At 64.0% G+C, this 115343-nt stretch carries 108 protein-coding genes and 1 pseudogene (2 of these 109 cut by a window edge); 55 read left to right on the top strand and 54 right to left on the bottom strand.

The window, feature by feature from the left end; all coding sequences use genetic code 11:
* On the bottom strand, window positions 1-102 hold the start of the coding sequence (locus QRN63_RS10380) for a magnesium and cobalt transport protein CorA (RefSeq protein WP_267317535.1). It extends 900 nt beyond the left edge of the window; the window shows 102 of its 1002 coding nt (coding positions 1-102); the start codon lies at window positions 100-102; its stop codon lies off the left edge, out of view.
* Window positions 103-227: 125 nt separating this feature from the next.
* Window positions 228-722, bottom strand: coding sequence for a MarR family winged helix-turn-helix transcriptional regulator (locus QRN63_RS10375; RefSeq protein WP_285030698.1), 495 nt, complete (start codon window positions 720-722; stop codon window positions 228-230).
* Window positions 723-803: 81 nt separating this feature from the next.
* Here QRN63_RS10375 and QRN63_RS10370 point away from each other — a divergent pair, with 81 nt between their 5' ends.
* From QRN63_RS10370 to QRN63_RS10360, 3 genes are read left to right on the top strand one after another with little or no spacing between them, the layout of a single operon-like run.
* Entirely contained in the window at window positions 804-1523 is a 720-nt protein-coding gene (locus tag QRN63_RS10370) for a hypothetical protein (RefSeq protein WP_285030697.1), read from the top strand.
* On the top strand, window positions 1520-2431 hold the full coding sequence (locus tag QRN63_RS10365) for a TIGR03560 family F420-dependent LLM class oxidoreductase (RefSeq protein WP_285030696.1): 912 nt from the start codon (window positions 1520-1522) through the stop codon (window positions 2429-2431). Before QRN63_RS10370 ends, QRN63_RS10365 begins: the two co-directional genes overlap by 4 nt.
* A gap of 51 nt (window positions 2432-2482) precedes the next feature.
* On the top strand, window positions 2483-3013 hold the full coding sequence (locus QRN63_RS10360) for a GNAT family N-acetyltransferase (protein ID WP_285030695.1): 531 nt from the start codon (window positions 2483-2485) through the stop codon (window positions 3011-3013).
* Between the two features lie 31 nt (window positions 3014-3044).
* Here the strand turns inward: QRN63_RS10360 and QRN63_RS10355 are convergent, their stop codons facing one another.
* The 5 genes from QRN63_RS10355 to QRN63_RS10335 form a co-directional block, all read right to left on the bottom strand.
* A complete protein-coding gene (locus QRN63_RS10355) occupies window positions 3045-3452 on the bottom strand; it encodes a type II toxin-antitoxin system VapC family toxin (RefSeq protein WP_285030694.1) in 408 nt (135 codons plus the stop codon).
* Window positions 3453-3486: 34 nt separating this feature from the next.
* Window positions 3487-4731, bottom strand: coding sequence for a glycosyltransferase (locus tag QRN63_RS10350; protein WP_285030693.1), 1245 nt, complete (start codon window positions 4729-4731; stop codon window positions 3487-3489).
* Complete coding sequence (locus tag QRN63_RS10345) at window positions 4728-5357, bottom strand: TetR/AcrR family transcriptional regulator (protein WP_502888106.1); 630 nt, start codon at window positions 5355-5357, stop codon at window positions 4728-4730. Before QRN63_RS10345 ends, QRN63_RS10350 begins: the two co-directional genes overlap by 4 nt.
* 81 nt (window positions 5358-5438) lie before the next feature.
* A complete protein-coding gene (locus QRN63_RS10340; RefSeq protein ID WP_285030691.1) occupies window positions 5439-6701 on the bottom strand; it encodes a cytochrome P450 in 1263 nt (420 codons plus the stop codon).
* 122 nt (window positions 6702-6823) lie between these two features.
* A complete protein-coding gene (locus QRN63_RS10335; RefSeq protein WP_285030690.1) occupies window positions 6824-7252 on the bottom strand; it encodes a nuclear transport factor 2 family protein in 429 nt (142 codons plus the stop codon).
* A 242-nt stretch (window positions 7253-7494) separates the two neighbouring features.
* Here QRN63_RS10335 and QRN63_RS10330 point away from each other — a divergent pair, with 242 nt between their 5' ends.
* From QRN63_RS10330 to QRN63_RS10305, 6 genes are all read left to right on the top strand, one after another.
* Window positions 7495-8220 carry an alpha/beta hydrolase gene (locus tag QRN63_RS10330; protein WP_285030689.1) on the top strand — a complete coding sequence of 242 codons (726 nt, stop codon included), beginning with the start codon at window positions 7495-7497 and terminating at the stop codon, window positions 8218-8220.
* Between the two features lie 233 nt (window positions 8221-8453).
* Window positions 8454-10748, top strand: a complete 2295-nt coding sequence (locus tag QRN63_RS10325; RefSeq protein ID WP_285030688.1) for a Nal1-like putative serine protease — start codon at window positions 8454-8456, stop codon at window positions 10746-10748.
* Between the two features lie 117 nt (window positions 10749-10865).
* Window positions 10866-11468, top strand: coding sequence for an LGFP repeat-containing protein (locus QRN63_RS10320; protein WP_267317526.1), 603 nt, complete (start codon window positions 10866-10868; stop codon window positions 11466-11468).
* A 70-nt stretch (window positions 11469-11538) separates the two neighbouring features.
* On the top strand, window positions 11539-12399 hold the full coding sequence (locus QRN63_RS10315) for a helix-turn-helix transcriptional regulator (protein ID WP_267317525.1): 861 nt from the start codon (window positions 11539-11541) through the stop codon (window positions 12397-12399).
* A gap of 60 nt (window positions 12400-12459) precedes the next feature.
* Entirely contained in the window at window positions 12460-13650 is a 1191-nt protein-coding gene (locus QRN63_RS10310) for an MFS transporter (protein WP_285030687.1), read from the top strand.
* Window positions 13647-14582, top strand: coding sequence for an alpha/beta hydrolase (locus QRN63_RS10305; RefSeq protein ID WP_285030686.1), 936 nt, complete (start codon window positions 13647-13649; stop codon window positions 14580-14582). The genes QRN63_RS10310 and QRN63_RS10305 overlap by 4 nt, the downstream gene beginning before the upstream one ends.
* Before the next feature lie 11 nt (window positions 14583-14593).
* Here the strand turns inward: QRN63_RS10305 and QRN63_RS10300 are convergent, their stop codons facing one another.
* Entirely contained in the window at window positions 14594-16279 is a 1686-nt protein-coding gene (locus QRN63_RS10300) for a GMC family oxidoreductase (protein ID WP_285030685.1), read from the bottom strand.
* A gap of 309 nt (window positions 16280-16588) precedes the next feature.
* Between QRN63_RS10300 and QRN63_RS10295 the strand changes: the two genes are divergently transcribed.
* The 4 genes from QRN63_RS10295 (at window position 16589) to QRN63_RS10280 (ending at window position 20935) form a co-directional block, all read left to right on the top strand.
* Window positions 16589-17692: a GGDEF domain-containing protein gene (locus QRN63_RS10295; protein WP_285030684.1), complete on the top strand. Its 1104-nt coding sequence runs from the start codon at window positions 16589-16591 to the stop codon at window positions 17690-17692.
* Between the two features lie 86 nt (window positions 17693-17778).
* Entirely contained in the window at window positions 17779-19257 is a 1479-nt protein-coding gene (locus QRN63_RS10290) for an ABC transporter permease subunit (RefSeq protein ID WP_285030683.1), read from the top strand.
* The gene (locus QRN63_RS10285) at window positions 19254-20009 is read left to right on the top strand and encodes an amino acid ABC transporter ATP-binding protein (RefSeq protein WP_267317519.1); all 756 of its coding nucleotides are present in this window, start codon (window positions 19254-19256) and stop codon (window positions 20007-20009) included. Before QRN63_RS10290 ends, QRN63_RS10285 begins: the two co-directional genes overlap by 4 nt.
* A gap of 131 nt (window positions 20010-20140) precedes the next feature.
* Window positions 20141-20935, top strand: coding sequence for an MBL fold metallo-hydrolase (locus QRN63_RS10280; RefSeq protein ID WP_285030682.1), 795 nt, complete (start codon window positions 20141-20143; stop codon window positions 20933-20935).
* 24 nt (window positions 20936-20959) lie between these two features.
* Here the strand turns inward: QRN63_RS10280 and QRN63_RS10275 are convergent, their stop codons facing one another.
* Together QRN63_RS10275 and QRN63_RS10270 are read right to left on the bottom strand one after the other, a co-directional pair.
* On the bottom strand, window positions 20960-22021 hold the full coding sequence (locus QRN63_RS10275; RefSeq protein ID WP_285030681.1) for a cupin domain-containing protein: 1062 nt from the start codon (window positions 22019-22021) through the stop codon (window positions 20960-20962).
* Window positions 22022-22187: 166 nt separating this feature from the next.
* A complete protein-coding gene (locus tag QRN63_RS10270) occupies window positions 22188-22769 on the bottom strand; it encodes a TetR/AcrR family transcriptional regulator (protein WP_285030680.1) in 582 nt (193 codons plus the stop codon).
* A 70-nt stretch (window positions 22770-22839) separates the two neighbouring features.
* Here QRN63_RS10270 and QRN63_RS10265 point away from each other — a divergent pair, with 70 nt between their 5' ends.
* Window positions 22840-26085 (top strand): arabinosyltransferase domain-containing protein, encoded by a 3246-nt coding sequence (locus QRN63_RS10265; protein WP_502888105.1) that lies wholly within the window; start codon window positions 22840-22842, stop codon window positions 26083-26085.
* Between the two features lie 26 nt (window positions 26086-26111).
* Here the strand turns inward: QRN63_RS10265 and QRN63_RS10260 are convergent, their stop codons facing one another.
* Window positions 26112-26852, bottom strand: coding sequence for an alpha/beta fold hydrolase (locus QRN63_RS10260; protein ID WP_285030679.1), 741 nt, complete (start codon window positions 26850-26852; stop codon window positions 26112-26114).
* 157 nt (window positions 26853-27009) lie between these two features.
* Entirely contained in the window at window positions 27010-27714 is a 705-nt protein-coding gene (locus QRN63_RS10255) for a TetR/AcrR family transcriptional regulator (protein WP_285030678.1), read from the bottom strand.
* A gap of 54 nt (window positions 27715-27768) precedes the next feature.
* On the opposite strand from QRN63_RS10255, the gene QRN63_RS10250 reads away from it, so the two are divergent.
* Both QRN63_RS10250 and QRN63_RS10245 read left to right on the top strand, forming a co-directional pair.
* Window positions 27769-28467 (top strand): DUF2306 domain-containing protein, encoded by a 699-nt coding sequence (locus QRN63_RS10250; RefSeq protein WP_285030677.1) that lies wholly within the window; start codon window positions 27769-27771, stop codon window positions 28465-28467.
* A 9-nt stretch (window positions 28468-28476) separates the two neighbouring features.
* Window positions 28477-30147 carry an ABC-F family ATP-binding cassette domain-containing protein gene (locus QRN63_RS10245; RefSeq protein WP_285030676.1) on the top strand — a complete coding sequence of 557 codons (1671 nt, stop codon included), beginning with the start codon at window positions 28477-28479 and terminating at the stop codon, window positions 30145-30147.
* A gap of 18 nt (window positions 30148-30165) precedes the next feature.
* Here the strand turns inward: QRN63_RS10245 and QRN63_RS10240 are convergent, their stop codons facing one another.
* From QRN63_RS10240 to QRN63_RS10230, 3 genes are read right to left on the bottom strand one after another with little or no spacing between them, the layout of a single operon-like run.
* Window positions 30166-31635: a carboxylesterase/lipase family protein gene (locus QRN63_RS10240; RefSeq protein WP_285030675.1), complete on the bottom strand. Its 1470-nt coding sequence runs from the start codon at window positions 31633-31635 to the stop codon at window positions 30166-30168.
* A gap of 6 nt (window positions 31636-31641) precedes the next feature.
* Window positions 31642-32067, bottom strand: a complete 426-nt coding sequence (locus tag QRN63_RS10235) for a nuclear transport factor 2 family protein (RefSeq protein ID WP_285030674.1) — start codon at window positions 32065-32067, stop codon at window positions 31642-31644.
* A 15-nt stretch (window positions 32068-32082) separates the two neighbouring features.
* Window positions 32083-32817 (bottom strand): SDR family NAD(P)-dependent oxidoreductase, encoded by a 735-nt coding sequence (locus QRN63_RS10230; RefSeq protein ID WP_267317503.1) that lies wholly within the window; start codon window positions 32815-32817, stop codon window positions 32083-32085.
* A 118-nt stretch (window positions 32818-32935) separates the two neighbouring features.
* Here QRN63_RS10230 and QRN63_RS10225 point away from each other — a divergent pair, with 118 nt between their 5' ends.
* Window positions 32936-33535: a TetR/AcrR family transcriptional regulator gene (locus QRN63_RS10225; RefSeq protein WP_267317502.1), complete on the top strand. Its 600-nt coding sequence runs from the start codon at window positions 32936-32938 to the stop codon at window positions 33533-33535.
* A gap of 51 nt (window positions 33536-33586) precedes the next feature.
* On the opposite strand, the gene QRN63_RS10220 is transcribed toward QRN63_RS10225, so the two are convergent.
* Entirely contained in the window at window positions 33587-34072 is a 486-nt protein-coding gene (locus QRN63_RS10220) for a MarR family winged helix-turn-helix transcriptional regulator (RefSeq protein WP_285030673.1), read from the bottom strand.
* Between the two features lie 98 nt (window positions 34073-34170).
* Between QRN63_RS10220 and QRN63_RS10215 the strand changes: the two genes are divergently transcribed.
* Both QRN63_RS10215 and QRN63_RS10210 read left to right on the top strand, forming a co-directional pair.
* On the top strand, window positions 34171-34803 hold the full coding sequence (locus QRN63_RS10215) for an NADPH-dependent F420 reductase (protein WP_285030672.1): 633 nt from the start codon (window positions 34171-34173) through the stop codon (window positions 34801-34803).
* 23 nt (window positions 34804-34826) lie between these two features.
* Complete coding sequence (locus QRN63_RS10210) at window positions 34827-35765, top strand: SDR family oxidoreductase (RefSeq protein ID WP_285030671.1); 939 nt, start codon at window positions 34827-34829, stop codon at window positions 35763-35765.
* Window positions 35766-35790: 25 nt separating this feature from the next.
* On the opposite strand, the gene QRN63_RS10205 is transcribed toward QRN63_RS10210, so the two are convergent.
* Window positions 35791-36600 (bottom strand): LLM class F420-dependent oxidoreductase, encoded by an 810-nt coding sequence (locus tag QRN63_RS10205; protein ID WP_285030670.1) that lies wholly within the window; start codon window positions 36598-36600, stop codon window positions 35791-35793.
* A gap of 248 nt (window positions 36601-36848) precedes the next feature.
* Between QRN63_RS10205 and QRN63_RS10200 the strand changes: the two genes are divergently transcribed.
* The gene (locus QRN63_RS10200) at window positions 36849-37475 is read left to right on the top strand and encodes a type 1 glutamine amidotransferase domain-containing protein (protein ID WP_285030669.1); all 627 of its coding nucleotides are present in this window, start codon (window positions 36849-36851) and stop codon (window positions 37473-37475) included.
* Between the two features lie 103 nt (window positions 37476-37578).
* Window positions 37579-38193 carry a dihydrofolate reductase family protein gene (locus QRN63_RS10195; protein ID WP_285030668.1) on the top strand — a complete coding sequence of 205 codons (615 nt, stop codon included), beginning with the start codon at window positions 37579-37581 and terminating at the stop codon, window positions 38191-38193.
* Between the two features lie 74 nt (window positions 38194-38267).
* Here QRN63_RS10195 and QRN63_RS29720 read toward each other — a convergent pair whose 3' ends face one another.
* The 3 genes from QRN63_RS29720 to QRN63_RS10180 form a co-directional block, all read right to left on the bottom strand.
* Window positions 38268-38549, bottom strand: coding sequence for a hypothetical protein (locus tag QRN63_RS29720; RefSeq protein WP_502888104.1), 282 nt, complete (start codon window positions 38547-38549; stop codon window positions 38268-38270).
* Between the two features lie 740 nt (window positions 38550-39289).
* Window positions 39290-39883 carry a DapH/DapD/GlmU-related protein gene (locus tag QRN63_RS10185; RefSeq protein ID WP_285030667.1) on the bottom strand — a complete coding sequence of 198 codons (594 nt, stop codon included), beginning with the start codon at window positions 39881-39883 and terminating at the stop codon, window positions 39290-39292.
* Window positions 39884-39906: 23 nt separating this feature from the next.
* A complete protein-coding gene (locus tag QRN63_RS10180) occupies window positions 39907-40458 on the bottom strand; it encodes a YaeQ family protein (RefSeq protein WP_267317493.1) in 552 nt (183 codons plus the stop codon).
* Window positions 40459-40600: 142 nt separating this feature from the next.
* On the opposite strand from QRN63_RS10180, the gene QRN63_RS10175 reads away from it, so the two are divergent.
* From QRN63_RS10175 to QRN63_RS10165, 3 genes are all read left to right on the top strand, one after another.
* Window positions 40601-41395, top strand: coding sequence for a rhomboid-like protein (locus tag QRN63_RS10175; RefSeq protein WP_285030666.1), 795 nt, complete (start codon window positions 40601-40603; stop codon window positions 41393-41395).
* Between the two features lie 96 nt (window positions 41396-41491).
* Window positions 41492-42223, top strand: a complete 732-nt coding sequence (locus QRN63_RS10170) for a Type 1 glutamine amidotransferase-like domain-containing protein (protein WP_285030665.1) — start codon at window positions 41492-41494, stop codon at window positions 42221-42223.
* Between the two features lie 346 nt (window positions 42224-42569).
* Complete coding sequence (locus tag QRN63_RS10165; RefSeq protein WP_285030664.1) at window positions 42570-44087, top strand: hypothetical protein; 1518 nt, start codon at window positions 42570-42572, stop codon at window positions 44085-44087.
* Window positions 44088-44247: 160 nt separating this feature from the next.
* On the opposite strand, the gene QRN63_RS29715 is transcribed toward QRN63_RS10165, so the two are convergent.
* Both QRN63_RS29715 and QRN63_RS10155 read right to left on the bottom strand, forming a co-directional pair.
* Entirely contained in the window at window positions 44248-44427 is a 180-nt protein-coding gene (locus QRN63_RS29715; protein WP_285030663.1) for a hypothetical protein, read from the bottom strand.
* A gap of 740 nt (window positions 44428-45167) precedes the next feature.
* Complete coding sequence (locus tag QRN63_RS10155; protein WP_285030662.1) at window positions 45168-45428, bottom strand: hypothetical protein; 261 nt, start codon at window positions 45426-45428, stop codon at window positions 45168-45170.
* A 205-nt stretch (window positions 45429-45633) separates the two neighbouring features.
* Here QRN63_RS10155 and QRN63_RS10150 point away from each other — a divergent pair, with 205 nt between their 5' ends.
* The 4 genes from QRN63_RS10150 (at window position 45634) to QRN63_RS10135 (ending at window position 54642) form a co-directional block, all read left to right on the top strand.
* Window positions 45634-46656: a tyrosine-type recombinase/integrase gene (locus QRN63_RS10150; RefSeq protein WP_285030661.1), complete on the top strand. Its 1023-nt coding sequence runs from the start codon at window positions 45634-45636 to the stop codon at window positions 46654-46656.
* 57 nt (window positions 46657-46713) lie between these two features.
* Window positions 46714-47478 (top strand): Hachiman antiphage defense system protein HamA, encoded by a 765-nt coding sequence (locus QRN63_RS10145; RefSeq protein WP_285030660.1) that lies wholly within the window; start codon window positions 46714-46716, stop codon window positions 47476-47478.
* A gap of 85 nt (window positions 47479-47563) precedes the next feature.
* Entirely contained in the window at window positions 47564-51025 is a 3462-nt protein-coding gene (locus QRN63_RS10140) for a DEAD/DEAH box helicase (protein WP_285030659.1), read from the top strand.
* A gap of 143 nt (window positions 51026-51168) precedes the next feature.
* Entirely contained in the window at window positions 51169-54642 is a 3474-nt protein-coding gene (locus tag QRN63_RS10135; RefSeq protein WP_285030658.1) for an ATP-binding protein, read from the top strand.
* A 430-nt stretch (window positions 54643-55072) separates the two neighbouring features.
* Here the strand turns inward: QRN63_RS10135 and QRN63_RS10130 are convergent, their stop codons facing one another.
* From QRN63_RS10130 to QRN63_RS10115, 4 genes are all read right to left on the bottom strand, one after another.
* Window positions 55073-55471, bottom strand: a complete 399-nt coding sequence (locus QRN63_RS10130) for a hypothetical protein (RefSeq protein WP_285030657.1) — start codon at window positions 55469-55471, stop codon at window positions 55073-55075.
* 243 nt (window positions 55472-55714) lie between these two features.
* Entirely contained in the window at window positions 55715-56866 is a 1152-nt protein-coding gene (locus QRN63_RS10125) for an XRE family transcriptional regulator (RefSeq protein WP_285030656.1), read from the bottom strand.
* 77 nt (window positions 56867-56943) lie between these two features.
* Entirely contained in the window at window positions 56944-57531 is a 588-nt protein-coding gene (locus QRN63_RS10120) for a hypothetical protein (RefSeq protein ID WP_285030655.1), read from the bottom strand.
* Between the two features lie 118 nt (window positions 57532-57649).
* On the bottom strand, window positions 57650-58630 hold the full coding sequence (locus QRN63_RS10115; protein ID WP_285030654.1) for a hypothetical protein: 981 nt from the start codon (window positions 58628-58630) through the stop codon (window positions 57650-57652).
* 818 nt (window positions 58631-59448) lie between these two features.
* Here QRN63_RS10115 and QRN63_RS10110 point away from each other — a divergent pair.
* Window positions 59449-60066: a hypothetical protein gene (locus tag QRN63_RS10110; protein WP_285030653.1), complete on the top strand. Its 618-nt coding sequence runs from the start codon at window positions 59449-59451 to the stop codon at window positions 60064-60066.
* Window positions 60067-60078: 12 nt separating this feature from the next.
* On the top strand, window positions 60079-61776 hold the full coding sequence (locus tag QRN63_RS10105) for a hypothetical protein (RefSeq protein ID WP_285030652.1): 1698 nt from the start codon (window positions 60079-60081) through the stop codon (window positions 61774-61776).
* Between the two features lie 1181 nt (window positions 61777-62957).
* Here QRN63_RS10105 and QRN63_RS10100 read toward each other — a convergent pair.
* Window positions 62958-64004, bottom strand: coding sequence for a polyhydroxyalkanoate synthase family protein (locus QRN63_RS10100; RefSeq protein WP_285030651.1), 1047 nt, complete (start codon window positions 64002-64004; stop codon window positions 62958-62960).
* A 189-nt stretch (window positions 64005-64193) separates the two neighbouring features.
* Here QRN63_RS10100 and QRN63_RS10095 point away from each other — a divergent pair, with 189 nt between their 5' ends.
* Both QRN63_RS10095 and QRN63_RS10090 read left to right on the top strand, forming a co-directional pair.
* Window positions 64194-64868 carry a GNAT family N-acetyltransferase gene (locus QRN63_RS10095; protein ID WP_285030650.1) on the top strand — a complete coding sequence of 225 codons (675 nt, stop codon included), beginning with the start codon at window positions 64194-64196 and terminating at the stop codon, window positions 64866-64868.
* 309 nt (window positions 64869-65177) lie between these two features.
* Complete coding sequence (locus QRN63_RS10090) at window positions 65178-66752, top strand: sugar transferase (protein ID WP_502888103.1); 1575 nt, start codon at window positions 65178-65180, stop codon at window positions 66750-66752.
* A gap of 375 nt (window positions 66753-67127) precedes the next feature.
* Here the strand turns inward: QRN63_RS10090 and QRN63_RS10085 are convergent, their stop codons facing one another.
* The 3 genes from QRN63_RS10085 to QRN63_RS10075 all read right to left on the bottom strand — a co-directional run bounded on the left by QRN63_RS10085 (window position 67128) and on the right by QRN63_RS10075 (window position 69747).
* A complete protein-coding gene (locus tag QRN63_RS10085) occupies window positions 67128-67511 on the bottom strand; it encodes a hypothetical protein (RefSeq protein WP_285030648.1) in 384 nt (127 codons plus the stop codon).
* Between the two features lie 98 nt (window positions 67512-67609).
* A complete protein-coding gene (locus tag QRN63_RS10080) occupies window positions 67610-68548 on the bottom strand; it encodes an amino acid--[acyl-carrier-protein] ligase (RefSeq protein ID WP_285030647.1) in 939 nt (312 codons plus the stop codon).
* A 32-nt stretch (window positions 68549-68580) separates the two neighbouring features.
* A complete protein-coding gene (locus QRN63_RS10075; RefSeq protein WP_285030646.1) occupies window positions 68581-69747 on the bottom strand; it encodes an acyl-CoA dehydrogenase family protein in 1167 nt (388 codons plus the stop codon).
* 106 nt (window positions 69748-69853) lie between these two features.
* Between QRN63_RS10075 and QRN63_RS10070 the strand changes: the two genes are divergently transcribed.
* The 8 genes from QRN63_RS10070 (at window position 69854) to QRN63_RS10035 (ending at window position 80265) form a co-directional block, all read left to right on the top strand.
* Complete coding sequence (locus QRN63_RS10070) at window positions 69854-70090, top strand: acyl carrier protein (RefSeq protein ID WP_285030645.1); 237 nt, start codon at window positions 69854-69856, stop codon at window positions 70088-70090.
* 17 nt (window positions 70091-70107) lie between these two features.
* Window positions 70108-71076 carry a DUF1839 family protein gene (locus tag QRN63_RS10065; protein WP_285030758.1) on the top strand — a complete coding sequence of 323 codons (969 nt, stop codon included), beginning with the start codon at window positions 70108-70110 and terminating at the stop codon, window positions 71074-71076.
* A 4-nt stretch (window positions 71077-71080) separates the two neighbouring features.
* Window positions 71081-73453: a glycosyl hydrolase 2 galactose-binding domain-containing protein gene (locus tag QRN63_RS10060; protein ID WP_285030644.1), complete on the top strand. Its 2373-nt coding sequence runs from the start codon at window positions 71081-71083 to the stop codon at window positions 73451-73453.
* Complete coding sequence (locus tag QRN63_RS10055; protein WP_285030643.1) at window positions 73450-73872, top strand: phosphopantetheine--protein transferase domain-containing protein; 423 nt, start codon at window positions 73450-73452, stop codon at window positions 73870-73872. The genes QRN63_RS10060 and QRN63_RS10055 overlap by 4 nt, the downstream gene beginning before the upstream one ends.
* A 145-nt stretch (window positions 73873-74017) precedes the next feature.
* Window positions 74018-75319, top strand: coding sequence for a GumC domain-containing protein (locus QRN63_RS10050; RefSeq protein WP_285030642.1), 1302 nt, complete (start codon window positions 74018-74020; stop codon window positions 75317-75319).
* Window positions 75320-75337: 18 nt separating this feature from the next.
* Window positions 75338-76744: an O-antigen polymerase gene (locus QRN63_RS10045; protein WP_285030641.1), complete on the top strand. Its 1407-nt coding sequence runs from the start codon at window positions 75338-75340 to the stop codon at window positions 76742-76744.
* A 27-nt stretch (window positions 76745-76771) separates the two neighbouring features.
* Window positions 76772-77887, top strand: a complete 1116-nt coding sequence (locus QRN63_RS10040) for a right-handed parallel beta-helix repeat-containing protein (RefSeq protein WP_285030640.1) — start codon at window positions 76772-76774, stop codon at window positions 77885-77887.
* 620 nt (window positions 77888-78507) lie between these two features.
* Window positions 78508-80265: a right-handed parallel beta-helix repeat-containing protein gene (locus QRN63_RS10035; RefSeq protein WP_285030639.1), complete on the top strand. Its 1758-nt coding sequence runs from the start codon at window positions 78508-78510 to the stop codon at window positions 80263-80265.
* Here the strand turns inward: QRN63_RS10035 and QRN63_RS10030 are convergent.
* The 3 genes from QRN63_RS10030 to QRN63_RS10020 are packed head-to-tail and all read right to left on the bottom strand — an operon-like array spanning window position 80255 to window position 84692.
* Window positions 80255-81349 carry a glycosyltransferase family 4 protein gene (locus QRN63_RS10030; protein ID WP_285030638.1) on the bottom strand — a complete coding sequence of 365 codons (1095 nt, stop codon included), beginning with the start codon at window positions 81347-81349 and terminating at the stop codon, window positions 80255-80257. The genes QRN63_RS10035 and QRN63_RS10030 overlap by 11 nt on opposite strands.
* Window positions 81350-81351: 2 nt before the next feature.
* The gene (locus tag QRN63_RS10025) at window positions 81352-82911 is read right to left on the bottom strand and encodes a flippase (RefSeq protein WP_285030637.1); all 1560 of its coding nucleotides are present in this window, start codon (window positions 82909-82911) and stop codon (window positions 81352-81354) included.
* Window positions 82912-82919: 8 nt separating this feature from the next.
* The gene (locus tag QRN63_RS10020) at window positions 82920-84692 is read right to left on the bottom strand and encodes a serine aminopeptidase domain-containing protein (protein WP_285030636.1); all 1773 of its coding nucleotides are present in this window, start codon (window positions 84690-84692) and stop codon (window positions 82920-82922) included.
* Between the two features lie 119 nt (window positions 84693-84811).
* Between QRN63_RS10020 and QRN63_RS10015 the strand changes: the two genes are divergently transcribed.
* Both QRN63_RS10015 and QRN63_RS10010 read left to right on the top strand, forming a co-directional pair.
* A complete protein-coding gene (locus QRN63_RS10015) occupies window positions 84812-86134 on the top strand; it encodes a glycosyltransferase family 4 protein (protein ID WP_285030635.1) in 1323 nt (440 codons plus the stop codon).
* Window positions 86134-87177 carry a glycosyltransferase family 4 protein gene (locus tag QRN63_RS10010; RefSeq protein ID WP_285030634.1) on the top strand — a complete coding sequence of 348 codons (1044 nt, stop codon included), beginning with the start codon at window positions 86134-86136 and terminating at the stop codon, window positions 87175-87177. Before QRN63_RS10015 ends, QRN63_RS10010 begins: the two co-directional genes overlap by 1 nt.
* On the opposite strand, the gene QRN63_RS10005 is transcribed toward QRN63_RS10010, so the two are convergent.
* A complete protein-coding gene (locus QRN63_RS10005) occupies window positions 87174-89471 on the bottom strand; it encodes a putative bifunctional diguanylate cyclase/phosphodiesterase (protein ID WP_285030633.1) in 2298 nt (765 codons plus the stop codon). The genes QRN63_RS10010 and QRN63_RS10005 overlap by 4 nt on opposite strands.
* Window positions 89472-89738: 267 nt before the next feature.
* Complete coding sequence (locus QRN63_RS10000; protein ID WP_285030632.1) at window positions 89739-90950, bottom strand: GGDEF domain-containing protein; 1212 nt, start codon at window positions 90948-90950, stop codon at window positions 89739-89741.
* A 503-nt stretch (window positions 90951-91453) separates the two neighbouring features.
* Here QRN63_RS10000 and QRN63_RS09995 point away from each other — a divergent pair.
* The 3 genes from QRN63_RS09995 to QRN63_RS09985 all read left to right on the top strand — a co-directional run bounded on the left by QRN63_RS09995 (window position 91454) and on the right by QRN63_RS09985 (window position 94885).
* Window positions 91454-92986, top strand: a complete 1533-nt coding sequence (locus QRN63_RS09995) for a sugar transferase (RefSeq protein WP_502888107.1) — start codon at window positions 91454-91456, stop codon at window positions 92984-92986.
* 147 nt (window positions 92987-93133) lie between these two features.
* Window positions 93134-93664, top strand: a complete 531-nt coding sequence (locus QRN63_RS09990; RefSeq protein WP_285030631.1) for a Chromate resistance protein ChrB — start codon at window positions 93134-93136, stop codon at window positions 93662-93664.
* Window positions 93665-93706: 42 nt separating this feature from the next.
* Entirely contained in the window at window positions 93707-94885 is a 1179-nt protein-coding gene (locus QRN63_RS09985; RefSeq protein WP_285030630.1) for an MFS transporter, read from the top strand.
* On the opposite strand, the gene QRN63_RS09980 is transcribed toward QRN63_RS09985, so the two are convergent.
* The 9 genes from QRN63_RS09980 to QRN63_RS09940 all read right to left on the bottom strand — a co-directional run bounded on the left by QRN63_RS09980 (window position 94886) and on the right by QRN63_RS09940 (window position 98626).
* Window positions 94886-95176: a hypothetical protein gene (locus QRN63_RS09980; protein WP_285030629.1), complete on the bottom strand. Its 291-nt coding sequence runs from the start codon at window positions 95174-95176 to the stop codon at window positions 94886-94888.
* Window positions 95177-95338: 162 nt separating this feature from the next.
* Window positions 95339-95683, bottom strand: coding sequence for an aminopeptidase (locus QRN63_RS09975; RefSeq protein WP_285030628.1), 345 nt, complete (start codon window positions 95681-95683; stop codon window positions 95339-95341).
* Window positions 95684-95702: 19 nt separating this feature from the next.
* Window positions 95703-95933: a deoxyribodipyrimidine photolyase gene (locus QRN63_RS09970; protein WP_267317482.1), complete on the bottom strand. Its 231-nt coding sequence runs from the start codon at window positions 95931-95933 to the stop codon at window positions 95703-95705.
* Window positions 95934-96048: 115 nt separating this feature from the next.
* Complete coding sequence (locus QRN63_RS09965; RefSeq protein ID WP_285030627.1) at window positions 96049-96615, bottom strand: hypothetical protein; 567 nt, start codon at window positions 96613-96615, stop codon at window positions 96049-96051.
* Entirely contained in the window at window positions 96612-97172 is a 561-nt protein-coding gene (locus QRN63_RS09960; RefSeq protein WP_267317480.1) for a DUF6286 domain-containing protein, read from the bottom strand. Before QRN63_RS09960 ends, QRN63_RS09965 begins: the two co-directional genes overlap by 4 nt.
* Window positions 97172-97570: an Asp23/Gls24 family envelope stress response protein gene (locus QRN63_RS09955; RefSeq protein WP_267317479.1), complete on the bottom strand. Its 399-nt coding sequence runs from the start codon at window positions 97568-97570 to the stop codon at window positions 97172-97174. The genes QRN63_RS09960 and QRN63_RS09955 overlap by 1 nt, the downstream gene beginning before the upstream one ends.
* Entirely contained in the window at window positions 97563-97742 is a 180-nt protein-coding gene (locus QRN63_RS09950) for a hypothetical protein (protein WP_267317478.1), read from the bottom strand. Before QRN63_RS09950 ends, QRN63_RS09955 begins: the two co-directional genes overlap by 8 nt.
* A 100-nt stretch (window positions 97743-97842) precedes the next feature.
* Window positions 97843-98172 (bottom strand): Asp23/Gls24 family envelope stress response protein, encoded by a 330-nt coding sequence (locus tag QRN63_RS09945; protein WP_267318010.1) that lies wholly within the window; start codon window positions 98170-98172, stop codon window positions 97843-97845.
* A complete protein-coding gene (locus QRN63_RS09940) occupies window positions 98162-98626 on the bottom strand; it encodes an Asp23/Gls24 family envelope stress response protein (RefSeq protein ID WP_267317477.1) in 465 nt (154 codons plus the stop codon). Before QRN63_RS09940 ends, QRN63_RS09945 begins: the two co-directional genes overlap by 11 nt.
* Before the next feature lie 193 nt (window positions 98627-98819).
* Between QRN63_RS09940 and QRN63_RS09935 the strand changes: the two genes are divergently transcribed.
* Window positions 98820-99392 carry an RNA polymerase sigma factor gene (locus tag QRN63_RS09935; protein WP_267317476.1) on the top strand — a complete coding sequence of 191 codons (573 nt, stop codon included), beginning with the start codon at window positions 98820-98822 and terminating at the stop codon, window positions 99390-99392.
* Window positions 99389-99847, top strand: a complete 459-nt coding sequence (locus QRN63_RS09930; protein WP_285030626.1) for a hypothetical protein — start codon at window positions 99389-99391, stop codon at window positions 99845-99847. Before QRN63_RS09935 ends, QRN63_RS09930 begins: the two co-directional genes overlap by 4 nt.
* Before the next feature lie 17 nt (window positions 99848-99864).
* On the opposite strand, the gene whiA is transcribed toward QRN63_RS09930, so the two are convergent.
* Both whiA and QRN63_RS09920 read right to left on the bottom strand, forming a co-directional pair.
* On the bottom strand, window positions 99865-100812 hold the full coding sequence (gene whiA / locus QRN63_RS09925; RefSeq protein ID WP_267318009.1) for a DNA-binding protein WhiA: 948 nt from the start codon (window positions 100810-100812) through the stop codon (window positions 99865-99867).
* 45 nt (window positions 100813-100857) lie between these two features.
* The gene (locus QRN63_RS09920) at window positions 100858-101313 is read right to left on the bottom strand and encodes a hypothetical protein (protein WP_285030625.1); all 456 of its coding nucleotides are present in this window, start codon (window positions 101311-101313) and stop codon (window positions 100858-100860) included.
* A gap of 502 nt (window positions 101314-101815) precedes the next feature.
* On the opposite strand from QRN63_RS09920, the gene QRN63_RS09915 reads away from it, so the two are divergent.
* Window positions 101816-102310, top strand: coding sequence for a helix-turn-helix transcriptional regulator (locus QRN63_RS09915; protein ID WP_285030624.1), 495 nt, complete (start codon window positions 101816-101818; stop codon window positions 102308-102310).
* Here the strand turns inward: QRN63_RS09915 and QRN63_RS09910 are convergent.
* Window positions 102258-102713, bottom strand: coding sequence for a winged helix-turn-helix transcriptional regulator (locus tag QRN63_RS09910; protein WP_285030623.1), 456 nt, complete (start codon window positions 102711-102713; stop codon window positions 102258-102260). The genes QRN63_RS09915 and QRN63_RS09910 overlap by 53 nt on opposite strands.
* A 159-nt stretch (window positions 102714-102872) precedes the next feature.
* Here QRN63_RS09910 and QRN63_RS09905 point away from each other — a divergent pair, with 159 nt between their 5' ends.
* Complete coding sequence (locus QRN63_RS09905) at window positions 102873-104015, top strand: MFS transporter (RefSeq protein ID WP_285030622.1); 1143 nt, start codon at window positions 102873-102875, stop codon at window positions 104013-104015.
* On the opposite strand, the gene QRN63_RS09900 is transcribed toward QRN63_RS09905, so the two are convergent.
* Window positions 104012-104608 carry a TetR/AcrR family transcriptional regulator gene (locus QRN63_RS09900; RefSeq protein ID WP_285030621.1) on the bottom strand — a complete coding sequence of 199 codons (597 nt, stop codon included), beginning with the start codon at window positions 104606-104608 and terminating at the stop codon, window positions 104012-104014. The genes QRN63_RS09905 and QRN63_RS09900 overlap by 4 nt on opposite strands.
* Before the next feature lie 209 nt (window positions 104609-104817).
* On the opposite strand from QRN63_RS09900, the gene QRN63_RS09895 reads away from it, so the two are divergent.
* Both QRN63_RS09895 and QRN63_RS09890 read left to right on the top strand, forming a co-directional pair.
* The gene (locus tag QRN63_RS09895; RefSeq protein ID WP_410506050.1) at window positions 104818-105264 is read left to right on the top strand and encodes an MmpS family transport accessory protein; all 447 of its coding nucleotides are present in this window, start codon (window positions 104818-104820) and stop codon (window positions 105262-105264) included.
* Window positions 105261-108137, top strand: a complete 2877-nt coding sequence (locus tag QRN63_RS09890; protein WP_285030620.1) for an MMPL/RND family transporter — start codon at window positions 105261-105263, stop codon at window positions 108135-108137. Before QRN63_RS09895 ends, QRN63_RS09890 begins: the two co-directional genes overlap by 4 nt.
* Here QRN63_RS09890 and QRN63_RS09885 read toward each other — a convergent pair.
* Window positions 108124-109725 carry an FAD-binding protein gene (locus QRN63_RS09885; protein ID WP_285030619.1) on the bottom strand — a complete coding sequence of 534 codons (1602 nt, stop codon included), beginning with the start codon at window positions 109723-109725 and terminating at the stop codon, window positions 108124-108126. The genes QRN63_RS09890 and QRN63_RS09885 overlap by 14 nt on opposite strands.
* 123 nt (window positions 109726-109848) lie before the next feature.
* On the opposite strand from QRN63_RS09885, the gene QRN63_RS09880 reads away from it, so the two are divergent.
* A complete protein-coding gene (locus QRN63_RS09880; protein ID WP_285030618.1) occupies window positions 109849-110448 on the top strand; it encodes a TetR/AcrR family transcriptional regulator in 600 nt (199 codons plus the stop codon).
* Here the strand turns inward: QRN63_RS09880 and QRN63_RS09875 are convergent.
* Window positions 110445-110618: pseudogene (locus tag QRN63_RS09875) on the bottom strand (DUF1330 domain-containing protein); the annotation flags it as partial. The gene QRN63_RS09880 and the pseudogene QRN63_RS09875 overlap by 4 nt on opposite strands.
* 74 nt (window positions 110619-110692) lie before the next feature.
* Entirely contained in the window at window positions 110693-111256 is a 564-nt protein-coding gene (locus QRN63_RS09870; protein ID WP_267317466.1) for a hypothetical protein, read from the bottom strand.
* Between the two features lie 132 nt (window positions 111257-111388).
* Here QRN63_RS09870 and QRN63_RS09865 point away from each other — a divergent pair, with 132 nt between their 5' ends.
* Both QRN63_RS09865 and QRN63_RS09860 read left to right on the top strand, forming a co-directional pair.
* Window positions 111389-111853, top strand: a complete 465-nt coding sequence (locus QRN63_RS09865; protein ID WP_285030617.1) for a hypothetical protein — start codon at window positions 111389-111391, stop codon at window positions 111851-111853.
* Window positions 111850-112212: a transcriptional regulator gene (locus tag QRN63_RS09860; RefSeq protein WP_267317464.1), complete on the top strand. Its 363-nt coding sequence runs from the start codon at window positions 111850-111852 to the stop codon at window positions 112210-112212. Before QRN63_RS09865 ends, QRN63_RS09860 begins: the two co-directional genes overlap by 4 nt.
* Here the strand turns inward: QRN63_RS09860 and QRN63_RS09855 are convergent.
* Window positions 112147-112638: a universal stress protein gene (locus tag QRN63_RS09855; RefSeq protein ID WP_267317463.1), complete on the bottom strand. Its 492-nt coding sequence runs from the start codon at window positions 112636-112638 to the stop codon at window positions 112147-112149. The genes QRN63_RS09860 and QRN63_RS09855 overlap by 66 nt on opposite strands.
* A 234-nt stretch (window positions 112639-112872) precedes the next feature.
* Here QRN63_RS09855 and QRN63_RS09850 point away from each other — a divergent pair, with 234 nt between their 5' ends.
* Window positions 112873-113541 (top strand): VC0807 family protein, encoded by a 669-nt coding sequence (locus QRN63_RS09850; RefSeq protein ID WP_285030616.1) that lies wholly within the window; start codon window positions 112873-112875, stop codon window positions 113539-113541.
* On the opposite strand, the gene QRN63_RS09845 is transcribed toward QRN63_RS09850, so the two are convergent.
* Both QRN63_RS09845 and QRN63_RS09840 read right to left on the bottom strand, forming a co-directional pair.
* Entirely contained in the window at window positions 113512-115014 is a 1503-nt protein-coding gene (locus QRN63_RS09845; protein ID WP_285030615.1) for a PucR family transcriptional regulator, read from the bottom strand. The two genes, QRN63_RS09850 and QRN63_RS09845, sit on opposite strands and share 30 nt — an antisense overlap.
* Window positions 115015-115067: 53 nt before the next feature.
* A protein-coding gene (locus QRN63_RS09840) for a purine-cytosine permease family protein (protein WP_285030614.1) crosses the window boundary here: on the bottom strand, window positions 115068-115343 show its 3' end. 1143 nt of this gene lie beyond the right edge of the window; the window shows 276 of its 1419 coding nt (coding positions 1144-1419); the start codon falls outside the window, past its right edge — the gene reads right to left on this strand; its stop codon occupies window positions 115068-115070.

Below are 115343 nucleotides of genomic sequence, written 5' to 3'. Positions count from 1 at the left end.
GACGAATCCGCCTTCGCGACAACGGTGTGCCGCGTCGTCGATCGGCATTGCCGCCTCGCCTTGGCGCACGCCATCGAGGTAGTGCGCGCAGTCCACTATCATGCCGTCTCCCAACCGAATTCGCGTGGACGCCGGGATTCGGTGCCGAACGGAGTAAATCGGTCGAACCTGTGCGGTGCATGTACTGCGGCTGCGAGTTTGCTAGTGCTTGCGGAGCCGACAGTTCGTCATGTGTCGGCTCGCCGCCGGCCGAGCTGTCGGAAACCCGGGTGGACCGCCGGCGTCAAACCCTGCTGCTCGGCGAGTGTGGCGAGCAGCCCATCGAGTGTCTTGCGTTGTTGAGCGGTCAGGCCCACGGTCAATGCCTGCTCGTGTTCGCGCGCGATCTCGGAGAGGGCTTGCATCAACTTCTCACCGGACGCGGTCAGGTACAGCGCGTACAGCCGACGGTCATTCGGGTTACGCCTACGTTCGACCTCACCGCGTCCTTCGAGCTCGTCGACATAGGTGACCACTCGGCTGGGTAGCAGGCCCAGATGCCCGCTGAGCTCCTGCTGGCTGAGTCCAGGTCGACTGGCGATCATCCGCAGGATCCCGGCATGTGGCGGCGTGAGCTTCACTGCGGCAAGACGTTCGGCGAACAACTGAGCGGCGTGATGGCCGAGCTGGGCGAGCAGGAACGCAACACCGCCCCGCTGCTGAGGACTGGACGCTGACGGCATGAACAGACAATACCGGCATTGAACCGTTTTTGTTCTGAATGATCTTGACGCGCCTGATCCGCAAGGAATATCGTTCAACACATGAACGATTACAGCAGCGAACGCATGGTCCGCAGCCGCGCCCCGCAACAGGGTGGGCCACCACTGTGGCTACTCGGTGGGATTACGCTCGGCCTCCTGGCCTGTGGCGTCGCACTGCTCGCTGCACTTGGCGGCATACCGCCGCTGCCATATGAGGATCCGGCGGCAGTACTTGATTACTTCCGGGCGCACTCGGCGGCCGCGCAGGTAAGCGCCGTGTTCGTATTCGCGTCGTCCGTTCCCCTGACGATCTACGCGGCGACGGCCAGTGCGCGACTGCGGCAGCTCGGTGTCACCGCACCGGGAGCCACCATCGCGCTGGCCGGCGGCGTACTGGCCGCCGGGGGACTGGGCCTGTCGGGCCTGCTCCTGTGGACGCTGTCGCGGCCGGAGGTCAACGCCGGTGGCGCCCTGGTCAACGCGCTCTACTATCTGACATTCCTCACCGGCGGCGTGGCGCACGTCGTGATGCTCGGCCTGTTGACGGCGGGTCTTGCGGTTCCGGCGCTGATCCTGCGTCTGCTACCCCGGGCTTTGGCGTGGACCGGGCTTGGGATCGCCGTGGCCGCCGAACTCACCACCGCTGTGCTCATCTGGCCGCCGATCGCGCCCCTCCTACCGGTCGCCCGGTTCGCCGCGCTGATCTGGCTGGTGGTCGTCGGCGTCATGTTGCCGGAGCGTCGCGCCCGCCAGAACGAGACATTGGGTGGGCCCGCATGAAACTGAGCGTCAGCGTCACCAACTTCTCGTGGCCGGACGGGCCGACTGCAATCCCGGCGCACCTGGGGACGCTTGCCGAATTCCTTGATGGCACAGCCGTTCACACGCTCTGGGTGGCCGATCACCTGCTACAGGCCGACCCGGCCTGCCGGCTGGATGAGCCGATGCTGGAGGCCTACACCACGCTCGGCTTCCTGGCTGCCAAGACTGCGGAACTGCGGCTGGGCACCTTGGTCACCGCGGCGACATTCCGTGACCCGGCGGTGTTGATCAAGGCGGTCACAACCCTGGACGTGCTGTCCGGCGGACGCGCATGGTTGGGGCTCGGCGCCGGCTACAACGCAGACGAGGCGCGCGCGCTCGGGCTGTTCCTGCCACCGACGCGCGAACGATTCGACCGCATGGGCGAGCTGCTCCAACTGGCCCGCCGTATGTGGGACGGCGACGAATCCGCTTATGCGGGGAGCTATTACCGCGCTGAACATCCCGTCGGCCGACCCCGGCCGATCAGGCGGCCGCCGGTGCTGATCGGCGGAACCGGTGAACGTCGCACCCTGCGTATGGTCGCCGAATACGCAGACGCCTGCAATCTATTCGATATCCCCAACGGGGAGAGCGTGATTCGCCGTCAACTCGACGTACTCGGGCGGCATTGCGCCGAGATCGGGCGGCCGCCTGAGGAGATCGAACACACTCTCACTACCGCATTGACTCCCGGTGAGTCCGCCGACCAGCTGGTCGAACGTTGCCGGCATCTGGCGGGTCTCGGCATTCAGCATGTTGTCGTGATCGCCCGTGGACGTCCGTGGGCACCCAGCGAGCTCGAGGTTGTGGTCAGGGCCGCGGCTGAGCTGGCGAGGAACAGGTCCACCTCTGTGAGCGCGCCGACGGCCCGACAAGACGTCTGAAGGAGCGCCCCACATGCACGTCCATGCACTGCTGGCATCCGACGAGCGGCCTTGGCTGAAAGCTTGATGCATTCGCAGTTGGCAGCGTGCAACAATCTCGGCATGCCCGCCGAATCGGCAGTCCGGTTGCGTGCAGCGACCATTGACGATCGGAGCTTCATCGTCGAGATGGCACGCCATGCCTGCGTCATCGAGGATTGGCCACTTCCCGATCCCGATGATGACGAAGTGCTCGAACTGCTGCCACCTCGTGGTGTCGTGCCCATCATCGCCGAGGAAAACGGAGGTGAAAATGTAGGTGCCGTGTGGACGTATCTCAGCAACCCGCCGCTCCGCGTCGACGACGCGGGAGCGCCACTGCGCGAATTGTGTATCGGAGTCGTGCCCGAGCGGCGCGGTGCAGGTGTCGGCGGCTTGTTGTTGGACGCGCTCTTTGTCGATCTCGCAAGGCATTTCGACATGATGTGCACCAATGTCCATGTGCGCAATCCCGCCAAACGCCTCTACGAACGCAAGGGATTTCGCGCGGACGGCCAAGGTAACGGGCCACTCGGGCTCGCGATGGTCAAAGTTCTGCGGTAACCGCACCCGGCCGAGGCCTCAGCTACAGACGTCAAAGCGATGACCGCAGAATTTCGGCCGGCGTCACGACCTGAACGAAGGCGCCCGCGGCATCGGCAAGTTTCTTATCTGCGGTGGCCAGTGCATCCGCCTGCAGTTGGGTCAGCGCGATGTACTCGGCCTGATAGGTGTCCGGCAGGTTGAGCTTCACGGCTATTCTCCAAGCGCGGTCCTGCAGCGACCGGTCGCCAAGCAGCCGGACCTGTAGGCCACGGATATCGTCGAGAACCTTGCGGCCTGTGCGTTCATCCATCTCGCCACGCCGCACAGACGCATACACCAGCGTGAGGACCTGCGAACGCAGCAAGGTCGGAGCCGTCAAGCTATGGTCAGGCGGAATCGGAACAGCGTTCGTAGCCAGAGAGATCGCGACTTTTGCGTCGATGACGAAGGTGGTCATGTGGGCACTTTTCCATAGACCGTAGCGGTCGTCTCTAGGCAGATTGTCGGACGACGTCCTCAACCAACGAAACAACTTTCGTGGCACCGTCTTCAGTGCAGATCTCCGCGCTGATCCGACGGGCGTTGGCCCGTAGACGCTCATCGCCGACCGCGATGCGCATGGCCTCGGCGAACGACTCCGGGGTCAGTTTGCGTTGGTTGATGGTCTTGGCGCAGATCCCGAGAGCGGTCACGCGACGGGCCCAGAACGGTCCGTCACCGTAGGCGGGTAACGCGATGATCGGCACGCCGGCTCGAATCCCTGCCGCAGTTGTGCCGGCACCGCAGTGGTGGGCCACAGCTGCAACTCGACTGAAAAGCCAGTCATGGGGCGCTTCGCCGATGGTCAGCATGTGGTCGTCGGACACGTGCAGGTTTGCCCAACCCGTCTGGACGATGATCCGCACGCCGGCTAGGCGCGCGGCGCGGCGAATTATGTCGGACAATCGTTCGGCGTGAGTGGGGTTGGTCATCATGCTGCCGAACCCGACAAATACTGGTGGCCGACCGGCGGCGAGGAAATCGGTGAGCTCGGCGGGCGGTTCCCAGGCGCCGGTGCCTGCCGGCCACCAGTACCCGGTGACTTCCAATCCCGGACGCCAATCTGGTGGTCGCGGCGCGACCAGCGGCGAAAAGCCATGCACGACGGGCCATTGCGCTGCAGTGCGTTGTCGCCGCAAATTCCTCGCCGACATCCGCGGCAGACCTAGCTGCTGGCGGAAGTCTGCCACCACACCGCCGTAGAGTCGGTCGACCAACCACGTGCCTGTATTGGCGGCACTTCGATTTGCGAACGCCCCGGCCGACCAGGCCCCCATTATCGAAGGCGGGTACTGTGCTGTCGCCGACAGTGGCTGCAGCCGAACTCCAAGGGAGGGGATGGCTTTGGCTTCAGACAGCGGGTGCCCCGCCATTTCGGCGAACGGCGACAGAAGCATGATATCGGCGGGCTCGTCGCCGACGACCGATAGAATGCGATTACCCAAGGCGCGCATGCCTTTTGGTGAAACGAACGCGGCCAGCTCCTTGGCCGGTGACGCCTCACCACCCTCAGCGGCGTCCTGCGGATCAACTGGGAGGTCGTGAAACCTCAATCCACAGTCGGAGATCATGTCCCTGAAGGGGGAGTACGCGGCAATGGCGACTTCATGGCCGGCACTTTGCAGGGCAACGCCTACCCCGGTAAGTGGTGCAACATCGCCACGGCTACCAACAGCGATGATGAGGACGCGGCTCACGGATTCACTCCCACGGCCCGATCGAAAATGGCCACCAGGTCCTCGCCGTAAGCACGGGCGTCGAATCCTGGCTCGTGCAGAATTTTCTCCACCGCAGCGTTGACGGCCCCGCGGACGGCGAGCGCCATCGATACGGACGGAAAGTCGCCGAAGGACCCATCCTGTTGTCCCGCAATCAAGATCGACGTCGGGTCCAGCTTTGCCAGCTCCTGCTGCAATTCGGGTGTCAACGCGAATTCTTCGATTCGGCGTCCGTCTGCCGTTTGGTACCCGGTCCCGAGCTGCATCAGGGCCGTCAGGTACGAACGGTGCGTCTCGAAGTACGCGATATTGCTTCTGATGTATGCGGCTAGCTTTTTCGGCGCGGTTGACTGGGCGTCGATGGCGGGTCCGACAACCGCCAGTGCGGTGCGGTACATCTCCTCGATGATCGCCTCGACCAGGTTGTCCTTGGTTCCGAAGTGATACAGCACGGCGCTCATGGCCACTCCGACCTGATCCGCGATCTTGCGAATCGAAGTTTGGGCCCAACCGCTTTCGGAGATTACTTCGATCGCTGCAGCGACAATCTGCGCCCGCCGCGCCGACTGAGTGAAGGTGGCCGCCACGTTCCCTTCTGATCGCATGATCGGATATTAGATCAAGTGATCAGTGAACGGAAGGGTGCGACTCCGTGGTTCCACTGGCGGCACGCATCAGTTCGTCTGTCAGCCCAGGCTGACAGACGAAGACCCCAGTGCGACAGGGAGATAACTGATCCCGCGCAGGAGCGTGCTGTCGTTCATTGTCGGACTGCCGGCGAGCGCCAGACGTGGAAACCGTTCGAACAGCGCTTGGAGGCCGATCTGCAGTTCCATGCGAGCAAGGGGAGCGCCAAGGCAGACGTGGCTGCCGGTACCGAAGCTGACGTGATCGCGGGCGTTGGCGCGTGCGGTGTCGAATTGGTCGGGGCGTTCGAACACGGCTGGATCTCGATTGGCGCCGGCGAGGAGCAGGAAGACGGCCGTCCCGTTCTGCACCGTGTAGCCGCCGATCTGAACTTCCTCGGTCGCTACTCTGACTCCGATCTGAGAGACGGAGTCAAAGCGCAACATCTCCTCGACGGCATTGGACCAGCCCTCCGGATGGGCCAGGAGGCGGGCTATTTGGTCGGGATGATTGATCAGCGCCACGACGGCGTTGCCGAATTGATGCGCCGTAGTGAGGAACCCAGCACCGAGGAGCAGACCCGCAAACGTCCTGACCTCGAAGTCGGAGAGTTCGGTGTCCTGGACAACGGCGGACAGGATGCTGTCGTCGGCGTTTGCACCGCGCAGTCGCTCGATGTGGGTGGCAAGGTAGCCCTCAAGCTCGCGCAGCGCCGCGACGGCGATTCGGAAGTTCCGCCACGACGGTGCTGTGGTGGTGATCAGCTTGGAGGTCAATTCCCCCATTTCGTAGAGGTAGGGCGCCTCCGTACGGGGAATTCCCAGCATGTCCGCGATGATTTCGATGGGGATCCGGGACGCATAGGCAACCGCCAAATCGCATTCGCTGCCGCCGTCGTCGAGTTCGTTCAGCAAGTCCTCGGCGACCTCGTGGATGCAGTGCCGAAGCCCGTCGATCGCTTTCGGGGTAAACGCCCGCGATACGAGGCGTCGCAGTCGCGCATGGTCGGGTTCGTCAACCATCAGGAGTGACGGCGGTTCCACCGGATTGATCACGCCGGGATTGGTCTTGTCGAACAGTCGCTGGACAGTGCGGAACGGTGATCGGTCGTACGGCTTGGCTGTGCGGAATCGGCTGTCGCGCAGAATTTCTCGAGTGATTTGGAGATCGGCGGTGACCCACGCGTTGCCGCCGAATACCCGCGACATGCGACCTTGTTGGCGAATCTGCTCGACCAGGTCATACGCGCGATCGTGCTGACCGCCATCGAGCAGCAATCGGGCGAATGGGTCGCCCCGGCGTGAGAGCAGCTTCAGTGTCATCCGGGGGAGCCCGTACCCCATCAGCCAATGGGCCCGGGTCTTCATATCCAGTTTCACGTTGCTCGCCCCCCGCGGATCGACTACCGCTCAGGCTAGACGGAAAGCATCTCCCAAGATCGAAATCATCGGTAGTAGCCATCGCTGGCCAGGATCTCGACACCGCGCCAACCCCAGTAGACACGGTGCGCCTGGATCAACCCGTCTTCGATCTCCATGACCTCGACAAAATCCATCTGCTGACCGTCCGGTGTTTCGCGGGGGTACTCCCAGGTTGCGCGGTGGCCGTCGGTGAAGAAGCCGGCGCGAAAGTAGTGCCGCTCGTCCGGAGTGCGTGCCACCACCTCGGTCAGGAACGGCCGGAGCTCCTTGTGACCGCGACACACCCCGGGGGCGCCCAAGATGTGCGCTGCCACCGGGCTCTCCAGGATCGCGTCTGGTGCATAGCAAGCCAACAGTGCCTCGACATCGTGGTTCGCCAACGCTTCTTCCCAGGCCCGCGTCACCGCTTCGATAGCCTCGCGACCGACTTCGTCAGAGTTTTCAACGTTCATGGTTCCAGGATGCGCCGCCGATACTTCGGTGCCGATCGAAGTGTGGCGGCTTATGCAAGCCAGTGACGAAAATGGTTGGCCGTCATTGGCGCCCGCTGATACGTTCGATGGCAGGCCATAAAAGAGGACGAGGAGGTGGTACCCGTGAACGAATCGACGTGGGTGCTCCTCACCAGGGCCACAGTCGGGCGATAGGTCGTCCCGGGAGCGCCGTCTAGTGAGCATTCCCGAGAGGCACGACCATGCACTTCATTTCCGAACAGCGTCTTGACAACGGCGGCGTCGAGCGAACATTCAGTCTCAACGACATACCGGGCATCCTGTGGACGTCCGGTTCGTCGCCCGCACCACTGATCTTGCTTGGTCATCCGGGAGGCCTGCATCGGATGTATCCGCGGCTCGCGAAGCGTGCCCAGGGCGCCTTGGCCAGCGGCTGCGCCGCAGCCACTATCGAGCTGCCCGGTAGCGGCGACCGCCCTCGTCTTGCTGATCTCGAGCGGGCACGCGCTGATCTCCATCGTGCGCTGGTCGCCGGTCAGCCGGTCGACGACATCGTCGACCGGCTCCTCACGCCCTTGGTCGAGACAGCCGTGCCGGAATGGCAGTCCGCCCTCGATGCCTTGCTTTCTCTGCCGGAGCTCACTGGGCCGGTCGGGTACTCGGGCGGGGTGATCGCCATCGGCGTCCGGTTGGCTCTGGTCGAACCACGCATCGGGGCCGCAGGTTTGTTCGCCGGCAGTTTCGTGCCGCAATCCACGTTCGACGAGGCCCGGCGGATCATGATCCCTCTGCACGTTCTGCTGCAATGGGACGACGAGGCAAACGACCGGCGCCAGGCACTCGACCTCTTCGACGCCTTCGGCTCGAAGGAAAAAACATTGCACGCCAACATGGGTGGACACACCGGGGTTCCCGATTACGCAGGGGAGGACGCAGCCCGGTTCTTCGCGCGGCACCTGAGACGGTAGGTGCCCCAAATTCATTGAAATGAACGGCAAAAGAAGCTGCAATGAACAACCAACTTCAGGCGCCACACCGAAAACGGCAGTCGCACATACGGATCGCACGGACACGCGTTGCCGGCCCACATACGCGAGGTTGACCGCTGGACGCGTCTGGCACGAGAATACGAGGGTCGAGACCGTCGGGAGGCCGGCCCATGCGTCACGCCACACACAATCTGTCACAGCACCGCGAACGATTGAGCACCAGCGACTTTCAGTCGCTCGGAATCCGCGACCTTCTGGACGCGCGCGATCAGTTTCACGTGCACCTCGCGCACAAACCGAACGTGTTCTCCACCGCGATCGGGCGGTACCTGGTCCGCGACAGCGACCCCGACGCGCGCGAAGCCTGCGATGGCCCGCACAGTGTCCGCGCCCGTCAGGCTCCAGAGCGCACCCTCCTGAATTCGACGGTGAAGTCGTGGTCGTGGCCATGCATCCTGGTGTTCGTCAAACGCTGGCAGACGCTGGACGATCTGGTTGGACACCCCGAAGACGTGGTGCCCCCGTTCATCTACCTGTCCGACGGGCGGATCGTTCCCGTGTGCGTGGTCCTCGCCGAATCTGCGCACCTGCCAACGCCCACACTTGATCCGAGCCACCTCGCCATCGAATCGCTCGGCGTCGGGTCACCGATCTATGTCGATGCCCAGGGGATGCGCCGCATGGCCACGGTTGCGTGCATGGTGTCCGATGGCAGTGACTTGTATGTCCTCACCAACACGCACCTTGCCGGCGTCGTGGGTCGGCCCGTCAGGGCATTGCTCCGGGGCATCCCCGTGACGGTCGGAAGCACACTCGGGGCGCCGCACCTGACGGAGCGCACTTTTTCGGACGTGTATCCGAGCCTGCCTGGCCGGGATGCTGTGGTGAACATCGACGCGGCGATCGTCCGGCTGGAAGACGCCAACATATGGGACGCCGCCGCGCTCACCCAGCCGATCGGCGACGTGGCGGATTTCAGCGCGAGCACCGCCTCGTTGTCCTGGATCGGGCAACCGGTGGTCGGCCATGGAGCCGCAAGCGGCGAGATGCGCGGCGAAATCAAAGCCCTCTTCTACCGCTACAAGTCTATTGGCGGCCGCGACTACGTCGCCGATATCGTCATCGGGGCGCGCTCGGACAACACCGGCCCGCTGATGACGCAGCCAGGCGACTCCGGGACACTCTGGTGCCTGGACGAAGTCATCGCGCCGGGGGAACGTTCTCCTTTCGCGCTGGAATGGGGTGGGCAGCGCATCGGCGACGATGCGACCGGGGGCGGATACCTGCAGTTCTCTTTGGCTACATCGATGGCCGTGATTCTGCGGGAATTGAGTCTGGATCTGCTGTCCGGGCCCACTGCGGAACGGATTCAGTACTGGGGGCCGGTGGGGCACTTCAAAATTGGGCAACAGGCGTGCTTCCTGGTCGGGAACCCGGCATTGCAGAAGTTCTTCACGGCCAATCTCAATAACGTCAGCTTCAAGAGCGATGACCAACTCAAAGAGGCGACGCATCTACAGGCGAAGAAGTTCGTCCCGCTGAGCGATGTGCCGGATGTGGTGTGGAAGACAAGCATCAACAAGGTCAAGCCGGAAGTCGCTCGGGCGATGGAGAATTGGAACCACTACGCCGACATCGACCTGCCCGGGGTCGACGGCGCCACGCTGATGGAGAGCTATCAGGCCGACGAGAACTCGCTCAATCACAGCAACTGGGTGAGCTTCTACAAAGATGCGCCAGTGCCCAGCGCATCGGCGGTGACATCCAACAACCAAGGGATACTGCCATTGCGTGTCTGGCAGGTGTTCGCCCAAATCGTGGCATTCGCAGAGAAGGGCGATGGCGCAAGCTTTCTCGCGGCGTCCGGATGCCTGGCGCACTATGTCGGCGACGCGTGCCAGCCCCTGCATTCGTCTCAACACTCCGACGGGCTGAACGGAGCTTCCACCGGTGTGCACATGACGTACGAGGACCACATGGTGGACAGGTATGCCGACCGCATCGCGAAGGACATCGGTGACGCCATCAAGAATCTGAGCTTCACGCCGCGTCCGATCCACACTGCTCGTGACGCCGCAAAGGCCACCATGGAGTTGATGATCTTTGCCCAGCAGACGCTGCCGCCGGAGACGATCTGCAAGACCTACAACGAGCTACGCCCGGCCGGAGTCACCAGCGACACGAAAAACCCTGCCGTGTTGGACGCGCTGTGGGCCAAGTGCGGAGACCAGACGACCCAAGTCATCGCAGCAGGAGCGGTCACCCTCGGCGCGATGTGGGCGGCGGCATGGAAGCTCTCGGGCGCCTCGAAAACGTCGCCCTGGCTGAAGAAGGTGTACGACGGCACCGCCGACTTGATGCCGATCTACGAAAAGAAGGGCTTCCTGCGGTCCCTGCATCTGAAATACCTTGGCCAGGAAGACCTTCCGGGGTCCGATGCGCCGCAGGACCCACCGCAGCCGCCCGGTAACGCGCCCAAGAAGAAGCCTGCGAAGAAGACTCCCTGACCCTGGCGGCGGCTCATCAGCGAGCGCGTCCCCGAACCGACTCGGTTATGGTCGTGACCGGGTCGGGGAATCAGCCGCAACTTGACGCACACCACACGAAGACGTGAGGGGAAACCTATGAGCACGAGCACCTACCGCCGCACAACCGTCGCTGGCCTGACCGCCGTCGCATTCGCCGTTGCCGGCTGCAGCAATGGCACGAACGTCGGGGTGTCGGCACAGCCCCAGGTCGCGCTGGTCGTGACGTCCGAAGTTCCGGCGCCGCCCACCCAGGTGAAGGTCACCGGTGAGAGGGACGTCGAGGTCACGCTTACCGGCCCGATCGCCGCCAAATACGCGTCGGCGACCGACACGCAGAAGGCGGCCCTCGGCAAGCCACTGACAGGTGACCACAACGCCGGAACCCGCGACAACGGCGTCGTCTTCCAGCAGTTCCAGGGCGGCGCGATCGTGGCCAAGAACAGCCAGCCGGGCACGCCCGCCTACATCGTCTGGGGCAAGATTCGCGAGGCCTGGAATGTCCAACGCAATGCGGACGGCGTGCCGTCGGCCACCGGCACGAACGGATCGGCCGGTCCCTTGGGCGTCGTCACCAGCGACGAGACCCCCACCGGCGATCAGCTTGTCGCCACGTTCGAGCACGGCAAGATCGCGTACAACACAAAGACCGGCCAGGTCGAGGTGACCGTCAACGGCAAGGTCGTGCCGTCCGGGTTGTAGACAGCGACGGTCGCTGCCTGGCACTGCCAGGGACAGGCGCGCCGCGCAGCCGTCACGCACGATGGAAGACATGACGGAAGCGCACGGGTCGAGCGGACAGCAGCTGGCCGACTTTCTTCGTAGCCGACGGGCAGCCGCCGATACGGCGCTGCTGCCGGGGCTGGTCGGGCTGGGGCCTCGCCGGGTGCCCGGTTTGCGCCGCGAAGAACTGGCCGAGGCGGCCGGGGTGTCGTTGACGTACTACACGCGCCTCGAGCAGGGCCTGGCCACCAATCCTTCGATGCAGGTATTGGACGCACTGGCAAGGGCGCTGGGGCTCGATGATGCCGAGCGGGCGCATCTGCAGCGGCTGGCGTCGGTCAGCGGCGTCAAGGTGCGGTCGGGGCGAACCCCCCTGCGTCTCGACTGCGTCACCCTACTGGAGGCCATGCCCGACATTGCCGCTGTCGCGCTGTCGCCGTTGCAGGACATCATCGCCTGGAATCGACTGGGCCATGCATTGCTTGCGCCACACATGGAACCCGGCGCGCCGTACGGTGCCGAACCGCCCAACAAGGTGGCGATGATGTTCACCGACCCACACGCGCGCAGCCTGCATCGCGAGTGGGAGGCCGAGGCCACCTTGGCGGTGGCCTCGCTGCGCTACGTCAGCGCCGGCGTGGTTGCCGAGGCCGACCTCGCTCGTCTGGTCGGCAACCTCAGTGTGGCCAGCGAGGACTTCGCGCAATTGTGGGCTGCGCAACCCGTGGCGCTGTGTACGCACGGCATCAAGCGCTACCACCACCCAGTAGTCGGGCGGCTGGATCTGCACTTCCAGATCCTTCATCTGCCCGAAGGCGACGGTCACCGACTGCTGCTGCAGCACGCCGAACCCGGGTCCAGCGATGAGGCTGCCCTGCGGCTGCTCGCCAGCACGACCATCACCGAGTAGCGCCGTGTAGCGAATATCGCTGCGCGGCAACAATAAACGCCCAATCCAAGGAGCTCACCCATGGATAGTTCCACGCTGCCCAAAATCAGCCCCGCCGCACCGACGCGACGACTTCATCCCGGCCTGTCAGCGCTGGCGCTCGGCGGATTCGGCATCGGACTGACCGAGTTCGTCATCGCCGGGCTCCTCACCGACGTGGCCGACGCGCTGCACGTCAGCGTGCCCGCTGCGGGCGCTCTGATCTGGGGTTATGCCCTGGCGGTGGTGGTGGGTGCGTTCACTGTCACCGCCGTGTTGTCGCGCCGCCCACCGAAAACCGCCCTGCTGCTACTGCTGACCCTGTTTGTCGCCGGCAACGGGCTGACCGCGCTGGCGCCAAATTTCGACATCGCCATGCTGGGCCGAATCATCACCGCGCTGTGCCACGGTGGATTCTTCGGCATCGGCGCCGTGGTCGCCGGCGATCTGGTGACACCGGAGCGCAAGGCGTCTGCCATCGCCATCATGTTCGGCGGACTGACTCTGTCGAACGTGCTCGGCGTACCGTTCGGCACGTTCGTCGGCCAGCACCTCGGCTGGCGCAGCGCGTTTTGGATCATCAGTGCACTCGGTGCGCTGGCGATCGCCGGTGTGGCCGCGCTGGTACCCCGGTTACCGGCGCCACCCCCGGCGAGCAGCAGCCACTTCTCCGTCCTGTACCGCCGCCAGGTCATGGTGTCGATCGTGCTGACCATGATGATGTTCGGCGGCGTGTTCGGCGCGTTCATCTATGTGCAACCGCTGGTGACCCGCGTGACCGGTTACCACGACAGCAGCGTGCCATGGCTTCTGGTTCTGTTCGGAATCGGTTTGTTCATAGGCAATTTCATCGGCGGCTGGGCCGCCGACCGTGACCTCACCAGGACGCTGCGCGTCTTGTCGCTGCTGCTGCCCGTCGTGCTCATCGCGTATGGGGTGCTCGCGTCCTACCGGATACCGGTCGCGGTCTTGCTTGTGGTCATGGGCCTCGTCGGGTTCGCTGCGACACCGGCTCTGCAACTGCGCGTCATGCGTTTCGCCCAAGACGCACCGACCATGGCCTCGGCAGCCAATATCGCGGCGTTCAACCTGGGAAACGCCATCGCATCGGCAATCGGAGCGGCGACCATCGCCCTGGGCCTGGGCTGGCGTTCCCCGGTGTGGGTGGGCGCAGCGATGGCGCTGGTCGGCACGTTGCTGGTGTTCACCAACAGCCACGGGGAGGCACAGTGACCGAGCTACCGGACCTGCACCCTCAGGCGCGCGCCCATCTGTCTGCGGCGGCTACGGCGCCCGGCATCGCCACTCTGTCGGTGCCCGAAGCACGCCTGGCGGTACTGGGTTACCTGGACCTACAGCGGGCGGCGCCGGCGATGGCACAGGTACAACACCGATTCATCCCAGGCCCAACCGCCGATCTTCCCGTTCGGATCTACCGGCCGACGCAGGATCCGGGGCCGCATCCGGTCATCGTCGTGCTGCACGGCAGTGGCTGGGTGATCGGCAATCTCGATCTCGTGGATGAACCAGCCCGGGTTCTGGCGCGCGACACCGGGTACGTCGTGCTTGCCGTGAACTATCAGAAGGCACCTCAACATCCCTTCCCGGTTCCGTTGCAGGACTGCGTGGCCACCGTGCGCTGGGTGCATGCCCACGCAAGCGAACTGGGTGTCGATCCGCGCCGGTTGGCGGTGGTCGGTGACAGCGCTGGGGGCAACCTCGCCGCCGCGACCACCGCTGAGTTGGCCGACACCGACATCGCAATCGCTGCCCAGGCTCTGCTGTATCCGGCGCTGGATCGGCAGATGGCGGCAGCGTCGTATACGGAATTCGCCGAGGGCTTCGGTCTCGACGCCGTCGACATGGCCTGGTTCTGGAATCACTATGCCGGCGCGGGCCGAAGCGAGGACCCGCGGGTTTCACCGTTGCGCGCCAACAGCTTTGCGCATCTCCCGCCCACGTTCGTGGCGACTGCCAGTCACGACGTGCTGCGCGACGAGGCAGAAACGTACGCGGGGCTGCTCCGCGACGCCGGCGTGGACATTGTTGCCCAGCGCTATTCGGGGATGATCCACGGTTTCTGGTGGATGGACGGTGTGCTCGACGATTCCCGCACGTTGCAAACAGATCTCGCCACGTTCTTGATGGACCGTCTGAGCCGCTGACCCGGGACGGCCTACCCCAGGATGGCCCGCGCCGCGCGCTCGGCGATCAGCATGACCGGCGCGTTGGTGTTGCCGGACGTGATGGTGGGCATCGCCGAGGCATCAACGACGCGAAGGCCCGAAACGCGGTACACGCGACAGTCGGTGTCGAGCACCGAGGCTGCTGACCGCGGAACACCTTGTGCGTCAAAGGCTCCCATCGCGCAAGTACCCACTGGGTGGAAGATGGTGGTGCCCAGTTCACGGGCCGCCTGTTGCAGGTCGTCGTCACTCACCACTTGTGGACCGGGCAGCAGCTCCTCAGGCTGGTAGCGAGCCAGGGCCGGCGCCGCCATGATGTCCCGGGTCATCCGCAGTCCCCGCACGGCGGCTTGATGATCGGCGTCGGTGGACAGGTAGTTGCAGCGAATCTTTGGGTAGGTCAACGGATCTGCACTGGTCATGCGCACATGCCCTCGCGAGCTGGGGCGAAGGTTGCATACCGAGGGAGTGATCGCGCCAAAAGAGTGCAGCGGGTCCCCGAACTTGGGTAACGACAACGGCTGCACGTGCCACTCCAGATCCGGACTGGCCAGCGTGGGGTCGCTCTTGGCGAAGGCGCCGAGCGTCGAGGGCGGCATCGTCATCGGTCCGGAGCGTAGCGTCAGGTACTGAAGTCCCATGCCGCCACGGGTGATCCAATTGCGGTACAGGGTGTTGACGGTCCGGGCGCCCTGGATGCGGTACACCGTTCGCAGCTGCAGGTGGTCCTGCAGGTTCTCGCCGACTCCGGGTAGATCGACCGCCACCGGCACCTGATGCTGGGAGAGCAGCTCGGCGGGCCCCAGACCCGAGGCCTGCATGAGATGCGGCGACCCGATCGCGCCTGCGCTCAGGATCACCTCCTGGCGGGCCTGGACGTCAACGATTCGGCCGTCTTTGAGCAGCCGCACCCCGGTGGCGCGGTGTCGGGCAGTGGTCCAGGCTCCGCGCCGCTGGTCCGCGCGGACCTCGTCGTCCATGAGCAGCCGCAGGGCCTGCGTGTCGGTGTAGACGGTCAGGTTGGGTCGGCGCGCGATGGGATGCAGGAAAGCGTCGGCCATCGACCAGCGACGGCCGCGCCGTTGGTTGACGTGGAAATACGCACTGCCGGCGTTGTCGCCGCGGTTGAACTCCTCGATCGGGGCGATGCCCACCTGGGCAGCGGCGGCCTGCCAGGCGTCCAGGATTTTCCACCGCACGCGTGGCGGCTCGACGCGGATTTCACCACCGGCGCCGTGCCAGTCGTCGGCCCCGCCGAAGTAGTCCTCCAGCTGCTTGTAGATCGCGAGCGTCTCGCCGGCGCTGTCCGGGCCGCCCCAGAGCCATCGGTCATCGCCGGTCGCTTGCGCCCAGAGGTCGTAATCGCTTGCCTGCCCCCGCATGTGGATCATGGCATTGATCGACGAGCACCCGCCGACGACGCGGCCGCGTGCGTAATGGATGCTGCGGCCGGCCAGACCCGGGTCGGCGTCCGTGGTGAAGCACCAGTCGGTCCGGGGATTCGCGATGGTGTACAGGTAACCCACCGGCACCTTGATCCAGAACCAATTGTCTTTGCCACCGGCCTCGATCAACAGCACCCGGTGATCGGGGTTGGCGCTCAACCGATTGGCGAGCAGGCAGCCGGCACTGCCTGCTCCCACGATGACGAAGTCGAATTCGGCAACTGGGCTCATTCCGGAATCGGTCCTCCAAGGCGTGGATTGGTGTCCCAGTGTGCGCGATGACCGCCCGGTCCGTACGCTTCCCCGCAGCTGAGTCCACGGAGATTCCGTGGCGGGCATCTGGTCCAGCGGGGCGGAGCACCTATTCGTCGAATGTTGGCTATCTCCGATACGGCAGTATTCCCAGTTCACACCCCTGGCAACCTGGATGAACATGTGATGCAATCATTCGTCAGCAAATTTGCGCCGGGGTAGCGATCAGCGGCTGCGGCAGTTTGACGGCTGCGGACGCCGAGGTAACCCGTTGAGGGGAGAAGCACCATGCGTTGGCTGCAGCAATGGTGGCGTCAGTCCGATCACTACGACTGGCTCATGGGGTATGTGAAGTTCCGTGGGCTGTCGGGCCTGGTTCGCACGATGATCGCCGCCGTGGCCATCATGAGCACCTTCATCCCGATTGCACTGATGACGGTCCCCGAGGGCCCGGTCGGCGTCGTCCCGCGGTTGGTCACCCGCGCGGCCACCGTCGGGCTGGTGCTCGCCGGCCTCATCTGGGTTGTCGGACTGCCCAGCCGCCGACGGTCGACGGTCTTCGCCGCAGTGGTCACGACCTGTATCGCCGCCGTCGCGCTGTCCTGTAGCGACCCGACTGTCGCCATCCTGGTCTGCACCACGTTCGGGGTACCTGCGGCATACGTCGCATTCACCCACCGGGCCATCCACGCGGCCTTCAACTTCCAGGTGGCGATGATCGTGGCGACGGTCGAGGCCGTCCGACTGACCACGTCCGGTCGACCCGTCCTCGCGGTGTGCGCAGTGTGGTTGGTTTTCGTTCTCACCGTGACGGTGCCTGCCAGCATTCAGATCGTCGTCCACGCCTTGGGGACCGACCTCATCCGGGCGGACTGCGACCCCCTGACATTCCTGCTGAATCGGCGTGGGTTCGGCATCAAAGCCCAGGAGCTGATACATCGGGATCGGGGCACGTCCGCTCATCTCATGGTGACGGTGATCGATCTCGACGGATTCAAGCTCCTCAACGACAGCCGGGGCCACCTGTTCGGTGACCGTGCGCTGATCGCCGTGGCCGACATCCTCCGGAAGCAGACGACTCACGACGCGGTGATCGGCCGCAGCGGTGGTGATGAATTCCTGATCGCCGACACCACTCACCGACCCCACCAGTCTTCGGCCGCCGAACGCGTGCGTTCGGCGATTGCCGCGACGCCGTATGCCATCACCGCCAGCGTCGGAGTGGCAACGATCGCGCTCTCCGATGTCGATGACTCCGCTGCCGGCACGATCATCGACGACCTGGTGATGGCGGCAGACCTTGAGATGTACGTGGCGAAACGCCTGGGTGGCAACGCATCCAGGCAGGCTGACCGTACACACGAACAGACTGCCGTCCGCCTCGCGGAGTAGCGTCACCGCATTCCGTGCTGCCGGCCCTATCAGCCGGATTGAGCAGAACCCTTGGTGACCGCTCACCGACTTGCTAACTTCCGGCGGTGCGCTTGATACGAAGAGCCATTCTGCCGGTGTTGCTGCTCGTCGCCTTGGTGCTGGCGGCGTGCGGGTCGCCGGGCGGCACCAACGGCGAGAATCCGGTCAAAGCGGCGGGCGTGCTGCGTGTCGGCACCGAGGGCGTCTATTCACCGTTCAGCTACCACGACCCGGCCACGAACGAACTGGTCGGCTACGACGTCGACGTCGCCAAGGCCGTCGCCGGCAAGCTCGGCGTGCGAGTCGAGTTCGTCGAGACGCCATGGGATTCGATCTTCGCCGCCCTGGAGGCCAACCGATTCGACGTCGTCGCCAACGAAGTCACGATCAACCCCGAGCGCAAGGCCAAATACGACCTCTCCGAGCCGTATTCGGTGGGGGAGGGCGTGATCGTCACGCGTGCGGACGACGACTCGATCAAGTCGCTCGACAATCTGAAGGGCAAGGTCGCCGCCGAGAACGCCACCAGCAATTGGTCTGAGGTCGCCCGAAAGGCCGGCGCCCGTGTCGAGACCGTGGAGGGCTTCACCCAGGCCATCAAGCTGCTCAACCAGGGACGCGTCGACGTCGTCGTCAACGACAGCATCGCGGTGTACGCCTACCTCGCTGAAACAGGGGACAAGTCGGTCAAGATCGCCGGCAACACCGGCGAGAAGAGTGAGCAGGGCTTCGCCGCCCGGAAGAACAGCGGGCTGTTACCCGATCTGAACAAGGCACTCGACGACCTTCGGGCCGATGGCACCTTGGCCCAGATCTCGCAGAAGTACCTCAAGGCGAACGCTTCTGGCGGACCGGACGCCGACCGGGCGCAGCATGTGCCGCGGTCGACGTTGGCGCTGATCGGGGACAGCCTCGTGCCCTTGGCGAAGGCGGCGATCACCAAGACCATCCCGTTGACGGTGATCAGCTTCGTGATCGGCCTGGTGATAGCACTGGCGGTGGCGCTGGCACGGCTGTCGTCGAATGTGGTTCTCGCCAACGTGGCGCGGTTCTACATCTCGATCATCCGCGGCACTCCGCTGCTGGTACAGCTGTTCATCGTGTTCTTCGCGCTGCCGGAACTGGGCGTGAAGATCGATCCGTTCCCCGCGGCCATCATCGCGTTCTCGCTGAACGTCGGTGGTTATGGGGCGGAGATCATCCGCTCGGCCATCCAGAGTATTCCCAAGGGCCAATGGGAGGCAGCCGAGACCATCGGCTTCAATTACGTTGGCGCACTTCGGCGTATCATCCTGCCCCAGGCTGCCCGGGTAGCGGTGCCGCCGCTGTCTAACACGTTGATCTCGCTGGTGAAAGATACGTCGCTCGCCTCGACGATTCTGGTCACCGAACTGCTCAGGCAAGCCCAGATCATCGCGGCGCCGACGTTCGAGTTCTTCGCCCTGTACGGCACCGCCGCGGTGTACTACTGGGTCATCTGCCTGGCACTCTCGTTCGGCCAGGGTCGTATCGAACGCCGGCTGGAAAGGTATGTGGCGCGATGACAGAGAACCGCGTGGTCGCCGAGGGCGTCGAGAAAGCTTTCGGCGACAACAAAGTGCTCAAGGGTGTGTCGTTCACCGTCGAGCAGGGCACGGCAACGGCCATCATCGGCCCATCCGGATCGGGCAAGACGACGCTGCTGCGCACGCTGAACGCCCTCGACCGAGCCGATGCCGGAGTCATCCGGGTGGACGACGTCGAAATCGACTTCTCCACGCCCACACCCAAACCCGAGGTGCGCCGGTTCCAGTCGCGAAGCGGCTTCGTGTTCCAGGGGCACAATCTGTTCCCGCACAAGACGGTCCTGCAGAACGTCACCGAGGGCCCGGTCATCGTGCAGAAACGGCCCAAAGCGGAGGCCGAGGCCGAGGCCTTGGCACTACTGGACCAGGTGGGGCTGGCCGCCAAGAAGGACCAATACCCGTATCAGCTGTCGGGCGGGCAACAGCAGCGCGTCGGCATCGCCCGGGCGCTGGCGTTGAAGCCGAAACTGGTGCTGTTCGACGAACCGACGTCGGCGCTCGATCCCGAACTTGTCGGCGAAGTGCTCTCCGTGATCAAGGATCTCGCGGTCGAGGGGTGGACGATGGTGATCGTCACCCACGAAATCCAGTTCGCCAGGCAGGTTTCCAATCAGGTGCTGTTCACCGATCAGGGCATCATCCTGGAGCGGGGCACACCGGACGAAGTGATCGGCAACCCGAAGGAAGAGCGCACGCGTCAGTTCCTGGACCGCATCCTCAATCCGCTGTAGAACGGAGTGACATCTGTGACCGGCGGGAGGAATAAAGCCCGCACCGACGAGGTTCGTGGGGGCGTGCCTGTCGTCCACGAAAGCCTTCTGGCCCCAATCGCTCCGAGTTCTTTGCGCGAAGCGGGGGCGCAGTGAAGGTCGGCGAACTGACGATCCTGCCCGTTGGCGACGGCGTCGGGGTCGAAGTCGCGGCCGAGATCCTCAGTCGCCCTGATGTCGCCGATGCCTGGGCGTGTCACTCTGATGAAGTCCGGTCAGACGGAACCCTGGAGCTTCCGCTGGGCGGGTTCTGTATCCCGACCGGCGATCAGGTGGTCCTTGTCGACGCGGGTGTGGGTGCGTACGACGACGGGAAGTATGTCGGTGGCGGACTGTTGGAGAGCCTGCGTGAGTGCGGGATAGCACCGGACGACGTCACCGACGTCGTCTTTACCCATCTGCACTTCGACCACGTCGGATGGGCGAGCCATCGCGGTGAGATCGTCTTTCCCAGAGCAACTTTCAGAGTCCATCGCGCCGACTGGGAGCATTTCGTCACCGGCTCGAATGCAGCCGACGCCGCTATCGAGAAGCTCACCCCGATCGAACCACAACTGGAGTTGTTCGATACTGATTTCACCGTGGCCCCCGGTATCGACGCAATCCATACTCCTGGACACACACCCGGTTCGGTGATGTACGTCGTGTCGTCACAGGACGAGCGCGCGCTGCTTCTCGGCGACATCGCGCACTCTGTCGTCCAGTTCAGCGAGAGGGACTGGCAGGTGGTCTGGGATCTCGACCCGGCCGCGGCGTCAGCCGCACGGAACCGGATCGCCGACGAGGCGGCCGAAACGGGTGATCTCCTGGTCGCCGCGCACTTCCCCGGTATGAGGTTCGGCCGGGTGATCAACACGGGTGGCCAGCGGCGGTTCGTCGCGGTGTGAGCGTCATGCGACCGTGAGCACTGGTCAGTGGGCGACGCCGTGGGTGTCCACCGGGTTCACGCGGGAGACCACCAGCGGGTCTGCGGGGGTGAAGGGAAAGGCGGGCAGATCGGCGATATGGGTGTTGAAGGTCGCGGCCAACACTTCTCGTGAATAGGCGCTGGCAGACGCCTTGAAGCCGATGTCGGCAGGAAACGGTTGGTCGAAGAAGATCAGGAAATGCCAGTCGTCGGTACCGACGTTCTCGATGTGATGTGGGTAGGCGCGGGGGATGAAGTACATGTCGCCCGTGGTGAGGTTCCACGTGTCCAGAGTGCCGTCGGGGTTCATGATGGTCATGCGGGCATCGCCGTAGTGCACGTAACCCATCTCCGCGGTGACCGGATGCCAATGCGGTTCCCGCATGCCGTTTTCCGAGACGCGCAACGAGTACATCGAGATGTCCTTCAGAGCCGGCCAGAACTGATCGCGGGCAAAGCGTGCATTGCCACCGGCGTAGTTGAGGCCGGGGGCCTGGGCTTCGATGTCGAACTTGTGCGGATCGTTGAAATGCGCTGCGACGGGGATCTCCGCGTTGCCGACACGAGAGGCCAGTTTGTGGTCGACGGTGCTGCGGCGGATGTTGGCGATGTCGGAGGCGGGAAGGTCGTACGTGTTGCCCAACACGGCATCGGTGAACGCGCCGAAGCTGGCACCCAGGCCGAAGTCTTCGGGACGTTCATTACGGAAGGCGATGATGAACTCGGCGACGTCGGTACCGATGTTCTCGATGTGGTGCAGCGCACCGGATTCGATGTGAAACATCTGTCCAGCTGTGACGGTGAAGTTCGAGAAGACACTGTGGTTGTCCAGGACGGACACCAACGCGGTTCCCGACACGCAGTAGGTGAGTTCATTGGCATTGGCGTGCCAGTGCGGAGTGCGCATGGACCCTGGGTTGAGCAACAGGCGCTTGATGGACAGATTCTTCAGGATCGGCAGGTTGTCCACGGTAACCCGGCGCATCGACCCGAGTTCGGATTCTTCGACAACCTCGCCGTTGAGCAGCGACACGGTGTGATCGCTACGGGCAATCGATTTCGTCATGAGCAGCCTCCTCTTTTGGTCATGCCATCGAGAAGCCAGTGTTGTCGGCTGCGAGGCTACCGTCATGGACGCCCGTGGCAATTGGGGCTTGTGAGTAGCGCTACTTCGTGCCTTCCAGGTAGCGGTAATACGGCTTTGCGTGGCGGAACGCGGTGAACGTGTGTCCCTACTCGAATGGCGCGAGAAGGAATTCGTCGACGAACCGCGTGAAGGTGTCGTCGACGTAGGCAGGGTCATCGGTGGTGAAGAACTCGATGATGAGGCCTTGAAAGGTGGCCAGCGCGAGCCGTGATCGGGTCTCGGCCACACGGGGTGGCATGCCCAGCGCTTCCAATCGGGCCCGGGAGTTGCGGGTCAACAGTGACAGCGTTTCCCAGGTGTACTCGCGGTAGGGACTGTCCACCCCACACGCAGCGCCGAACACTTGTAGGACGACCCGGAGGTTGTCGCTACGCTCGCCTCGGGTACAGGCATGCCAGTCGTCGAAGCACCATCTCCTGTGTGCAGCAACAGAATCCGGCAAGTCAAGCTCGTCGGTTTCTGGGATCGCCGCGCGCTGCTGCCGATTCATGACCGCGAGGATCAGCTGTTCTTTACTGCCGAAGTAGTACACCAACATGCGGGCGCTGGTGCCCATCCGGGAAGCGAGCTCACGCAGGGAGGTATCGACCACACCAGTGCGCGCCAAGACGGCGCCCGCAGCGGTCAGTAGCTCTTCTCTCTTCGCGTGGTCGAACGGCCGTGGCACGCTTGACTGTAACAGGTGCTTCGGATACAGATGGTGTGATGCGTGAAAACACGTGGGCGGGGGGCGCCCGGTGAGCCTGGCGCGTGACGCGGATTCGGGCACCCACGAAGCGAACTCCGATGCGCCACCGACGAAGTCGCCCCGTCCGTTGCGGTTCACGCGGCTGGTCGCAATCATCGGGGGACTGGTGGGGTTCGTTGCCAGTGTGCTGATTCCTGTTTTGCCGGTCGTGCAGACCACCGCGACACTGACTTGGCCGCAAGAAGGCAACCTGGGCAATGTCACCGCGCCGTTGATCACACTGACACCCGTGTCGGTGTCGGTGTCGGTGCCGTGCAGCGTGATTCGCGGCATGCCCGCTGAGGGCGGACTCGTCGTCGGTACGGTGCCTGCGGCGGGCAAGCAGGCGATGCTCAACGGACTGCTGGTCACGGCGACCGCGCAGCGCGTCGACGTGATCGCCCGCAACATCGTCATCCTGAGCGTGCCGCGCGCCCGCACGAGCAGTCCGAATTGCCAACGGTTACAGGTGTCTTCGTCAGCCTCGGGCACATTTGCTTCCGTCAGCGGACTCACCGACGGCACCACGGGCACCGACGTTCGCGGCGGTTTCGATGATCCGAACCTGCGGCCCCAGATCGTCGGGGTGTTCACCGACCTGACCGGTCCCACACCGCCCGGACTGGCATTCTCGGCGACAATCGATACCCGCTACACCAGCTCTCCGGCACCGCTGAAGGCCCTCGCGATGGCGGCCGGAATACTGGGCACGGTCGTGGCGCTTGCGGCGTTGTGGCGGCTGGACCGTCTCGACGGGCGACGGCGACGCCGGCTCATCCCGACGCGCTGGCGCTACTTCACCGCAGTAGACGCGACAGTGATTGCCGTGTCGGTGTTTTGGTTCGTGGCCGGTGCGGGTTCCTCCGATGACGGCTACCAGTTCGAGATGGCCAACACCTCCAGTCATGCCGGCTACATGGCGAACTACTTCCGCTGGTTCGGCAGCCCGGAGGATCCGTTCGGCTGGTTCTACGACCTGATCGCGGTCATGACCCGCGTTGGCCACGCCAGCCTGTGGCTGCGTCTGCCGGACCTGTTGTGCGCCCTCGTGTGTTGGCTGTTGCTGTCCCGCGAGGTACTGCCGCGCCTTGGTCCGGTGGTAGCTCGCAGCCGGCCGGCGGTGTGGGCGGCCGCGCTGGTGTTCATCGCGGCGTGGATGCCGTTCAACAACGGATTGCGCCCGGAGGGCCAGATCGCCACAGGCGCGCTCATCACGTATGTGCTCGTCGAACGGGCCATCATCACCCGCCGCGCCGCCCCGGTGGGGCTGGCGATCGTGGTAGCCGCGTTCACGCTGGGTATCCAGCCCACGGGACTGATCGCCGTGGCGGTTCTGTTGGCCGGCGGACGTCCCATCGTGCGGATCATCGTCGAGCGCGGCCGGAAGGTGGGTATCTGGCCGGTGGTGCTGCCGCTGGCCGCAGCGGGAGTGGTGGTGCTGACCGTGGTATTCGCAGACCAGACGCTGGCCGCGGTACGCGAGGCCACCGCGGTCCGCACTGCGATCGGGCCCGCTCAACCCTGGTACACCGAAAACCTGCGCTACTTCTATTTGTTGTTGCCCACCACTGACGCCGCCCTGTCGCGCCGCTTCGGCATCTTGATCACCATGGCGTGTCTGTTTCCGTCGATGCTGATGCTGCTGCGCCGCAAGCGAATTCCAGGGATCGCGACCGGGCCGACATGGCGGCTGATGGGTGTCATTTTCGCAACCCTGTTCCTGCTGACGTTCGCCCCGACGAAGTGGATTCACCACTTCGGGCTGTTCGCGGCCGTCGGCGCGGCCATGGCAGCCGTCGCCACCGTTCTGTTCGGACCGACGGTGCTGCGCTCGGCGCGCAATCGGATGGCATTCCTGTCGGTCGTATTTTTCGTGCTGGCTTTGTGTTTCGCCTCCACGAACGGCTTCTGGTACGTCTCCAGCTACGGGGTTCCATTCAACGACAGCAGCCCGCACTGGGGGCCGGTCACCGCCAGCACTGTCCTGTTCGCGCTGTGCCTGCTGACCGCCGCCTACGCCGGATATCTGCACCTCGCGTCGCCTGGCGAACCCGAACCTCGGTGGACCCGGGTGCTGACCACCGCACCCGTACCGCTGGCGGCAGGCTTCATGGTGGTCGTGGTCGCCGGGTCGATGCTCGCCGGGGCGATCAAGGAGTACCCCAGTTATTCCAACGGATGGGCCAATCTGCGCGAGCTGGCCGGTGGGTGCGGCCTCGCCGACGATGTGCTCGTCGAGTCCGACGCCAACGCCGGATTCCTGACACCGATTCCCGGACGCTACGGTGCGTTGGGCCCGCTGGGCGGCACTGACCCCGTGGGGTTCAGCCCTGACGGAGTGCCCGAACACACACTGGCAGAAGCGGTTTGGCAGAGTACCGCCCGCGCGGGCACCGACTATGACTGGGATGCACCTACGGCTCTGGATCAACCCGGGGTCAACGGTTCGAGTGTCGTGTTGCCGTACGGGCTGGACCCCGCGCGCGTGCCTGTAGCCGGTAGCTTCACCGGCGGCCCTCAAGAGGTCTCCGCGTTGACCTCGGCGTGGTATCGCCTACCACCCGCCGACGCTGCCCATCCGCTGGTGGTGATCACGGCCGCAGGAACTATCACCGGCAACAGCGTTCTCTCAGGACACACTGCGGCGCAGACCGTCGCACTGGAGTACGCCCAAGGTGGTGCAGATGATGTCCCGGTGGCCGCGGGACGGCTCACCCCGTACGACATCGGCCCGCAACCTGCGTGGCGCAACCTGCGTTTCCCTCGCACCGCCCTTCCCACCGATGCCGGTTACGTCCGGGTCGTTGCCGAAGACCCGTCACTGAACGTCGGCGACTGGGTCGCGGTCACCCCGCCGCGACTTCCTGAGCTTCGATCGGTGCAGGAGTACCTCGGTTCGTCACAACCGGTTCTGCCGGATTGGGCTGTAGGACTGGCTTTTCCGTGCCAGCAACCCATGCTGCATGCGAATGGCGTCACCCAAGTGCCGAACTACCGCATCTCTCCGGACTATCCGGCCAAGGTGGAGATGCCCGACACCTGGCAGTCCGGTGAGAATGGCGGGCCGTTGGGCATCACCGACGTCCTGCTGAGAGCACATGTGATGCCCACCTACCTGTCCCGCGACTGGGGACGTGACTGGGGTTCGCTTCGTCGCTACGAGCCCGTCGTGGACGCCCGAGAGGCGCGCATCGAGCTCGGTACTGCCACCCGTTCCGGCCTGTGGAGCCCCGGCCCAATCCGCATTGCGCCGTAGTCGATTTGGTTCAGGTCTCTGCTCCTTCACTCAGCGTCGAGGAAGCGCAGTACCAAGCTCGACGTGCGTTGGGGAGCGTTGCCGATCAGGCTGTGGGTCGCGTCGGGAACGATCTCAGTCGTGACCACCGGGGCGTAACGGGCCGCTGCCCGGCCGCACCGCCGCGGGTTATTGACCTCACTGGCGCCGGCCAGCACGTGCAGGGTGGGGATGCGAAGTCGTCCGAGATCGGCGGGTTTAGGCAGATGTGGCGTCGGCGGCGGGTGCGCCGGGAAGTGCGCGGTCCCGCGCGCAATGAGGTCGAGATACGCGGCATCGGCTGGTCCGTGTGCGGCCACACCGCGGGCTAGCTGCGAGCGTGCCTGCTCGTAGCTAGGGCATCGTCGCCGCGTCAGCGAGTAGAGGATGAACTTGAGCCGCATCTCGGCGAAACATCGAGGTGGGTCAAGTAATACCAGCCGGCCCAGTTGTTCCGGATGGGCCAGGGCCAAGCGCAGAGCGAGATATCCGCCCAGGGAATGGCCGCACACATCCACGCTGGAGGCCCCCAGGGCGTCGAGCACTTCGCCGGCCCATATGACCAGGGCGTCGAAGCTGTCGAGTGGTCTGCCGGTATGTACGCTGCGGCCCGCATCGCCGATGGTGTCGATGGCGTGGACGCGATGGTGCTGTGACAGCGTCCCGACGATCGGATACCAACTCGCAGCAGTCGCGCCGAGTCCGTGGAACAACACCAACGGTGGCGCCGCGGCTGGGCCAGTGCTCACGATGTGCGTCGGGCCGAAGGACGTTGCCACGTCGGCCTGTTCAGGGGCTGTCGGCCAAAATGTCAGTAACCGGTCGTACGCGTGGAAATACTGTGTCCGTACGGTGCGATCGGCGAACTGGGCTGCCCTTGGTTGATCTGCGGTCATCGATCGGGGCCTAGGGAGTAATCCGAGCGGCGATGCCGTCGAGCAGCTGAGCCAAGCCTGCCTCGAGGTCGGCCAGCGGGCTCTCCGAATATTCGTCGAACACTCCGCCCTGCAGCGCTGTAGCGAGGGCCGGGAACTGGGCTGAGGTGACGACTTGCCGAAGCAGGGCTGGATAGTGCGTGCCGTCGTTTTGCTGTGCGTCGATGGCCAGCGCAGCAGCGCCCCGCACGAAGTGCAGGACTGCTATCAACGCGGAGAATTTCTCTCGTTCTGAAAGTCCGGTGTCCGCTAGGGCGGCCAGGCCTGCATCCAGCCATGCGAGCTGGCCGGGATCGGCGGGAGGCCCACTCGTGCCCGTGTGCAGGATCCATGGATGGCGGTGGTAGACGTTCCACAGTTCGATTGCCCAATTATGCAGAGCCACATGCCAATTCGCATCGACGGGTGTCGACGGTGGTGGACCGGGAGCGGTCGAGAGCATGAACGTCACCAGGTCGTCCTTGCTGGTCACATACCGGTACAGCGACATTGTTCCGCAGCCGAGGCGCTCAGCGATTCGCGCCATCGACAGCGCTCCGAGGCCGTCGGCGTCGGCCACCTCGATTGCCGCAGAGATGATCGCCTCGCGAGTGAGTCCTCGCGATCGTCGATCGACGGTGTCCGGCTCCCAGAGCAGGCGCAGAGCCGGCGGCAGCTGTGGTTCGGGCGTGGTCATCAAGGTCAGATTAGACCAGCGACAACCCACTGCGTATGTCATACGCTATTGCGTATGGCATACGCATGGGCTCGCAGGTTCGGGCCGGCCGTCGCAGTCACCCTCGTCGTGGTCGTGTTTCTGGCCCACTCGCTACCGCCATACCTATCCGGTGGCACCCGGGTACCTGCCACATTCGGGCTGCACTACCCGTTGCTGGTCGCGCACGTCCTGCTTGGCAGCGTGGTGATGGTGTGCGCGCTGGTGCAGCTGTGGCCGGGGTCGCGACGGCACCTGGTACTGCATCGGCGGGTCGGGACGGTGTACACCGCATCGGCAATCCCAGCAGCGTTGTGCGCCATCGTGATTGGGGCGGCGACGCCGTTCGGTCCTGTGTTGGCGGCCAGCAATGTCACCCTCGGCGTGCTCTGGCTGTGGACCACTGTGGCCGGGTTTGCGGCGGCACGTCAACGCCGGGTCGGTGCACACCGACGCTGGATGCTCTACAGCGTGACACTGGCGTTGTCGGTAATCACCAACAGAATCTGGGCTCCGGCGCTGGACTCACTATTGGAACCGTGGCGCGACCACGTACCCGACGGCGGGCCGCAGCATTACGTCTGGGTGATCGCCGGCCTTGCCGGTTGGCTGGGGTGGGTATTCCCGCTGCTCCTGGCGCGACGGTGGCTGCATCGAGGCCCGCCAAGGAAATGGCCCGCTCGGCGTCGCGATGATCAAACATCTCCTCAGAAAATCGCTTTCAGCGATTTGTAGGTTGATTGTGTGGCTCATCTCGATCTGTCAAAAATCAGCTACGGCCTACCGGACGGCCGCCCGCTCCTCAACAATGTCTCGCTACGCGTCGGCGACGGTGAACGAGTCGCACTGATCGGCGCCAATGGCGCGGGCAAATCGACGTTGTTGAAGATCGTGCTCGGCGAGATCGAACCCGACGAGGGCGCCATCGCTCAGTCGGGAGGCATCGGGGTGATGCGCCAGTTCATCGAGGGCAATTCCGTCCGCGATCTACTGCTCGGAGTCGCACCGCCTCGCGTGGTCGAAGCAGCCGCGAGACTAGACCGTGCGGAGCACATCATGCGCACGACGAATACCGAAGCCGCGCAGGTGAAATACGCGAACGCGCTGGCCGGATGGGGCGAGGCCGGCGGTTACGAGATCGAAGTGTTCTGGGACGTCTGCACCAATGCGGCGCTCGGTATCGCTTTCGATCGCGCCGCAGCACGCCCGGTCGGGACCCTGTCGGGAGGGGAGCAGAAGCGTCTCGTACTCGAAGCTTTGCTGCGAGGCACCGACGGGCTCCTCATCCTCGACGAACCAGACAACTTCCTCGATGTACCCGGCAAACGCTGGCTCGAGGACCGCCTGCGGCAGTCCGGCAAGAGCGTGCTTTTCGTGAGTCACGATCGTGAGCTCCTCGCGCGCTCAGCGACGGCCGTGGTGACCCTGGAACTCGGCGCCGCAGGGAGCACCGCATGGACGCATCCTGGGAGCTTCGACACCTATCATGTTGCGCGCGAGGCCCGTTTCGAACGGCTCGACGAGATGCGCCGCCGTTGGGACGAGGAGCATGCAAAGCTCAAGGCGCTGGTCCTGATGTACAAGCAGAAAGCGGCCAACAACGATGGCATGGCGTCGCGGTACCAGGCGGCGCAGACCCGCCTCGAACGCTTCGAGACAGCGGGTCCGCCGCACGAACTCCCGCGCGCGCAGCGATTCCAGATGCGACTTTCCGGCGGACGCACCGGCAAGCGGGCGGTGGTCTGCGAGCAGTTGGAGCTGATCGATCTCATGTTCCCGTTCGACGCCGAGGCGTGGTACGGGGACCGCATAGCCGTACTCGGCGCCAACGGGTCCGGCAAGTCGCACTTCCTGCGGCTACTCGCAGCCGGAGGGACCGACCCCGAACCGGAACACGAGCCCGCCGGCGATCTGCCGATCGAGCCCGTCGCGTACGAGGGCCGTGTCCGTCTCGGCGCACGTGTCCGTCCGGGATGGTTCGCGCAGACCCAACGCCGCCCCGATCTTGCGGGCCGGTCCTTGCTCGAGATCCTTCATCACGGAGACGGTCGCCGCGACGGACGGGACCGTGAGGCGGCCACACGCGCGCTCGCGCGCTACGAACTCGCTCATGCCGCGGAGCAGGTCTTCGACTCTTTGTCCGGCGGACAGCAGGCGCGGTTCCAGATTCTGCTGCTCGAACTGGGCGGCGCCACACTGCTTCTGCTCGACGAGCCCACCGACCATCTGGACCTGGAATCGGCCGAGGCTCTGCAGCAGTCGATCGCCCTGTTCGAAGGCACCGTCATCGCCGTGACGCACGACCGATGGTTCGCGCGCGACTTCGACCGATTCTGGATCTTCCAAGAGGACGGCGAAATCGTCGAATCGCCGGTGCCGGTGTGGGACGAGGGGCGCGTCGTCCGGCAGAGGTGAGCAGAGTGCCGTCATCGGTCAGGTGACGACGCCGAGCGCGGCGAATCTGTGGCTTGCCCAGAGTCGGCGGGATGCTTCTTCTGGGTAGGGCTGGTCACTGGTGGGGGTGTCGTAGATCCGAGTGGTGCGTGCAGTGGACTCGTAGGTGACCCGACCGGGGTCGCCGTCGGTCGCGAAGGCAACCCAGTCGCGGCGCATGGCTCGCGAGACCTGGTCATATTCGTTGGCAGCATTGGGGTTTGCGGTTGGACGGCTGATGATGTCGCTGTGGCTGAGCGTGCCGAACACGAGCAGCACGTCGAGGCTGTGGGACGAGCCCTCGGCCGTGTTGAAGCTCCAAGCCAGCTCATACAATCGCGCGGTGCCGCCGCCGGCGTGTTGGGCATCGGCGAGGTGTTGGCTGGGCATCCGGAACAGCCAGTCGGCGTTCACGGTTTCGTAGAGCTGTGACACGGTGGCTCGCGGGAAAGCGGTCCGATAGCCGTCTGGCCGGCATGCTGCCGGTGCGAGCCGATTGACCGTTCTGGCGAAGTCCGCGTCGGTGACCGGTGTCCCGCGCCGGGGATTGAACAGGGAGTACTCGTCGCGAGTATGTCCGACCAGCAGATCAATGGCACGGGCTGCTCCCGATGCCAGAGCGCGCCAGGGCGCATCGGGCAGAGTCACGTTGTCAACGACGGGGGAGAACGGCGTCGGGGTGAGCGCCATGGGCCCCCACGCGTCGGCGAAGGCGGGCATCCTCGCCAGTAACGCATGGCTGGCCGTTACCAGAGCGTGTGGTGAAAAATGTTGCAGTTCAACAGCTGTGGTGTGTGCGTCGAGTTGCGCGGCAATTTGGGCGGAAATCCCGGCAGCGAGCTCCTCGCTGAAGAATGTACCCGGCAAGCTTTGGACGATCGCGCGACGGAACAGACCCGCACTGGGCGGCATGGCGAGCAGGGCAGCAATACTGCCGGCGCCGGCGGATTGACCGAAGACGGTGACGTTGGTGGGGTCACCGCCGAAGGCCGCGATGTTGTCGTGGACCCATTGGAGTGCCGCGATCTGGTCGAGCAGACCGCGGTTGTTCGGTGCGCCGGCGATATGCGCAAAGCCTTCGAAGCCGACGCGGTAATTCACGCTCACCACCACCACGCCGGCCGCAGCAAGGGTCGCGCCGTTGTAGTGCGGGTTGGCGCTGCCGTCCTCCAGGTAGCGTCCGCCGTGAATCCACACCATGACCGGTAGGCCTGCGGAGCCGAGGTCTGGTGACCACACGTTCAACGTCAGCCAGTTCGTGTCGACATCGGAGACAGCCGCACCAATTTGGGGTGCCGACGGGCCGAACAGCAGTGCGTCCCGAACACCGTCCCAGCGATCGGGCGGAGCAGGTCGTGCGAAGCGATAGGGCCCGACGGGCGGTTGGGCGTAAGGGATCCCACGGAACACCGTGACGTCGTTATCCCATTGGCCGCGAACGGTTCCAGTCTCCGTAGGTACGTCGGGCACGAAGCGTTACTCCGTATCGGTGAGAAGTTTCCAGGACGGCGTGCCGAGTAGACCCGTGAGGTGCCGCTGCATCTCGACGCCGGCCGGCAGCGGGCGCCACCATATGGTCACCTCGGAGATCTTGCCTTCCGCGTCCAGCAGGAAGTAGTCCATTCCGTCGACCAGGGTGTCGTCGATCTGCAGCCGGAAGGACGCGGCGTGATGCGTCTCTCCGCTGAGGACCTCCACGTAGGTGAGGTCGGCCGCGGCCGCGCCGACGGTCCGGATGGCTTCCAGGACTGCCCCGCGGCCGATGAGTGGCTCTTGGGCGAGTGGGCTGTACAACACCACGTCCTCGGCGAGGACGCTGCAAAGAGCGTCTTCATCGGCGCCGCGATGCATGCAGTCGACGAAGGACTCCACGGTCTTTCGGTGCGGGGCGAACGCGTCCATCGCAGCTTGCTCCACTCAGATCGCCGCCACGCCGCCGTCGACAACCAACTCCACGCCGTTGATGTAGCTCGAGTCGTCCGAGGCCAGGAACAACGCGACCGACGCGATCTCGTCGGGGCGGCCCATCTTTCCGCGCGGGATGAGGGATTCGAACTGTGCCTTCATCGCCTCGTCGAACAGCTCCTCCTGTTTCGGCGTGGCGACCTGGCCAGGTGTCAGTACGTTCACCCGGATCTTCCTGTCTTTCAACTCCGACACCCACACCCGAGCGTAGGCGGGAAGCACGGCCTTGCTCGCTGCATACACGCTCCACTCAGGGTATCCCTTGAGCGAAGCGTTCGATCCGGTCATGAAGATCGAGCCTCCATCGTTGAACAGCGGTAGCGCCTTCTGAACGGTGAATAGCGTGCCGCGCGCATTCAGCGAGAATGTGGCGTCGAAGTGCTCCTCGGTGATCTCGCCGAGCCTGCTCTGCTGGCCCGTTCCGGCGCTTGCCCATAACACGTCAATCACGCCTTTTTCCTGTTTGACCGTCTCGAACAATCGGTCCAGATCATCGAGGTTGGCCGCATCGCCCTGCACCCCCGTCACGTTCCGGCCGATCACCTTGACGGCTTCTTCGAGCTCGTCCTTCCGTCGGCCTGAAATGAAGACGTGAGCTCCTTCCTCAACGAACAATTTGGCACCCGCGAGAGCCATGCCACTTGTCGCTCCGGTGATCACCGCGACCTTGCCTTCGAGCTTTCCCATGAGCCGTCCAATCATCGAATCAGTATGTAACCCAATCGGTGTACTTAACGTATCGAATAGCGGCACAGCCCGCAAGCTATGCACACCGATCGGTACCCAACTGGGCTAGGCTGAGTACGTGACGGAGGTGGAGAAGGGGCCGCGAGGCCTGCGCCGCGGCAGAGGGGCGCGAGAGCGCATCCTCAGCGCTTCGCGACGACTCTTCCGCGACCAAGGCATCAACAGCACTGGCCTGGAGCAGCTCTGCGCGGAGGCTCAGGTGTCCAAGCGCACGTTCTACCAGCACTTCACCGGCAAGGATGAGCTGATCGCAGAACACCTACGCCGCTTTGATCCCGACGTCTTGCCAGAGGTGTTCGACCGCACCGACCTCACACCCCGCGAACGGCTCCTCGCCGCTTTCGACCTTCACGGACCGCTCTGTCCGTTCATCGCGGCGGCCGTCGAAATCCACGACCCAGCCCACCCGGCACGCGTACACGCCCGCGACTACAAGAAGGCTTTCGCTGCGCGGCTCGCCGAAACCGCCCGCGAGGCCGGCGCCACCAACCCTGAACAGCTCGGCGAACAACTGGCCCTACTCCTCGACGGCGCTTCGGCACGCAACCGGGTCCTCAACGCCGAAACCTTTGCCACGGCCGCTGCCATCGCGACCGTTCTCATCGACCAGGCCATTCCCGCGGCGACCCCAGCGACCGTCGCGGGCGGGACCCCTTAAACCGATCCGGAGCCGCGTCCTAACGCTGAAACGCTTACGGCCACAGGGGGGTTATGACCGCTCGTCGTCGGTGGGGGAGTCGACGGTCGTAGCGGCCAGGTGATGCAGGATTCGCTCGTTGAGGGTTGCGAGCGTGTCGAGCTCAGTCGGGGTGAACAAGTCGATGAAGTTGCGGCGGACGTCGTCCACATGCCTGGGCGCCACCTTCTCGATAGCAGCGCGACCGGCCGGCAGTAAGCAGACCATGGTGCTGCGGGCGTCATCAGGGTTGGGTTCGCGGTCGATCAGCCCGTCCTTCTGCATCCGCCGCAACTGGTGAGAGAGACGGCTCTTCTCCCAGTTCAGCGCGTTACAGAGGGCGTGAGCGGGCATGCGGCCCCCGTCGACCGCCGAGAGTGCCGCCAGAACCTCGTAGTCAGACCCGGACAGGCCCGATGCCTGCAGGCGCCGATTCAGGTGGAATTCGATCTGCTGATGCGCGTGTATGAAGGCACGCCAGGCGCGGTCTTCACGAGCGTTCAGCCAGTTCGGTTTCATCGCTGACCATGCTAACCCACTTGGTTGACGCGTCACCAATAAAATGTTTATGGTTGAGGAGTCAACCTTTTTCTACGTCAGTCGCAAAGGGATATTTCATGAGCAGCATCAGCATCATCGGTCTGGGGAACATGGCCAGAGCCATGGCAGCCCGGGCGCTCGCCGGCGGCAACACAGTCGAGATCATCGGCCGCGACAAGGCTAAGGCCGGCGAGTTGGCCGCCGAGCTGGACGGGGCCACCGCCGGGACGGCCGGTGCCGAACCGGCGGGGGACATCGTCGTCCTCGCCGTGCCCTACGCCAGTGCGGCAACCGTCGTCAACGAGTACGGAGATGCCCTGCGCGGCAAGGTCATCGTTGACATCACCAACCCCGTCACTCCCGATCTCACCGGCTTCGTCACCCCCGAGGGCAGTTCGGGCGCACAGGAGATCGCCAAGGCCGCCGCTCCGGGCGCGCGCGTCGTCAAGGCGTTCAACACCCTGTTCGCCAACGTTCTGACCGCCGGCTCAACGGAGGGCCGCCCGGTGGACGTGTTCATCGCAGGCGACGACGCGCAGGCAAAAGACGACGTGTCGACGTTCGTCGAAAGCATGGGGCTGCGCCCGATGGACGCCGGACCGCTCCTCATGGCGCGGGCGCTGGAGAACGCGGGTCTGCTGGAAATAGCCCTCATCACCCACTCTGTCGAGCACACCAACTTCTTCCTCGGCGTCAACGTTCTCAACTAACCACTACTCAAAAGGATTGCAACATGCGCGTTTTCATCACCGGCGGCACTGGCCACGCCGGTTCGCACATCATCCCTGAACTCATCGCCGCCGGACACGAGGTCACCGGCCTGGCCCGGTCGGACACGGCTGCGGCGGCCCTGTCGGCGCTCGGCGCGAAGGTGCATCGCGGCAGCCTCGAGGATCTCGACGGGCTCAAGGAGGCAGCCGCCGACTCAGACGGCGTCGTCCACGTCGCGCACCGGCAAGACCTGCTTCCGACCGGCGGGATGGACGCCGTGGCCGCCGCGGAGCTGCCGATCATGCTGGCGTATGGCGAGGTACTCGAGGGCACCGGAAAACCGCTCGTCGCGGCGGGCAGTATCGGCGGCCCCGGACAGGGCATGGGCCGGCCCGCCACCGAGGACGACCCGGCCCTTCCCAGCGGCGACGATGACAAAGGCACTCTGCGTGTTCGTAACGCAGTGGAACGCACCGTCGTCGGCCTCGCCGACAGGGGAGTGCGATCGTCGATCGTCCGGCTTCCGCTCATCGCGCACAGCGCGACCGATGGTGCAGGTTTCCTGCCCGTTCTGATCGCGCTCGCGAAGGATAAGGGCTTCGTCGGCTATCCGGCAGACGGCGCGAACCTATGGTGCGCCGTCCACATCCGCGACGCCGCTTCCGTGTTCCGCCTGGCGCTGGAGAAGGGTCCGGCGGGCAGATATTGGCACGCGATTGCCGAAGAGGGCATCCCGTTCCGCGATATCGCCGAGGCCATCGGTAACCGACTGGGCCTGCCAGCCGTGAGTGTTCCCGTGGACGAGCTGATGGTACCGGGGTACTTCGGGTTCCTCGCGAGCCTCGTCACGAAAAACTACCCGGCATCCAACCTCATCACCCGTCAGACGCTGGGCTGGAAACCCGCTGGGCCGAACCTGCTCGACGATCTGGACAACGGCCACTACTTCTCGACGACCTGATGTGGCGACGTGGGTTTGATCGTGTTCACCCGTTGTCGCGCCAGGACAGGATTTCTTTCAGGGAACCGAGGTCGTAAGCGTTGTCGGCCGTCAGTTCGGTCTGGAACAGCGTGACGCCGGCCTCCCGGAAGGCATCGGCAGCGTCGGCGTTGGTCCACAGCGTCGAGCGTTCGATGTCAGAACCGTTGCGGCCGTACGTCGCTGCGAGTTCGTCGACGCGGTCGCTGGACTTGCGGAACGCATCGAGGTCCTGGAATGCGTGCCAGATGTCGGCGTGCTTCGCGACAGCGGGCAACGAGCGCTTGGGCCCTGTGCCGCCGATGAGGATCGGAATCTTGCGGACGGGCGGCGGGATCAGGGCGGCGAGTCGGTTCTCGATGCGAATCAGACTCTCATCGAACAGATCGAAGCGGGAACCGAAGGTGCCGAATTCGTAACCATAAGTGGTGTAATCCTTTTCGTACCACCCGGCGCCCAGGCCGAGGATGAGACGACCACCGCTGATGTGGTCAACGGTACGCGCCATGTCGGCCAACAGGTCCGCGTTGCGGTAGCCGACGCCGGTGACGAGGAGCCCGATCTCGGCATGCGAGGTGATCTCGCCCCATGATGCGAGGGCGGTCCATCCCTCGAAGTTGGCGACGTCGGGTTGCTCGTCGAACAGGACGGGTTTGCCGTCGACGATGCCCTTCATCGCCGGGCGGTGGAAGTGGTCGTAGCCGAAGATCACGTCGACGCCGAGGTCGTCGGCGGCCACGACGGCGTCGCGCCACGTGGCGTAGTCGGGCGTGCCGCCGGGCTGGATCTGTACAGCGACGCGGACGGGACGAGTCATGGATGCTCCTTGGTCGGGGAAGGGGCGACTCTTGAGCCAAGGTCATGGCTTGCCGGTTTATTCCGGATCGGCCGGTCCAACTGATTTCGACCGTGTAAAGATGCGTAGAAGTGGTTGTGGCAACGAGTGTTTCGGCAGGACACAACAGGTGACGGCCACGTGGATGGCGGACGGTTTCGGCCAGGGCATACCCGGGTACCCAGCCGAGCGATGCCGCCAGACGCGGCGGCGCAGGCAAGGAGTTGACGATGCGCGCTGAGGAAGGCGATGAATCGATCGCCGAACTGGCCGACTACGCCGAGCAAGCCGAACAGAATCTGGACGAGAGTATTGCGCCGCTCGAGGGCAAGAAGGTGGCCATCCTCGCCACCAGCGGCGTCGAACGCCGGGAGCTGCAAGAGCCTCGAGACGCTGTGCAAGCCGCGGGTGCCAGCACCGAACTGGTCTCGCTGCAAGAGGGTTCCATCGACATGCGTGACAACGACCTGAACCCCGGCGGTACTGAGGCCGTGGAACGTTTGGTCGCCGACATAACACCTGACGACTTCGATGCGCTGCTCATCCCGGGCGGCACAGTGAATGCCGACAAACTGCGTGCCGACGATGAGGCGGTGAAGTTCGTCCGCGACTTCGTCCAATCCGGCAAGCCCGTGGGCGTTATCTGCCACGGCCCGTGGACGTTGATCGATGCCGGCGTCGCCAAAGTCCGAACGTTGACATCGTTCCCCAGCCTTCGAATCGATTTACAGAACGCGGGAGCGACCGTGGTGGACCGCGAGGTCGTCATCGACGGGAACCTGATCTCCAGCCGTGGCCCTGATGACCTGCCGGCGTTCTCGTCGGCGGTGGTGGATGCGCTCGCGCGCGGCGCTTGAGTAGCGGCATCGCGATTGGCTCCCGTTCTTCGATGAGTTTCCGGCGGCGCAGGGGTCTCTATTGAACAGAGGCAACCGATGAACCGACGGAACGGAACTTGACGTGGCGCGAACCAACCTCTCGATGTCCATCTCGGCCGACGGGTACGTCGCCGGGCCCGATCAGACCGAACAGAATCCGATCGGGGTGGGTGGGCTCGCCCTCCATGATTGGCACATCGGCCCCAGCAGGGATCACCCGGTCAACCGTCAGGTGATGTCCGAGATGCTGGATGGCATGGGCGCAACCATCATGGGCCGCAACATGTTCGGGCCGGTGCGCGGCGAATGGCGCGGTTCGGACTGGCGCGGCTGGTGGGGCGACACCCCGCCGTATCACTGCCCGGTGTTCGTGCTCACGCACTACGCCCACGACCCGATCGAGATGAAGGGCGGTACGACGTTCCACTTCGTCACTGACGGCATCGAATCCGCTTACGCACAAGCGCAGGCGGCCGCCGGCGGGAAGGACATTTCGATCGCCGGCGGTGCATCGTGTGCACGTCAAGCGATCAAGGCGGGCCTGGTCGACGAGATCGACCTGCAGGTGTCGGCGGTCATCCTGGGCTCGGGTGAGCGCCTGTTCGACGGATTCCAGCCCGACACAACGAAATTGGAGCTCGAGCGCGTGCTGCAAGCCCCCGGCGTTGCCCACCTCCGCTACCGCGTCACCGAGTGATCCAACAGCGGGCGCTGCGGACGCGGAGTTTTGCCCGGCCCAGGCCAGGGTAGCCCCATCGGTGTTTACGCGTGTTATGCGATCACCGAGGTCGGCTCACTGCGCGGCGCACAACCGAAGGAGAAGTGATGATACGAGCAGGGCTGTTGGTTCGGGTACACGCACGACCGGGCAAAGAGGCAGAAGTTGCTCAGTTTTTGGCTGACGCACAGGCGATAGTCGAGCAGGAGCCCGAGACCCGAGCCTGGTTCGCTGTGCAGTTCGATGCGTCGACGTTCGGCATCTTTGACGTTTTTCCCGACGACGCCGGCCGGCAGGCACACCTGGCGGGCGGCGTGGGCACGGAACTCACGCACCGCGCTGAGGAACTGTTCACCGTGTCACCTGCAATTGAGAATGTCGAAGTACTCGCATGCAAACTTCCGTCATGACGCCGGCCGAGCACTATTTGGGGCGCTGAGGATTAGAAGTCTCGATATCGGGGAACACCGAAACGACTCTCGAGAGGGAGGCAAACACCACCATGACGTTGACAGCTGACACGAGCATCCCTGCGGGATCCCGAGCTCGGCGTAGGCACCCGGCGTGGGTCGGCCTCATCGCCGGCGTCGCGGTACTTCCTCTGGCCACGGGATGCGGCTCCGACGACGGCAGCAAACCGACAACGTCCACCACATCGACTACGACGGTGACGACGCCGACTACGACAGCTGTAACGACGTCTCCCGGCACTACGCCGGGCGGTGCCACGGGCGGCGGCGGTTCAGAAGGCGGCGGCGGTTCGATCCCCGGAGGCCCAACAGGCAGTGGGGGACCCGGTGGCGGCGGAGGCAGCATCCCAGGGGGACCCACGGGTGGCGGTGGACCCGGAGGTGGCGGTGGATCCATCCCCGGCGGCCCGACCGGCAGTGGGGGACCCGGCGGCGGCGGAGGCAGCATTCCCGGCGGTCCGTCGGGCGGCGGTGGTCCCGGCGGCGGCGGAGGTTGCGTGCCCGGTGTGGGTTGCGTTTCGGTTCCTTGATGCAACCAGAAGCGACATAACGACGCAGTCACGGTACTCGAGCGACGCTCACGTGCGCCCGAGTACCGTGACTGTTTACTGGAAAGAGCTGTCGCCGAGCCTTTTTAGCGCGTCAGCATCGCCAAGCTCGCGTCGCCGCACGTGACCAGCGCTGCTGACGAGTGAGTTCGGCGGAACATCGGTTGCCACAACCGCGCCCGCGGCAACGACCGATCCCGAACCGATCGTGACACCGGGAGCGATAGTCGAGTTGGCCCCGATCCACACGTTCGTCCCAACATCGATCGCGGCCACTGTGATGCCGTCGAACCGGGCCGCCGGTTCGACGGGATGGCCGGCAGTGCAGAGCGTGACGCCTGGCCCGATCATTGTGCGGTCGCCGATCGTGATGCCCCCGAGGTCATAGAACGAGCAATTCTGGTTGACGAACACGCGGTCGCCCAGACGCAGGTTGAGGCCGTAGTCGCAATAAAACGGCGGATAGATCGTGGTGGTCTCCGGCAGCGATTGCCCCAGGATTTCCTTCAGCAACGAGTTGCGACCGTCCACATCCGAGTGCCGAAGAACGTTCAGCTGCGACGTCAGGTCCATGACGAGCTGGACCCGTTCGACCACGTGGCGCGATTCGTCGGTACCTCTGGGGATCAGCCGGGTCGGGTTCTTCTTCATATCCCGATCCTGGCACGGGGCGTTCAGCCCAATGGCTCGGGCGTGAACGTGACGTCGACGCTGCCTACGGTCATCGTCACCTGACCCTCAATCACCATCACCTGCGCCGAGATTCGTCGATCGACGGTCTGGGCCAGTTGCTGCACCGCGGCGTGCGGGATCTGCACCACCGACAGGTTCGGCAGCCCCGCCACTTTGGGGCCGACGGTGCGCCACCAGGTGGCCACGCCGGCAGCGAACGGGAACAGCAGCACCTGGTCGGCCTGGCTGGCCGCCTTGCCCAAGACGCGTTCGTCGGGCTGGCCGACGTTGATCCACTCCAGAGTCCGGCCGGTGTAGTCCGCGAGCCGTAAGTCCGGTACGCCAGGGGTGGACAGGCCCGGCCCGAACGCCAGCTCACCGTCGATGTCGCTGAGTCGGTGTGCGCGAAGCCCAAAAGCCAACAACCGCACCACCATCCGCTCGTCGGTCTCACTGGGATGACGGGCCACTGTCAGCGCGTGGTCGGCGTAGTAGCCGTGATCGATATCAGAGACGCCGAGTTCGACTTTGAATACTGTTGCAGAAAGGGCCACGTCATAGTGTCCACCCAGGCGATACCGCCCGAACAGTCGGGCCGCGCTGAGCGCCCAGGTCGCCGCGCCGGACATACGATCTTTCGCCGAATTACCATGGTTGACTCACTGCCGTAATGCCGTGTTGGCACGGTGGACATCTATGTCGCGCGTGTTGTCGAGCCTCGCCGTGGTGCGTTTCACTGCCATCTACGCTTTGGTGCTGCTGGTCGTCGCCGTCACCTTGGTTGCGGTGGGCCCGCAAGTACAGGGCCGGGTGATCGACCACTTGAGCACCAACCTGCACAACCTGGCACGCGGTCAGTTTGGCACCCTGATCGGCAGCGCCTTCGTCACCGCCGACAACGACATCTATGTCTGGCTGCCGGGGCTGGTATGCCTGCTGGCTCTGGGCGAATTGCTCTGGCGCGGAAAGGGTATGGTCGTCGCGTTCACGCTCGGCCACATCGGGGCAACCCTGATCGTCGCCGCCGCGCTCGCCATCGCGATTCTGGCGGGTTGGCTGCCGGCCTCGATCGCCGACGCCAGCGATGTCGGCATCAGCTACGGCGCCGCTGCCGTACTGGGCGCTCTAACCGCCGCAATTCCCGCCTGGTGGCGGCTACCTTGGGTCAGTTTCTGGCTTGCCAACGCCTTCGTCGTTGCGACCGCATCGGAGAGTTTCGACTTCACCGCCGCCGGGCACGTCACCGCCTTGACACTGGGCGTGCTGCTCTCCACCCAACTACGCGCACCCACGCAGTGGACACTGCCGCGGCTGTTGCTATTGGCGGGCGGGGTGGCATTTGGCTACAGCGTCTTGATCGGGTTCGGGGCGACGTGGGCTCCGGCTATCGGATTCGCCGCAGCGCTGATTGCGATCTTCACGCGCTTGGCGCTCTGCCAATGGAGAAATCGTACTCCGTTGCACCGCAATATGGTTCTGCTGCTTCCGTAGGTGTGCGGAGACCCTACAGAGGGTGCCTCCGCACGGAATGGTCAGCCGACCAAACTGGATTGCCCGCCAGCGGACGGTGCGCCTACCGTCGAGACCATGTCTGCAGACGCACCGACGATCCTGGCGACCAGTGGGGGAATAGGCGCGGGTCAGCGCACGCGGTTCGAGTTCACCGCCTTGACCGACTACGCAGTTGAGCTTTCCGGTGTTACCGGGCGGCCGCCGCGCGTCTGCCTGTTAGCCACGGCGATGGGTGATGACAAAGCGGTGCTGCACTACCTCACAGAGGCCGCCCAGGTCCGTGGCTACATTCCGTCACACCTGGCGTTGTTCCCGATGCCCACAATCGAAGATGTCACCGCGCATCTGCTGGAGCAGGATGTGGTGTGGGTGTTCGGCGGCAGCGTCGCGGGCCTGCTGGCGATGTGGCGGCTGCACGGCGTTGACGAAGCGCTACGCACGGCGTGGCGGTCCGGGGTGGTATTGACCAGCATCTCCGCCGGCTCGATCTGCTGGCACGCCGGGGGCACCACCGATTCGTTCGGCCCGCAACTACAGCCTGTCACGAACGCGCTGGGATTCCTGCCTTATGCCAACGGTGTGCACTATGACTCCGAAGACCAACGACGGCCGCTGTTGCATGAATTGGTTGGGGCCGGAGTTCTCCCACCCGCGTTTGCCACCGATGACGGTGCGGGCCTTGTTTACCGCGGCACTCGACTCGTGGAAGCGGTCGCGGAAAACTGCACAGCCGGAGCGTATTTCGTCGAACAGCGAGGCAGCGCGGCGATCGAGACCGCTCTCGATGTCCGACGGTTGCAGAGTTAAACACCCGTCCGTCGCGACCACCAGTTGCTGAAAAGCTGGTGTTTGATTCGGGTCCGTGGGAGGCCAGACTGTCCTGACCGGGGAGGATTCAGTCGATGAACACGGTGGCTTGTACTGGTAACCCGCCGTATTCCTCTTGTGGATGGGTTTACATCCGGTTCAGGAGTGGCCGTGTTGCTGAATCAAGCGAGAGGTGCCCGACTCCGTTGGCGATTGGGCGGCGATGTCGCGAAGCCGTGCGGATGTCGCCGATTTGTGTCTCCTGTGGAGCGCGGAGTGGGACCATCGAGAGATGACTGGTGACGCGTCCGTGTCTACGCCGTCCATGCCTGCCTGCAATCCATGGTTGACCGAAAGCGTGTATCCCACCTCTCATTTCAACTCCGGCGCAACGGATTCGGTTCTTCCGGCCGGGCCGTCAGTCGGACGCAAACTTGTCCGTGATCGTGATGTCAAGGCGGTCACGAACGTCATGGTGTCCAACCCGGCGGTCAAGAACATCGGCTCCGATACCGTCGCTTTCGCCAGCGGAACGCTCGGCATCCTCAAATTACGGCTTACCGGCAACGCACTGGACGCGATCTCCTTCACCCCGTATCCGGGATACGAGGACAGCGCCGCGTCGGCGACGGACGAGGCGATCAACCGGGTGCTGGCCGAGGTCGATGAGGCTCGCCGCGCTGTAGATGACACTGCACTGTTGGCGGCCATCGGGGGAGTCGAAAGACTAGGCGTGACCTTCGAAGCCGGAATCAACGGGGTGTACAACCTGTTCGACCGCGACGGCAACCACTACTGCGTCTTCGGCGCCAATCAAGTCCTCAAGACCAGCGATGACAATGTGGTCGACGGCCCGGTCCGCGTGGTGAAATCAGTCAACGTCGCCGACGCACTGCCCGAGGAGGCAGCCAAGGCCGTCACCCGCATCATCGGGCTGAACATGACCTACGACGGCTTCATCGCCGCCGCCGCGCCCGGCGCACTGGTGGTCCTGGACCGCGACCTGAATGTTGAGGACTTCGTCACCTTTCCCGGCGAGGCCGTCGATAACAGCATCGTCATCGACGAGCACAACGGCGTTTACGTCGTGACCTCCCGACGCATGCTCAAGGTGATCTGGAATGGCGAGACGCTGTCGACTGATGAGGCTGACGGCGCGTGGGAATCGGGGTACGAGTGGATTCCCGATGACGAGGCACTGGCGGCCGGGTCCATCTCGCGAGGTTCAGGAACCACCCCGTCGCTCATGGGATTTGGCGATGACCCGGACAAACTGGTGGTTATCGCCGACGCGGCCCGAGGTGGCACCAACCTGGTGGGGTTCTGGCGCGACGACATCCCAGCCGACTTCGAGCAGCGCCCCGGCACGAAGTCGCGGCGCATCGCTGATCAGGCGAGGATCGCGATCTCCCAGTTGACGATTGAGCCGTCGGCCAATGTGCTCGGCTATGGCGTTGCGGTCATCAACGGTTCTTACCCAGACCCGGTGCCGACGCCCGGATTACCCAATGCCTTCACCGCAGGTGTGACCCGTCCTGCACCTCGCGGGGTGCAGAAGTTCATCTGGAATCCCGACGACCGGCGCTTCATGGAGTCCTGGATCAACAACGAGATCGACAACTCGGACATCATGGTTCCCGTCGTCTCCGCGGCCACGGGTCTGATGTACTGCGCCCACAAGGACCACGGCGATTACCAGTACGTCGGTCTGGACTGGTTGACCGGCGAACTCAAGCAACGCTGGATATTCCCCGACGACAGCCGCCGCTGGAACGCGTTGGGCGGCATCACCACGGTGCTCGACAATGGCGACCTTCTGATCGGCGGAGTCTTCGCAATTAAGCGACTCAGCGCCGAGGTCTAAGCAGATCGAGCGGACGCTGCAGCCAGCCTAGACTTGCGCCTGGTGACTTCTTCGCTGCGTGTGGGCAGGCTACGGTTTCGACGCCTGGCATCGACTGCGCAAACTCCTGGCACATTGACAAGTTGAAGGTTCCTGTCGAGTCAGCTTGTTCGGGCGTGAGTCAGCGGCGCACGTAGTTCACCCAGGTGTTGCCGGCTTCTGCTGCGTGTTTTTGGGTGACTTTGTCGCTGTAACCGAGCATTTCGGCGGCTAGGGGCGCGGGGATCTCGGAGACGAGTGTCTGTAGGGCGGTGTTTCGTGCCCCTTGCAGGTCGATGCCGAGCGCCCGCAGCCGCATCATTATGGCCTGCGGATCAATGTGTCGGCCTGGCCGGTTGCTTGTGAAGAGCCAGGGTGTGCCAACGGGTTCCGCCGGCAGTGCGCAGATTGGGGCGATGGCGTAGGTGGTAGTTGAGGTGGGAGGCGAATGGCTCCGGAACGTGGACAGGGTCTTTGCCCAACGCGATACGTGTCCCTCGTCGGCTTGAGAGATCGCGGTGATTTGCGGTAAACCTGTTGGCGTCGGGGTGCTTTGGACAACTCGACCTAACCCGGCGGGTGAGGGATGCTCAAAGCGTCCCTGATTCATCCAATGAAAACGGCGACATTAAACTGACATAATGTCGATTATCGGCGTTTTGATACTGGTGCGCAATGGCGTGCCACGGCCATTATCGGCGTTTTGTGTTCGATCCAGAACTTGTTGACAGTAATCCGGGAAAACGCGAGAGCTGTCCGAATCTGTCCTGTTTTCCAGAGCCATCTGACAGTTGCGTAGCGCCTGGTCTATACCCGTGTTTTTGTGGTGGCCGCCAGTTCGGCAGGCCAAATCTGGCCGAATCCACGACCATCTGGCAGCGCCGGACAGCCCTAGCGCGAATCTGCCAGAAACAAGGTCGCGATCAGATGCCCAGTTGGAGTCCTCAGGTCCGTTGAAGATGTCGGCAATGTCGTTCCAGCGTCTCCACGTCTTGGGGCCGAGCGCCGACGGGCCAGCGTCTTGGTCGTTGGTACGGCCTGAACGTTCGCCACTCACAATAATCACCCTGTTCTCAGAGCCACGGCCACGCGGCCGGCCACTGAGTCCTGGTGTAACCGGTCGATGATGCGCTGCCGGTACCCGTCGCCACTGATTCGCGCTGCAACCAGCTCGATGAGTTCCAGAACGGTCTCGCGGTCAGGTATCGCCCCCTCGATCGTGCCGTTAACGATGACATCGAAAACCATCCGGCGGTCTTTGGGCGTGAGGTCGCTGGCGTTGAGCAACGCGACCAGGTCGAAGGCCTCGCCGCCTGAATCCACGCCACCATGCCGGTGAGTCTACGACGAGTTTCGAGTGATGACCATTCCGTCACTGTGACACTTCCCCGCCTACATGGTCTCAGGAAAGTCACTGCCGCACTGCAGTATCGGCATTCTTGATGGATAATGTTGATTATCCACCAAATATTGTTAGGGTGAATCTCGTGCCCGATCTCCCAAACGCTGCGCTCGACGTGGTCGCGGCGTGACCGAATCGGCGTCGTCGGATTTGTTCCCGGCTTGGTTCACGGACTTCCTCAACGACCGGCAAGCGCGAAAGCCCTCGCCTCACACAATGAAAGCCTATAAGCAGGACTTTATCGCCATCGCGTCTCTCGTCACCGGCGGCGATCCCGTCTCGCTGACTGCATCCGACATAACTAGAGATTTGGTGCGCGGAGCGTTTGCCAAGTACGCGTCGGATCGTGAAGCAGCGTCCGTTCGCCGCTGCTGGTCGACCTGGAATGTGTTGTGCACCTTCCTCTACGCTAACGAGCAGATCACATCTAATCCCATGATGCTGGTTGGACGCCCCAAGCTTCCGAAGTCGCTTCCCAAAGCTCTCCCCCGGCCGGTCGTCGACGCTCTCCTGCAGGCGGTGACACAGGACACGGACTCGAAACGGGTAACCGATTGGGCTGAAAGGGATCTCGCACTAATGCTCACGGCTTTGCTGGCGGGGCTGCGCGCGGACGAGATTCGCCAGCTCGATGTTGGCGACGTTCGCACCGTCGATGACGGCAGTGCCGTCATCCGCGTCAAGGGTAAAGGCGGAAAGGAACGCAGCGTCCCGATAGAGGCTGCATTGCTGGCGGTAGTTGATACATACTTGGATACTCGTGCGACGAGATTTCCCGACACCACTAAACGCAAAGTAGATGTGGGTGTTACGGGGCTGGCTCGCTGGCCGTCGCGGTCACCGCTATTCGTCGGCCGCGACGGCGACCGAATCACGCGCGGAACGCTGCAATCCCGGATCAAGCGAGCCTTCAAGCGTGCCGGACCTGACGCACAACCTGTGCCGGGAGCTCTCGTACACGGCTTGCGGCACACTTATGCGACTGAATTGGCAAGTTCGGACGTCAGCGTATACACCCTGATGAAGTTGCTCGGCCACGAATCGATGACTACGTCTCAACGCTACGTCACTGCGGCAGGTATCGAAACACGAAGCGCCGCATCAAGAAATCCCCTATATCAGCTCATCGCACCGGAGGGCGAGCATTGACGCGAAAGCAAGACGTGTCCGGCACGTCACTAGTACTCCGCGAGGCTAGGCAGTCACGTGACTGATTTCGAGAACTGGTGCGACCCTTTGGCCACCGAGAGCGTAAAAGGCCATACCTTCGGTCTGCTCACCTCGACCGACGATGAGCTTGGCATCGCCGCTGTCGCCGCGACGCTCGGAGAGAAGTACGCCGCCGCAGACACATTGATCCATATCGCCGACAAGCTCGGCAAGCAGAAAGTCTCGGCATTCTTGAGCAACAAGTTCCCCACAAAGAAGACAGCGCGATCGGGCGATATGGGTGAGATCCTTGCTACCGCCTACCTTCACGAAGACTGTGGTTACGCAGTCGGTCCGAGCAGGCTCATCGACCGCGATCATCAGGAATGGGCCATGCGAGGTGACGACGTTCTCGGGGTGAAGATTGACTCGGGGTCAGGGGTGCATTTAGCAAAAGTGGAGGCGAAGAGCCGCAAACGAATGTCGAAAGCTGTTGTGGCGGAGGCGCGTGAGGGGTTGCAACGCTCTGACGGCCTACCTTCGCCGCATTCACTTTCACAGTTCGTCGAGCGATTGCGCCGCGTATCGGCGGAGTCGCTGGCCGATGCCGTCCTGCACGCGCAGCTGTGCGAGGAGATCCGTCCAGAGATGGTCACGCACGTGATGTTTTTGTTCACCATGAACGATCCGAGCAAGTTCGTAAAGGACGACTTGAAGGGTTACACGGGGGCCGTCAAGCAACTGGCGTTGGCTCTACGCGTCAAGGCGCATCCCCAGTTCATCGGCCAGGCTTACCAGAAGGCGTTGGACGTTGACGCGTAACGCGAGCGAGTTGGTCGCAAGCCTGCAGGAAGCGACTGGAGCCCAGTTCCGTGGCAGGCTCCTATCACGGGGGCAGGCGCAATCGATGATCCGTCGCGACGGAGTGCTACCCGCAGATGCCCCGCAGTTTGACGACTATCTCGATGACGATCTCCTCAACTACGGCTACGCACTTATCGCGACGAGCCTGCAGCTGCTCGATACGACCGACGCCGAACCGCTGGGTATCGATGCCGCCGAGGCGGCCTCGCGACAACAGTTGGCGCACAATGGATTCATCCAGGCCTCATATGCGTTGGAGGCTGCAACCCGCAATACCGAGCCTACTGACGGACAAGCGTTTCATCGCCTGATCGCCGGCGCCGCAAGCCATCTCGGCGGCTACGCGGCACGGGCCTTCTCCCTGGTACAGAGCAGTATTAAGTCGGGCAAGCTCACCCCTATGGAAGCCACGCTTGCCGACATCATCTTGCGCGACCTCGGCCGAATCGAGACTCGTACGATCAGCCTGCGTACGTCACCTGCGACCACGGACGATTCGCTCGTGGACTCGTTGGAGGGAAGGCACCGTGAGAGGGGCAGCGCTGCCCCGGGCATCGATCCGTTATCAGAAGATGGAGATTTGCTCGATGTGCTCGGCCCCGTGGGCGTTCTTTTGACTGAGCATTACCACTCAGCGGTCGCGGCCGCCCTTTTTGGGATTGCCCACGAACAACCAGACTTGCTGCAGACGGCGCTTGCCGATCTAGCTACCGGCGAACAGGCTGCCCTCGAAGTTGGTGTCCCCGGCCCCTGGTGGGTATTCCGGCTGACTAGACGCCTGCTTGGTGACCTGGGACAAACCAGCATCGCAGCCAATCTTCCGACCACACGTCCGCCAGCCGCGACCGCCGACGCCGGGTTGCCCACACAGGAACCTGACTGGGCCGATTTGCGCGGGACATTCGTGGCGACGCTCCTGGCACGCGGTCGATCCGAAATCGACTTGTGGCCGTCGCAGCTGCATGCCGTACAGCGCATCTTCGATAGCACGTGCGATCTTGTTGTCGCATTGCCGACCAGTGCCGGGAAGACCCGCATCGCCGAATTGTGCATATTGGCATGCCTTGCCCAAGGCCGCCGGGCTGTCTATGTGACACCGCTACGAGCATTGTCGGCGCAGACCGAGCAGGTGCTGGAAAGCACTTTCACCCCGCTGGGCGTCAGCGTTTCGTCTCTGTACGGCGCGATGGGTACCTCCGACTTCGATGAGGATGCGCTGCGCACCAGTCAGGTCGTTGTCGCGACGCCCGAGAAGCTTGACTTTGCTCTGCGAACTGACGCATCAGTACTCGACGATGTTGGATTGGTCATCCTCGACGAAGGGCACATGATCGGGCGCGAAGAGCGTGAAGTGCGCTATGAAGCGCAGGTCCAACGATTGCTGCGTCGAGCTGACGCGCACGCGCGCCGTATCGTGTGCCTGTCGGCGGTATTTCCCTCCGGGGATCAACTCGATGACTTTGTCGCCTGGATGACGGGCGACGGTCCCGACGGTCTGCATCGTGAAGATTGGCGTCCGACGTTGCAGCGATTCGGACTAGTGGAATGGCGCGATGACTACGCCCGTCTCACCATGACCCTGGGGCAGGATCGACCGTTCATCCCCCGATATATCGAGGCGAAGACACCCCCAGGCAGGCGACAGAAGCTATTTCCTAGCGATGACCGCGAGCTCGTTATCGCCACCGCATGGCGATTACTCGAGGAGGGGCAATCCGTCCTGATCTTCTGTCCGCAAAGAAGGTCGGTAGAGCCTTACGCCAAGCAGATCCTCAAGTTGCGCGAGCAAGAGCTGATTGATTCAGTGCTGCCAGACGACGTCGATTTGCGTGAGGTGCTGGCTATTGGTGCGGAGTGGTTCGGTCCCGACCACGCCATCCTCGGTTGCCTCAAGCTCGGCGTCGCGATTCACCACGGCGCCCTGCCGGGTCCGTTCCGGCGCGAAGTTGAGCGACTGCTGCGGACCGGGAAGCTGAAGGTCACCGTGGCCTCCCCGACCCTGGCCCAAGGATTGAACTTGTCAGCGTCGGCAGTGTTGTTCCACGGTCTAAGCCGGGGCCAGGATCACCTGTTGAGCGGCGCGGAATTCGCAAACGTGGTCGGCAGGGCCGGCCGCGCCTTCGTCGACACTGAAGGCCTCGTCCTGTACCCCCGGTTCAAGCGCAACGATCGTAACCGCCGCCAGTGGATTGCCCTCACATCCGGCCAGGAGGGCAAGACGCTTGAGTCCGGACTCATTGCCGTCAGCAAGGACCTCATTAACCGATTGATAGCTGCATATGGGACAAACAAGCTTCAACCGGCCATCGACTATCTGACAGGAACACCCGACTGGACCCTGCCAGTGATCGTCAACGAAGAGGTCTCCACCCGCGAAGACGCCGCCCAGCGGTGGCGGGCCAACCTGGCACTACTCGATACCGCCCTACTGAGCATCCTTGGCGACGATGACTCCGATCCCGACCAGGTGATCCAGCTTGTGACCGACGTCCTGCGGGACTCCCTTTGGGAGCGTCAGCTGCTGCGCTACCAAAAGCAAGGGGCCCAGACAGCGTTGCGCGAAGTCGTCAACGCGAGAGCGAGGCATCTCTGGAGCACCTCGACCGCGGCACAGCGCCGTGGTTGGTATTTGGCTGGCGTCGGCGCCGATGCCGGTGCAGAACTCGGCGCAGTTTCTGAAGCAATCGTTGAATTGACGTCGCGGGCCGAGGACGCGTTGGCCGCCGATGACAGCGCTGAGGCCGCGCAGCATCTACTGCAGATAGCGACAATTGTGTTTGGGTTACCTCAGTTTCGACCAGAAACCAAGCTACTGTGGCCCCCCGTGCTCAACCACTGGCTCAGTGGCCGGGCACTGAACGAACTCGACGATGACACGGTGGACGTCGCACAGTTCATCGAATCTGACCTGATCTATCGACTCGTCTGGGGGATGGAAGCCTCGCGGGTGTACGAACTGGCACAGGGCAATCTGCTCGCCAGTACGCTCACCGGAACAGCCACGATGGCGATCGAGACCGGCACGTTATGTCGCCCGGCCTCCGTCCTCATCCGCTCCGGGTTCGATCACCGACTCGCCGCCATTGCAGCTGTGCGCAGCACGGAGGCAACCTTCGATTCCGCCGCCGGAATGCGGCAGTGGCTCGAGAGCTTGACCGCAGACCTCACCGGGTCTCCCGATTGGCCAACTATCGACTCGCACACGGCCTGGCGTGAGTTTGCCAACCGAACCACACAATTCAGCCACAAGCGCTGGACCCGGCAGATGACGCGCATCGACGATGTCGCCTGGTATGGCACTGTGCCGGCAGCGACGTCGTGGCTCAGGGTGACTGATGCGGGCCACGGCAATATCCTGCTGTGGTCAACCGGGTTTGATCCCCTGGGCAAAGCCAGCATCGCCATCACTCCGTACTCGCAGGGAGTTCTCTATGCGCGCCGGACTTCCGATACTCATGGGGTCGAGCTGTACCACCACGGGCCGCTCAACCTGCCGAGGAATTGACGCCGTGCGCTAAAGGGCATGGGCGTAGTCGTCGTGGCCGCGACAACGAGGCGCAGCGACCGAATCGGGTCGGGTCGTGTCCAACTGGCTCGGCACTATCGCCGAATACCGTAGGCGAACAACCAGGTTCGACATCAATCACTATGCCATTCGAAGTCCGCGAGGCGACGTTGCAGACGCATCTCATCCCGCCGCGCGCGCTGGTAGTTTTCGAAACGATGGCTAAACGCACCGGCGGTACCGCATCCGCATCTGGCCTGTTCTACCAGTACCTGTTCACCCTCGAGACCTTCCTGCAGCTCATCGAAGAGGGCCGGCCTGATGCGACCGAGATCTGGATCGAGGATCCGGCCGACCCTGGCTGTCATGACCCTGACATCGTCGATTTCTCGGTATACGACCCAGAAGGTGGCCGCCCCTTGGGGGTTTATCAGGCGAAGTCTGTTGCAAAGCCGGCGGAATCGAAACTCGGGATCGCCGACGCGCTCCCACCTCTAATCCGCCTCGTGCAGTCCATTGACTGTCCACGCTACGTCTTGATCACCAACGCGCAGTCGGGACCTCTCATCGATCGGCTCAACGCCGCCCTTCGCAGCGACAAGTCCGACAGCGAGCTACAGCGCGAACTTCTGGAGCTGGCTAAGGACTCCCCGCGCGCCTCACATGCACTGACCGCACTCGTGGATGCGGGAGTCCTGTGCCGGATGCGGCGCGCACAGGTCGTAGCCACCGGTGAGTCCGCGACGGTGATCCGAACACGCTTGATCGAGAAGATCCGAACATGGCGCAGCAAGCACAAATTGCCCCTAGGAGTCCGTGGCGCACAAGTTCTAGAACACTCACTGATCACGCACGTCTTCGAGCGCGCAGCCGCCACAGACACCGCGCACCACCGGGACACGCCTGTGCGCGGCAGCCGAACGGTCACGTTAACCGAATTCTGCGAGTACCTCGCACCGCCCGAGATGGCCCTCTCGCAGGCTGCCGGTCTCATCGAGGCTGGCGATGGTATCCATTATGTACCCACAGGCGACGGCGTCGATCGACCAGAACTGTTCACGGCAATAGTCGATCGCTTCAACAACATTCGTTCAGCCAGGGCGCAGATGTGCGCTCTCGTCGGTCCCTCCGGGATTGGCAAAACACGGTTGGCCGCCATGTTCGCTCACGCCGAACACCGAACTTACGATCGCGTCTGCTGGATTGACGCCGAGTCCGACGCGTCCATCGTTGCCTCGATCGCACGCCAAACCGCGATCATCGGACTGCCCGACCCCCTGATCGGCAGCAACGCAGACGTGGCCGCAGCGTTCCTCTCGGCGATCCGCACCTTCATCGGACGTTGGCTGATCGTGTTCGACAACGCACCTCGCGCAGCTGCCCTGCAGCAATGGATCACCTCATCGGCGAACGCGGACATCATTGTTACCTCACACAATTCGGTGGATTGGACGGCCCACGACCCGATCGAAATACCACGAATGACTCAGCAGGAGGCCCGGTCTTTGCTCCGATCGCGTCTGCACGATGACCTGGGAGCTAACGCCGACGAACAGAACCGTGCGGACACCGCGCTTTCCACACTCGCCCGGCGCCTTGAACATCACCCACTTGCACTGCAGATGGCCGCCGCACACTTCCAGACCCTGACCACAGTCGTCGACACACTCGACGCCTACCTCGCCAGCATCGAGGATTTCGCGGACGCAGTATTCAATGACGACACGCTCGACCTCGATGACTATCCCCGCACGTTGCTGGCCGCGATCAACCTGTGCCTGAGCCAACTCATCGACGCAGCCAGCCACGATCACGTGAGCACGACAGCGTTACACATGCTGATGGCGAGTGCCGTTGTTGCCTCGCAACGCATTCCGGAAACGCTGCTCTATGCAGCGGCAACCTTTCCCGTCGAAACACTCGTCGGCTGCAAGGGATACCAGCCCGTACCCGATGACCACATTCCGTACATCAACGCCGCGGTCCGTCGCTTGCGCGCCCAGTCTCTCGTCCAGCGCGCAGAGTCGCCAAGCTCCGCATTGCCCACGGAACTGCAACGATGCCTCGATGTCAACGAGATCCTCCAGTACGCCGTCCGAGCACATTGCGCGCTCGACGCCACCCTCAACCAGATAGCGCTGCACCTGTCATCGTGGCTTGGTGGCTACATCAATTCCCAGGATTTCGCGGCGGCGACCGCGCTGCAGCCGCACGCCCTGGCGATCTTGGAACGCGCCTCCCGCATCGACGGGAACATGCGGCCGTGCGCGTTGCTGGCAGGCAACGAGGCCGGCCTGCTCAATCTGCAAGGCAGAACGACTGAAGCACTGACCTGGCTGACATTCGAATGGGACCTGCTGCAAGAGCTACCCCAGCCCGACGTCCGGCTCAGCGCCATGACCGCGGCTCAGCTGCTTCAGGCGATCGTCCACAACGGGGCAGCAGCCGACCAGATCGAGCCACACATGATCATCGCGATCAACGCGATGGAGCAGTGGGCCGCAGCCACCGATAGCGGCCGAGCAGAAGGAGCCGCTCACAGCGCGAGCCTTCTGGCCGTCATCGAGGTGCTGGAATACGAACGCCCTGACGCCGACGCACCGCGCGAATGGCGACGGCGAATCGAAGCGGCGCAGAGAGCCTTTCCTACCGACCCCTACCTGGAAGCCCATTCAACCTGGTCGGGAGCCATCGAACGTGCCCTGACCGCCGGCCGATACGCCGATGCACAGCGGCATCTGATCGAACAGATCAACGCGCTAGCCCCCAACGACCACATCGGGCGACTCCGGGTAAAAGCACAGCGCATTCAAGTTCTCGTCAATGCGGACCTCGCCGACCGCGAGCATGCCGAGCAGCTCACAACGGCGCTCAAAGACCTCGCTCACGAGTTCCGGGACCATCCGGCCATTATCGTCGGCGCGGGAGCAGCATTGAACAACGTGGCAATCAATATGCAGACAAAATTGGTGCTCGACGAGGACGCTCCGAACTGGCTGCTCGACGAATTCCGGACGATCGTCCGACTCGGAAACACGAAGTGGTCCAACATGTATGACCGCTATTGCAATGCCCTCATGACAGCATGCGAGGCCACTCATGACCACGACGTCGCGGCCGTGGCGAGCCTGCTCCAAATCGCCGCCGACATCAAGCCCCCGCGACTGCCGGCAACGGTCCGTGGGCAACGCTCAAACACGGCGATGATGGTGCCCTGGCTGCAGTACTGGCTCGAATGTGCACAACGAGGACTGCGCGCGACGGCCGCGGCCAGCGGCCTGGTGTTCTATCACCGCGCCAGCGACACCGTGAGCTTTCACCTCGGCCACCGGCCCCAACTCATCGCCCAACTCCACCAACGCGTCCGCGCTGACCAGGCGTGCCGAATTCGTCTACGCAGCGATGTCATGGGCTGCCGCCGTGCCGCGGATGTGCGGCTGGCCCACACCGATACTCCCCTGGCGTACATCCTGCTCGACGACAACGCCTTCGACCATCTTCAGCCGCATTTGGACCCGACGCGTCTCGAACAGAATCCGCCTCGCCATCTGGCGATGCTCGCCGGTAGGCCTGACGAGCGGCCTACAACGGGGTTCGTGACCAGACTGCGCGCTTGAGTCCCAGTCACTAACCGCCGGAACCCTGACGCTCGAAACATCATTCCGTTGCGGCACCACATGACATCGCAAGTAAGGAAAATGGTACGTGGTTTGAGCAACAACAGCCGGCAGTCGTGTGCCCACTTCCTGAAGTGACGGCAACGATGCCACTTCCCCGACCAGAGGCCAGTTCCCGACCGCTGGAACGATCGGCAGCTGCGCGGACCGACTCAGCCACTAGCACCCCAAACGTTCGACGTGGCCACGGTGGGCGACGATGTGCTCGAATGCAACGTGTGTGGTCGTGAGGCAGCACAGTGGCGCCGACCGAGGGCGTAATCGCCGACCGAAATCATCGACGGTGAACTCCTGAGCCAACATAAGCCGGAGGTTGATCGCCATCACGCGCACCTCGATACCTTCGTAACCGTCGTCGGTGTCGACGACATCATCGAGGCGTGCGGCGACGTAGTGTTGGGCTGCCCTGACCGAACCCGCCGCTACCACTGCCACGCCGTAGTCGCGGCGTGGCCAAGTTGCCGGCGCGGTCTAGTGCGAAGGCCTTGCGCGAGTGATACATCGTTTTGACCTCGTAGGCGATCAGTTCGCCATCGATGATCACCACGAGGTCGAGGTCCTGGCTGGCCCCGCGGCGCGGCATGCCTGCATCACCCATGGTGACGATCACTGCGTCGTACAGGCTCTCGAGCAAGATCGCCGCCGTTTCCTCGCCGAGCGAACCAATCTGTGTCGAACTGGCGCCGCGCAGCGCATTGGTAAGCGGGGTCTCAGCATTGGGCGCTCGATCGCCCGGGATGAAGCCGTCTTCATCTGATCGAACGGGCACCGCACCAACGTATCTCCAAAGCGGGCGGCGTTTGCCCAGGTCGGCACGCCCGCATAATTCACAGCAATTGGCCCACGGCAGTTCCAACCCACGAGCGTCCACCGCATGCCGAGCGTCGCCGCACCCGCCGAGCCTTGCGACGGACCGAGTTATCAGACACCAGGATGTGATGCGAAAGGTGGATTCCGCAACGTCGCGGTCGACCTAGAAGTGCTTGATAGATCGAAGCAACGACAACTCGACCTAGAGGTTGGTGGCGTCGATTCTGCTGGGTGCGCCCGACTCTCCTGCGGCTCGGCGAAATGGGATCACCGTCGCGTCATGGCTGGGTTCCCAATCGATCCAGTTCACAAAGTAGGAGCGGTGCAGTCCAGTTCGACGGACGGCGTCTTCCATCGGATCGTCGCCGGGAAACCGACGAGCCATCGCCTTGGTCAACCATATTGCCCGTTCGTTTCCGACCTCGATGGGCTCAACCTTGTTCCAGCCTCGAGACGAAATCTGCTTGTACAGGCTGCGCGCTTGGTCAGCGTCGATGCGGTGCAGCTGTTGTAGGCGGACAACCATCGCCTTCACTGAGACTCCCCAGCGTTCCTTCAACCGTGAGAGAGTTGTCAGTGTGACTTTTCCTCCGGCTTCGTCCAAGTCGTTGAGGAATGAATCTCCCGGCATCAGAAATGCGCCGGCGAAACGGTGCGCCTGGTTCTCAACAGCTCTGGCCTCGTCGGCGGTCTGTGGCGGCGGTTGGGATTGGTGCAGGCTGACATGACCGAGCTCATGCGCGGTCGTAAAGCGTTGTCGGTCACCGGGAATGCCCCCGCCGGCCGATGGGCGACTAACTCTGATCACAGGGGTGCCGTCAACAAACATCGACATCCCCAGGTGCTTGCCCAGCTCGCTATCCATCGGCAGGACCAAGCATCCGAGGCGTTCAGCGGCGCGGGTGACGTTGAGTACGGCACCGTGTGGCGGCACGTCGGCGGCTTGTCGGACGTTGTTGGCGAACTCGTCGATTTCACAGTCGTCGTTGATGTCCCCGGTGAACATCGGCAGGCGCTCGGGCATCTGCTTGAGGCGCAGGGAATTAAAAGACTCCAGTGCCAGCAACGTGTCGGCAATGTACTGATCAACGGTCTTCTTGGGCGCATCGGCGTAGGCACGCAACCAAGGGCGAGTGTGCAGCACATCCGCGCTCGGCCGACCCAACACCTCAATACTGCAGTCGAGCGCCTCGGCCAGGCATTGAGCCTCACCCTCAGACAGCGACAAGTGCCCGCTCAATACCCGGGACAGGGAACTCGCTGGCAGTCCCAGCGCATCGGCAAGCTCAGCCTGCGTCAGGCCGCGAGCACTGCGTAGTTGCTGCACCCGCCCTGCATCTGGATAGACATTCATAACTAGCGTCCGTTTCGCTTGGCCCCCAGGAATAGCCAAGGGGAGGAGGAAGAATAGCGGGTCAGGACGAGCAGTTGCTATCCGGCACCAGCCTCTCCGGAATCGGCATCGTTGTCGCCGAAATCGTCGCCGAGGTCATCTTCGTCAGCCGGCTCGAAGCGTCCACTCGGTGGCGGGGTTGTCGGTCCAGTGCGGCCCAGAAGGGTCGTTGCACCGAGGATGAGGCGGGGAACCGTCTCATCGGTGGCGCCCAGGACGCGGGCAGCGAAAATGTCAGCAACCAGGCCTTCGTCGTCGACGGTGTAACCAAGCACCCACCGCTGCGCCGGGATGAGTGGATCGCCATCGGGATCCTCGACGGTCAAGATGGCGTCAGACCCACGCAGGACATCATAGTTGCCGGTCTCGGGGTCGATTCCCGCCTTCCGGATGCGGAAAAGCCGAACAACGTCGTCGGTGTAGAGGACGACGTCGCTGCCTCCCCCGCTGCACGTCTTGTAACCCAAGCCAAGCCGACTTGTCGCGGCCTGGACCGCATCGATCACCAAATCGCGTCCGAGGCTAGAGCGCGATCGTCGGGTACTCGTGAACGCCGGATCCAGCCCCACAGCCTTGCCGATCGCCCAGCCACGTTCCCCGAACGTTTCTCGGATCTCGTCGGCCAACTGATGCATACGCTCCACGCGTCAAGTGTGACATATAACCGAAACGGTTTCAAGGAAATGTCAGGATTGCGATGGCCGGTGTTGCCGATATGTTTTACACAATGCCCGCGACCGCGCGTCAGATGCTGAGCCGAAAATCCTCAATCTTCTGCCTGACGACAACAGCGGGACCATCGTCGCTGGCCACCGACAGCACCATCTGTTCGAGATCGTTGTCGTTCAAGATGACGATCAATTTTCCGTATTGGAACCACTGTTCGCGGCGGGTAACTTCCGCACTATTATCGGCAGCGTTGCGGCAGACGATGATTCCGAGCAGCCCAGTGCCGCGAGCACCCAGATAGTTGGCCATCTGCAGAACGGCGGCCTTTTTGACCCTCCCCACGTAGTTCTTGGTGTCGACGACGACGTAATCCGCTGCGTAGCGGTCGCGCAGGTACCTCCACATCCCGCTGTCGGCGTAGTTGGGCAGGATGATGTCACGCCGGTTGACTCCGCTGACATTGGCGTGCTCACTAAGGGGAGACTCCAGCGGTGGACACCAAAGCACTGCCAGAAGGTCGCGGGTAGTGCTCTGATAGAGGGCCCAATCCGGCTTGCCGGGTGGGATTAGACGCAGCTTGGCGAGCAGTTGGCGCGCCAGTGCCATCTGGCCGACCTCCTCTACCGGACGGCGCGTAGTTTCGACGCGTGACCAATCCAGCTCAGGCGCAGCGTCGTGCAGCCGTGGGCCGTCGAGCACCGCGTCGACACCCAGCGTCATCAGCTGGGAAACGTGCTCGGGTGCCAGTACGCCCGGAACTGCAAGGATGAGCTCTGCCGGCCGCCTGTTATCGCTGGCGGATTGTAGGTACGCCTGCTGAAGGCTGCGCAATTGTGCCGCCGCCTGATCGATGCGGTGGGCAGTAGCCGGCATCACCGACTTGACTTCGACGATAGCGATGCGACCGTCATTGAGGTGGACGACGAAGTCTGGGCGCATTTTGTCACCCAGGCGCGGCTGCGCCTCAATGGATGCGCCATCAAAGATGTTGCGCAGCGCTAGCCCGACGAGACGTTCGAATTCCAACGCCTTCCACGCCTGCGACTCATCACTCACGTTTGTTCTCCGGTTGGGCATCGAAGTGGACCATTGCCGGGACACTGTAGTCCCACCGCGGGTAGTACCCGTGTCGGTCCTGGCGCAGTGCGCAATAGCCGGCGTCGGGCGGCACATTCAGCGCCAGTGGCCGGGTCTACGGCCCGCAATCTGACTAAGACGGCTGAAACGCATGCTCGATCGATGGCAGCAGACGGTGCCCGTTCCTACACGCTACTGCCGCGCCATACACGGTGCTGACGCACCAAATCTTCTCCTACTCAACATTATCGAGTGAACACCCAATGACCTAACGGTCGGAAGCAGTCGAGCGTGCCAAAAGAGGCTGGTCTCGGTGTATACGACTCTGGCTTCGGTGCGGGTCCCATTTGCCTACAAGCGCTTCCACGACTCTCAACCGGGATCAGAGGTCACCGCGTCATCAAAGAAATCTGGCCCACCCCCGAGACGACTCTCGGTACGGGTCGAACGATGGATCTCGGTGTAGCGAAGTGCAGATCGCCGCTGGACATCGCGTTACCGCGGTGGCGAAAGACGCCGACGCCTCGACCGAGGGTAATTCGTGTCATCCGAGCGGGGTAATCGTTGCGACACCAAACTCGATGGGCATCCTTCGAATTGGCGCAAAACCGTCTGTTACCCAGGGGATTTCAGCAAGACCCGAACGCGGTGCGCATAGTCCGCGGCGCCCTCCTTGAGGTGCGATGGACGCAACTCGCTATGCTTAAAATTTTCACTCGTGTCAAACACATACCAATGGTACGATATGTTCGACCCACTCATCGCTTAGTCATCAAACCGAGAATCGCGGTGATCTCATGACGAAGTATTGCGTGATCCCCGGCCCCACGGGTGAGCCGGAAGAGTACCCGCTGGGCGACTATCCGCGGGCAGAGGAGGATTGCCGAAGGACGGGCGGCGAGGTAGTTGATCGCACTGACATCATCGACTGTGGAGGCACGTTCGCTACGGCCCCGGAATTTTCGCCGGGATCCGCGGGTTCGAGGCCCGTTTTCTCCCATCTGACTGACGCCGCTCTCGCGCCGATACGGATTCTCCGGCGGCAATTGCCGGACTCAGGCTTCAAGAACGACCTCGAGGCCGTGAACTACTCACCTGAGTTTGTCCGAATTCTCTCGGAAGACGCAGTGCTACGCGCCAAAGCCCGCGAGGTGATCGGGTTGGCGAGCCAGTTCGCCTTACTCGGGCTCGTCGACCCGAGTGCAGGTGTACTCCAGCAATCGCAATACACCGAGAGCCTTCACAGCTGGTTGGTGGAACTTGCCACCATGGTTCGCCAACGCACTGATGACGAGCGGCTGCATGGGGCGCTCGACCGTTTGGTGGACGTTTTCGAGCAGCGGATCGGTGAGCCCATCGGCGTCCTACTCGCGAGCATCCGAGGGGACGACCGCCCTCCTGCTGAAGCATTGTGAGGCGGTTGGTCAATGCCTACCGAACTCTCCGACGGGTTTTATGTCGAAGGCCAAATACCAGCAGCCCTCATCCGCGAGGTCTTTGCGGCCACATTCATTCAGAATCTACCTGGCATGTATGCGAACGTTGACGGCGGACGGCAGCTGACATTGTGGTTCAACAGGCAGCAAATCGATGTGACTCTTCTGCCAAAGCCGGCACCGATCTTCAATCCCATCGAAGTGAGCATCCCATTCCTCGCGCGGCTTTCAGGGCAGTACAACGAGGTCGAAGGTGCGATCCACGTTCGCACAGCGATAACCCAGGACACCGTGCAATCTGGAGGAAGATCCTACATCTCGGTCATTGTTGACTTCCGTCCGAACTCGATCAACTCGTTTACTGTCTCCGGGCTAGATGAAACCCTAGAGCCAATTTGGGGACCCGTGATCATTGCCGCCGTGAAGCCAAAGTTGGCAATTCTAAACCATTTTGCGGCAGGACCACTGTTCCCGAAGAATCCGAATGCTCGGTTCTATTTGAGCACCTACCCCGATGCCGAATACGGGGGGTACCTGGGGTTTACGCCCGCGCATCGCGGAGTTCTTGCGGTGTTCCTTTGGCAAGGAGTAGGTGATCCCCCCCAACTTCCGAACGCCATCACACCCCGCCAGCTCGAACCCGATACGGCAGTCGCACTAGTCCCCCGCGATCGCGTGCAGGCTGCAATCAGTGCGAGCATGGAAGCGAATGGCCTGACACACCTACCGAAAACCGTCAATGGAACCAAGATCACGTCACTGGCTCCCGTCGCCTGGCACGACTACGGCGTTGGAGCCGGCCATTTCTATATTTCAGGCACCGCCAAACGGGGGCTAGGGACAGTCTCATTCGAGGCCTGGGTGAAACTTTTTGTTGAGCACGGCGAAACCAAGGTGATCGTTGTCCGCACCAAACAAAATGGCGACTTCTGGGTCGATATCGCCGATACATTCAGCGCAGGTGCCATTACCCGAATGCTCGAAGACGCTATTCCCAGCGCAATCTCCGGCGTCGGTGTCGGCGCGTTCGGCCAGCTCGGGGTCTTCGCCACGGAGGCTGTATCAGGCATGGAATTCGCGGCGATGGACGTCACCGGAAGCGTGGACATATGGCCTGGCGGTCTCGGCATTCCAGCGCATCTCGCTGCGCGTCCCGTTACATCGACGTTCCCCGCACCTACCTACCTCCTAGGCCTGGACAGCTCGCGCGAGTTTCACACCGACTCGTGCAAGCTTGGGCGGCTCATCAAACGTCCGCGCCGATTCCCGACGTGGATGCGTGCGGTCGAACTGGGCTTCAACGGATGCTGGTACTGCCAAAGTTCCTACAACGTGGTGGCTATGGGCAACCTCAAGGTGGAAATCAGCAACGCAGAGTTCGCCCAGGTGATCTCAGTGACTGCCCGGCTGATCAGCAACGTCCAAAGATTCGGTGTAACAGTTCGCCCCCTTCCTGAACGCCTAAAAGGGGACGGTTGGCGAGAGTCCACATCCACGTGGTTGCATTCTGCGAGTCAGCTCGTGCCCGGCACATGGGAGGTCACTATTTCGCACGGTGACTGGACGGTCACGGTGCCGGCCGAAGTGGGCAAAGCGTGGTGGTCGGAGGGGACGACCCACGGGACGTCGACTGTGGTTTACGCGACGCTCGGATCGCCCGAGACGAGATTCGAAACAGTCCCCTACTGAGCCCCACCTCCACGCAGCGGTGGTTTCCTGAACCACCGTCCGCTGAGGACGGCGCAGTACCGGCGTTGCGGGAGCCTGACATCTGGTTAAGAGACCCCTCGCCGCGTCAAACCTACCCTTAGAAGCAATCGTTTCATCGGCACCTGCGGTGTGCGCTTACCCTGCAGGCCCGTCACCGGGGGACCCGTGGATCTGGGTTGCGGTGGCCATCGGCACTATCAGCGGTAGTTGGCCACCGCCGACTCTGACTGCGGCCACCAACGGAACAACGAAGGTGACGCGGTCGTCACCGTCGCCAACCCCGCTACGGGAACAACGATTCGACTTGACCCAAGCGATCCATGGAACCCCTCCGTACTAACGAAAGCGGAGTCGACGACGTCACCGGAATGCATCACGCGGTCTGGACGGACTTCGAATGGAAGCCGGAGGCGGAGCGAAAGCGCGGGGGACAGTCCATGCCCAGGATTCTGCCCGTCGGTGCGCGCAGCGGTGGCGGGAAACCTCACGAGGCTTGCGTCGTACCCATGGTCGTGGGTACGACGCTCGGCGACGACGTAGCATCCGGCACTCTCACACCTTTCTGGAATCCATCCGGCTCTCTCAGATAGTCGCGGACACGCTGTCTTGCCTTAATCCATGAATACTTGAGAGTGACCAGGTCAGCACACTTCCCTACTGTCAACTAGTTCCGGATCAGACATCTCGTCACCTACGTGGCGAAGCGTGGCCCCGGGCGCCGCATGCCCGATCATCACCCGTCGCGCTTGCCGCGCACTAGCATCACAGCCCGCACGCACGTCGTGACACCGGCCGATCCAGGAAGGCTGCGACAAGCTGAGCACAGTCCGCCTTCATTACGCCAGGCGCGCTCGTATCACCCAGACGGCCGCGACGACTCCGGTTGGGCCCTGCCGGGTCCGACGCCGCAATACGTCACAGTGACGTTTTATTAGCGACTCGCTGGACATGCGAACACGCCTGCGCGCAAAGACTTTCGGAGACTCGGGCCACGTGACGGTCCAAGCCGTGCGTCAGTCAGAGGCGAGAACGCCGGCCCCGGTCGGCGTTGAATGCTGCACCTACGGTGGCGGGCCAGCCTCCCCCGACCGACCCCGGTTGCGGATCGCTCCATTCGTCACAGTGACAAATCGGGGTGCGCGCGGTCGGACTTCCAACTCCTAGCGGGTGTCCAGTTCTTTCAGGAAGTCGTCGATCACCGGCCACGTCTCGGTCACGCCGGCCGACAGAGCGACCAAGCCGAGATGGCTGGCTTCCACAGTGGCGAAGCGGACATCGGCCGACTTCAGCATGGTCACCCCGTTGTGCACGCACCGCCACGGGGCGATGGCGTCGCGATGGCTGCCGAACAGCTGGATCGGCAGTGTCAATGCCGTCAGGTCGAGGGTCCTGCCCGCGACATTGACCACGCCGGTGGCGATCTCGTCGTGGTAGATCAGCCGGCCCCACATCTGAGATACCGCGCGTCCCGGATATCCCGGAAACGCATCCTGGAAGCGGTCGATCACTTCAGCCTTGGCCAAGGCTTCGGTGTTGCCCAGGTTGTTGAGGACGAACCATGGTCGCTTGAGTTCACGATCCCAGGACGTCGCCCGGTAGGCGGCCTGCACCACCGGCGCGGGCACCCCGCCCATCGCGCGCAGCACTGTGGTGACGGCATAGCCGTTGGTGGGCTTGGTGATTCGTCGGACTTCCGGGTAGCCGGGAATCCGGCCGTAATCCAGTGGTGTGCCGATGCCGGTGATCGAACGGATGGGCAGGCCCTTGTTGGCGGCCGCGGTGAACAGGCTGAGTGTGCCGCCCAGGCTCCAACCGATCAGGTCGAGTTCCTGGGCCCCGGCATCGATGAGCACCCGCTCGATGGCTTCCGGCAGGATGTCCGCGAAGAAGGCTTCCAAACCGAGATGCCTGTCGGCCCAGCCGATTTCGCCGTAGTCGACCACATATGGGGTGCGGCCCTGCTCCAGCAGGTGTGCCACCAGCGATTGACCCGGCGACAAGTCGTAGCAGGTCGCCGAAGCGGCCAGTGGCGGCACCAGCAGAACCGGCACCAGCGCGGACTCGCGCCCTTCCGAATGGCCGTAACGCCGCAGTTGGCGGTGTGGTTCATCGAACAGCACCACGTGCTCGGTCGGTTCCGCTGGGCACACACCATCGCCGAGGGTGATGGCGAACAGATTGCGTGCCGAGGTAGCAAGCGAGGGCATGGTCGGGCAGTCTATCTTCTCTACCCTCGCAGAACGGGTCGGGAGCATGGGCAGAGGCTTCACCTATTGCAGCAGAGCATATTTCGTGAGGGTCGCCACCGAAGTTCCGCTCTTCGTGAATCCAAAGGGTTCTCGCCAGCGCCGCCGTCAGCGTCGTGACGCCGTGTTGTCATCTGGGATGATCAACGCGTGACCGACGTGCTCGCCGACCCCGTCAACGCCGCGCTCGACGGCCCGCAGCTCCGGTTCCGTGAAGTCAGCGGGCGGATCCAGCGATATCGCCCGGATGTCTCGGTGTTCTATGGCCACCCTCGCGAACTCACCGACGAGGACTATCGCCACGTCGCCACCCTCGCCGGGCAGACAAAGATTGCGGTGCTTCGCGACCGGGCCACGCCGCTACCCACAGGTTGGTCCGCCGTCGAGACGTTCGGTTTGGTCCAATTCGAGGGCAGCGCCATCGAATCCGCCCCAGATCCGGACGCCGTGCCACTCACGCCCGCCGACGTACCCGAGATGACCGCTCTCGTCGAGCGGACCAAACCGGGACCATTCCTTCCCCGGACCATCGAACTCGGAACCTACCTCGGCATCCGTGACGCCGACGGTTCGCTCGTGGCGATGGCCGGCGAGCGGATGCGACCGACTGGATATACGGAAATCAGTGCGGTTTGCACGGCCCCCGAAGCCCGCGGACAAGGCCTCGCCTCGCGCCTGATCCGCGCGATCGCCCACGGTATCCGCGATCGCGGTGAGACGCCGTTCCTTCACACGTCGAGCGACAACCCCGCTCAGAAGCTCTACACGGCGATGGGCTTCACGCTGACGCGATCGGTCCCGCTCGAGATCATCCGCATTCCCTGACTCGGTCCGCAACGTTCGCGACCCCGTCGGCATCGGCGACCCCAGAACTCCACCACCGCCGAGGGCCGGCCTCACAGTTGTCCGGCTTGAAGTGTGATGGCCGTAACAGGTGTTGGTTAGGTGTTCTACTTGCCTGTTTCAACCCTTCGGTATAAATTTGCTAAAAATCGCATTCGTTAACAAGTAATGCATCGCGCGAGACCACCGCCGGTCCGCGTGTCGATCCCGAACTGGCAGGTAAGTCCTGCAAGCACCGTAGGGTCGAACCAGCCGAGTGAGTCCCGCCCAGCAGAGAGCGCCCCGGTAACCATGTCGACACCAGCGGTAGTAAAAGACCAGGTAATTCCATCCATTGCAGCAATCGGCGAACAAGTGTCGGCCACAAGCGAGCTCGCCCTCCGGCTATCACCTGCTACCGCAAACAGCAACCGGGGCGGGTCATTGCGTGAGCAGCGTCACGCAAAATATGCACGCAAGCTCATTTTCAGCGACTGCTTGATTATTTGCTCATCCGTCATCCTCGGGCAGATTTTCCGATTCGCGACCACCAACGGCCGCCCTGTCTACGTCTCGCTCGACAACGGTCCGCATGTGCGGTACCTGGCCGTGTCGGCCGTCATCGCGGTGGCGTGGATGGGCTTTCTGTCGCTGGGCAGCCGGTCGGCCAAGGTCGTCGGCCGAGGCTTCGATGAATACGTCACCCTGGCGGCGGCCACGCTGCAGCTGTTCGGCCTCATCGCCATCGCCTCGACGCTGTTCCACATCGACATCTCCCGCGGCTACCTGGCCATCGCCCTGCCGACGGGCCTGGCCGGCCTGATCACCACCCGCTGGATGTGGCGCAAAATCCACGCGAACAAGCGCCGCCACGGCCACGAGCAAAGCCGTCTGCTGGTTGTCGGTGCCACCAGCGCCGCCGCCGACATCGCCACCGAATTCGCCAAAGACCCCTGGGCCGGCTACCACGTCGCCGGATTCTGCACCCCCATGGGACCCACCCACGCCAAAGAAGTCATCACCATCGCCGGCCGCGACATCCCGATCGTCGGCACCGACGAAGCCATCCTCGCCGCCGTCCAACACACCAACGCCGACACTGTCGCCCTCGCCGCCACCCACCACCTCAGTCCTACCGACATCCGCCGACTCATGTGGGAGCTCGAAACCCACGGCATCGATCTCATGGTCGCCCCCGGACTCATCGACATCGCCGACCAACGCCTCACCAGCCGCCCCGTCGCCGGCATGGCAGTCTTCGAAATCACCAAACCCCAATACAGCCGCGCCAATTCGCTGATCAAGCGCAGCTTCGACATCGCCTTCGCCGCCGCTGCCCTACTGGCGGTTGCGCCGCTCATGCTCGTCACCGCACTGGCTGTCAAGCTCACCAGTGCCGGACCGATCTTCTACAAAGCCGAACGCATCGGCCTCGACGGCATCCCCTTCAAAATGACCAAATTCCGCAGCATGTACCAAAACGCCGACACCCGCCAAACCGAACTCATCGCCGCCAACGGCGGCAGCGCCCTGTTCTTCAAAATCAAAAACGACCCCCGCATCACCCCCATCGGAAAAATCATCCGCAAATACTCCATCGACGAACTCCCCCAATTCCTCAACGTCCTCACCGGACACATGAGCGTCGTCGGCCCCCGACCCCAAGTCCGCCGCGAAGTCGACACCTACGACGACCTCGTCAGCCGCCGCCTCACCGTCAAACCCGGCCTCACCGGACTCTGGCAAATCAGCGGCCGCTCCGACCTCAAACCCGACGACGCCATCCGCCTCGACCTCACCTACGTCGAAAACTGGTCCCTCCTCCAAGACATCCTCATCATCACCAAAACCATCCGCACCGTCCTCGCCGGCAGCGGCGCCTACTGACAACCGTGGCGACCTGCCCACCAGACCCCTGGGCCTCGAGCGAGACCGACCCCGATCGACATCGCTCGAGGTTCAGGCATTCCAGGAGATGCGTGGCAGAGTGAACGGGTCATGTCGACAAGACACAGCGCTGCGGCTGGCGATCCTGACCGTGGCCGGTGCGCTGGCGTTCTGCCCGGCAGCAGCGGCGGACTCGTCGCAGGTTGACTCGCGAACCGGCGTCTCCGAAAGAGCAGACGGCCGTTCAGAGCGATCCGTTCACGCATCGGCCAAGTCCGCCAAGGGCTCACCGGCCCCTCAGAAGACGGTGCGGCGTACGCCCGGTGGCGCTGACGTCGGCGCCGAGCAACCGACGGCGAAAACGGCCGAGCCGAGTCAGGTTGAAACGCTGGCAAGACCGGAACCCGAGCCGCCGAAACATAGTTCCTCGACCAGTAGCCGCATACTTTCCCGGCAACGACCCGCCACCGGTCGACGACCGCGAACGTCGCCTTCGGCGATCGTCTCATCCGACAAACTGCATCGGGCGCTGGCGAGTGACCACGGCGCCGCGATACCCACCGCCCAGCCGCCGGAATCACGCTGGGATGCAGCGTTATCCGGCGAGCGACGGGAGGCGGTGCCAATTGCGGTGGTGACGACCGGTTTCAGCATCACAAGTCCGGTCGATGACGTTGCCCGCTTGTCGTTTGCGGCAGGGGCCGATTCGAACATTCCGGTGGCTCTGAGCACCGACAGGTTCAGGTCGACGGCGGTCACCGGCTCCGTCGCGATGCTGATGGTCGTCGTGGTCGGCGTCGCGTTCGGCTACCGCCAGGCAAGGCAGCACGACGCCGCCGGGGTGGACGTGGTCCGCTTCATGTCCTGACCGGCGGGCGCTCCCCTGACCACCCGAGCGCTTCGGTAACTGTGCTCGGCCACGAATCGGGCTGCAGGCCATGGGTTTTGAGCAGAGCAAGCGCGATGCGCTCCATGCCGAATCCGACACAGGCGCTGTGCGCCACCGTCTCATCGGCAGTCGAGAGACCAAACGTCTCCCCGAAATGATCCCGATGGCAGTTGGCCGACACCACGGCAGTACCGTCGTCGAGATCGCCATAGAGCCGCACCAACAGCTCCGTCTTGAGATTTTCGTCTCGCTGGTTGGCCGCCAGCATACGGCCCGCCCTCCCGAAGAACGGATCGTTGGCAGGTGCGGGCCTGGCGTCCAGGCCGAGTGCGGTGAGTACCTCCATGCCGTGATCCACCCACGAGTCGCGATGTCGCTCAGCTTGTTCTGGCGACCCGACGCGCACGTATTCATGCATCCGGAAGGCTTGCATGCGTGCTGGATCGATCGCCGGCTCGTGCCGGAAGCAGTAGCCGTAGATATCCATCAGCGCGCCGTCGTCCGGAAGGACCTTCGGCAGCGTGCCGTAACTGGGATGGCATGCAGCTGAAACCAGCATGGTCCCAGCAGGGTTCAGGTGCCCGTCCCACGATAGTCCGGCATCACGGTCAGCGAGGAGCGCGCGATGCTCGGGGTTGCCGCCGGTGAAGGTCGAGATGGCGCCCGTCAGATTCGGGAAGGACGCGATGTAGTCCGTCTTCTCGAATGCTTCGCGTGGGTACAGCGGGGGGAAACGCAAGACCGCAGCCGCGTCGCCGTGCACCTCGGCGCCCTTCCGGTGCACCGCAATATCGATGCCGTCGATGATCTTCTCGAAGTCACCGCTCCGCCCATAGAGTCCGTCGATCCCCAACGGCACCAAATAGCCGGCATCGACCAGCTCGTCGCGAAATTCTTTGCGCGCCAATTCGAGTGGCTCGCCAGTCGTAGTCAAAATTCTCACCCCCGGTAGGCCAACACGAGATTGGCATTGTTTACTCGAATGCGTTCGTTCGAGACCATCAGCTGTGGACCGAACGCGTCTCGTAGGAGACGGCCCATGGTCAGCGCGTGGTCCTCGCGGTAGCCGTTGAGCCCGACTATCTTCAGCGCCTCGGTGACCACGTCGATCACCGCTGTGGACGCGGCGATCTTGAGATTGTTCATGGCGACGGTAAAGCTGATGGTCGCTTCATCGGCACCGGACTCGGCCAGCGACTGGTAGCGCAGAACCTCGTGTAGCACCATCGACTCGAAGCTCTGGTGCGTCACGGTCAGATCAGCCAGCACCGTCGCTTGTGGGACGGTTTTGTCCGGTGCCTTACGCGCGGCTTGCCGAACGACGGTGCGGGCCTTGGCGTACGCCGCATCGGCGATTCCCAACCAGACCGATGCCCACAAGGTGTGTGACGCGGGCAGCATCGTGGTCGCCAGGATGCTCGCGTAGTCGGCCGGAATCAGGTTGTCGAGCGATGTTCGCGCCGACAACAGATAGCCGGGACTGCACGTGCCACGAAAACCCATGGTGTCCCAAGTGCTGGTGCGCTTCAACTCGGTGTCGCCGGCCGGGCACAACAGCAGCACCTGATCGTTCCTGGCCGCATCCGGGTGGCGACGGGCAGTGGCGCCGATGTAGTCGGCCTGCTCGGCGTAGGAGATCACTGGCGCGTTCTTTTCCAGCAGCACGACGTCACCTTCACTGACAATCGCACACGTCGACGAGCCGATATCACCACCCGTCGTACTCTCGGTTGTCGCCGACGCAATGAGTGATTGATTTGCTGCGATGTTTCTTGCGAGCTCCGCGACCGCGCCGCTCCGGGCGTACTTCGCAAGCACCAGGGCCTGCGTTTGATGCATGGCGAAGACCATGCCGGCGGCGCTGCATGCCGTTCCGAGCGCCCGGGCGATCACCGCGAGCTCCGCGATGCGGAACCCCTGGCCACCGAGTTCGACCGGGAGGCCGCACGAAAGTAATTGCGCCTGTTTGAGCCCGTCGATGGCTTCGTGTGGAAAGCGCGCCTGCCGATCCACGTCGTCTGCGGCGTCGGCGGCGACGCGCACGACGTCGATGAGCCCGGGAATGGTTGACGCCGTGCGTGTGACAGCACCGTCAAGATCGGGCATGAGACCCCCTCGGGCGATGAACCGACCTTCGGCTCCTCGCAGGATTGTAGTTAGCTGTGATGAATACAGCGAACTATCAGCGATGAATACTCTGTATAGTACGGGCATGCGGGAAACGATCGAACGCGTTTTGGCTGCGCACGGCAGGATGGCCGTCGACCCCATCGGGGTGGCCGAGGACGCCGACCTTTACGAATTGGGCCTGACATCCCACGCATCCGTGAATGTGATGCTGGCGCTCGAAGACGAGTTCGACATCGAATTTCCTGATGAAGCCCTCAAGAAGTCCACCTTCGCCTCGATCCGGAACATCGAGGCGGTCGTCTCGAATCTCGCCAAGTAGCGCCCGTGAGTCGCGCCATGGTGCCGCAAGCTGCCACTCCCTTGCAGATCGACGCCAGGCCCGATGGTTACGCACCGCATTTCACGCACCGCGCCGACCGGCTCTGGCTCGAGACCAACTGCTATCTCGACCTGTGGATAGAGATCCTGAATTGTCTTGGGCTGGACCCTGTTCCAAGCTTCGCCTCACTGCTGTCGGCCGACCACGACGGACTGGGCTGGACCTTCGGCAAGCAGCAACCGGAGGACTTGCGCCGGCTCTACGGCATCGAGGTGGCCGAAGAGAATTCGTGGCTTCCGGTGCTCGAATTGGTCGAAACGGGACCGCGGCGCGGCGTGTTACACACCGTGGAAGTCGACAGCTGGTGGCTGCCCGACACCGCGGGGACCGCGTACCGCAGCGAACACGTCAAGACCACGATCACACCGCTGAGCGTCGACCGGGATGCAAGGCGACTGCGCTACCTGCACAACGCGGGATTATTCGAGCTCGACGGCGAAGACTTCGATGGAGTGTTCGGGCTGACCGCCGCGTCCGCGCCGCTGCTCCCGCCGTACATCGAAGTCATCCGCCACTTCCCGGCCCGCGCGCAGCCTGGTGCGGTGGCCGCTGTTGTGCGCGAGCATCTTTCACGTCGCCCGGTCGGAAATCCCATTGATCGACTCGGTTCCTGCGTCGAGCAGGCCGGCACCTGGCTGCCGGACGCCGGGATGGCCCGCTTCCACTTGTGGGCCTTCGGTTCGCTGCGTCAGTGCGGGGCGTCGGCTGAATTGCTTGCCGACCTGGCCGAGTATCTCGATGCGGAGTTCTCGGGTGCGGCCGCCGCCGCCGCGCCACTGCGTAGCGTCGCCGGCGCGGCGAAGGCGGTGCAGTTCAAGATGGCTCGCGTGGTGAGCGGACGAAAGGTCGATGTGTCGTCCACGCTTGCCGCCATGGCCACCGACTGGCAGACCGCACTCGATGCCATCGCCGACGCGGTCAGCTGAGCAGATGCTGACACGTTGGCAGGTGTTGCGCCGAGATCCCGGCGCTGTTGCGGGACCAGATGAGCTCAGTCGAGACTGGGCCGCCGCACAGACCCTGGATATCCCGGCGACTGTGGGGACCGCGTACGACGACAATCCCGATGACTACGACTGGTGGTACCGGTCCACGTTGACCGCGGCACACGCGACCAGCATCGAGTTCGAAGGACTGACCTTCCCCGCCACCGTCTTTCTCGACGGCGCGGCGGTGGCCGACTGCGAATCGATGTTTCTGCCGCTGCACATCGAATGCGATGCCGGCGATCACGAGGTGGTCATCCGCTTCGCGTCCCTGAATCATTGGCTCAAGACGCGAAGGCCGAGAGGACGATGGCGCTCCACGCTGGTCGGCGCACCGGGCTTGCGGTGGGCTCGGACCACGCTCATCGGGCGCGCCCCCGTATACGGGAATCTTCCCGCACCCGTGGGTATCTGGCGTCCGGTCACTGCGGTAGCGGCGCGGATCCGCACTGATTTCGTGACTCAGGTGGACGGGAACGTCATCAGCGTCGCGGGGACCAGCGGTGCGCGCTCAATCCGACTCACCGTGGTGGATCCGGCCGGCGAACAGATTGCCGATGAGACGATCGCACCGCCTGACGGTACCTTCCGGTTCGACATTGCCGTTGAGTGTCCGTTGCTCTGGTGGCCCAACGGCTATGGCCCACAACACGTGTACCGGGTACGCATCGAGGCCGACGGGGTGAAAGTCGCCGATCGGCCGGTCGGATTTCGCACACTGTCGGTCTCCGCGGATGGTTTTCAGATCAGTGTGAACGGCACGCCGATCTTCTGCCGGGGCGTGACGTGGTCTCCTCCGGATCCCATCCGGGCATTCGCCGACCCCGCTCAGATCCGCGACCAGGTAACGACATTCGCGGCAGCCGGGGCCACGATGGTACGAGTGGTCGGCGGACTGCTCTTCGAGCAGGCCGAGTTCTGGCACTCCTGCGCCGACTCAGGCCTACTGGTCTGGCAGGACGCGATGTTGGCGACGTTCGATCCCCCGGCTGAACAGAGCGAGTTGATCGCCAAAGAACTCATCTCTGTCCTCCAAAGCGTGTCGGGCAACCCAGCGCTGGCGGTGGTCAGCGGTGGCAGCGAAACTCTGCAACAGCCGGAGATGCTCGGCCTCAGCCACGACGAGTCGGTGATGGACGTCCTGGAATCGGTTCTGGGCGCCGCCGTCGCGGAACACTCTGATGCGCACTACGTGCGGGCATCACCCTCAGCTCCCCCGGGAAGCGCCGATCTTGCGATCCGGCCGGACACCGGAATCGCCCACTGGTTCGGCGTCGGTGGATACCTACGCCCGATCACCGACGTGCGGAGCGCGGGAATCCGATTCGCGGCCGAGAGTCTGGCGTTCGCCAATCCCCCGGTATCCGACTACATCGAACGCCATTTCGGCTCCGCCGCAGTGGCCGGCCATCACCCCGACTGGAAGGCCGGAGTCCCGCGCGACCGCGGCTCCTCCTGGGACTTCGAAGACGTCCGTGACTTCTACGCGCATGAGGTGTTCGGTGAAGGACTGCTGGCGGTCCGGCGCACCGACCCCGAGCGCTATCTGCAGCTCGGTCGGCTTGCGGTGGCCACTGCGATGCGCGACTGCTTCGCCTACTGGCGGCGCGCCGACTCAGGCTGTGGTGGCGCGCTCGTATTATCCGGCCGGGACATGGTGGCCGGCGCCGGGTGGGGCCTTCTCGACTCCGACGGCGGCGCGAAACCGGCACTGGCGGTGCTAGCCAGGACGTGGGCTCCGGTGACGGTGTTGCTCTCGGATGAGGGCCTCGCCGGCATCAGAATCGACGTCTACAACGACACCGAAGCGGAGTTGCGAGGTGAATTGACCTTGACGGCAACCAATTCCGTCGGCATTGCGGTGGACGTCACACGGCCGCTGACGGTGCCGGCTGCCTCGTCGACCACTTTCCTCGATTCCGCGCTGTCAGGGCGATTCCGCGATCTGTCGCGGGCGTACCAATTCGGGCCACCGACGGCCGATGCCGTGCAGGCTCGGGCCGCTTTCGAGTGCGGGCCGACCGTGCACGAGGTGCTCGTCCTGAATCCGGCAGGCAGGCAACCCGCTTCGTTGCTGACTGCGACGGTCTCCCCGGTGCCGGAAGGCGTATGGGTCCTCGAGTTGGCGTCCGAGGTGGCACTGCGCTACATCGAGATCGCGATTCCCGGCTGGCGGGTCGACGACAACTATTTCCACCTGGCTGCACGGCTGCCGCGCCGGATTCTCTTGACCCCGCAGGGCGACGGCGAGTCGCCGACGGGCACCGTCGGATCGGTCGACCTGCGCGCGCCGATATCGGTACAGAGGTCGGTGTGATTCCTCCTGAGGTGCAGGTGGCGGGTCACCATGTCCGGGTCGGTTGTGATGTGGTGAGTCTCGCCGAGATCGAATACTCCGTGTCGAAGTTCGGTGTCCGGTTTCTCGCAAAGATCTACACCGACGACGAGTTGGCCGCTTGTGCCGGACCGAGTCGGTTGTCGCGACTTGCGGCCCGATTCGCCGCGAAAGAGGCGGCCATCAAGGCGTTCTCCCGCCCAGATGCCCCATTCGTGCCCCGCGAGATCGAGGTGGTGACGGCAAAACCGCTCGTCACCCTTCGGCTGAGTGGTTCGGCTGCAGAACTGGCCGCCGCACAGCACTGGCAGCAGATCTCGCTGTCGCTGACACACGCTGAATGCCACGCGGCTGCCGTTGTGGTGGCGGTGTGCGCCAGCACAACACCCGATCCACGCTGACTCAGTTACGTTGCTGAATTCGCATGTTGGGCATTTCAGCAACGCTATGTTAGGCGATCGAAAAGCCCCGTCGACATCGTTGGCCTCTCTCCGAAATACGCATATAAAAGCGGCTTTGTCGCTACATCACAGCCCTTGACCCGCCGTGATCGAGCCGGTCAGTTACTGGAGCATAGCGATGTCAGCAAACAGATGTGTGAATTTGCCATCTGGCCCGGCCTTCATTACTGTCGAGGCCACACGAATAGCTTTGGAGGGAGCCGACGTGGGTCAGCGACGTAGGACTGCGATTTCGAAGTGGATTACGCCGCTGTGGCCGATCACGCTGGTAGGCATGGTGCTGGGCGCGTTGATCGGCGCAGTCGCCTTGGCTCCGGGCAAAGACGTGACCGCCAGCACCACGATTCGGGTCGATGAGCCGATCGAGGCGAATCAGATAATGCTCGGCACGCAGCCGCTGCTGAACACGATGCCCGATTACATGTCGGGCGAATTGGCTTACTTGTCGTCTCCCAGCTATCTGGATTCTGTCGCCAAGAAACTCGGACAGAACAACAAGCCCAAGGTTTCTGCATCGCAGGCGGGCAAGTCGAACCTGGTCACGCTCTCGGCCACCGCCGGCAATGCAGACGAAGCACGACGGACCGTCGACGCGGCCGTCACTGTCTTCACCGGTCACGTGTTTGATCAGAACCAGCAGCGGTATCAGGCCAGTCTCGACGCCGTCAACGCTGTCATCCCCAAACTCGAAGAGGCTCAGCGGACCAGCGAACCGGTCGCGACCCGCCCGACCGACGAGCTCGTCCAGCTGTATTTCCGGCGCACGTCACTTCAGGTCGAGCTGCTTCGGACGCCGGGTGTGCAAACGGTCGAGCCAACCCGCATCGCCGAAGCGACCGGACTGCTCAGCTCGCCGGCGTTGGGCCCCATCGGTGGTGGGCTCCTCGGTGGCATCGTGGCGCTTGCCGGGGGCATGGTGTGGCGCACGCGTTCCGGCACCGTCACTTCGGTCGCCCAGCTGGACGGCGAGGGCAAACTCGCACTCAGGCCGGTAATTCGGCTCGCGCGCCGGCAGGTCGATGAGGTAGCGGCACGGACGATCTATGCGCAGCTCCCCCGCCCATGCACCGGCACCATCCTCGTGGTGGGGGCGTCCGCGGATTCGGGCTCCGCGACCGTGGCGCGGCACATCGCTTTTGCCGCAGCCGAGCACGGCGAGGCCGTCAGCGAGGATATTGCCGACGGCGACGGCACCCGCCGCGCCGAGACGACGATCCTCGACGGCGGTACCTGGAGTTCGCCGGTCGCGGTCGAGGCGGCCGACACCGCCGACCAGATCGTCGTCGCCGTTCGTGTCGGGTTCGACACCGCTGGCGACGTCGACATCGCGGCCCGCTCCGTCGCGCACCGCAACGTTCCCGTCTCCGTCGTGGCGACCCGCGCGTGACAGCCCGCTGCAGCCGACATGCAACGCGGTGACCGCCACATGCTGATGGCGACGAAACTCCGTGCCGAAACCGGGTCGACCAGAGGGGGCGAACTCCGGCTTGGATGGCTGTCGCCGGCCGTGGTGTCTCTTGCCGTCGGTTCGAGCGCGATCCTGCTGACCGCATCGGTCGACGATCAGCAGTTCCGGACGTATTGGCAGGAACCGAAAGTCGTGACGGACAGCATGCTGTGGCTGTTCGAATGCGGCGTGCTCGCCTTTGCCTTCGGCGCGATGATCGTAATCGCGGCGATGCCCGCCCGAGACGATCTGGCCGCGGCATGGCCGGCACTGTCTGCACGGCGCCGCGCTGCCCTCGAACGCGCGAGCACGATACTGACAACCCTGACCATCGTCGGTTACGTCGGGTTTGCGGTTCTGATCGTCAAGAGTGGACTCAGTCTGGCCGAACTGTTCGGCGGATCCGACCACCCCTGGGATGCTCCGGCCAAAACTGCCATCGGCAACATCCCCGGAGTCACCGCCCTCACCCAGATCGGCATCGCCGCGGTCGTTGTCTCCGCAATCCTGCTGGCGCACAAGTACACTCGCGCCGAGCTGATAAAGCTCCTCGTTGTCCTGGCGTTGTCGGTACCACGCTCGTACATCTACTCGGAGCGCCTCGCGATCCTCGAACTGGTCGTCCCGGTGGTGGTCGTCGGTGCCGGCTGGCTATCCACCCGCGACCGGACGCGGCGCACGATCGCCCGGGCCATCCCCGTCGCCGGTATCGCTCTGGTGATCGTCACATTCGCCTTCTTCGAGTACTTCCGGTCGTGGATGTTCTACCGGATGCATGGCGAAGATTCGTTCCCCACGTTTGTGATGAATCGCCTTGCGGGCTACTACGCGACAGCCATCAACAACGGCGCGGTCATCGTTGATCACATGAGCTGGCCGGGCCGGCTCCCCTATGACACCCTCGAGTCGTTCTGGTCGGTTCAGGGTATCTATCAGCTTCGGCTCTACGAGCGTCTCGGTGGTCACGATCGGCCGTACCCCAAGACATTTGATCCGGATTCTCCCTACTACCGGGTCCTCGAGCAGTATGCGAACCCGGAGTTCAACAACCCCAGTGGGTATGAAGCTCCATTCGTCGATTACGGCCCGATCGGCGGCCTCGTGTTCTTCTTCGGGCTCGGCTTGGTCGCCGGGTTGCTGTACCGCCATTTCTGCAGGGGAAGCCTGGTCGGCCTCCTGGTGTATCCGATGTTCTTCACGGGACTCGTCGAGTGGCCGCGGTACATGTACTGGGTCCAAGGCCGCGTGACGTACGCGTGGGTCGGCCTCGCCGCAGTGGTCGTGGGAGTTCTCGTCACCGAGCGCAAGGCTCGCCGGCGCCAGACCATCTGGCCGAAGCAGCCCGAACTACTGAATCAGCATTAGCCGCAGTCGTCTGAGAGGGGATGCTCCATGCGAGGTCGGTCAATGTTCGCGGCGCTGGGAGCCGTGGTGCTGATGGTCGCCGCCTGCAAACCCCTGTCTGCCGCAGACGACGGCGCACCCAGGGACGACACCGCCTCGCTTCAGGCGCAGTTCGACGCGCTCGCACCGGGCGCGACGCTGACGCTCGAGCCACGGGCCTACCACCACCGTGGCATCCTCACCGTTCGGACACCCAACGTCACGATCAACGGCAACGGCGCCACGTTGACTGCGACCAACGACGAGACGTCCGCTGTCGACATCCTCGGTGACGGCATCACCATCACCGATGTGACGTTTGCGGCGCCGTCCGACGGCAAGCGCTGGATGGGCGAACAGCAGCACAAACTCGTCGTCAAAGGGCAGCGGGCCACCATCAGCAATGTCAGGGTGACCGGCTCGGCAGGTGCCGGCGTCTACTTCAGCGGCGCAACGCATTTCGTCGCCCGTGATATCACGATCACCGGTACCCGCGCCGACGGCCTGCACATGACGGGCGGCTCGGCCTTCGGTCAGGTCGAGAACATCACGACCGATCAAACCGGCGATGACGGTGTTGCGGTCGTGTCCTATGACCACGACCCGGCGCCCTGCCATGACATCACCGAGAAGAACATCACTGTCGGGAGTACCCGATGGGGACGTGGCATCACGGTGGTCGGCGCCAACAACGTTGACATCAGGCAGTTTTCAGTCGCACGTACCAGTTCCGCCGGCTTGTACGTCGCCAACGAGGGCAACCCGTTCTTCACCCGGTCCGTCGAACAGGTTGCGATAACCGATGGCACGGTCACCGGCGCCAATTGGGACAAGGACATCGAGCAGGGCGCCATTCTCGTGTACTCGGGGAATCAGGGCCGATTCGTGCACGACGTCACCGTCTCGAATGTGGCGGTCACCGCGACGAGCACCACCGTGAACCGCAACGTGGCCATTGTCGATGAAACGAACGGCGGAGATCGCGCGATACACGACATCAACCTGTCAGATATCCGCCTCACCGCAACGACTGTGGCGCCGTTCTACAGCAATGTGCCGGCCGGCAGCTACACCGTGGCCAACTGGACCAACGACGGCAAGCACATCGACGTGTCCTCGATCTAGGGCGGGCAGCCCCAGCAGACGTCGCCGCAGCCATCTGCAGCAAACCTCATTTCCGACGCGCTGCAGCCGGCCCTCCGGTAACAGCTGTTACTCTCCGAAGCTTTGAAAACCAGCCGCGAACTAACGATTTGGCAAAAAGATTCAAAAGGTATTGAACGGCAATATACAGCCGATTTGACGCATTTTGCGCCACCATTCTCTAATTCTGGCGAAGTACGAATGATTTTGCCGTAGCGGCGACTTCTGAGATGAATTTCCGAAATGCCACACATTGCGCTCAACCCTCGTCATCATCGTTGCGACAAATGACGGCCGCATAGCTTGGCGGCCCGATAAAGCGTCGAGAGGTCGGGCAAATGGACATCACCATGTGCGTTGGGCGGGTCGGCGCATTGGCGGTTGCATTGGGCATAGGTACCGCTATCGCCGGCATGGGCACGGCGGCGGCAGCGCCAGAGGTCACGTCGACCGCTCCGCATCAAAGCGACCCGAAACCCACCTCGCCGAAGGCGGAAAGTGGTCAGCCGCATCGTGCCAAAACATCTCGCGCCCAAGGGAAGACGCCCGAGCCGCGGAAAGCGCGCTCCGCGCAGGCAGTCGCCTCGGTCGCTATCCCGCGGGTGCCGCAGCAGAATCCCGCCGCGGTGGTGACGCCACCCAAGACCGTGTCATTGCGACCAGCCTCGGCGGCACCACGCGCAGCGGCCGCCACCCCGAAATCAGTACAGGTGGAATTGATTTCAACCGCCATCAGCACTCCCGCAGCGCAGTTGCCCGCTGCCGCAACCGTGACCACGCCTACTGGTCCGTTGTCCAACGGAGCGGCGCCTTCCGCGCCCATCGGTACGCCGATCGCGTGGGCCATCGCCGCGTGGACGCGACGCGCGTCCAGCCAGCCGCAGAGCACGGTGCCCACAGCACAATCCCCGACGACATCGAGCCAACCGGTCGCCAACACGAGCCAAACCACCGCTGCCCCTCAGCCCACACCAACAGCCGCAACGGACACGAGCACGACGTCGCTCACCACCCTGCTCAAACCGGTCACCGCCATCAAGACGACCCGCAGCTCACTCGTCGCGGGCACGCCGACCGTGGGTACGCCGGATTCCACGACGGGCGCCGTCTCCGGATCGCTCAATGTGACCAACCGCGGCACCGGCACGGTCACGTACACCGTGTCCTCAGCGCCGACCTACGGGACGGTCACGGTGAACGCAGACGGCACCTTCACCTATACGCCGACTCAGCTGGCACGGGACCTTTCCGCCGTGTCGGCGAACGCGAACACCTCCAGCTTCACCGTCCTCGCCAGCAGTGGCTCGTCCAAAGTGTCCGAGACCGTCACCGTGCCGGTTCTGGCGACGCCGATCACGGGTGACAGCACCGCTGTACTCCAGGACGTATTCAGCAATCTCAAGCCGGGTTCGACACTGACGCTGGCCCCAAAGACCTTCTACCACTCGGGCGTTCTGCAGATCACCGTCTCTGGGCTGACCATCAACGGCAATGGCGCGACGCTCCAGGCCACGAACGACGCGACGTCGGCGGTCGAGATTCTCTCCGACCACGTCACCATGAGCAATCTGACGCTCGGCGCCAACCTGACCGGCCCCCGCTACTACGCCGATGAACAGCACAAGCTCGTGATCGAAGGCAATTACGCCTCGGTCAGCAACGTCACAATCAACGGCGCCGCCGGTGCCGGGGTATACGTCCTGGGCGCCGGCTGGTTCAACCTGACCGACATTACGGTGAACAATTCACGCGCGGACGGAATTTCGATGACGGGCGGCGCTCACGACGGCGTCGTCAACAACCCGGTCACGAACAACACCGGCGACGACGGAGTGTCAGTGGTGTCCTACATCCATGACGGAACCATCTGCTCCAACATCACGATCAACAACCCGATCGTCAACGGAACGACCTGGGGTCGCGGTGTGACCGTGGTGGGCGGACAGAACATCACGTACAACAACATCAAGGTCTCGAACACCAACGGCGCCGGGATCTACATCGCTTCTGAACCCAGCTACGACACGATGGGTGTGTCCAACGTAGTCGTCAACGGCGGCACCGTGACTGGCGCGAATTACAACTCAGCCGTGGTGCACGGGGCCATCCTCGTCTACGCCGGCAATGCGGCCCAGCCGGTGACCGGCGTGACCATCGAGAACATTTCGGTGACCGGAACACCGCTCACGGCGCAGCGGGAGATCGGCCTGATCCAGGAGACCGGGTCGAGCATGAACGGCATCATCTTCAAGAGCATCAGCTTCGACAAGACCACGCTGCCGATCTTCTACACCAACACGCCCAGCGGGAGCTACAGCGCGAGCGGCATCACCATGGGTGGCACGACGATCATCGCCTGACCGCGCGGAGCCCGTCGGGCAACAGCGCCTCGAGCATCGCAGGAAACGCCCGTCTCGCGTCGTGGTCGGCACAGACCCGCTCGTAGGCTACCTCGACCATTTCGGCTACGCCGGAACGATTTTCGAGCACGTCGATGATCGCCGTGCCCAGCGCTTCGGCATCGCCCACGGGGACCAGCACGCCGGCGCCATCGCGCAACAGCCAACTGCTACCGCCATGGTCGGTGGCAATCACGGGCACGCCGACGCTCATCGCCTCGAGCGCCACGATCGGGCCGGCTTCGGGCGAGGTACTGGCGTTGACCAAGATGTCCCAGTTGAGCATCGTCGCGACCGGATCGACATGACCGAGGAAGCGCACCCGGCCGTCCAATTGCGCGTCCGAAAATCGTTGCAGCTCAGCAAGGTAGTCAGCGTCGGCGTGGAATGCGCTGCCCGCCACCTCACACTGCACCCCGGGAACCTTGGTCAGCGCCTGGAGCAGCACCTGGTGACCTTTCCACGGCGTGATGACGCCCATGATGCCGACCACCGGTTGCGGACGAGCCCGGCGCTGTGCAAGTACGCCCGGGATGTCGACGCCCAACGGGGAGACCGATACGTCAAACCCGAGCTGTTGCACGGGCGCAGCCGTCGGTGGCGACACCGCCACGGCACGGCGGATGGCAGGCCGGCCGATCCGGACCATGGCGCGCTGCTTGGCTTCGTCGATGGTGTCGTGGACGAGCCATGACACTCCTTGCCGCAGCCTGGCGAAGCGCGCGGCCGGCAGCGCCAGTAGAGAGTTCACAATGACCACGTCGTCTGCATCGACGGCGCGGCGGATCACTGCCGCCGCGCGGATCCAGCGGCGCGCCAAGGTGCCCAGCGCCATCATCCGGGCCACCCCCGAGGCGCCGCCCAGGTCGAGTTCGTCGATCTCGATGTGCGCGACGTCATCGGGTAGCCGGTCGGCGAGGACGCCCACCGGGCTGATCACGCGGACGTGATCGCCGCGTTCGCGGGCGGCTTGAATCAACCGCAGCAGAACGACTTCCGCGCCGGAGACCCGCCCGGCCCGGTTGACGAAGACGATAGATGCCATGGTCACACCGCTCGCGCACGCCGCAGCCGCGACAACAGCTGGAGGTCGATCAGTCTCAGCGCGAACGCACCACCGACGAACAGCGCGACCGCGCACGCCGCGACGGCCACCCACGACACGTACCCCTGCAGGACGTCGGTGAGTGCGCACACCCCGACCGTCAGCGCGACGATCAGCAGCAATTTGGCGACCGGCATCAGTCGGTCGATCGGAATGGTCCGGGCCGCCAGTACCCACATCGCGACGAACATGACGATCTCGGTCACGACCGTGGCTCCGGCCGAACCGTTGTACGAGAACCGCGGGATCAGATACACATTCAGCACGACGTTGAGCACCAGTGCACCGCCTGCCACCCACGGATAGGCCCGCTGTCGCGCGGCCGACACGAGAGCAACGAGGATGAGGTGCGACAGCGCCGCGAACACGGCCCCGACCAACAGCATGCGGACGGCGTCGGCGCATACGCCGAACCGCTCGCCGTACAGCAGCGACACCACCTCGTCTCCGGATGCCCACATACCGGCGACCGCAAGGCAGGTCAGCAGCCCGATCAGCACCGCCGAAGACCGCACTCGGCTACGGAATTCGTCGGTCATCAACGGCCACGCCGCGACCAACAGGGTTGCCACCGGCGTCACGATCGCCAGAACCGCGTACGACAGCACATCGGCGAACTTGTAGGCCACGCTGTACAAACCCACCGAGTCGAATTGATCCAGCTTGCCGAGCATCAGAATGTCGATCTTGGAAAGCAGCGTCATCATGGCCAGCCCGATGCTGAGCGGAATGGCTTCCACCAGCATCTCGCGCCACAGCTTGAGACGCGGTTGTCTGGTGATCCGAGGTCCCACGCGGCCGCGCCGGACTCCGATCAATTTCCATGTGCCGGAGACGATTTCATTCGCGATCGCAGGCAGGATGAAGATCATCAAGCCGGGGTGGGTTGTCGCGATGAGGATGGTGAGCACCAATTGGACCAATTGGGCGAACGCTTCCGCCGCCGCGACGGTCACCATCTTCAGCCGGCTCTGGTAGAGCACGGACAGCGCATGGCTGGGTGTGGCGATGACGACGACGAGGCCTGCCAGGGCGGTCGCTCGGATCACCTCGCCCGAATAACCCATCGCGACGACGTACCCGACGGCGATGCCGTATCCGAGTAGCCCCAACGCCGCTCGCAGCCCGACAAACGAACTGGCGAACACGTCAGCGTCTTCGTCATCTGCTTCCAGCAGTCTGCCGAGCACCACCCGGCCCACGCCGAGATCGGTGACGATCGACATCATCCCGAGAAGTCCGAAGACGAACGAGAACACGCCCCAGTCCGTCGGCGACAGCAGCCGGGCGATCAGGACGGTTCCCGACCATCCCATCAGGGCGATCGCGAGGCGGCTCAACAGCAACGCGACGGTGTTTCGTCCGGCGGCCGCGTGCTGTTCGTTCCGCCGGAGCTTGTCTGCATCAGCGTGCGCGGACGCGCCAGGCCCACTACTGCCCGTGGCCGTCACTTGGCCGCCAGGTTCCACACGCTCAATCGCGTCACGCCGCCTACTTCTCATTCCGATGGTCACCGTCGCTCACAGCAGGGCGCGGGAGGATCAGCGTTGCGATGCAACGCGGCAGGTCGAGCATCGCCACCAACCGATTCTGGCAGGAGTTCAGCAAACTCGCGCTGCGCGACAGCCAAAATCCGCGCACTCGCGACATTTTGTATGTCCCGCTGCAGTAGCGGGTGATCGCCGCTCGGCGCGCGCGTGATCGTCGGCGCCCAGCCACGACGCTCGAGCCGTGCAATCCCTTGCGACCCGCGTTGTTTGTCGAACCACGCCTGGTCCTCCGGCGACATCACCATGTCGACGACGATGCCCTGACGCCCCAAAGCCGTCAGTAGGACTTCTGGCACTTCGGTCAAGCCGACTCGGCCCATCAACAGCCAGAGTCGATACGGCAACCACCGCCTGACCAGTCTCTTGAGACGGGCTTCCAACGTGCGAGGCTCCGGGGCGGGCTCCACGCCAGGATTCGGTGGCGTCATGCCGATCAGCTTCTCGGGTCCGATGGCCTTGTGGCGCACGCTGAAGAGGATCGCATTGACCAGCACCACCGCGCGGGCGCCGTACCTGATCGCACCGATCGCCGAGTTCCACGCACCGGAGCAGATCCCCGTCATCATCAGGCGCTCTGCGGGTAGTCCGGTCGCCACCATCGCATCATGCACATCGGCGTTGGATTCCGGCGAATAGATCGTCGCGAATTCGGCTGTGGCCCAACCGGTGTCACCGGTACCGCGGCGGTCGTAGCGCACCGCGGCCAGGCCGTGTGCGGCAAGTTCACGTGCGGTGTCGGTCCATACCCGCCCCGAGCCGACGCGATGTTCACATGCGGTGTTGTGGATGAGCAACGTCGGTGTGTCCGGTGGCGCATCGGCCAGCGCTGTCCTGATGGCGAACAACCGATTGGGCCCCAGCTCGTCCAGCGTTTCGACGATCGCGCGTCCATCCGGCAGCTTGGCTACCTGTGCGCGGCGGGCGATGACCGGCGACACCACCTCGGCGCCGGTGCCCATGGCCTGATGGAGCCATTCTGCGATCAGAGTCAGCGTTGCCACCGGGATCTGCACCACGAACGTCACCGGCTCGACATACTCGGGCTGGCCGACGACCGCCGCCAGCTCACAGTTGCCATTCGCCATCAGCGCCTTGATCTTCGGTTCCTCTACGCGCTCGGGCCTGGCGACGATGAGCGTCGGAACGGCAGCGCTCAGCGAGTCCGGCATCTGGATACCTTTGAGGCGTTGTGCGCATTCCGGCGAGAACGTCGTACCCAGAATCGACTCGCGTTCGACGTCGACGAGGTCGGCACCGACCGTCATCTTGTACAGCGTCCGCTGCTCGCGAAGATATCGGCGACCGTCGAGAACGGGGTCCCACAGGACCAATGCGGCCAACCCGTCGAGATCGGATACGACGGTGGCAGCGAGCATGGCGCCCATCCGGAGCCCGATCACGCCGATCCGCGTCACGCCGGCGGTGCGCAGATACTGCGCCGCGGTACGAATACTGTCCTGATAGTCGCTCAGCGCCGAGTCCGCCCCGAGCGCCCCGGCGGAGTCACCCGTGGCGCGATAGTCGAACCGCAGCACCATGAACCCTCGCGCGCACAACTCTTGAGCCAGCAGTCTGAGTCCGCGGTAGGTGTCGACGTGCTCCTTGCCCAATGGTGGGCAGATCACGATGCCGCCGCGCGCACGTCGTCCTGCCGGAACGTGGACGACTCCGTACAGGGGTGCCGTTTCGGGGCCGAACCATGTCGGCTGCGTATGAGCAGCTTCCTCGTCCACGAACCAGAGCCCCCTCTGTGATGCAAAGTGCCGTGTAGTCGACTGGCGACAAAGTCCGCAGACAACCGGACGCCGCCGCGCTCCACGATACACACTCACGAGCCTCAGAAGTTCGCTGAATGTGCCATATCAAACATCGAGCACAACCGGACGGCAACCCGAAGGCTCCATGGTTGTTTCAGAGAGTTCGCGACGAGGTGCGGCAAATCGGCGTGAATATGGGCTTTATCACCGGAAACCGCCACGCCGCACGCCGGATTCAACTGGACCATCGCACCGAGAGCGGTTACCGTAAGCAAAATAGAGCAATCGCTCTAGACTTTGCTAAATTCACGTTCGGAGGCGCAAAAGTGGCTGACCCCAACTCCTCGTTGGGCATCGTGGCCAGCCGGCGTCCGTCGATCATCCACGTCGCGGAATCATTTGCCAGCGGTACCGCGTCAGCGATTGGGGATTTTGTCCGCAACTACCCCGAGGCCCAGCATCACCTTGTCTTCTCGTTTCGCGACGAGGCGCGGCTCGACATCGACGAGTTGACGTACTTCACGACGAAGACGGAGCTGCCGGCGGGCACCGTCGCGCGTATCCGATTCCTTCGGCGATTCCTGCGCGACGCCCACGCCAGCTGCATCGTGCACGCGCACTCGAGCATGGCCGGCGCGTACGTGCGCGCCGCGGTGCGCAGAACCAACGGGCGCCCACTGGTCTACACGCCGCACTGCTACTCGTTCGAACGGCTCGACGTGTCCTGGGCGGTGCGGCAGGGATTTCGCTTGCTCGAATGGTTGTTGTCGTTCAACACTTCCGCCTACGCCGCATGCTCACCGCGTGAGGCCGAGCTCTCCAGATGGCCGTTGAGCTCGCCGCGCGTGGTGACGGTACCGAACGTACAACCGCCCGGGTTACCGCAAACCGGACGTTCCGCGACCGATCCCACGTTGCGGATCGTGGGCAACGGACGCCTCGGCCCACAAAAGGATCCACGGTTCTTCGCCGAGGCGTTCCGTGCCGCAGCCCAGGTGCACGGCGGCCTGGAGGCCACCTGGATCGGTGGCGGCAGCGATGAGGACGTCGATGTGCTCCGGTCACACGGAGTCGACGTGACGGGTTGGCTACCTCGTAGTGAGGCCCTCGATGTGATGGCTGGGTGCGATCTCTACCTGCACACGGCGTCGTGGGAAGGATTTCCGATTTCCATCATGGAGGCTGCAGGCATGGGGTTGCCCGTCGTCGCACGTCGCCGTGCCTATCTGCACGGCGTGGACTTACCGGTGATGCTCGATCGCCCCGAGGATCTGGTCACCGCGATCACGGCGCTCCGTCGGGACGGAGGTTTGGCGGCGCTGCGGCAGCAGACTGCGACGGCATTGGCCGGCAATTGCGACACCCAACAGCAGGCTGCACTTCGCGCCCTGTACGAGCCGCTGACGGGACGCCACTGATGCGGCAGATTCACGTCAACGGAAAGTGGTTGGCGCAGAAGCTGACCGGCACGCAACGCTACGCGACGGAGATCGTCCGCGCAGTCATCGACAACGATGTCGCTGATCTGGTCGTCCATGTGCCGGCCAACGCCGACATCCCCGCTTGGCTGCGTACCCCGCGGGTCGAGGTTCGGCAGTCTCGCACCACCGGCGTGGTTTTCGAGCAGATCTATCTACCCGCCGCAACACTCGGGAACCTGCTGCTCAATTTCGCCGGACCGGCTCCATTGGCAAAGCGCCGGCAAGTCGTCACCATGCACGACGCGACGCCCTTCCGGTTCCCGGAGACGTTCCGCAGGGCCTTCGTCGCCTTCTATCGCGTCTCGTACTCGTTCCTCGGACGGTGGGCGCGCCATCTGATCACCGTTTCCCACTTCAGCGCCAAGGAGCTCGACGACGTACTCGGCATACGTTCGGAGAAGTTCGTGGTCGCCGGCTGTGCCGCAGATGCCCTGACAACGGTGGAACCCCGCCGACCGGACTTGGCTCCGGACGAACCGTTCTATCTCATGGTGGGCACTCTTGCGGTCCACAAGAATCTGCCGGCACCGGTGCAGGCCGTCTCTGAATCCGGACGCACCGTCGTCGTGGTCGGCGCGTCCGGCAATGACCAGGTGTTCAGTCAAGCAGCCGCGCTCTCATCGAAAGCCATTGTCGCCGGCCGTCTTTCAGATGCGGAACTGGCGTGGTTGTACCGCAACGCGCGTGGTCTGATCTTCCCGTCCCGCTACGAGGGTTTCGGCCTCCCGCCGCTGGAGGCCCAGACGCTCGGCTGTCCGGTGATCACGTCGAACGCGGCATCGCTGCCCGAGATCGCAGGCGACGCCGCCCTCTACTTCGACCCCGATGACATGCCTGGTCTGCTCGCCCAACTGGACCGGCTGGAATCCGAAGCGGGTCTGGCGAACTCCTTGCGAGAACGGGGCCTCCGTAACGCCGGCCGCTATTCCTGGGAGGTCTCCGCCCAGCGGATACTCGACGCCATCGGGCTCACCGACTAGATGCTCGCGACGACGGGTCGCGGCATACTCGGAAAGCCCGGCTGTTCACGAAGCCACGCGGGTACGCGGTCGGCGGCGATGGGTGTGCTGTACAGATAGCCCTGGACGGCGTCGCATTCGAATTGCTTCAGCCGAGCGGCAGTTTCGCCGTCTTCCACGCCCTCGGCGACCACCCGGGCACCGAGATGATGAGCCAGCGAAATGATGGAGCGGACGATCTCGGCGGCGCGTTCGTCCTTGAGGACAGACGCGACGAACTGCCGGTCCAACTTCACTTCGTCAACCGGAAGGTCGCGCAGGTAACTCAATGTCGAATAGCCACTGCCGAAATCATCGATTGCGATGCGTACTCCGGTGTGGCGCAAGCCGTTCAAGACGTACTGAACGCGCCCCAGTTTGCTCAGCATGAAGTCCTCGGTGATTTCCAACGTCAAGTCGGCCGCGGAGATTCGGCGTTCGTCCAGTGCCCTGGCGATCCGCCGGGGTAGGGCGATGTCGGTGAGGCAATTGGCGAATACGTTGACTGCCACGGGAACAGCCAATCCCTCACCGCGCCAGCGGGCAACGTCGTCGAGTGCCCGCTCGATCACCAGATCGTTCACCAATGTGGTCAGGCCGTGCGACCGCACCAAAGGCAGGAAGCGGTCGGGAGCCAGCAAGCCGAGTTCAGCGTGCGGCCAACGCAACAGGGCTTCCACACCGATCATTGCGCCCGAGATCAGCTCGAACTTGGGTTGGTAATACAGGCAGAGCGTTTCGCTGTCGATCGCCTGGCGTAGCTGGCCGAGTAGTCGGACGGTCTCGGTCGGCCGCGCCCCCAGCGCCGCGGTGCGCGACGTCGTCACGGTGTCGTCGATGTCGCTTTCCATGTCGTGGATGTACGCACTGCGCAGGTGAGAGTTCTTTGCGAGCTGGACGGCCGCCGCCGCGCGCGCGAGTAGATCGTCAGCATTGAGTTCGGTTTCACCGTCTGGCGCCACCGCCAGCCCGACGCTCGGCCGGATCAGCAGGTCGCGCCCGTCGATGATGAACGGATCCGAGAATGCCTGGACCAGATGGTCTGCCACAGCGCGGCCGTGCTCGAAACCGCAGTCCATGAGCACCGCGAATTGCCCACTGTCGAGCCGCGCGACGACATCGTTGGGGCTGACACTCGATTTGATGCGGCAGGCGGCCAAGTTCAGCAGCTCGTCTCCGGCTCCGCGACCGTAAGCCGCCGTCACCAACGCCAACTCGTCCATATCGAGACGCACCACCGAAACGCTTTCGGCGTCTCTTCGGGACAGTAGGCGCGACAGCCGGTCGCGCAACGAGACAGCGTTGCCGAGACCGGTGACCCGGTCCTGCTCGAGTAGTTCTCTCGCCGCGGCCCGTAGCCGCTGGTTCTCGTTGAACGTCACCATCTGTCGCACCACGGTGGTCGCGACAAGCACGAGGGCAGTGATCGCCATGGGGACGCAGCACGCAGCCGACACATGGAGCAATTCGGTGCAGCACATCGCGGTGGCGATCGCCAATGGCACCACCGGAATGGCGGCAGACCATCGAGGCGCGCCTACGGCGTCAACATCACCCGCGGACAACAGCTTTCGCTGTTGCCGACTTACCAACGCGGCAAACGCCAGGCAAATCAGCGCCGCACTCCAGCCGAGATCGATCAGTCGGTGCTCCGCGCCGCTCCCCCACCTGTCGATGAACAGGACTGCGATGTTGGAAACCGCGCCCAGAACGTTGCCGATCGTCAACAGCAGAAGTACTACGCGATATCGGCGATCAGCAGCGGTCAACACAGCAACTGCGACGGCGACCAACACCAGATCGGCAATGGGGAAGGCCATGGCGAACCAAGACTGCCAGCGGTGTTCGGCGCCCAACGGAGTGCCGTCTTTGAGCACCACAACCCAAGCCAATGCGAATACCGAAAGACCGATGATCGCCCCGTCGAGAATCAACCGGGCCCTGGTCCACGGCGAGGCGCCGGATGCCAGGAGGACGAGCCCGACACATGCCCCGACCGGATACAGCAATCCGACCAGGTCGACGGCGACGGGGACCACCGCCGGCGTGGCCCCGAGACGGAGTTCGGCGAGCGTCCATGTCGTCTGGGCGACCGCCCAGCCGCACAAGCCGACAGTCAGGCTGAGCCACGCCGTACGGTGTCGGCCGTGCGATCCCACTGCGGCAGCGATCGCACACGCCACGGCAAACAACGCCAGAGCGGCCATCACGGCGTCGACAACGACCGCGCCCGCGACGCCGCTGGTCGCGCTCGCAATCAGAGCGTGCCGCACCACAGGTGCCTCCAGTCCGCTGGTTTCGTGCAATCGTAGCGACAAATATGGGATTAGCGTGAATAACCCGCGGAAACTTGTCGGGTCGGCAGCAGCTCATGTCACCATCGGCAGAAACCGGGTGCTATCACGCTATTTCTGTTGACGTCGGCAAACCGAGGGCCAGTAGCCAGCCTCGACTGCGAAAATCCGGGCATACCCTACCGCGGATTCAGCAAATTTTTGGAGGCGACAATCCCATCGCGGATGTCGGTAGCATGAGTTGGTTCGTCAGCGAAGCTTCGACGCAGAGGGATCGTCGCATGACGTCGACGTGCCGTCGCACCGACAGACGATGTCGTTGCCGACAGCGAACGTCAGGCGCACTGCCGCGTTGCCGCCGCCTCGCTTGGCCGAGAACATCGCGTGGTCGGCGCACTCGATAGTGGCGTCCAATACCGATTGGGGATCGTCGTCGCCGCCGGAAAAGTCCGGCAAGGCGACGGAGGCGACACCGATACTGGCGGTGACTGGTGCCATGTCGGCCGGCGCGGCAATAGCCGACCGGATCCGCTCACTGATGCGGAGTACCTGCTGTGGCGATGTGACATCGACGACCACAAATTCTTCTCCGCCCACCCTGGCGACGAGTGCACTGCTTCGTACGACACCACGTATCCGTTCCGCGCTGCGCATCAAGACGGCATCGCCCACGGCATGTCCATAGGTGTCGTTGATGTTCTTGAACCTGTCCAGGTCGATGACCAGCACCGTGACGCAGGCACCGGGAATCGATCGGTGCGCACGGTCGGCCAGGAAGCTCTCGATCCTCAGATTCAGACCCCGGCGGTTGAGTAGACCGGTCAGCTGATCGGTCACCGAGTCGTGTGCGTCGTTCCGCAGCACCCAGATTCCAAATTGCACGACCGCAGGCAGCACGACGAATGTTGCGATGGCGGCCAGCGTTTTCGCGAGCGCCAGATAGGGGTCGCCATCGGGGCCCCACGCGATATCGGCTGCGAATACCGCGGTCACGAGCAGCACCCACACTGTGTGGAGCGCCAGAACCTTGGGCCCTTCGAAGAACTTCGTGTAGACGGAGATGAGAAGAAGGGCGTTCAGGCCGAAGAACCCGGCCAGTCGATTGGCGTCAAGGAGTGCGACGACGCTGATGCCGATGTCGGCATAGACGATGAAGGCGATCGACGTTGCCCGCGACGGCCACGGCCCGAACCACCACAACAGTGCCCAGGCGAGTGCGGAAACCGCAAAGATCGAGGAAACCCCACGGGACAACTCGCTGGACGGACCCGCGGGCGAAAACTGGATGACGATCGAGATCGCGGCGAGTAGCGCCGCGCAGCCCCCGACGAGCAGTTGGATTCCACCGAGCAGACCGCGCTGGGCGAAATAACCGATTTGCGCGTCATAGTCGATCGGTTCCGACCACCAGACACGAGCCAGCCGCGCAACAGCCAATAGCTCGCGCAGCCGTGTCGACACGTCAGACCCCGTTTCAGGTAAACCTGATGAATGCGATCTCCCCAAATCGCAACAGCAAAGCGAACGCTAGCAGTCTGATCTGGCAATGTCTACGCCGATTCATTTTCGCTAGTCAAACCAGCTGAGACGTGCATGTGGCTAATTTTCATAGTTCGCACACAGCTGACAGGCCACGTCACGCCACCTCGCACGCCTGTCGTCCGTCGGCACCGAGACACAAACCTCACCGCCCCACGAACAGAAGTGTGATGGCCGTAACAGGCGTTGATTAGGTGTCCTACTTGCCGGGCTCAACCCTTCGGTATAAATTTGCTACAAATCGCATTCGTTAACAAGTAGTGCATCGCGTCAGACCACCGCAGGTCTGCGCACCGATCCCGAACTGCCAGGTGAATCCTGCAAGCGACTGGGGGTCGAACCAGCCGAGTGAGTCCCGCCCAGCAGAGAGCACCCCGGTAGCCATGTCGACACCAGCCATACCAAAACCCCAGTTAACAGACAATATTCGCCCTGCCGGCGAGCGCCCCATCGCCCCGGCAGGGTCCCCGCTACAGCTACCGGCAGCTACCACAACCAGCCACCGCGGCCGCTCGATACGTGAGCAGCGCCACCAAAAATTTGCGCGAAAACTCATTTTCAGCGATTGCCTGGTTATTTGCTCATCCGTCATCCTCGGGCAGATTTTCCGATTCGCGACCACCAGCGGCCGGCCCGTCTACGTCTCGCTCGACAACGGTCCACATGTTCGGTACCTGGCCGTGTCGGCCGTCATCGCGGTGGCGTGGATGGGCTTCCTGTCCCTGGGCAGCCGCTCGGCCAAGGTCGTCGGCCGAGGCTTCGATGAATACGTCACCCTCGCCGCGGCCACGCTGCAGCTGTTCGGGCTCATCGCCATCGCCTCGACGCTGTTCCACATCGACATCTCCCGGGGCTACCTGGCCATCGCGCTGCCGACGGGCCTGGCCGGCCTGATCACCACCCGCTGGATGTGGCGCCGCATCATTGCCCGGAAGCGAGTCTCGGGCGAAGACCAGAGCCGCCTGCTGGTTGTCGGTGCCACCAGCGCCGCCGCCGACATCGCCACCGAATTCGCCAAAGACCCCTGGGCCGGCTACCACGTCGCCGGATTCTGCACCCCCATGGGACCCACCCACGCCAAAGAAGTCATCACCATCGCCGGCCGCGACATCCCGATCGTCGGCACCGACGAAGCCATCCTCGCCGCCGTCCAACACACCAACGCCGACACTGTCGCCCTCGCCGCCACCCACCACCTGAGCCCTACCGACATCCGCCGACTCATGTGGGAGCTCGAAACCCACGGCGTCGATCTCATGGTCGCCCCCGGACTCATCGACATCGCCGACCAACGCCTCACCAGCCGCCCCGTCGCCGGCATGGCGGTCTTCGAAATCGCCAAACCGCAATACAGCCGGTCGAATTCACTCATCAAACGAACATTTGATGTCCTGTTCGCCGCGACAGCACTGGCCGCCGTCGCGCCCGTGATGCTTGTGACAGCGCTGGCCGTGAAGCTCACCAGTGCCGGACCGATCTTCTACAAAGCCGAACGCATCGGCCTCGACGGCATCCCCTTCAAAATGACCAAATTCCGCAGCATGTACCAAAACGCCGACACCCGCCAAACCGAACTCATCGCCGCCAACGGCGGCAGCGCCATGTTCTTCAAAATCAAAAACGACCCCCGCATCACCCCCATCGGCAAAATCATCCGCAAATACTCCATCGACGAACTCCCCCAATTCCTCAACGTCCTCACCGGACACATGAGCGTCGTCGGCCCCCGACCCCAAGTCCGCCGCGAAGTCGACACCTACGACGACCTCGTCAGCCGCCGACTCACCGTCAAACCCGGCCTCACCGGACTCTGGCAAATCAGCGGCCGCTCCGACCTCAAACCCGACGACGCCATCCGCCTCGACCTCACCTACGTCGAAAACTGGTCCCTCCTCCAAGACATCCTCATCATCACCAAAACCATCCGCACCGTCCTCGCCGGCAGCGGCGCCTACTGACCGAGGGGCAGTCGGAGACGTGGACGGATTCGCGATGAGCCGGCGCACAGCACTCTTTGCGCTGGTAGACCAGCGAAATCGCCTGTTGGGCACCGTCAAAAGAAACATCCGTTACATTCTTGTTTGTGATTGTGAGCGTGACGCTTCGTGCGGTGGCTGATTCTGGTGGTGCGGATACCCGCAGTGCCCTCTCGTCATCGGGTGGCGACGTGGCGCGAGCTGCGGCGGGGTGGCGCGTTACAGATCGGGCAGGGCGTCTGGGCGATGCCGGACGTCCCGGTGTTCGCCGACGGTGTTGCGCGCGTGGTCCAGTTGGCGCATCGCGGCGGGGGCGAAGTGTTGACGCTCAGCGCGGCCGGCCGTGACAGATCGGAATCGGCGCGACTACAAGACATGTTCACCGCTGAACGAGCCACCGAGTGGACCGGCTTCATGTCCGGCTGCGTGGAGTTCGACACTCAGATCGACGCGGCGATCGCCGATGGTGAACTCACGATCGCGGCGCTCGTCGAGCAGCAGGATCGCCTCGAGCGGCTGCGTCGGTGGCACCGAGACATCAAGGCGCGCGACGTGTTTGGCGCACCGGTGGCCGCACACGCTCATCTACGGCTCGAACGGTGCGCCGGCCACTTGGCCGACTACGCCGAACGGGTGTATCGAGCACTCCACCAGGCGTGACTGCTGCGCAGCGCAGGCAATCACGCCGCGGCGGACGCTGCCATGAGTACGCCGCCCGGAGACTCGGACGGCGCGCTCCGCGCTCGACTGCTTCCGGTCGATGGCGCCGGATTCGCAATTGCGTTGAGCGCCAGCAGCATTGCTGCAAATCTGGCCAGTTATCTGCGGATCGGCCATGGGACTTTGCTCATGTTGGGGCTGCTGCTGGCGATCTCCCCTGCAGCCGAGCTGCTGCTCAAACCCCTCTCCCGGACGCTGTCATCCACTCTGGGGGCACGGGGTGTTCTGCTGGCCGGGCTGATCGTCTCCGCAGCCTCGTCGGGGGCGTTCGCCATCGGAGAGGATCCATTTGTCATAGGTCTGGCTCGACTCGGCCAGGGCGCAGGTGCCGCGGCTGTCGGGCTGAGTGCCGACGCGGTCCTGAGCCGGTGGTCCCGTTCCGCGACGAGCCGCTCCTTCGGTGGCTACCGCACCTGGAAGGCAGCGGGTTACACGTTGGGTCCCCTGCTCGGCGGCATTTTGGTTGCCGTGGGCGGGCATTCGGTGCTGTTCATGTTTCTCGCCGTCCTCACCGCAGCGGTAGCCGCATGGGCAGCACTCAGTGTGCCCGCGATCGATGTGGCGTCCCCGGCACGCGAGTCCATGGCGGATCTCGTCCGGTCCCTGTCCGAGGCTTCGTCGATGCGGCCCGCTCTTGCCCTTGCTTCAGGCACGGCGGCGGTATCCATCAGCCTCGGATTCTTGCCTGTCCTCGCTGCACAGCAGGGTCAGGGGCCGTTGGCATCCGGTGTGCTCGTGTCGAGTTTGATCGCGGTCGCGGCATTGGTGCAGCGTCCCGTGCGCCGTATCCGTGATGCCGGAAGATTGGCCGACCACACTGGACTCGGCATCGGGCTGCTATTGGTGGCAATAGGCTGCGCCGCGGCGTCCCTCGCCCCGACCGTCGCCGGCCTGATGTCTGCCGGCGTGGTACTCGGTGCCGGCGCCGGTGTGATCGCACCACTCGGGTTCACCTATCTGGCCCGGGTGTATCCACCCGAGCGGCTCAGCCAGGTGGTGGGCGTCGCCGAGATCAGCCGTCTGCTGGGCGATTTCGCCGGACCACTCCTCGTAGGTGCGATCTCCCTCGCGTCGACTCTGACCGTGGCGCTCCTTGCCGTCACTATCTGCCTCGCGGCGGCAGCCAACTTCCTCGTACTGGCCGCCCGCAGCTCCAACTGATCACGTCCAGCCGAGTGCGGACGTCACGGCATCGGGATCCGCGGTGGTGATGGGATCGGCGGTGGGGACGGAATGGCGGGTGGCGACGGGATCGCCGGAGGGGCGGGCATCATCGGCCCACCGGTCACGGTCGCGGGCATCTGTGGCGCGGGCGATTCTGTGACAGGTCCCGAAGTACCGACGGTCGGCGCGGCCGAGCTCGGAAGGCTCGTGGTCGTCGATGTTTCGCTGGGCGACGTCGTCGTGGTGACCGATGTCGTCGACTTTTCGTTCGAGGCCTTGTCGCCACACGCGGCAAGGCCGGCCACGGCCGCCAGCGCCAAGGCGCCGACGTATACGGTCAGATGGCCTCGGGACAGCGGTCTTGGGTTGGTAGACATGGCGTAGTCACTTTCGTCCGGCAATATCGTGGGCGGGGCGGATACCCCGCATCCGGCAAGGCCAAACTCTGAGTTACGCTGCCGTGCTTGCGGCGGTTCGTCTCCGAACCACCGCACCGGACGCCGCGACGACGATCCCGACGATCGCGACAGGGATCGCCCAGGTGCGGCGGCTCGACAGCGCCGACTCACACAGCGCCACGTAATCGGTATGCGGCACAATCTCGTTGAGGATCGGTACGCCCGCGATGCTCGACGAGTTCGCCGAGCGCGCTTGGTCCAGGTCCTGGAAGAGCGCGTTCCCGCAACCGATTTCCTTGCCATCATTGGACGTGGCCGAAACGGGCACCAGTAGGCCGATCACGCCGGCCAGCAACAGGATGGCTCCCCCGAGCAGAATCAATCGTCGAACCGACATGGTCGCTCCTTTGGTTGGCTCAAGACTTTTTCGACGGAATGACGATCACGACGATCAGCGTCAGGATCGAGAAGAACAACCCCAGAAGCCCCCAGCCCAACGGATTTCGGCCCTTCGTGCCGGCGATCACCGCGCAGATGATCGCCGCGATGACGCTCCCGATGGCGACGAAGATTCCTTTGATGCCCCGCAGGATGAATCCGGCCGCTTCGGGCTGACTCTGGAGGGCGAATACCAGTTCGTGGACCATCTCGATTCCTCACACTGAGTGACGCGCCGACGGCATCAGCTGACTCGGCTATTCCCTGCTGCGCGTTTTTCCAAACGTCGGGCTCGGGGCAATCGCCTACTGGCTACCAGCGAGATCAACCGGAACGTTTGGTCTTGGCGATCTGTAGAACAGCGCGCGCCGCTACCGTTTTGCTGGTACCTCCGGTGACCCGGGCGACGTCGGCAAGGGTGGTGTCGATCGCCGAGACGACATCGGCCAAAACGGCCGGGTGCGCCGTCGTGACGGTCAATTCCACTGTCGTGGTACCGCGGTCGGCGATCGCTTTTCCCTTGGCGGACTGCACATTCGCGTCCTGTGCCAACGCGGCGGCGGCCGCCGCCGCGACGCCATCGAGGTTCACCGTGATGTATCCGGGGTCGCTGGTGCCGGGAACGCGCAGTACCTGAGCCTTGCGGACCGGCACGTGCGCGATGAGCCAGACCAGTCCGAGTATCAGCAGGAACGCGCCTGCCCCGGCCAGTTCCCACGGCCACCACGTCGAAGACGTGACCCGCGCGGCCGGTCCCGTACTGATCTGTTCCGGAGCCGCATGCACCACATGTGTCGGCCACAGCACCGCCACGGCACCGAGACACGCCACGACCACCCCGGCGACCAGTGTCGCCGCGCGATCCACGAGGTCGGTCGGCAGCAGGCTCATGCAGCCCCGCTCGTGCCGATGCGCACGACGATTCTCGGTGTGGGAACGAGGGTTTCGGTCGCGCTGCCGACGGCGGCGGCGATCGCGCCCTTCGCCGCGGTGTCCGACTCAGCGCCGGTGATGCCGACATACATGGTGACCTTGCGACGAGTGGCCGCCGAGTTCAGCACCTCCACGCCCGGCACGCACGATGCCGCGTGGGATGCCAGCCGGGCCACGTCGCGCGGGCGCATCCACACCGAGCCCGCGGCGTCCACGGCAACGACGGTCTTGCGTCGGGGCCGCACGGCGACAACCACCAGCCAGAGGCCGAGGAGCAGCGCAACGGCACCGGCGGGCACCATCCACCATTGACTTCGCAGACCGTTCAGGGCGGTGATGGCGGTGCCGATCCACGGTGTTCCGGCGACCCAGCCCAGCTCCACACCGGCTTCACGCAGGGACACGACCCCACCGAACATGACGACCAGCGCCAGTGCCACCGCAACGTATCGGGCAGTGGCGGCAGCGACCGGGGACCGGCCGGGTGCAGGGAGTGCGAGGTTGTCGGCAGTCATCAGCGGGTCCTTTTCGTGTCCTTGGCGACGGTGCTCAGTTGCTCGACGGTGACGTCGACGCGGTCGACCTGCAGACCGCCCATGGTCGACAGGGTCTGTGCGACGTTGCGCTGCACCGCGCGCGCGACGTCCACGGCCGGTGCCGGCCACTTCACGGTGACCTTGAGGTGGGCTGTGACACGGTCGCCGGTGACCGTCAGCTGGGCTTGCGGCAGAGACCGGCCCGGGATCTTGGCGCGCCCTTCCGGGAACGGGAGAACGTCGGGAGTATCGAGCGCGGCTCGGACGGCAAGCCGCTGCGCGACCTTCTCCCGGACGGTCAGTGTGCCACGCGTGGCACCGTCATCCTCCGAGTCCCCCTCTGCCGCACCAGTTTCGACAATCTCTGATTCAGTCACGGTCGCGTCCCCGTAACAGCGCGGCCAGATCGAGTTCGCCGTCGCGGTGAGCGCCGATCAGGTAGCCCGCCGCGCCGAGGAGCAACGCGATGAGAAAGCCGCCGAGTCCACCGGCGGCAGCAGCAATGCCGAGGAGCAGACCGGCAACCAGACCCAGCGTCGATGAGGTCATGATGTGAACCTTCCGCGTTACGAAGTTGTACTGGCACTTGGGATTTCGTGGCCTGTGGTGGGGCGGCGCGCCCCTCGTCGCGCCGCCACACCACGGCGGTCTACAGCAGCCCTCTTCCAGGCGTTGGTGTCACCGGCACGAGATCTTCGATCGTGACGTCGACAGGCAGTGCAACCAACTCGGCGACGGCCCGCTGAATTGCGGCCGCGGTGGGCCGCACCGGCACGCCGAGGACCAGACTCACGTGCACGTCGACCCGGTCCGGTCCGATCCGGACGCCGGACACCCGCCGTCCCGGCAGGTACGTCGCCACCTCGCCGAACATGCCGGCGTGCAAACCGGCCACGCCCTCGACGGCGCTCACCGCAGCAGCGACGCGTTCCGCGGGGTCCTCGAGAGTCCCGTCCCCTGCCAGGGCATCACTGGACACGGGCGGGCGCGGCGTCGGCGTCGTCACCGCTGTCAGTGTCCAGGTGTACGTCGTGGACGGTGATGTTGACTTCGGTGACCTCGAGGCCGGTCATGCGTTCGACCGCGGCGATGACGTTTCGCCGGATACCTGCGGCCAGATCGGCAATCGCCACGCCGTACTCGGCCACGATGTCGATGTCGACGGCTGCCTGCTTCTCGCCGATCTCGACCGAGACGCCCTGGCTCTGGTTGACGCTGGCGCCGGGGATGCGCTCGCGGATCGCGCCGACCACCCGCGACGCCCCACCACCCAGGTCGTACACGCCGCTGACCTCGCGGGCCGCGATCCCGGCGATCTTGGAGACCACCACGCCCGCGATGGTCGTTTTGCCCTGCGAGCTCACCAACGGAGACCCCTGGTAAGGGCTGACTTCTTTGCCGGACGGCTCTGTTTCGGCCTGTGCGCTGGTCATCACCGCTCCTTTCGACGTCGTTATATGGGTAGTCGTTACTCAGAACTCGAACCGAACGTCCCATTTGAGTGATTCAGGACACATCGCAAATCTACTCAGCTGAACTTGTCTCAGACAGACCGTTGGGCATTCAATTCTGGTACGAAGGCCTATATTTCAGGGGCTGTGGAGGCGTGGCTGAGAGCGGAGTGTGGTGACAGCGCCAACCGGTGGCGACCTACGCGACGCTGACGACGAGGCCTTACGGGCCTCGGCGGTAGTCGGCGATCGCGAAGCGTTCGACATCATCGTCAACCGTTACGGACCCGTGCTCTACCGCTACGCGCGGCGAATGCTCGCCTACGAAGCCGACGTCCCGGATGTCGTGCAGGACACCTTCGTTGCCGCGTGGCAGCAGATCGGCTCCTTCCGCGGAAGCTCGTCACTGCGGACGTGGCTGTTCGCGATCTGCTACCGGAAGATCGCCGACACGCACCGGCTCAAACGTGCACGGCCCGTTGAAGATTGGGTACTGGAACCGCTGGCGGGGCCCGACCCGTCAGCGGACCCGTTCACCGCGGCGTCCAATGCCGCCTTCCTGGATGCCCTCGAACTGGCACTCGGCGAACTGCCGGTACGCCAGCGGGCAGTCTGGATGATGCGGGAGGTCGAGCAAATGACGTTCCCGGAGATCGGCGAGGTGCTACACCTCAGTCCCGACGCGGTGCGCGGTCACCACCTTCGGGCTGTGAAGACTTTGCGAGTTCTGTTGAGGAGGTGGCAGTGACAGAGCCTGATCCCTTCCTGCACAGCGCAGCTTCATACCTGAGAACTGTGCCCGAACCCGGCTGGGACGCCATCAGCGACAGAGTGCGCGCGGCGGTGCATGCGGCGAGCCGGGTCGGTTGGCCCATCCGCGCGTCGCGGGATACCGATGCCGGCGTCGTGTACATCACCGATCACGCGCTGCGCAGCCTGCTGGCCCGGGAGTTGCGCCGCAGCTTCGTGTGCCAGCCGACCCGAATCGCTTTCACCCTGGACGGCGCCGTGCTGCGCGCCATCGACATCGACGTCACCGGCAGCTACGGAACCCAACTGCGCGACCTCGGCGACGACATCCGGCGGTTGGTACTGGACACGGTCCGGACCATCCTCGACGACCTCGATGAGGACGGCAGCAGTCCGGCCGGACCCATTGACGTGACCATCACCGACGTCGTCGAGGGCGACCCGTTGGGGTGACAACGGCGCCGCTCAGGTCATCCCGCGGCGAGGTCCGTACTCGTGTCGGCGATGCCGGCTCGCTGGGCCTCGCGGTCAGCCATTCCCAAGACCCGCCGGAGACGACCGGCGGCAGCGTGCTTCGTCAAAGGCGGCTCGGCGAGACGACCCAGATCCTCCAATGACAGGTCGGGATGCTGGATTCGCAAACGGGCGATCTCGACGAAATGTTCCGGTGCCTTGTCACCGAGGATCTCCAGCGCCCGTTGCGCTCGGATCGCCGTCGTCAGCGCCGACTGCTGCGCACGACGGTGGTTGGAGTCCGCGAGTGCCGCGCCCGCCGAGGCTGTGACCGCACGATCACGGTACGACTGCCAGACCTCATGAGACTGTTGGGCGCCAATGAGTTTCAGCAATGTGGAGATGGTGTCGGCATCACGCACCGTGACGCGATCAGCGCCCCGCAGCTGTCGTGCCTTCACGTGTACGCCGAGCCGCCGGGCCGCCCCTGTCAGCGCCAAGGCCGCTTCCATCCCCGGGCATTCCACTTCAAGCCCCCGTGCGCGCCCGGCCAGCGACAACGATCCCCGGGCGAGAAACGCTCCACGCCATACGGCTTCGGCTTCCGCCGTGCTGCCGCCGACGATCTGCGCCGGCATCCCCCGCACCGGCCGCCCCCAGCGGTCGATGAGTCCGGTCCATCGGGCCACGTCTTCCGCCTGGTGGGCCACGTGCACCAAGTAGCGTCGACGCGAGCCGACGCTCGGCAGCACGCGTACGTCCGGCGCAGACCCGCATAGGTCCTTGAGGTCCCGGCACACCCGGCTCGCAACGGATTCCCGGTCCACGTCAGCGTCGATCACGACGCGCCCGTTGGCCACGCGGAGTCCGCCCGCGAATTGCAGCAGAGCGGTCACTTCGGCCTTACGCGCACTGGGCAGGTGCACGACGGTACTGGCGAGCTCGTCTTTCACTCTCGGTGTCAACACCACAAATCCCCCACAACACGTTGGTTCCGTACTCGCCGTTGCCTATCCACCGCGCCGCACGAAGGAGCCGTCAGCGTCCGACCTGGCGGCCAGTAGCCGGCGCAGGTAGTTCCGCTGATCAAAGGTCAGTCGCTGCAGAAAGTTTGCCAGCGCCGACGCCTCGGTGCCGTCATCAGGCATGTTCCGGGGAAACACCACCCACACCGATTCTTCGCCCGTCACCCCGATCTCGGCGATGAACCCCCCGCCGGCAAGCTGCTCCCCCAGTGCGCGCAAGCACCAGCCCTGCGCCTGGAGCGCATTGGCCCACCAGTACGCCACCCGCACGGGACGCGGTGGTTGACAGATCATGCCTGGGATGTGCCCGGCGTTGCGCGCCACTGGTCGCGGCCGCTTCAACAGGTGCGAACCAGTCAGCAGTGCCAGCACATCCGCGGTCTCGGCAGCCCATGCTGCGGAGTCGTCCTGTGAGCAGCCCTGCCGTCCAACAGAATTCATTCGAGTCTCCATAATCGTGCACGGCGTCGCCGTGACATCGCGAAGCAACCGGCGGCAGGCATTCCGTCGCCTGCACCACCGGCGCACTGTTGACCTGGTTGCTCACCGTGGCCACGGCGCACGCCGTTACGGCAATGTGAACAACGACAAGGTCGACACGACACTCCGCGACACCCGCGGCAGAACACGAAACACTGCATCCCCCTTGAGAAGACCGGCCCCAAGCCCCCCGGCTTTACTGGCACTCAACTGATGTCACGAGAATTCCATGAACCTACCGACGCGTCAACTCTTCGCAAACATTAGCTGTCGTTGCATTCACAGGAAAGTGAGCTAACGTTTGCACGACGGGCTCGCAGCCCGAAGATCAACCTGTGGCATCTGGCCCAGGTACCGCACCCCCGGGCGGTCAGCATCAGGTCACCCCGGCACCATGACGAAGCCGGCATCAACTGAGTCACGTAAGTCACTGCACCGTAACTTGATTCGATGGGGGAATCGGATGGCCAGCAAGAATCGTCGCCAATATTCAGTGGACGCGGCCACATTCGCCGAGCGCCTCAATCGATTGTTCGCCACCATCCGGCCGCCCGGGCGGGGCCCGTACCGCAGCTTCGAGGTAACCGAAGCCCTCACTCGACGCGGTTACCAGCTGTCGGCGCCCTACCTGTCGCAACTTCGCTCGGGTAACCGCAAGTACCCATCGCCGCGCACCGCGGAGATGTTCGCCGAGTTCTTCGGCGTGGAAGTCGAGTACTTCGATCCCGAAACCAGCTATGCGCGAGCGCTCGACGCCGAACTGGACTGGCTGGAACTCGCGCACGACAAGACCGTCCGCGAGCTCACCACGGCACTCATGACGCTGACACCCAGTCAGCGCGACGAATTGCTGGATCAGGTCGACCGATGCCAATTCGACTGCATGGCAACCATTACCGAGCCGTTCACGGGGCGACCCATCCGTCCGGCCGAACCGGCCGGGTGTGCTCGGGCTTGATCTCGTCGCCATCGGCCGATTGGTACTGCAATCTCGGCAATGGCACGCCGGTACGCGAGTCGAGGTATGACGTGCGGGGCTCGTCGTCGGTGAACGCGTTGTCGGCACCCCATTCCCGCAATGCGACCATGAGGTGAAAGAGCTTCTCCCCCTTCGCGGTTAGTACATACTCTCGATACGACGAACCACCGGAGTCGGGACGCGACTCCATCACTCCGGCTTCGACGAGGTGCTGCAGACGCCCCGACAGGATGTTCTTCGCGACACCGAGGCTGCGCTGGAACTGCGAGAACCGCGATAGCCCTTCGAAGGCATCGCGAAGGATCATCAACGTCCACTTGTCGCCGACGATGTCGACGGTGCGCGATACCGGACAGGTCGATCGAGCCAGCCGACTGCTCATGGCACCCCTCACCTGATCCTGGTTGCAATTTGCAACCAGACTGCTTATGGTCTGGTTGCAATCTAGTACCACTTCTTCAGATGCTCCAGAGGGATGGCCCATCGAATGTCGTGCAGCACCGAACCCGCTACCCGCCCGGTTCAGACAATCGGCACCGGGATGGCGCTACTTCTCGCCTTCGTCAGTGGCGCGGCAGTGGCCAACGTCTACTACGCCCAACCGCTGCTGGACGACCTCGGTGTTCAGTTGCACATGTCACCGGCCCAGTTGGGCTGGGTGACAACGGCCACGCAGGGCGGATACCTGCTGGGACTGATCCTCGTGGTGCCGCTGGGTGATCGCTTCGACCGACGCCGCATCATCCTCGTGCAACTGTCCGTGACCGCGCTGGGCCTGTTCGGGGCCGCCATCGCGCCGTCGGCGTGGGCGTTCCTCGCCTGCTGCGCACTCTTCGGCGCGGCCTCGACGGTTGTCCAGGTGATCACCGCGTTCGCCGCGGCGACCAGCCCGGCCGACCGGAGGGGGCGTGCCGTCGGCGTCGTCACCACCGGAGTCGTCCTCGGAATCCTGTTGGCCCGCACGGTTTCCGGGTCGATTGCTGGACTGTGGGGCTGGCGGGCAGTCTTCGTCGTGGCAGCGCTTGTCATGGTGTCGGTCAGCGCTTGGTTGGCCGCGACGCTTCCTCGCGACAGCGTCGAGAAGGTCGCGGTGCCCTACCGGCGTGCGATCACTTCCGTCGTCGTCCTCACCCGGCATGACAACACATTTCGCGTACGAAGCCTCATCGGCGGATTGATGTTTGCCAGCTTCGGTGCCGCCTGGGGATCGATGGCACTCCCGCTGGCGGCCGAGCCCTGGCATCTGACCGCGACGCAGATCGGACTGTTCGGCATCGTCGGCGCTGCCGGGGCGCTCGGCGCATCAGGCGCGGGCCGCTGGGCCGACGCGGGTCACGCTCAACTCGCCACCGGCGGCATGCTTGTCGTATTCCTCGCCTCCTGGCTTGCCATCGCCCAAACGCCGACCTCATTGATCCTTCTCGGAATCGGTTTGGTCGCACTCGATTTCGCGGGCGAGGCGTTGCATGTCATCAACCAGCACATGATCGTCGAGTCCGATCCCACAGCGACTACGAGCCTCATCGGCGGCTACATGGTCTACTACTCGATCGGCACCGGCCTCGGCGCCATCGCCGCCACAGTCGCATACGCGCTTGCCGGGTGGACCGGCACAAGCGTGGTGGGTGCCGGGTTCGCGCTGGCCGCCCTCGGCGTATGGGTTGCCGACCGGGTCAGCGCCTAGCTTTTCCGGCGCCCTGTGAGGCTCGGTAACAACACATCGTCGACCAGGATCCGCACGGTGTCTTCGGTCGGCGGCCGATCGGAGACCAGCGCCCGGAAAACGAGATACCCCGGCAGCAGATCGAATATCTCCTCATTGATGGCAGCAGCGTCGATCTCGCCGCGTTCGACGGCCTCCGCAAGGACGCCGTCGAGCACCAACTTGCGCTGCAGGACGAACTTCTCCTGCATCACCGCCTGCAGGCCCGGACTGTGCGACATCTCGTTCAGCACCGCCCGCATGGTCGGCGTGTGTTCATGAGCTTGTTGACACGTTGCCCGGCCGATCTCCAGCAGATCGCCACGCAGCGACCCGGTATGGGGCGGCACCGCGGAGTTCCGGGTGCCTTCGATGAAGGCGGCCAGCACCAGATCCGCCTTTGATGGCCAGCGCCGGTACATCGTCGCCTTGCTGGCCTTGGCCTTGGTCGCGACAGCCTCCACGCTCAGCCGGTCGTACCCGTGCTCCCGCAACAGCTCCAGCGTGATCGCCAAAAGTTCGGCTTCACGCTCACTCCATGTGCAACTGGAGCTCTCGCACATGTCATTCGACATCGCCACGCCCCTTTCTGCCGCACGCACCCAGATGGAATACCAGAGTTACACGACGACGTTGCACCTCGTTACGGCATTGAGCGCAGGGTTTTGCTCATATGTCAATCCGGTTGCGATTGCGCGTACGGTACCGTACCGTTCTCCGATACGGGACGATTTGACGAAGTTGCTGCGGCTGTTCGTCAACGGGGGCGTCGAAAGGCTGTGGCTTGAGCAAGTTTTCGGTCAGCAAGTTGGCACGCCGGCAGTGGATCGCCATCGTGGTGATCATGGTGATCGCCCTGGTCGGGTTCAGTGTCGACCGATTGCGGGGCATCTTCGGTTCCGACAACGAGATATCGCGGCCCGGTTCCGAAGCCCTGGAAAACACCGGTTACAACCCGAAACGCGTGTTGTTCGAGGTGTTCGGCTCGCCAGGATCCACGGCCACCATCAACTTTCTGGACATCAATGCGCAGCCTCAGCGCGTCGAAAACGTCACCCTGCCGTGGTCGCAGGCCCTGACCACCGACGATCCGACCATGTACGCCGACCTGCGAGCACAGGGTGACGGCAGCACCATCGGCTGCCGCATCACCGTCAACGGCATCGTCAAGGACGAAAGGTCCACGAACCACGTGAACGGTTACATCGCCTGCTTGGACAAGACGGCATGAGCGAGCATCGCAGCGATCCCGCCGTCGAGGGTGCCCTACCGGCACGACTCATCCGCAAGTTCGCACTGCCGATCCTGTTGATCTGGATCGCGATCGCCGGCATTTCCAACACCATCGCGCCGCAGCTGGAAATAGTCGGCTGGGAGCGTTCCGTCGGACAGAACGCTCCCGATGCACCCGGCATCCTCGCGATGCGGCACATCGGAAAGGTCTTCAACGAATTCGATTCCGACAGTGCGGCAATGCTCGTGATCGAGGGCGATCAGCCGCTCGGTCCGGACGCCCACAACTACTACGACGGCTTGGTCAAGCGGCTCCAGGCCGACAAAGAGCACGTCGAGCACGTCCAGGACTTCTGGGGTGACCCGCTCACCGCAGGCGGCTCGCAGAGCAAGGACGGGAAGGCCGCCCTGACGCAGCTGTACCTGCGCGGTAATCAGGGCGAAGCGATGTCCAACATCTCCGTCGACGCCGTCCGCAAGATCGTCGCCGACGATCCGCCGCCGCCGGGTATCCGGGCGTACATCACCGGTGCTTCGCCACTGGTGACCGACAACTTCGAAGTCGGCAGCGCGGGCACCAACGAGGTCACCGGTGTCACCTTCCTGGTCATCGGCATCATGCTGTTGTTCGTCTACCGCTCACTGGTGTCGATGGTCATCGTCTTGCTGACCGTCGCCATCGAACTCGCGGCGGCCCGTGGCGTCGTGGCGGTCCTCGCGCACGCCGGCGTCATCGGTCTGTCCACCTACGCGACCAACCTGTTGACCCTGCTCGCCATCGCGGCCGGCACCGACTACGCGATCTTCGTCGTCGGCCGGTACCAGGAGGCACGTGGCAAGGGCATGGACCGGATCTCGGCCTACCACGACATGTGGCACGGCACGGTTCACGTGATGGTCGGCTCCGGACTGACCATCGCCGGCGCCGTTGCCTGCATGCAGTTCACCCGGCTCCCCTACTTCCAGACACTCGGTATCCCCGCCGCCCTCGGCGTTCTCGTGACTTTGGCGGCCGCGCTGACGCTGGGTCCCGCAGTGTTGTTGATCGCCACCCGGTTCGGACTCCTCGAACCCAAGGTCGCCCAACGGGCACGCGGCTGGCGCCGGATCGGCGCCGCCATCGTGCGCTGGCCGGGGCCCATCCTGGTGGTGACGGGCGCGATCGCGCTCATCGGTGTGTTCGCGCTACCCGGCTTCGAGGTCAGCTACGACAACCGCCCGTACATCCCCGCCAGCGCACCCGGTGTCGTCGGCATGGAAGCCGCCGAACGGCATTTCACCGAAGCCCGCATCAACCCCGAACTGGTGATGATCGAAGCCGACCACGACATGCGGAATCCGGCCGACATGCTGATCCTGGAGCGTGCCGCCAAGGCCGTACTGCACACACCGGGAATCGCTCTGGTGCAATCGATTACACGTCCGCTGGGCACGCCGATCACACACAGTTCCATCCCGTTCCAGATCAGCGCATCCAGCGCGAGCCAGATCATGAACCTGGGCTACCAGAAGGACCGGGCCAACGATCTGCTGAAGCAGGCGGGCGAGATCGACAACACCATCAGCGTACTCAAGCAACAACTGTCGTTGCAGAAGCAGAGCGCCGCGGCGACCCATGATCAGGTCGAGGCGTTCCACGACACCGTCGTGACGGTCAACGATCTGCGAAACAAGCTCGCCGATTTCGACGATCAATTCCGCCCACTGCGCAACTACTTCTACTGGGAACCGCACTGCTTCGACATCCCCATGTGCGCGGCGCTGCGGTCGGTGTTCGATTCGCTGGACGGGATCGCTGATCTCTCCGACAAGTTCGGCAACATCACGGCCAGCCTCGACAGGTTGGACGCCCTGCAGCCGCAGCTGGTGGCGCTGATCCCGCCGCAGATCGCCATCCAGGAACGCAATCGCGAACTGACACTGTCGAATTACGCGACCACCGGTGGCACCAACTCGCAGAGCGACGAGGCCCTGAAGAACGCCACCGCCATGGGCAAGGCGTTCGACGACGCCAAGAACGACGACACGTTCTACCTGCCGCCCGAGGCGTTCGACAACGCCGACTTCAAACGCGGACTCAAGCTGTTCCTGTCGCCAGACGGCAAGGCGGCGCGGATGATCGTGACGCACCAGGGCAACCCCGCCAACCCCGAGGCCATCCCGCACATCAACGCGATCAAGGACGCGGTGTTCGATGCTCTCAAGGCGACACCCATGTCGGACGCCAAGATCTACATCGCCGGTATCGGCTCCACCAACAAGGACATCCAGGAGGGCACCAAGTACGACCTGTTGATCTCCGCACTGGCGGCAGTCGCGCTCATCCTGCTGATCATGGTGATCGTGACCCGCAGTATCGTGGCCGCGGCCGTCATCGTCGGTACCGTCGTGCTGTCGCTGGGCGCATCGATCGGCTTGTCGGTTCTGGTGTGGCAGTACATCTTCGGCATCCATCTGTACTGGGTCGTGGTGCCACTCGCCATCATCCTGCTTCTGGCCGTCGGCGCGGACTACAACCTGCTGCTGGTGTCCCGGTTCAAAGAGGAGATGCATGCCGGCCTGAACACCGGCATCATCCGGTCGATGGGTGGCACCGGCAGCGTCGTCACAGCAGCGGGTCTGGTCTTCTCCGCCACGATGGCGGCGTTCATCTTCAGCCCGCTCATGATCCTCGGGCAGATCGGTACGACCATCGGCCTGGGTCTGCTGTTCGACACGTTGGTGGTGCGGTCGTTCATGACGCCGTCGATCGCCGCACTGCTGGGCAAGTGGTTCTGGTGGCCGCAGATCGTGCGCCAGCGTCCGGTGCCCGCAGAGTGGCCGTCGCCGCAGAAGTTCGACGATGATGACCTGTCGCTCAGCGAGCGCTGACCGAAGGTAGTTGGACGGCGTGCTGTGCGGCACGCCGTCCGGAGTACACACAGTCGGCCAGCGACAGCCCGCTCACATAGGAGTTGGCGCAGATACCGACCGCCGTGCGTCCCGCCGCGAAGAGGCCGTCGATCGGTTGTCCGCCATTGGTTTTCACGGCGCCGGTGTCTTCATCGACGATCAGGCCGCCGAGGGTGAACATCGGGCACGGGTTGATCAGGCTGCGTTTGATCGAGATCGCGATCAGTGAGTACGGACCCTGTTCCATGGGATGGACGTATTCGGCCGGCTTGCCCATCGGATCCGGGCGCCCCGATGCCGCGGCCTCGTTGTGCTCAGCGACCGTGCGGCACAGTCCAGCCGGGTCGACGCCCGCTTTGACTGCGACAGCTTCGATGGTGGCCGCCTCAACGCGATCGGTCCGCAGCATCGCTTCCATCTGCAGGCGCTGAAACCAGATCGCTTGCTGCGGAAGCTGTTTGCGCGCCTGCTCGAGCAGCGTCCGGTCGGTGAGGATCCAGCCCCGCCCGTTGTGGCCCCGCACCATCGCATTGCCGATCGCTGCACCGTAACGGGTTTCGTCGATGAAACGCTGCCCGCATTCGTCGATGACAAGCCCGCCGAGCATCGCACTGGGCGGCGTGATGAACCGCCACGCGGAGACGTTGTCCAGCCGATCCACGGCGGCGCCGACGTCGACAGCCAACTGCATACCGCTGCCGTCGTCCCCGCTGGTGCCGAGCTGCAGGCCGTCGCGATAGTCCGGAGCGTGCTGCTCGATCAGCTCACGATTGGCGATATATCCACCGGCGCAGAGGATTACACCTTTGCGGGCATGGACCTCGACCGTCCGGGCGTAGCGGCGCTCGAGGGCCGCCAGGCGCCGGTCCATCGCCGCGCGCAGCGGCGGATAGTAGATACCGGGTTTCACGGCCAGTGCGGCGTACGTGGCATAACGTCGCTGCACCCACGCCGGAGCGTGCGCCAGGGTGCTGGTCCGGACCCCCACGACCCGGCCTGCGGTATCGATCAGAAGTGACTCGGCTCGAGTGTGGAACATCGTGCGCACGCCCGCCCGTCGTGCTGATGCCGCGAGCGGCTGATAGATCTGCTTGCCCGATGCACCCGCACCCTTGGCTCGGTGACCGCGCTGGACCGGCGGGGTGAGCGCACGGAAGTGCCCGGAATTCTCACTCCCCGAGTAATAGAGGTAGTACTTGTTGTTGGGGTAGGACGTCTTGTAGGGGCACACCGACGCCTCGAACGGCACGCCGTGTGCGGTGAGCCAGTCGATCATGGCGGGGCTGCCATCGACGAACCGCCGCAGTGTTTCCGGCCGCACCGAGTCGCCGACCTCGGCGTGCAGGTAGTCATACATCGCATCGGCACTGTCGGCGATACCCGCTTGGCGCTGGACCCACGTGCCCCCGCCGGCGTAGATGATCCCGCCGGACACCTGCGTGGCGCCGCCCCCGTTGAAACGATCTATGGCGAGGACGTCCGCGCCCGCGGCGCGCGCCTCGAGCGCAGCGCACACCCCCGCGGCTCCGTATCCGACCACGACGACGTCTGCGGTGACGCTGCTCATCGTGACCACCCCTTCCGGCACATCTACAACTCATGGTTTGTACTCTGAGTACAACATATCAGTTTGGATATCGGTTCCACCGTCCCGGGATGCCGGGGGCCGGCGCCTCGTACACTTCGACTCGTGGCTGAGCAGACGGGACGGGCAGTGCCCGCGGCGGTGGCGAGCAAGCTCTATGCCGCGGCCGACCTGATCGCCGCCAAAGGCTTGGAGAACACGAAGATCGAAGAGATCGCCGCGGCGTCCGGCGTCCCGAAAGCCACGCTGTACTACTACTTCACCGGCAAGGACGACATCCTCGGCTTCCTGCTGCGGGATTCGCTGAGTGATCTGGCTCGTGACGTTGCCGCTGCCGCCGATTCCGCCGGCAGCGGGCGGGAACGGCTCATCGCCGTCATCACCGCGCAGGTCGCGCACACCATGGATCGCCCGGGGACGAGCATGGCGCTGGTCGGCGACCTGGGCCGCGCCATCCGCCTCCCCGACCTCGCCTCGGCGGTCGAGCACGCGTTCTACGAACCCATTGCGCGTGTGCTCGAGGCCGGCGCCGCGGACGGCACCTTGAAGCGCGTGGCGGACGCACGCACCGATGCTGTCAGCATTTTCGGTGCGGTCATGATGACAGCGCTGTTGCACAATGCCCTCAGTTCGAATAAGACGCAACGCGACGTCGCCGGCGACGTCATCGACTTCGTCCTGAACGGCGTTGCCCCCGCGAGCTAATGAGTTCTACAGCAGCAACCAAATAGCGTCGGCCTGATCGCCGCGAACCGGCTACGAGGGGCCGATACCCTTGACCGATCGACCGAGATTTCCTGATACTCAGGCGAATTCGCCCATTCCCGGAACGACTGCTCGTCGGGAAACGACATCAGCACGACCTTCTCGCGATCCCGATCGGTCCGTAAACCGAAGCTGCGCAATGGCATACACCGTCACGCCGGCACCTTGGCCGACGTCGGCGCGGTCAGATGCCGGTCCATGCGCTGGCGATCCGCTTGCCGATGTCGACGACCTTTGCCTGCTGCGCTTCGGGGGCCTCGATCCGGCGGCCGACCTGCTTGGCGATGACGCGTTTGATCTCCGAGTCGACGTCCGCCACGATCCGCAGGAGTTCACCCCGCAGCGTCTGGGATGTCACGTTGACGGTGATGTCTTTGCGCTCGGGTTTCGGAATGTCGATGATCAGCAGGAGCGGCTCGGCGGCGCGAGCGGTGGCGATCAGCGCGATCTCGCCCGTCACCTCGAACCGGGAACGGTCCACGCGCAGGTCGATGAGCAGATCGATATCGAGAGGAATGCGAACGTCGAAGGCGATCATGTCGCCGTCTCTACGCGTCACCTGCGGTTGCTCGATGCTGACCCGCGCCGTCACCCGCGCGATCCCGGCCGGACCGGCCGGAAACGGACCGAGCTCAAAGGTATCGCCCGCCATCGTGCCAAAGCCGTCGGCAACGCGGTCTTCCGTCACCGCGACCTCGAAGAATTTGCGGCCGAATTCCTCGTAGGTCGCAAAGTCGTGAGTGGACATACCCATCAGGTTCGCACGTTGGCCGTCACGTAACTCCGCGTTTGCCGAAGCTGTGAATCCAGCAACGCTTGACTTTCCTACTTGGAAACAGGACGATCGACTTTCCAGGCAGGAAAGTGGAGGGAATGAGCCATGGAACCCATCACGCCCGCGGATGCGCGCGAAGCACTCGACGCCGTGGACCACGCCAGGGCGAAAGTCGCGCATGAAGTGGGTCTCCCCCGGTGGTATTGGTGGCTCCTGGCGGCGGGCTGGATTGTTCTCGGGGTTGTCGGCGACCTCGGCTCGCCATGGCTCGCCGGCGCCGCAACAGTGGGGTTCGGCGTCATCCATTCGACGATTGCGGCACGAAACCTCAGCGGTCGACGGCGGACCGACCGCCTGCAGATCAGCGCCGACACCGTCAGCCCTCGGATACCGATCGTGGTGATCGGCATGCTCGTCGCGCTCGTCGTCACCACGATCGCCGCGGGATTCGCATTGCATGCCGACGGCGCCCACCATCCGGGAATCGGTGCGGCAGTGCTTGTCGCCGCAATCGTCGGCTTCGGTGGACCCGAGATCCTGCGGGTTCTGCGCCGATGGGCCCACGCATGACGGTGCCGCGATTCGATGAGCTCATTCACCCGAGCACGCGGTTGTCGTTGGCGGCCACGCTGGCCGCCGCGGACTGGGCCGATTTCGCATATCTCAAAGATGTTCTGTCACTGTCAGATTCGGCTCTATCGAAGCAACTGTCCATCCTCGAGCACGCCGGTTATGTCGCGACCGAACGCCGTCTCGAGGGCAGCCGCCACAAGGTGCATGCGCGACTGACCGAGGCCGGCCGTCTCGCGTTTGCCGGTCATGTCGCCGCGTTGCGGGCAATCGTCGACGGCCCTGCCACCCGGTCAGTCGACGGTATGGACGATCAGGATGTCGACCTTGGCCTTGCGAGCGACGTCGGCGGGCACTGAGCCCAGCAGCCGTCCTGCCGTCGAGTCGAGACCGACGTCGCCAACGACGATCAGGTCGGCCGAGACGTCTCCGGCCAGCCGGACCAGCGCCTCGACGGGAGCGCCGATGACAGACCGCTCCACCACGTCCTGGGCACCCGCACCACGCGCGAGTTCGCTTGCATCGCGAAGAATCTCGTACACGTGCGCGTCGCCGTGGACCCGGTAGCCGGCGTCGCGCCCGAGCACGTCCTCAGCCCGGCGATCACTGACCTTTTCCGGTGCCGCCGCGCGTGCCCAGCTGCCCTTCTCGACTTCGTGGAAGTGGGCGGTCGCAATCACGAGCTTCGCACCCTGCTGAGCTGCGAACGTGGCGGCGTGCTCCACTGCCTTCATCGATGAGTCTGAGCCGTCGGTGCCGACGAGGACCGTCCGATAGCTGCCCATGGCTGTCTCCTTACGGGGGTGACGTCGAGACGACACTAGCGCGGGCAGGCCGATTGACGTGGGCTTTTGAGGAGTATCAAGGGCCACGCCCGCCGCCGGCTCCCCCAATCGGCGGACCCCGATTTCCACCGTCGCATCAGCCGGTCGCCGGACAGACTCGCAGCCGCCTGAGCACGAGTGTGTAGGCATCGCTGAACTGCGACGCCTAGAGCCTCGTCCGGAAAGGACATCACCATGACCGCCATGTCGATCGACACCATCGAGTCCGAACCGGTCGACCGCCCGGACGCGGCGAGGTCCGCTGCCAAACGCCGCGCGATCATCCGCACCGTCCTCGAGATCGCGACCCCATTGATCGCCTTCTACGGACTTCGTGCCACCGGCCGTTCGGAGTACTTCGCGTTGTTGGCCGCCACGATCGTCGCCGGCATCCCGGTGGCGTACGGGCTCGTGAGGGCTCGCACGCTCGACCCGTATTCCGGGTACCTCATGTTGATGTTCGGCCTCACCCTGGGCGTCGCCCTGGTTACCACAGATCCCCGGCTCGTTCTCGCCGGACAGACGCTCATCGGCGGCGTCGCGGCCACGGTGTTCCTGGCGAGCTGCCTGATCAGAAAACCCATGACGCAGTTCATCGCCGCCCGATTCATGCCGGCCAACACTGAGCGCACTCCGAGCGCCGAACTCCAGGCGTTGCACGTGCGACTGAGTGCCGTCGTCGGCGCCGGCCTGCTGATTCAGGTGGCTGTCCTGCTCGGCATCATCTTCGCATTCCCCTTCGATGTCGCCAACGGCCTGGTCAACATCATCGGTTCGGTCGTCGTCCTGGCCCTCGGCGCGGTGGTGGCCCTCATGGTCCGCCGCTTCAAGCAGTCACTTACTGCCGCCCAACAGGTCTCGTGACTGCAGTGCCAGCCACAGCTGCGCGATGTCGGCGGTATCGGTCAGATGGGCACCGGTGAGTTCCTCCACTTTGTGGATGCGGTAAAGCACCGTCTGACGGTGCACGTTCATGGCCTCCGCTGTGCGCTGCCACGACCGCTGGTTCGCGAGGAACGCCTCCAGCGTCTCGACAAGTCCCGTCCGGTGCTGCACATCGTGTTCGATGAGCGGTCCCAACCACCGTTCCACCATGGCCTGGGCGTCGTCCACCCCGCCGACACCCAACCACGATGTGGCACTGCCGTACCGAACCAGTTGCACGTCGGTCCGCTGCGCGGTGCCCAGCGCCCACGTCGCTTCCCGCGCCGACTCCGCGGAACGGGCCACCGATTGCAGCGCCCGGCCGGCGCCGACCCTGGCGTTCGGTCCCAGCGATCCAGCGATGGCCTCGACGGCTTCATCGGTACCCGGGACGACGGCGTGGGCGACGCCCGAGCGAAACGCCGTCACATGCGGAATCCGGCGGCGCCACAACGCAACATGGAGATCCCGCAGCCGTCGCTCGTCGGCGCCGGTTGCCGATACGAACACCGCGTGCGCCGGATCGAGCCCGAGGGAAAGCAATTGGCGACGTCCACCCCGGCGGTCGATGCTGCCGTCCATGAGCTGTGCCGTGAGCTCCGCGCCGGAGCGCCGGGTGTGTTCGAGCGCCAGGTGCGTCTGGGACAGTTCGAGTGCCACAACCGTCGCCGCATGCTGGATGAGCACGCCGTCGAGGGCAACGCCACCTTCGCGGATCACGGCCAGGACCGCGTTGTCATGCGTGGGCACCTCGCCGACCAGGACCTCGACGCCGCTGTCCGTCAGCACCGACCGGGCACCGGCGACCAGAGTGCCCTGCGACGCCGTCCGAACAGTGGCTTTCACATCGTCGGGCGGGTGCGGACCGTCCGGGTGATACGCCTCGGCGGTCACCCGATCGCAGACGAACACCGGGCAGCGCAGCTCCTTGGTGAGGGCATCGGCGGTGCGCGACCGTGCCACGTCGCCGCCGGTCGTGCGGCGCAGCGCGTCGTAGATACGTGCCGTGCGCATGAGGCGCTGCGACTGTTCGAGCAGTGTGGCCTCGGCGATGGCGCGCGAAATGGCCACGAAGGGCATGGGATAGCGGATCCAGAGCACCGGCAGCCCGAGGCGTTCACTGGCCTGAGTGAATCGCCCTGTGAGTTTCGGGCAGTACATCTGCTCGCCGATGGCCAGCCCACTGGCACCGATTCGGTGCAACTCGTCAAGAAGGGTTTCCTGGCCGTCGGCATCGGCGGGAAACGACATCCCGTTGGTCATCAACAACTCGCCGCTGCTGACCCATTGCCACGGTTCGGGCAGATCCGACGTGTGCGTCCACGTCACCTGGCGGTCCAGACCGGCCTTGCCCGAGTGCAATCGCAGCTGCAGGTGCGGCATGTCCAGCAGTTCGCGAACGGTGATGCTCACCGGTCAACCGTATCTCGCGGCACGACCACCGAACGCGATTGCGGACGACCGGGTTATGGCGCGACCTCGGCGGCGAGTGCGCTCTGCACCTGACCGGGAGCGCGCATCCGCCACAGCTTGATCAGACCGAGGTAGATGAAGAAGGTGCCGACCGTGCCGACGACCCACGCCGTGTCGACGCCGCCGATGTCCTTCGCCACCGCCCCGGTGTAGAACGCTGTTGACATGAAAGGGATTTGGATGACGAAGCCGAGGAAGTAGCTCAGTACCGCGGGGATGTTGAAGGCGCCGTAGCCGCTCTTGGGGTCGCTGAACGAGGCGGCGTCGTA

It is taken from the genome of Mycolicibacterium sp. lyk4-40-TYG-92 (genome assembly GCF_030209435.1).
Classification (GTDB): domain Bacteria; phylum Actinomycetota; class Actinomycetes; order Mycobacteriales; family Mycobacteriaceae; genus Mycobacterium.
This window is presented reverse-complemented; position numbering and strand designations above follow the sequence as displayed.

What these genes read in the sequence shown, in the direction of transcription:
- QRN63_RS10170 (WP_285030665.1), top strand. Translation starts at nt 41,492, where the DNA reads ATGTCTGCAGACGCACCGACGATCCTGGCGACCAGTGGGGGAATAGGC.
- QRN63_RS09920 (WP_285030625.1), bottom strand. Translation starts at nt 101,313, where the DNA reads ATGAATTCTGTTGGACGGCAGGGCTGCTCACAGGACGACTCCGCAGCA.
- QRN63_RS10320 (WP_267317526.1), top strand. Translation starts at nt 10,866, where the DNA reads ATGAGCACGAGCACCTACCGCCGCACAACCGTCGCTGGCCTGACCGCC.
- QRN63_RS10215 (WP_285030672.1), top strand. Translation starts at nt 34,171, where the DNA reads ATGAGCAGCATCAGCATCATCGGTCTGGGGAACATGGCCAGAGCCATG.
- QRN63_RS10355 (WP_285030694.1), bottom strand. Translation starts at nt 3,452, where the DNA reads ATGACCACCTTCGTCATCGACGCAAAAGTCGCGATCTCTCTGGCTACG.
- QRN63_RS09900 (WP_285030621.1), bottom strand. Translation starts at nt 104,608, where the DNA reads ATGTCGAATGACATGTGCGAGAGCTCCAGTTGCACATGGAGTGAGCGT.
- QRN63_RS10030 (WP_285030638.1), bottom strand. Translation starts at nt 81,349, where the DNA reads ATGGCATCTATCGTCTTCGTCAACCGGGCCGGGCGGGTCTCCGGCGCG.
- QRN63_RS10070 (WP_285030645.1), top strand. Translation starts at nt 69,854, where the DNA reads ATGCGGGAAACGATCGAACGCGTTTTGGCTGCGCACGGCAGGATGGCC.
- QRN63_RS10015 (WP_285030635.1), top strand. Translation starts at nt 84,812, where the DNA reads ATGTGCCATATCAAACATCGAGCACAACCGGACGGCAACCCGAAGGCT.
- QRN63_RS10040 (WP_285030640.1), top strand. Translation starts at nt 76,772, where the DNA reads ATGCGAGGTCGGTCAATGTTCGCGGCGCTGGGAGCCGTGGTGCTGATG.
- QRN63_RS10250 (WP_285030677.1), top strand. Translation starts at nt 27,769, where the DNA reads ATGGCATACGCATGGGCTCGCAGGTTCGGGCCGGCCGTCGCAGTCACC.
- QRN63_RS09985 (WP_285030630.1), top strand. Translation starts at nt 93,707, where the DNA reads ATGAGTACGCCGCCCGGAGACTCGGACGGCGCGCTCCGCGCTCGACTG.
- QRN63_RS10310 (WP_285030687.1), top strand. Translation starts at nt 12,460, where the DNA reads ATGGATAGTTCCACGCTGCCCAAAATCAGCCCCGCCGCACCGACGCGA.
- QRN63_RS10255 (WP_285030678.1), bottom strand. Translation starts at nt 27,714, where the DNA reads ATGACCACGCCCGAACCACAGCTGCCGCCGGCTCTGCGCCTGCTCTGG.
- QRN63_RS10200 (WP_285030669.1), top strand. Translation starts at nt 36,849, where the DNA reads ATGCGCGCTGAGGAAGGCGATGAATCGATCGCCGAACTGGCCGACTAC.
- QRN63_RS09960 (WP_267317480.1), bottom strand. Translation starts at nt 97,172, where the DNA reads ATGACTGCCGACAACCTCGCACTCCCTGCACCCGGCCGGTCCCCGGTC.
- QRN63_RS10125 (WP_285030656.1), bottom strand. Translation starts at nt 56,866, where the DNA reads ATGAATGTCTATCCAGATGCAGGGCGGGTGCAGCAACTACGCAGTGCT.
- QRN63_RS10340 (WP_285030691.1), bottom strand. Translation starts at nt 6,701, where the DNA reads ATGACACTGAAGCTGCTCTCACGCCGGGGCGACCCATTCGCCCGATTG.
- QRN63_RS10330 (WP_285030689.1), top strand. Translation starts at nt 7,495, where the DNA reads ATGCACTTCATTTCCGAACAGCGTCTTGACAACGGCGGCGTCGAGCGA.
- QRN63_RS10045 (WP_285030641.1), top strand. Translation starts at nt 75,338, where the DNA reads ATGCAACGCGGTGACCGCCACATGCTGATGGCGACGAAACTCCGTGCC.
- QRN63_RS09910 (WP_285030623.1), bottom strand. Translation starts at nt 102,713, where the DNA reads ATGAGCAGTCGGCTGGCTCGATCGACCTGTCCGGTATCGCGCACCGTC.
- QRN63_RS10230 (WP_267317503.1), bottom strand. Translation starts at nt 32,817, where the DNA reads ATGGGAAAGCTCGAAGGCAAGGTCGCGGTGATCACCGGAGCGACAAGT.
- QRN63_RS10090 (WP_502888103.1), top strand. Translation starts at nt 65,178, where the DNA reads ATGTCGACACCAGCGGTAGTAAAAGACCAGGTAATTCCATCCATTGCA.
- QRN63_RS10135 (WP_285030658.1), top strand. Translation starts at nt 51,169, where the DNA reads ATGCCATTCGAAGTCCGCGAGGCGACGTTGCAGACGCATCTCATCCCG.
- QRN63_RS10285 (WP_267317519.1), top strand. Translation starts at nt 19,254, where the DNA reads ATGACAGAGAACCGCGTGGTCGCCGAGGGCGTCGAGAAAGCTTTCGGC.
- QRN63_RS10175 (WP_285030666.1), top strand. Translation starts at nt 40,601, where the DNA reads ATGTCGCGCGTGTTGTCGAGCCTCGCCGTGGTGCGTTTCACTGCCATC.
- QRN63_RS10335 (WP_285030690.1), bottom strand. Translation starts at nt 7,252, where the DNA reads ATGAACGTTGAAAACTCTGACGAAGTCGGTCGCGAGGCTATCGAAGCG.
- QRN63_RS09850 (WP_285030616.1), top strand. Translation starts at nt 112,873, where the DNA reads ATGACCGCCATGTCGATCGACACCATCGAGTCCGAACCGGTCGACCGC.
- QRN63_RS09905 (WP_285030622.1), top strand. Translation starts at nt 102,873, where the DNA reads ATGGCGCTACTTCTCGCCTTCGTCAGTGGCGCGGCAGTGGCCAACGTC.
- QRN63_RS29715 (WP_285030663.1), bottom strand. Translation starts at nt 44,427, where the DNA reads ATGATGCGGCTGCGGGCGCTCGGCATCGACCTGCAAGGGGCACGAAAC.
- QRN63_RS10295 (WP_285030684.1), top strand. Translation starts at nt 16,589, where the DNA reads ATGCGTTGGCTGCAGCAATGGTGGCGTCAGTCCGATCACTACGACTGG.
- QRN63_RS10060 (WP_285030644.1), top strand. Translation starts at nt 71,081, where the DNA reads ATGCTGACACGTTGGCAGGTGTTGCGCCGAGATCCCGGCGCTGTTGCG.
- QRN63_RS09890 (WP_285030620.1), top strand. Translation starts at nt 105,261, where the DNA reads ATGAGCGAGCATCGCAGCGATCCCGCCGTCGAGGGTGCCCTACCGGCA.
- QRN63_RS10100 (WP_285030651.1), bottom strand. Translation starts at nt 64,004, where the DNA reads ATGCCCTCGCTTGCTACCTCGGCACGCAATCTGTTCGCCATCACCCTC.
- QRN63_RS09940 (WP_267317477.1), bottom strand. Translation starts at nt 98,626, where the DNA reads ATGACCAGCGCACAGGCCGAAACAGAGCCGTCCGGCAAAGAAGTCAGC.
- QRN63_RS10315 (WP_267317525.1), top strand. Translation starts at nt 11,539, where the DNA reads ATGACGGAAGCGCACGGGTCGAGCGGACAGCAGCTGGCCGACTTTCTT.
- QRN63_RS10010 (WP_285030634.1), top strand. Translation starts at nt 86,134, where the DNA reads ATGCGGCAGATTCACGTCAACGGAAAGTGGTTGGCGCAGAAGCTGACC.
- QRN63_RS10065 (WP_285030758.1), top strand. Translation starts at nt 70,108, where the DNA reads ATGGTGCCGCAAGCTGCCACTCCCTTGCAGATCGACGCCAGGCCCGAT.
- QRN63_RS09950 (WP_267317478.1), bottom strand. Translation starts at nt 97,742, where the DNA reads ATGACCTCATCGACGCTGGGTCTGGTTGCCGGTCTGCTCCTCGGCATT.
- QRN63_RS10210 (WP_285030671.1), top strand. Translation starts at nt 34,827, where the DNA reads ATGCGCGTTTTCATCACCGGCGGCACTGGCCACGCCGGTTCGCACATC.
- QRN63_RS09965 (WP_285030627.1), bottom strand. Translation starts at nt 96,615, where the DNA reads ATGAGCCTGCTGCCGACCGACCTCGTGGATCGCGCGGCGACACTGGTC.
- QRN63_RS10025 (WP_285030637.1), bottom strand. Translation starts at nt 82,911, where the DNA reads ATGAGAAGTAGGCGGCGTGACGCGATTGAGCGTGTGGAACCTGGCGGC.
- QRN63_RS10345 (WP_502888106.1), bottom strand. Translation starts at nt 5,357, where the DNA reads ATGCGATCAGAAGGGAACGTGGCGGCCACCTTCACTCAGTCGGCGCGG.
- QRN63_RS09870 (WP_267317466.1), bottom strand. Translation starts at nt 111,256, where the DNA reads ATGTCCACTCACGACTTTGCGACCTACGAGGAATTCGGCCGCAAATTC.
- QRN63_RS10140 (WP_285030659.1), top strand. Translation starts at nt 47,564, where the DNA reads ATGATCCGTCGCGACGGAGTGCTACCCGCAGATGCCCCGCAGTTTGAC.
- QRN63_RS10365 (WP_285030696.1), top strand. Translation starts at nt 1,520, where the DNA reads ATGAAACTGAGCGTCAGCGTCACCAACTTCTCGTGGCCGGACGGGCCG.
- QRN63_RS09860 (WP_267317464.1), top strand. Translation starts at nt 111,850, where the DNA reads ATGACGGTGCCGCGATTCGATGAGCTCATTCACCCGAGCACGCGGTTG.
- QRN63_RS10110 (WP_285030653.1), top strand. Translation starts at nt 59,449, where the DNA reads ATGACGAAGTATTGCGTGATCCCCGGCCCCACGGGTGAGCCGGAAGAG.
- QRN63_RS09970 (WP_267317482.1), bottom strand. Translation starts at nt 95,933, where the DNA reads ATGGTCCACGAACTGGTATTCGCCCTCCAGAGTCAGCCCGAAGCGGCC.
- QRN63_RS10375 (WP_285030698.1), bottom strand. Translation starts at nt 722, where the DNA reads ATGCCGTCAGCGTCCAGTCCTCAGCAGCGGGGCGGTGTTGCGTTCCTG.
- QRN63_RS10275 (WP_285030681.1), bottom strand. Translation starts at nt 22,021, where the DNA reads ATGACGAAATCGATTGCCCGTAGCGATCACACCGTGTCGCTGCTCAAC.
- QRN63_RS10220 (WP_285030673.1), bottom strand. Translation starts at nt 34,072, where the DNA reads ATGAAACCGAACTGGCTGAACGCTCGTGAAGACCGCGCCTGGCGTGCC.
- QRN63_RS10235 (WP_285030674.1), bottom strand. Translation starts at nt 32,067, where the DNA reads ATGGACGCGTTCGCCCCGCACCGAAAGACCGTGGAGTCCTTCGTCGAC.
- QRN63_RS10185 (WP_285030667.1), bottom strand. Translation starts at nt 39,883, where the DNA reads ATGAAGAAGAACCCGACCCGGCTGATCCCCAGAGGTACCGACGAATCG.
- QRN63_RS09865 (WP_285030617.1), top strand. Translation starts at nt 111,389, where the DNA reads ATGGAACCCATCACGCCCGCGGATGCGCGCGAAGCACTCGACGCCGTG.
- QRN63_RS10300 (WP_285030685.1), bottom strand. Translation starts at nt 16,279, where the DNA reads ATGAGCCCAGTTGCCGAATTCGACTTCGTCATCGTGGGAGCAGGCAGT.
- QRN63_RS09915 (WP_285030624.1), top strand. Translation starts at nt 101,816, where the DNA reads ATGGCCAGCAAGAATCGTCGCCAATATTCAGTGGACGCGGCCACATTC.
- QRN63_RS10105 (WP_285030652.1), top strand. Translation starts at nt 60,079, where the DNA reads ATGCCTACCGAACTCTCCGACGGGTTTTATGTCGAAGGCCAAATACCA.
- QRN63_RS10205 (WP_285030670.1), bottom strand. Translation starts at nt 36,600, where the DNA reads ATGACTCGTCCCGTCCGCGTCGCTGTACAGATCCAGCCCGGCGGCACG.
- QRN63_RS10370 (WP_285030697.1), top strand. Translation starts at nt 804, where the DNA reads ATGAACGATTACAGCAGCGAACGCATGGTCCGCAGCCGCGCCCCGCAA.
- QRN63_RS09975 (WP_285030628.1), bottom strand. Translation starts at nt 95,683, where the DNA reads ATGTCGGTTCGACGATTGATTCTGCTCGGGGGAGCCATCCTGTTGCTG.
- QRN63_RS09855 (WP_267317463.1), bottom strand. Translation starts at nt 112,638, where the DNA reads ATGGGCAGCTATCGGACGGTCCTCGTCGGCACCGACGGCTCAGACTCA.
- QRN63_RS09885 (WP_285030619.1), bottom strand. Translation starts at nt 109,725, where the DNA reads ATGAGCAGCGTCACCGCAGACGTCGTCGTGGTCGGATACGGAGCCGCG.
- QRN63_RS10075 (WP_285030646.1), bottom strand. Translation starts at nt 69,747, where the DNA reads ATGCCCGATCTTGACGGTGCTGTCACACGCACGGCGTCAACCATTCCC.